General features: G+C 67.5%; 117 protein-coding genes, 4 tRNA genes and 1 pseudogene (1 of these 122 only partly in view). 58 read left to right on the top strand and 64 right to left on the bottom strand.

Features of this window, described 5'->3' with window-relative positions:
• The first annotated feature begins 42 nt into the window (after positions 1-42).
• A complete protein-coding gene (locus ABZ345_RS04750; RefSeq protein ID WP_359842930.1) occupies positions 43-591 on the top strand; it encodes a dihydrofolate reductase family protein in 549 nt (182 codons plus the stop codon).
• Positions 592-949: 358 nt separating this feature from the next.
• On the opposite strand, the gene ABZ345_RS04745 is transcribed toward ABZ345_RS04750, so the two are convergent.
• From ABZ345_RS04745 to ABZ345_RS04715, 7 genes are all read right to left on the bottom strand, one after another.
• The gene (locus ABZ345_RS04745; protein ID WP_359842928.1) at positions 950-1522 is read right to left on the bottom strand and encodes a hypothetical protein; all 573 of its coding nucleotides are present in this window, start codon (positions 1520-1522) and stop codon (positions 950-952) included.
• Between the two features lie 428 nt (positions 1523-1950).
• Positions 1951-3516 carry a 4-coumarate--CoA ligase family protein gene (locus ABZ345_RS04740; protein ID WP_359842926.1) on the bottom strand — a complete coding sequence of 522 codons (1566 nt, stop codon included), beginning with the start codon at positions 3514-3516 and terminating at the stop codon, positions 1951-1953.
• 397 nt (positions 3517-3913) lie between these two features.
• Positions 3914-4762, bottom strand: a complete 849-nt coding sequence (locus tag ABZ345_RS04735; RefSeq protein ID WP_359842924.1) for a DUF4349 domain-containing protein — start codon at positions 4760-4762, stop codon at positions 3914-3916.
• A 50-nt stretch (positions 4763-4812) separates the two neighbouring features.
• A complete protein-coding gene (locus ABZ345_RS04730) occupies positions 4813-5292 on the bottom strand; it encodes a YbjN domain-containing protein (protein ID WP_359842922.1) in 480 nt (159 codons plus the stop codon).
• Positions 5289-6536: a D-inositol-3-phosphate glycosyltransferase gene (gene mshA, locus ABZ345_RS04725; RefSeq protein WP_359842920.1), complete on the bottom strand. Its 1248-nt coding sequence runs from the start codon at positions 6534-6536 to the stop codon at positions 5289-5291. The genes ABZ345_RS04730 and mshA overlap by 4 nt, the downstream gene beginning before the upstream one ends.
• The gene (locus tag ABZ345_RS04720) at positions 6533-7297 is read right to left on the bottom strand and encodes an alpha/beta hydrolase (protein ID WP_359842918.1); all 765 of its coding nucleotides are present in this window, start codon (positions 7295-7297) and stop codon (positions 6533-6535) included. The genes mshA and ABZ345_RS04720 overlap by 4 nt, the downstream gene beginning before the upstream one ends.
• A 43-nt stretch (positions 7298-7340) precedes the next feature.
• Entirely contained in the window at positions 7341-8480 is a 1140-nt protein-coding gene (locus tag ABZ345_RS04715) for an Ig-like domain-containing protein (protein WP_359842916.1), read from the bottom strand.
• Between the two features lie 93 nt (positions 8481-8573).
• Between ABZ345_RS04715 and ABZ345_RS04710 the strand changes: the two genes are divergently transcribed.
• On the top strand, positions 8574-9305 hold the full coding sequence (locus ABZ345_RS04710) for an SDR family NAD(P)-dependent oxidoreductase (RefSeq protein ID WP_359842914.1): 732 nt from the start codon (positions 8574-8576) through the stop codon (positions 9303-9305).
• Here ABZ345_RS04710 and ABZ345_RS04705 read toward each other — a convergent pair.
• Together ABZ345_RS04705 and ABZ345_RS04700 are read right to left on the bottom strand one after the other, a co-directional pair.
• Positions 9259-10272 (bottom strand): hypothetical protein, encoded by a 1014-nt coding sequence (locus ABZ345_RS04705; protein ID WP_359842913.1) that lies wholly within the window; start codon positions 10270-10272, stop codon positions 9259-9261. The genes ABZ345_RS04710 and ABZ345_RS04705 overlap by 47 nt on opposite strands.
• Before the next feature lie 78 nt (positions 10273-10350).
• Positions 10351-11451: a UDP-N-acetylmuramate dehydrogenase gene (locus ABZ345_RS04700; RefSeq protein ID WP_359842911.1), complete on the bottom strand. Its 1101-nt coding sequence runs from the start codon at positions 11449-11451 to the stop codon at positions 10351-10353.
• On the opposite strand from ABZ345_RS04700, the gene ABZ345_RS04695 reads away from it, so the two are divergent.
• The 4 genes from ABZ345_RS04695 to purU are packed head-to-tail and all read left to right on the top strand — an operon-like array spanning position 11450 to position 14348.
• The gene (locus tag ABZ345_RS04695) at positions 11450-11938 is read left to right on the top strand and encodes a DUF2505 domain-containing protein (protein WP_359842909.1); all 489 of its coding nucleotides are present in this window, start codon (positions 11450-11452) and stop codon (positions 11936-11938) included. The genes ABZ345_RS04700 and ABZ345_RS04695 overlap by 2 nt on opposite strands.
• Entirely contained in the window at positions 11917-12723 is an 807-nt protein-coding gene (locus ABZ345_RS04690) for a class I SAM-dependent methyltransferase (protein ID WP_359842907.1), read from the top strand. The genes ABZ345_RS04695 and ABZ345_RS04690 overlap by 22 nt, the downstream gene beginning before the upstream one ends.
• 10 nt (positions 12724-12733) lie before the next feature.
• Positions 12734-13459 carry a maleylpyruvate isomerase N-terminal domain-containing protein gene (locus tag ABZ345_RS04685; protein ID WP_359842905.1) on the top strand — a complete coding sequence of 242 codons (726 nt, stop codon included), beginning with the start codon at positions 12734-12736 and terminating at the stop codon, positions 13457-13459.
• Between the two features lie 37 nt (positions 13460-13496).
• The gene (gene purU, locus ABZ345_RS04680) at positions 13497-14348 is read left to right on the top strand and encodes a formyltetrahydrofolate deformylase (protein WP_359842903.1); all 852 of its coding nucleotides are present in this window, start codon (positions 13497-13499) and stop codon (positions 14346-14348) included.
• Positions 14349-14352: 4 nt separating this feature from the next.
• Here the strand turns inward: purU and ABZ345_RS04675 are convergent, their stop codons facing one another.
• Entirely contained in the window at positions 14353-15282 is a 930-nt protein-coding gene (locus tag ABZ345_RS04675) for an aminotransferase class III-fold pyridoxal phosphate-dependent enzyme (RefSeq protein WP_359842902.1), read from the bottom strand.
• A gap of 173 nt (positions 15283-15455) precedes the next feature.
• On the opposite strand from ABZ345_RS04675, the gene ABZ345_RS04670 reads away from it, so the two are divergent.
• Positions 15456-16523 carry a hypothetical protein gene (locus ABZ345_RS04670; protein ID WP_359842900.1) on the top strand — a complete coding sequence of 356 codons (1068 nt, stop codon included), beginning with the start codon at positions 15456-15458 and terminating at the stop codon, positions 16521-16523.
• On the opposite strand, the gene ABZ345_RS04665 is transcribed toward ABZ345_RS04670, so the two are convergent.
• Positions 16500-17057 (bottom strand): YbaK/EbsC family protein, encoded by a 558-nt coding sequence (locus ABZ345_RS04665; protein ID WP_359842898.1) that lies wholly within the window; start codon positions 17055-17057, stop codon positions 16500-16502. The two genes, ABZ345_RS04670 and ABZ345_RS04665, sit on opposite strands and share 24 nt — an antisense overlap.
• A gap of 74 nt (positions 17058-17131) precedes the next feature.
• Here ABZ345_RS04665 and ABZ345_RS04660 point away from each other — a divergent pair, with 74 nt between their 5' ends.
• Entirely contained in the window at positions 17132-17884 is a 753-nt protein-coding gene (locus ABZ345_RS04660; protein ID WP_359842896.1) for a MerR family transcriptional regulator, read from the top strand.
• A gap of 27 nt (positions 17885-17911) precedes the next feature.
• On the opposite strand, the gene ABZ345_RS04655 is transcribed toward ABZ345_RS04660, so the two are convergent.
• The 5 genes from ABZ345_RS04655 to ABZ345_RS04635 all read right to left on the bottom strand — a co-directional run bounded on the left by ABZ345_RS04655 (position 17912) and on the right by ABZ345_RS04635 (position 20617).
• On the bottom strand, positions 17912-18460 hold the full coding sequence (locus ABZ345_RS04655; protein ID WP_359842894.1) for a type 1 glutamine amidotransferase domain-containing protein: 549 nt from the start codon (positions 18458-18460) through the stop codon (positions 17912-17914).
• A gap of 9 nt (positions 18461-18469) precedes the next feature.
• The gene (locus ABZ345_RS04650; RefSeq protein ID WP_359842892.1) at positions 18470-19126 is read right to left on the bottom strand and encodes an alpha/beta hydrolase; all 657 of its coding nucleotides are present in this window, start codon (positions 19124-19126) and stop codon (positions 18470-18472) included.
• Complete coding sequence (locus ABZ345_RS04645) at positions 19123-19398, bottom strand: DUF2516 family protein (RefSeq protein ID WP_359843136.1); 276 nt, start codon at positions 19396-19398, stop codon at positions 19123-19125. The genes ABZ345_RS04650 and ABZ345_RS04645 overlap by 4 nt, the downstream gene beginning before the upstream one ends.
• A gap of 164 nt (positions 19399-19562) precedes the next feature.
• The gene (locus tag ABZ345_RS04640) at positions 19563-20234 is read right to left on the bottom strand and encodes a hypothetical protein (RefSeq protein ID WP_359842890.1); all 672 of its coding nucleotides are present in this window, start codon (positions 20232-20234) and stop codon (positions 19563-19565) included.
• A 5-nt stretch (positions 20235-20239) separates the two neighbouring features.
• Complete coding sequence (locus tag ABZ345_RS04635) at positions 20240-20617, bottom strand: helix-turn-helix transcriptional regulator (protein WP_355570513.1); 378 nt, start codon at positions 20615-20617, stop codon at positions 20240-20242.
• A 118-nt stretch (positions 20618-20735) separates the two neighbouring features.
• On the opposite strand from ABZ345_RS04635, the gene ABZ345_RS04630 reads away from it, so the two are divergent.
• Positions 20736-21803: a methyltransferase domain-containing protein gene (locus tag ABZ345_RS04630; protein WP_359843134.1), complete on the top strand. Its 1068-nt coding sequence runs from the start codon at positions 20736-20738 to the stop codon at positions 21801-21803.
• Positions 21804-21875: 72 nt separating this feature from the next.
• Positions 21876-23888, top strand: coding sequence for an NACHT domain-containing protein (locus ABZ345_RS04625; protein ID WP_359842888.1), 2013 nt, complete (start codon positions 21876-21878; stop codon positions 23886-23888).
• Here ABZ345_RS04625 and ABZ345_RS04620 read toward each other — a convergent pair.
• The 3 genes from ABZ345_RS04620 to ABZ345_RS04610 are packed head-to-tail and all read right to left on the bottom strand — an operon-like array spanning position 23824 to position 27250.
• Positions 23824-26058, bottom strand: coding sequence for an FtsX-like permease family protein (locus tag ABZ345_RS04620; protein WP_359842886.1), 2235 nt, complete (start codon positions 26056-26058; stop codon positions 23824-23826). The two genes, ABZ345_RS04625 and ABZ345_RS04620, sit on opposite strands and share 65 nt — an antisense overlap.
• Entirely contained in the window at positions 26055-26729 is a 675-nt protein-coding gene (locus tag ABZ345_RS04615) for an ABC transporter ATP-binding protein (RefSeq protein ID WP_359842884.1), read from the bottom strand. The genes ABZ345_RS04620 and ABZ345_RS04615 overlap by 4 nt, the downstream gene beginning before the upstream one ends.
• On the bottom strand, positions 26726-27250 hold the full coding sequence (locus tag ABZ345_RS04610; RefSeq protein ID WP_359842883.1) for a PadR family transcriptional regulator: 525 nt from the start codon (positions 27248-27250) through the stop codon (positions 26726-26728). The genes ABZ345_RS04615 and ABZ345_RS04610 overlap by 4 nt, the downstream gene beginning before the upstream one ends.
• A gap of 86 nt (positions 27251-27336) precedes the next feature.
• Between ABZ345_RS04610 and ABZ345_RS04605 the strand changes: the two genes are divergently transcribed.
• Positions 27337-27834, top strand: a complete 498-nt coding sequence (locus ABZ345_RS04605; RefSeq protein ID WP_359842881.1) for a CGNR zinc finger domain-containing protein — start codon at positions 27337-27339, stop codon at positions 27832-27834.
• On the opposite strand, the gene ABZ345_RS04600 is transcribed toward ABZ345_RS04605, so the two are convergent.
• Together ABZ345_RS04600 and ABZ345_RS04595 are read right to left on the bottom strand one after the other, a co-directional pair.
• Entirely contained in the window at positions 27807-29003 is a 1197-nt protein-coding gene (locus ABZ345_RS04600) for a DUF445 domain-containing protein (RefSeq protein WP_359843132.1), read from the bottom strand. The two genes, ABZ345_RS04605 and ABZ345_RS04600, sit on opposite strands and share 28 nt — an antisense overlap.
• Positions 29004-29174: 171 nt before the next feature.
• Positions 29175-30317 carry a transposase gene (locus ABZ345_RS04595; RefSeq protein WP_359842879.1) on the bottom strand — a complete coding sequence of 381 codons (1143 nt, stop codon included), beginning with the start codon at positions 30315-30317 and terminating at the stop codon, positions 29175-29177.
• Between the two features lie 121 nt (positions 30318-30438).
• Here ABZ345_RS04595 and ABZ345_RS04590 point away from each other — a divergent pair, with 121 nt between their 5' ends.
• The 4 genes from ABZ345_RS04590 (at position 30439) to ABZ345_RS04575 (ending at position 34597) form a co-directional block, all read left to right on the top strand.
• Complete coding sequence (locus ABZ345_RS04590; protein WP_359842877.1) at positions 30439-31602, top strand: pyridoxal phosphate-dependent aminotransferase; 1164 nt, start codon at positions 30439-30441, stop codon at positions 31600-31602.
• Positions 31603-31698: 96 nt separating this feature from the next.
• The gene (locus tag ABZ345_RS04585) at positions 31699-32229 is read left to right on the top strand and encodes a sigma-70 family RNA polymerase sigma factor (protein ID WP_359842875.1); all 531 of its coding nucleotides are present in this window, start codon (positions 31699-31701) and stop codon (positions 32227-32229) included.
• Positions 32226-32597 carry a hypothetical protein gene (locus ABZ345_RS04580; RefSeq protein WP_359842874.1) on the top strand — a complete coding sequence of 124 codons (372 nt, stop codon included), beginning with the start codon at positions 32226-32228 and terminating at the stop codon, positions 32595-32597. Before ABZ345_RS04585 ends, ABZ345_RS04580 begins: the two co-directional genes overlap by 4 nt.
• A complete protein-coding gene (locus ABZ345_RS04575) occupies positions 32594-34597 on the top strand; it encodes a CHAT domain-containing protein (RefSeq protein ID WP_359842872.1) in 2004 nt (667 codons plus the stop codon). Before ABZ345_RS04580 ends, ABZ345_RS04575 begins: the two co-directional genes overlap by 4 nt.
• On the opposite strand, the gene ABZ345_RS04570 is transcribed toward ABZ345_RS04575, so the two are convergent.
• Complete coding sequence (locus ABZ345_RS04570; protein WP_359842870.1) at positions 34567-35406, bottom strand: S8/S53 family peptidase; 840 nt, start codon at positions 35404-35406, stop codon at positions 34567-34569. The two genes, ABZ345_RS04575 and ABZ345_RS04570, sit on opposite strands and share 31 nt — an antisense overlap.
• Positions 35407-35659: 253 nt before the next feature.
• Here ABZ345_RS04570 and ABZ345_RS04565 point away from each other — a divergent pair, with 253 nt between their 5' ends.
• Complete coding sequence (locus tag ABZ345_RS04565) at positions 35660-36427, top strand: hypothetical protein (RefSeq protein WP_359842868.1); 768 nt, start codon at positions 35660-35662, stop codon at positions 36425-36427.
• Between the two features lie 298 nt (positions 36428-36725).
• Here ABZ345_RS04565 and ABZ345_RS04560 read toward each other — a convergent pair whose 3' ends face one another.
• On the bottom strand, positions 36726-38162 hold the full coding sequence (locus ABZ345_RS04560) for a PLP-dependent aminotransferase family protein (protein WP_359842866.1): 1437 nt from the start codon (positions 38160-38162) through the stop codon (positions 36726-36728).
• A gap of 61 nt (positions 38163-38223) precedes the next feature.
• On the opposite strand from ABZ345_RS04560, the gene ABZ345_RS04555 reads away from it, so the two are divergent.
• The gene (locus ABZ345_RS04555) at positions 38224-38862 is read left to right on the top strand and encodes a hypothetical protein (RefSeq protein WP_359842864.1); all 639 of its coding nucleotides are present in this window, start codon (positions 38224-38226) and stop codon (positions 38860-38862) included.
• Here ABZ345_RS04555 and ABZ345_RS04550 read toward each other — a convergent pair.
• Together ABZ345_RS04550 and ABZ345_RS04545 are read right to left on the bottom strand one after the other, a co-directional pair.
• Positions 38828-39355: a Clp protease N-terminal domain-containing protein gene (locus ABZ345_RS04550; RefSeq protein ID WP_359842862.1), complete on the bottom strand. Its 528-nt coding sequence runs from the start codon at positions 39353-39355 to the stop codon at positions 38828-38830. The genes ABZ345_RS04555 and ABZ345_RS04550 overlap by 35 nt on opposite strands.
• The gene (locus tag ABZ345_RS04545) at positions 39352-39561 is read right to left on the bottom strand and encodes a helix-turn-helix domain-containing protein (protein WP_045309630.1); all 210 of its coding nucleotides are present in this window, start codon (positions 39559-39561) and stop codon (positions 39352-39354) included. Before ABZ345_RS04545 ends, ABZ345_RS04550 begins: the two co-directional genes overlap by 4 nt.
• 61 nt (positions 39562-39622) lie before the next feature.
• Here ABZ345_RS04545 and ABZ345_RS04540 point away from each other — a divergent pair, with 61 nt between their 5' ends.
• Positions 39623-40327 (top strand): protein phosphatase 2C domain-containing protein, encoded by a 705-nt coding sequence (locus ABZ345_RS04540; RefSeq protein ID WP_359842860.1) that lies wholly within the window; start codon positions 39623-39625, stop codon positions 40325-40327.
• Positions 40328-40373: 46 nt separating this feature from the next.
• Here the strand turns inward: ABZ345_RS04540 and ABZ345_RS04535 are convergent.
• From ABZ345_RS04535 to ABZ345_RS04515, 5 genes are all read right to left on the bottom strand, one after another.
• A tRNA-Phe gene (locus tag ABZ345_RS04535) sits at positions 40374-40447 on the bottom strand.
• A gap of 15 nt (positions 40448-40462) precedes the next feature.
• Positions 40463-40536, bottom strand: a tRNA-Asp gene (locus ABZ345_RS04530).
• A 33-nt stretch (positions 40537-40569) separates the two neighbouring features.
• Positions 40570-40642, bottom strand: a tRNA-Glu gene (locus ABZ345_RS04525).
• Positions 40643-40772: 130 nt separating this feature from the next.
• Positions 40773-41411, bottom strand: a complete 639-nt coding sequence (locus tag ABZ345_RS04520) for a ScbR family autoregulator-binding transcription factor (protein WP_359842858.1) — start codon at positions 41409-41411, stop codon at positions 40773-40775.
• A 125-nt stretch (positions 41412-41536) separates the two neighbouring features.
• A complete protein-coding gene (locus tag ABZ345_RS04515) occupies positions 41537-41782 on the bottom strand; it encodes a hypothetical protein (protein WP_359842856.1) in 246 nt (81 codons plus the stop codon).
• A gap of 154 nt (positions 41783-41936) precedes the next feature.
• On the opposite strand from ABZ345_RS04515, the gene ABZ345_RS04510 reads away from it, so the two are divergent.
• From ABZ345_RS04510 to ABZ345_RS04495, 4 genes are all read left to right on the top strand, one after another.
• Positions 41937-42233: a hypothetical protein gene (locus ABZ345_RS04510; RefSeq protein WP_359842854.1), complete on the top strand. Its 297-nt coding sequence runs from the start codon at positions 41937-41939 to the stop codon at positions 42231-42233.
• Positions 42234-42288: 55 nt separating this feature from the next.
• Entirely contained in the window at positions 42289-42495 is a 207-nt protein-coding gene (locus ABZ345_RS04505; protein ID WP_359842852.1) for a heavy metal-associated domain-containing protein, read from the top strand.
• Positions 42495-44678: a heavy metal translocating P-type ATPase gene (locus ABZ345_RS04500; protein WP_359842850.1), complete on the top strand. Its 2184-nt coding sequence runs from the start codon at positions 42495-42497 to the stop codon at positions 44676-44678. Before ABZ345_RS04505 ends, ABZ345_RS04500 begins: the two co-directional genes overlap by 1 nt.
• A gap of 524 nt (positions 44679-45202) precedes the next feature.
• Positions 45203-45505 carry a hypothetical protein gene (locus ABZ345_RS04495; RefSeq protein WP_359842848.1) on the top strand — a complete coding sequence of 101 codons (303 nt, stop codon included), beginning with the start codon at positions 45203-45205 and terminating at the stop codon, positions 45503-45505.
• Positions 45506-45587: 82 nt separating this feature from the next.
• On the opposite strand, the gene ABZ345_RS04490 is transcribed toward ABZ345_RS04495, so the two are convergent.
• Positions 45588-45791 carry a cold-shock protein gene (locus tag ABZ345_RS04490; protein WP_030477903.1) on the bottom strand — a complete coding sequence of 68 codons (204 nt, stop codon included), beginning with the start codon at positions 45789-45791 and terminating at the stop codon, positions 45588-45590.
• Positions 45792-46149: 358 nt separating this feature from the next.
• On the opposite strand from ABZ345_RS04490, the gene ABZ345_RS04485 reads away from it, so the two are divergent.
• The gene (locus ABZ345_RS04485; RefSeq protein ID WP_359842845.1) at positions 46150-47277 is read left to right on the top strand and encodes an Ig-like domain-containing protein; all 1128 of its coding nucleotides are present in this window, start codon (positions 46150-46152) and stop codon (positions 47275-47277) included.
• Here ABZ345_RS04485 and ABZ345_RS04480 read toward each other — a convergent pair.
• Positions 47274-48089: a glutamate ABC transporter substrate-binding protein gene (locus ABZ345_RS04480; RefSeq protein ID WP_359843130.1), complete on the bottom strand. Its 816-nt coding sequence runs from the start codon at positions 48087-48089 to the stop codon at positions 47274-47276. The genes ABZ345_RS04485 and ABZ345_RS04480 overlap by 4 nt on opposite strands.
• Positions 48090-48173: 84 nt before the next feature.
• A complete protein-coding gene (locus tag ABZ345_RS04475; RefSeq protein ID WP_359842843.1) occupies positions 48174-48995 on the bottom strand; it encodes an oxygenase MpaB family protein in 822 nt (273 codons plus the stop codon).
• 25 nt (positions 48996-49020) lie between these two features.
• Between ABZ345_RS04475 and ABZ345_RS04470 the strand changes: the two genes are divergently transcribed.
• Together ABZ345_RS04470 and ABZ345_RS04465 are read left to right on the top strand one after the other, a co-directional pair.
• Complete coding sequence (locus tag ABZ345_RS04470; protein WP_359842842.1) at positions 49021-49440, top strand: PPOX class F420-dependent oxidoreductase; 420 nt, start codon at positions 49021-49023, stop codon at positions 49438-49440.
• 86 nt (positions 49441-49526) lie between these two features.
• Positions 49527-50012, top strand: a complete 486-nt coding sequence (locus ABZ345_RS04465) for a hypothetical protein (protein WP_359842840.1) — start codon at positions 49527-49529, stop codon at positions 50010-50012.
• A 98-nt stretch (positions 50013-50110) separates the two neighbouring features.
• On the opposite strand, the gene ABZ345_RS04460 is transcribed toward ABZ345_RS04465, so the two are convergent.
• From ABZ345_RS04460 to ABZ345_RS04450, 3 genes are read right to left on the bottom strand one after another with little or no spacing between them, the layout of a single operon-like run.
• Positions 50111-54517 carry a DNA repair ATPase gene (locus ABZ345_RS04460; RefSeq protein WP_359842838.1) on the bottom strand — a complete coding sequence of 1469 codons (4407 nt, stop codon included), beginning with the start codon at positions 54515-54517 and terminating at the stop codon, positions 50111-50113.
• Complete coding sequence (locus tag ABZ345_RS04455) at positions 54514-56439, bottom strand: flotillin family protein (protein WP_359842836.1); 1926 nt, start codon at positions 56437-56439, stop codon at positions 54514-54516. The genes ABZ345_RS04460 and ABZ345_RS04455 overlap by 4 nt, the downstream gene beginning before the upstream one ends.
• 1 nt (position 56440) lies before the next feature.
• A complete protein-coding gene (locus ABZ345_RS04450) occupies positions 56441-56971 on the bottom strand; it encodes a hypothetical protein (protein WP_359842834.1) in 531 nt (176 codons plus the stop codon).
• A 90-nt stretch (positions 56972-57061) separates the two neighbouring features.
• Here ABZ345_RS04450 and ABZ345_RS04445 point away from each other — a divergent pair, with 90 nt between their 5' ends.
• Positions 57062-57886 carry an LLM class F420-dependent oxidoreductase gene (locus ABZ345_RS04445; RefSeq protein ID WP_359843128.1) on the top strand — a complete coding sequence of 275 codons (825 nt, stop codon included), beginning with the start codon at positions 57062-57064 and terminating at the stop codon, positions 57884-57886.
• A gap of 11 nt (positions 57887-57897) precedes the next feature.
• Complete coding sequence (locus ABZ345_RS04440; RefSeq protein WP_359842832.1) at positions 57898-58809, top strand: GTP-binding protein; 912 nt, start codon at positions 57898-57900, stop codon at positions 58807-58809.
• On the opposite strand, the gene ABZ345_RS04435 is transcribed toward ABZ345_RS04440, so the two are convergent.
• Both ABZ345_RS04435 and ABZ345_RS04430 read right to left on the bottom strand, forming a co-directional pair.
• Positions 58810-59925, bottom strand: a complete 1116-nt coding sequence (locus tag ABZ345_RS04435) for a serine hydrolase domain-containing protein (RefSeq protein ID WP_359842830.1) — start codon at positions 59923-59925, stop codon at positions 58810-58812.
• 102 nt (positions 59926-60027) lie between these two features.
• Positions 60028-61095, bottom strand: a complete 1068-nt coding sequence (locus tag ABZ345_RS04430; protein ID WP_359842828.1) for an aldo/keto reductase — start codon at positions 61093-61095, stop codon at positions 60028-60030.
• Between the two features lie 205 nt (positions 61096-61300).
• On the opposite strand from ABZ345_RS04430, the gene ABZ345_RS04425 reads away from it, so the two are divergent.
• Positions 61301-61376: transfer RNA gene (locus ABZ345_RS04425), tRNA-Lys, on the top strand.
• A gap of 79 nt (positions 61377-61455) precedes the next feature.
• Here ABZ345_RS04425 and ABZ345_RS04420 read toward each other — a convergent pair.
• The 9 genes from ABZ345_RS04420 to ABZ345_RS04380 form a co-directional block, all read right to left on the bottom strand.
• Complete coding sequence (locus ABZ345_RS04420) at positions 61456-62082, bottom strand: site-specific integrase (protein ID WP_359842826.1); 627 nt, start codon at positions 62080-62082, stop codon at positions 61456-61458.
• Positions 62066-62653 carry a hypothetical protein gene (locus tag ABZ345_RS04415; RefSeq protein WP_359842824.1) on the bottom strand — a complete coding sequence of 196 codons (588 nt, stop codon included), beginning with the start codon at positions 62651-62653 and terminating at the stop codon, positions 62066-62068. Before ABZ345_RS04415 ends, ABZ345_RS04420 begins: the two co-directional genes overlap by 17 nt.
• Positions 62653-62847, bottom strand: a complete 195-nt coding sequence (locus ABZ345_RS04410) for a helix-turn-helix domain-containing protein (protein ID WP_359842822.1) — start codon at positions 62845-62847, stop codon at positions 62653-62655. The genes ABZ345_RS04415 and ABZ345_RS04410 overlap by 1 nt, the downstream gene beginning before the upstream one ends.
• A gap of 16 nt (positions 62848-62863) precedes the next feature.
• A complete protein-coding gene (locus ABZ345_RS04405; RefSeq protein ID WP_359842820.1) occupies positions 62864-64468 on the bottom strand; it encodes a replication initiator in 1605 nt (534 codons plus the stop codon).
• Positions 64465-65781 (bottom strand): FtsK/SpoIIIE domain-containing protein, encoded by a 1317-nt coding sequence (locus ABZ345_RS04400; RefSeq protein WP_359842818.1) that lies wholly within the window; start codon positions 65779-65781, stop codon positions 64465-64467. Before ABZ345_RS04400 ends, ABZ345_RS04405 begins: the two co-directional genes overlap by 4 nt.
• A gap of 143 nt (positions 65782-65924) precedes the next feature.
• Positions 65925-66143, bottom strand: a complete 219-nt coding sequence (locus tag ABZ345_RS04395) for a hypothetical protein (protein ID WP_359842816.1) — start codon at positions 66141-66143, stop codon at positions 65925-65927.
• A 222-nt stretch (positions 66144-66365) separates the two neighbouring features.
• Positions 66366-66617: an AMED_5909 family protein gene (locus ABZ345_RS04390; protein ID WP_359842814.1), complete on the bottom strand. Its 252-nt coding sequence runs from the start codon at positions 66615-66617 to the stop codon at positions 66366-66368.
• Complete coding sequence (locus ABZ345_RS04385) at positions 66604-66840, bottom strand: hypothetical protein (protein WP_359842812.1); 237 nt, start codon at positions 66838-66840, stop codon at positions 66604-66606. The genes ABZ345_RS04390 and ABZ345_RS04385 overlap by 14 nt, the downstream gene beginning before the upstream one ends.
• Positions 66841-66848: 8 nt before the next feature.
• A complete protein-coding gene (locus tag ABZ345_RS04380) occupies positions 66849-67301 on the bottom strand; it encodes a hypothetical protein (RefSeq protein WP_359842811.1) in 453 nt (150 codons plus the stop codon).
• 159 nt (positions 67302-67460) lie between these two features.
• Here ABZ345_RS04380 and ABZ345_RS04375 point away from each other — a divergent pair, with 159 nt between their 5' ends.
• The 4 genes from ABZ345_RS04375 (at position 67461) to ABZ345_RS04360 (ending at position 70307) form a co-directional block, all read left to right on the top strand.
• Complete coding sequence (locus ABZ345_RS04375; protein ID WP_359842809.1) at positions 67461-68204, top strand: DUF5919 domain-containing protein; 744 nt, start codon at positions 67461-67463, stop codon at positions 68202-68204.
• 8 nt (positions 68205-68212) lie between these two features.
• Positions 68213-68683, top strand: a complete 471-nt coding sequence (locus ABZ345_RS04370; RefSeq protein ID WP_359842807.1) for an NUDIX domain-containing protein — start codon at positions 68213-68215, stop codon at positions 68681-68683.
• 105 nt (positions 68684-68788) lie between these two features.
• Positions 68789-69358, top strand: a complete 570-nt coding sequence (locus ABZ345_RS04365; RefSeq protein ID WP_359842805.1) for a hypothetical protein — start codon at positions 68789-68791, stop codon at positions 69356-69358.
• Positions 69342-70307, top strand: a complete 966-nt coding sequence (locus ABZ345_RS04360) for a hypothetical protein (protein ID WP_359842803.1) — start codon at positions 69342-69344, stop codon at positions 70305-70307. The genes ABZ345_RS04365 and ABZ345_RS04360 overlap by 17 nt, the downstream gene beginning before the upstream one ends.
• Before the next feature lie 25 nt (positions 70308-70332).
• Here the strand turns inward: ABZ345_RS04360 and ABZ345_RS04355 are convergent, their stop codons facing one another.
• The 3 genes from ABZ345_RS04355 to ABZ345_RS04345 form a co-directional block, all read right to left on the bottom strand.
• The gene (locus ABZ345_RS04355) at positions 70333-70932 is read right to left on the bottom strand and encodes a hypothetical protein (RefSeq protein WP_359842801.1); all 600 of its coding nucleotides are present in this window, start codon (positions 70930-70932) and stop codon (positions 70333-70335) included.
• A complete protein-coding gene (locus ABZ345_RS04350) occupies positions 70914-72440 on the bottom strand; it encodes a reverse transcriptase domain-containing protein (RefSeq protein WP_359842799.1) in 1527 nt (508 codons plus the stop codon). Before ABZ345_RS04350 ends, ABZ345_RS04355 begins: the two co-directional genes overlap by 19 nt.
• 795 nt (positions 72441-73235) lie before the next feature.
• The gene (locus ABZ345_RS04345) at positions 73236-74624 is read right to left on the bottom strand and encodes an MDR family MFS transporter (RefSeq protein WP_359842797.1); all 1389 of its coding nucleotides are present in this window, start codon (positions 74622-74624) and stop codon (positions 73236-73238) included.
• Positions 74625-74999: 375 nt separating this feature from the next.
• Between ABZ345_RS04345 and ABZ345_RS04340 the strand changes: the two genes are divergently transcribed.
• Together ABZ345_RS04340 and ABZ345_RS04335 are read left to right on the top strand one after the other, a co-directional pair.
• Positions 75000-76115, top strand: coding sequence for a serine hydrolase domain-containing protein (locus ABZ345_RS04340; RefSeq protein WP_359842795.1), 1116 nt, complete (start codon positions 75000-75002; stop codon positions 76113-76115).
• A gap of 76 nt (positions 76116-76191) precedes the next feature.
• A complete protein-coding gene (locus ABZ345_RS04335; protein ID WP_359842793.1) occupies positions 76192-76887 on the top strand; it encodes a hypothetical protein in 696 nt (231 codons plus the stop codon).
• Here ABZ345_RS04335 and ABZ345_RS04330 read toward each other — a convergent pair.
• Entirely contained in the window at positions 76852-77328 is a 477-nt protein-coding gene (locus tag ABZ345_RS04330; RefSeq protein WP_359842791.1) for a DUF6328 family protein, read from the bottom strand. The two genes, ABZ345_RS04335 and ABZ345_RS04330, sit on opposite strands and share 36 nt — an antisense overlap.
• A 90-nt stretch (positions 77329-77418) precedes the next feature.
• On the opposite strand from ABZ345_RS04330, the gene ABZ345_RS04325 reads away from it, so the two are divergent.
• The gene (locus tag ABZ345_RS04325; protein ID WP_359842790.1) at positions 77419-77964 is read left to right on the top strand and encodes a superoxide dismutase; all 546 of its coding nucleotides are present in this window, start codon (positions 77419-77421) and stop codon (positions 77962-77964) included.
• A 10-nt stretch (positions 77965-77974) separates the two neighbouring features.
• Here the strand turns inward: ABZ345_RS04325 and ABZ345_RS04320 are convergent, their stop codons facing one another.
• Complete coding sequence (locus ABZ345_RS04320) at positions 77975-78646, bottom strand: DUF4241 domain-containing protein (protein ID WP_359842788.1); 672 nt, start codon at positions 78644-78646, stop codon at positions 77975-77977.
• Positions 78647-78752: 106 nt separating this feature from the next.
• On the opposite strand from ABZ345_RS04320, the pseudogene ABZ345_RS04315 reads away from it, so the two are divergent.
• From ABZ345_RS04315 to phoU, 6 genes and pseudogenes are all read left to right on the top strand, one after another.
• Positions 78753-79085, top strand: a pseudogene (locus tag ABZ345_RS04315) (macro domain-containing protein); the annotation flags it as partial.
• A 10-nt stretch (positions 79086-79095) separates the two neighbouring features.
• Positions 79096-80220 (top strand): tRNA dihydrouridine synthase DusB, encoded by a 1125-nt coding sequence (gene dusB, locus ABZ345_RS04310; protein WP_359842786.1) that lies wholly within the window; start codon positions 79096-79098, stop codon positions 80218-80220.
• The gene (locus tag ABZ345_RS04305) at positions 80213-80665 is read left to right on the top strand and encodes a hypothetical protein (RefSeq protein ID WP_359842785.1); all 453 of its coding nucleotides are present in this window, start codon (positions 80213-80215) and stop codon (positions 80663-80665) included. Before dusB ends, ABZ345_RS04305 begins: the two co-directional genes overlap by 8 nt.
• Before the next feature lie 141 nt (positions 80666-80806).
• Positions 80807-81658, top strand: coding sequence for a GGDEF domain-containing protein (locus tag ABZ345_RS04300; protein WP_359842784.1), 852 nt, complete (start codon positions 80807-80809; stop codon positions 81656-81658).
• A 554-nt stretch (positions 81659-82212) separates the two neighbouring features.
• Positions 82213-84984 carry an LCP family protein gene (locus ABZ345_RS04295; protein WP_359842782.1) on the top strand — a complete coding sequence of 924 codons (2772 nt, stop codon included), beginning with the start codon at positions 82213-82215 and terminating at the stop codon, positions 84982-84984.
• Between the two features lie 72 nt (positions 84985-85056).
• Entirely contained in the window at positions 85057-85722 is a 666-nt protein-coding gene (phoU, locus tag ABZ345_RS04290; RefSeq protein WP_359842780.1) for a phosphate signaling complex protein PhoU, read from the top strand.
• 9 nt (positions 85723-85731) lie between these two features.
• Here the strand turns inward: phoU and ABZ345_RS04285 are convergent, their stop codons facing one another.
• The 7 genes from ABZ345_RS04285 to ABZ345_RS04255 form a co-directional block, all read right to left on the bottom strand.
• The gene (locus ABZ345_RS04285; RefSeq protein WP_359842778.1) at positions 85732-86892 is read right to left on the bottom strand and encodes a hypothetical protein; all 1161 of its coding nucleotides are present in this window, start codon (positions 86890-86892) and stop codon (positions 85732-85734) included.
• A gap of 10 nt (positions 86893-86902) precedes the next feature.
• The gene (gene pstB / locus ABZ345_RS04280; protein WP_359842776.1) at positions 86903-87679 is read right to left on the bottom strand and encodes a phosphate ABC transporter ATP-binding protein PstB; all 777 of its coding nucleotides are present in this window, start codon (positions 87677-87679) and stop codon (positions 86903-86905) included.
• A 10-nt stretch (positions 87680-87689) separates the two neighbouring features.
• Positions 87690-88604 carry a phosphate ABC transporter permease PstA gene (pstA, locus tag ABZ345_RS04275; protein WP_359842774.1) on the bottom strand — a complete coding sequence of 305 codons (915 nt, stop codon included), beginning with the start codon at positions 88602-88604 and terminating at the stop codon, positions 87690-87692.
• Positions 88601-89665 carry a phosphate ABC transporter permease subunit PstC gene (pstC, locus tag ABZ345_RS04270; protein ID WP_359842772.1) on the bottom strand — a complete coding sequence of 355 codons (1065 nt, stop codon included), beginning with the start codon at positions 89663-89665 and terminating at the stop codon, positions 88601-88603. The genes pstA and pstC overlap by 4 nt, the downstream gene beginning before the upstream one ends.
• Positions 89666-89698: 33 nt before the next feature.
• Positions 89699-90805, bottom strand: coding sequence for a phosphate ABC transporter substrate-binding protein PstS (gene pstS / locus ABZ345_RS04265; RefSeq protein ID WP_359842770.1), 1107 nt, complete (start codon positions 90803-90805; stop codon positions 89699-89701).
• A gap of 199 nt (positions 90806-91004) precedes the next feature.
• Positions 91005-91853: a mycothiol synthase gene (gene mshD / locus ABZ345_RS04260; RefSeq protein WP_359843126.1), complete on the bottom strand. Its 849-nt coding sequence runs from the start codon at positions 91851-91853 to the stop codon at positions 91005-91007.
• A gap of 37 nt (positions 91854-91890) precedes the next feature.
• Positions 91891-92655 carry a response regulator transcription factor gene (locus ABZ345_RS04255; RefSeq protein ID WP_359842769.1) on the bottom strand — a complete coding sequence of 255 codons (765 nt, stop codon included), beginning with the start codon at positions 92653-92655 and terminating at the stop codon, positions 91891-91893.
• A gap of 82 nt (positions 92656-92737) precedes the next feature.
• Between ABZ345_RS04255 and ABZ345_RS04250 the strand changes: the two genes are divergently transcribed.
• From ABZ345_RS04250 to ABZ345_RS04220, 7 genes are all read left to right on the top strand, one after another.
• Positions 92738-93559 carry an alpha/beta fold hydrolase gene (locus ABZ345_RS04250; protein WP_359842767.1) on the top strand — a complete coding sequence of 274 codons (822 nt, stop codon included), beginning with the start codon at positions 92738-92740 and terminating at the stop codon, positions 93557-93559.
• Positions 93556-94374 carry a DUF2993 domain-containing protein gene (locus tag ABZ345_RS04245; protein ID WP_359842765.1) on the top strand — a complete coding sequence of 273 codons (819 nt, stop codon included), beginning with the start codon at positions 93556-93558 and terminating at the stop codon, positions 94372-94374. Before ABZ345_RS04250 ends, ABZ345_RS04245 begins: the two co-directional genes overlap by 4 nt.
• Complete coding sequence (locus ABZ345_RS04240) at positions 94371-94790, top strand: thioredoxin family protein (RefSeq protein WP_359842763.1); 420 nt, start codon at positions 94371-94373, stop codon at positions 94788-94790. The genes ABZ345_RS04245 and ABZ345_RS04240 overlap by 4 nt, the downstream gene beginning before the upstream one ends.
• 79 nt (positions 94791-94869) lie before the next feature.
• Positions 94870-94947, top strand: coding sequence for a putative leader peptide (locus ABZ345_RS04235; protein WP_352235731.1), 78 nt, complete (start codon positions 94870-94872; stop codon positions 94945-94947).
• Between the two features lie 73 nt (positions 94948-95020).
• Positions 95021-95464 carry a DUF4395 domain-containing protein gene (locus ABZ345_RS04230; protein WP_359842761.1) on the top strand — a complete coding sequence of 148 codons (444 nt, stop codon included), beginning with the start codon at positions 95021-95023 and terminating at the stop codon, positions 95462-95464.
• Between the two features lie 29 nt (positions 95465-95493).
• Entirely contained in the window at positions 95494-96339 is an 846-nt protein-coding gene (locus ABZ345_RS04225) for a sulfurtransferase (protein ID WP_359842760.1), read from the top strand.
• A gap of 4 nt (positions 96340-96343) precedes the next feature.
• Complete coding sequence (locus ABZ345_RS04220) at positions 96344-96643, top strand: DUF1416 domain-containing protein (protein ID WP_359842758.1); 300 nt, start codon at positions 96344-96346, stop codon at positions 96641-96643.
• 345 nt (positions 96644-96988) lie between these two features.
• On the opposite strand, the gene ABZ345_RS04215 is transcribed toward ABZ345_RS04220, so the two are convergent.
• The gene (locus tag ABZ345_RS04215; protein ID WP_359842756.1) at positions 96989-98191 is read right to left on the bottom strand and encodes a DUF222 domain-containing protein; all 1203 of its coding nucleotides are present in this window, start codon (positions 98189-98191) and stop codon (positions 96989-96991) included.
• Positions 98192-98564: 373 nt separating this feature from the next.
• Between ABZ345_RS04215 and ABZ345_RS04210 the strand changes: the two genes are divergently transcribed.
• The 4 genes from ABZ345_RS04210 to ABZ345_RS04195 all read left to right on the top strand — a co-directional run bounded on the left by ABZ345_RS04210 (position 98565) and on the right by ABZ345_RS04195 (position 103337).
• Positions 98565-99200: an FABP family protein gene (locus ABZ345_RS04210; RefSeq protein ID WP_359842754.1), complete on the top strand. Its 636-nt coding sequence runs from the start codon at positions 98565-98567 to the stop codon at positions 99198-99200.
• An 82-nt stretch (positions 99201-99282) separates the two neighbouring features.
• A complete protein-coding gene (gene pxpB, locus ABZ345_RS04205; protein WP_359842752.1) occupies positions 99283-99870 on the top strand; it encodes a 5-oxoprolinase subunit PxpB in 588 nt (195 codons plus the stop codon).
• A complete protein-coding gene (locus tag ABZ345_RS04200; RefSeq protein WP_359842750.1) occupies positions 99867-100718 on the top strand; it encodes a biotin-dependent carboxyltransferase family protein in 852 nt (283 codons plus the stop codon). Before pxpB ends, ABZ345_RS04200 begins: the two co-directional genes overlap by 4 nt.
• A 123-nt stretch (positions 100719-100841) precedes the next feature.
• Entirely contained in the window at positions 100842-103337 is a 2496-nt protein-coding gene (locus ABZ345_RS04195; RefSeq protein WP_359842748.1) for a glycosyl hydrolase family 18 protein, read from the top strand.
• On the opposite strand, the gene ABZ345_RS04190 is transcribed toward ABZ345_RS04195, so the two are convergent.
• The gene (locus ABZ345_RS04190) at positions 103334-104176 is read right to left on the bottom strand and encodes an aminodeoxychorismate lyase (RefSeq protein ID WP_359842746.1); all 843 of its coding nucleotides are present in this window, start codon (positions 104174-104176) and stop codon (positions 103334-103336) included. The two genes, ABZ345_RS04195 and ABZ345_RS04190, sit on opposite strands and share 4 nt — an antisense overlap.
• A 26-nt stretch (positions 104177-104202) precedes the next feature.
• Here ABZ345_RS04190 and ABZ345_RS04185 point away from each other — a divergent pair, with 26 nt between their 5' ends.
• The 5 genes from ABZ345_RS04185 to ABZ345_RS04165 are packed head-to-tail and all read left to right on the top strand — an operon-like array spanning position 104203 to position 108408.
• Positions 104203-104637, top strand: coding sequence for a Fur family transcriptional regulator (locus ABZ345_RS04185; protein ID WP_359842744.1), 435 nt, complete (start codon positions 104203-104205; stop codon positions 104635-104637).
• Entirely contained in the window at positions 104634-105695 is a 1062-nt protein-coding gene (locus tag ABZ345_RS04180) for a folate-binding protein (protein WP_359842742.1), read from the top strand. Before ABZ345_RS04185 ends, ABZ345_RS04180 begins: the two co-directional genes overlap by 4 nt.
• Before the next feature lie 19 nt (positions 105696-105714).
• Complete coding sequence (locus ABZ345_RS04175; protein WP_359842740.1) at positions 105715-106539, top strand: 3-keto-5-aminohexanoate cleavage protein; 825 nt, start codon at positions 105715-105717, stop codon at positions 106537-106539.
• 60 nt (positions 106540-106599) lie between these two features.
• Positions 106600-107169, top strand: coding sequence for an aerial mycelium formation protein (locus tag ABZ345_RS04170; protein ID WP_167969967.1), 570 nt, complete (start codon positions 106600-106602; stop codon positions 107167-107169).
• 57 nt (positions 107170-107226) lie between these two features.
• Positions 107227-108408, top strand: a complete 1182-nt coding sequence (locus ABZ345_RS04165; protein WP_359842738.1) for an MFS transporter — start codon at positions 107227-107229, stop codon at positions 108406-108408.
• Here the strand turns inward: ABZ345_RS04165 and ABZ345_RS04160 are convergent.
• Positions 108351-109211 (bottom strand): hypothetical protein, encoded by an 861-nt coding sequence (locus ABZ345_RS04160; protein WP_359842736.1) that lies wholly within the window; start codon positions 109209-109211, stop codon positions 108351-108353. The genes ABZ345_RS04165 and ABZ345_RS04160 overlap by 58 nt on opposite strands.
• 173 nt (positions 109212-109384) lie before the next feature.
• Here ABZ345_RS04160 and ABZ345_RS04155 point away from each other — a divergent pair, with 173 nt between their 5' ends.
• A complete protein-coding gene (locus ABZ345_RS04155) occupies positions 109385-109573 on the top strand; it encodes a DUF3073 domain-containing protein (RefSeq protein WP_359842734.1) in 189 nt (62 codons plus the stop codon).
• A gap of 72 nt (positions 109574-109645) precedes the next feature.
• On the opposite strand, the gene ABZ345_RS04150 is transcribed toward ABZ345_RS04155, so the two are convergent.
• Both ABZ345_RS04150 and ABZ345_RS04145 read right to left on the bottom strand, forming a co-directional pair.
• A complete protein-coding gene (locus ABZ345_RS04150; protein ID WP_359842732.1) occupies positions 109646-110641 on the bottom strand; it encodes an NADH:flavin oxidoreductase/NADH oxidase in 996 nt (331 codons plus the stop codon).
• A gap of 83 nt (positions 110642-110724) precedes the next feature.
• Positions 110725-111042 carry the 3' end of a pentapeptide repeat-containing protein gene (locus ABZ345_RS04145; protein WP_359842730.1) on the bottom strand. 585 nt of this gene lie beyond the right edge of the window, so the window shows 318 of its 903 coding nt (coding positions 586-903); the start codon falls outside the window, past its right edge — the gene reads right to left on this strand; it ends in the stop codon at positions 110725-110727.

The raw sequence follows: 111042 nt of genomic DNA, 5'->3' as shown, positions 1-111042 counted from the left end.
ATGCGCCGATGAGTTCGCGACCCGCGGCGGGTCGGTACCGGCATGAGTGATTCCGATGCCGATCTCGGCAAGGTCGTCGTGAACAGGTCGATGTCGCTGGACGGCTTCATCGCAGGTCCCGACCACGCGATGGACTGGGTGATCGAGTACTTCAGGGAGAACCCCTTTCCCGAGGTCATGCGGGCCACCGGCGCCATGCTCGTGGGCAGGGGCACCCACGAGGTCGCCAAGCGGATGCACAAGGGGGACGCCGACTACGACGGGGGACCGCAGTTCGTCCTGACGCACCGGCCGCCGGACGAGCCGGAGCCCGGCATCACGTTCCTCACGTGCGACCTGGAGCAGGCCGTCGCCACGGCGCGCGCGGCGGCGGGCGGGAAGAACCTGGAGATCCTCGGCGCCGACCTGGCCAGTCAGTGCCTGCGGCGAGGACTCGTCGACGAGGTCCTGGTGTACGTCCTGCCGGTGCTGCTCGGCGACGGCGTGCGGTTCTCGACCTCGGGTCTCGGACGGATCGACCTGGAACCGTTCGGCAACACGCAGTCGGGTGCGGTGACGATGCTCCGCTTCCGCGTGCGCAAGCAGGCCTAGGGGCGGCAGCCGTGCTTGAAGACCTATGTCCGTTCATGCGGTTCGTCACGCCCGGCTGAACGGCTTCTCCGTACGAGAAGAAGCCCTGTCCGCCGCAGCAACGAACAGGGCTTCTTCTTTTCACTCGTCGACGCAGTGCGTCTGCCTGCCCGGAACAGGAGCGAAGTTCCAGGCAGGCGGCCCCGAAGATCCGGCCGATGCAGCGGGTTGACAGAAAGCGGGTAGGGCCTTTCCAGCATTTCTTGCAAGTGCAAGCAAGAATGCCCAACCGAAACGGGGTGGATGTCGCCCGAGCCCTCGAAGGCGACATCCACCCCATCACTTTCGGACCGTGGCGTCGGTATTGGCAGACCGAGCCTTATCGGCCGAGCAGGCCGCCCTTGGTGGCCGCGTCCTGCTGGTAGACCGGAGCGGTGCTGCAGGCGTTGTAGTCAGAGCCGAACAGGCCACCCTGCTGCCACGGAGCGGGGCACGGGACGTTGACGTTGACCAGCGGCGCACCGACAGTGCCGACCACCTGGTGGATCGGCGCGTTGGCGTACACCGGCGCGGCGGCGGTCTGACCGAAGCCCGTGGGCTGGTCCGCCCAGGTCCGCTCCGTGCCGACCAGGTCACCACCGACAGGCGCGTCCTGCTGGTAGACCGGGGCGGTGTTGCAGGCGTTGTAGTCGGCGCCGAACAGGCCACCCTGGTTCCAGGGGGCGGGGCACGGGATGTTCGCGTTGACCAGCGGCGCACCGACGGTGCCGACCACCTGGTCGATCGGCGCGTCCGCGTACACCGGGGCAGCCGCGACCTGGCTGAAGCCAGAGGCCTTCGTGTCGTCCCCACCTGCGAAGGCGACACCGGACGATCCCAGAACGGAACCGACCGCAACGGCGACTGCCACAGTCCCGAGGACCGTGCGACGCAGGGCACCCAAATTGAACATGGAAACTTCCCCGTTTCAAACCAGACAAGGGAGCGCTGAGGTCGCACCCCGTCCAGCATTGGACAGGAATGCACGCGGTGATCGAGTGCCGTCACATTAGCCCCGGCCACAGCTGTCGCAAGTGGACAGACGTATTTTTCCGGCGTTCTTCACCCGAAAGTGTTTACGCCCAACGCATGAGCGGTCGCCAGAGCGGGTATGTCCATGGCTTTTCGGGAAAGAAAGAGTCAATCGCCCCGCTGATTACAGCCAGGCGGATTTTCGAAACCCCGATGTCTCACGTCTTCGCAGGCAGACTCAATGACGAACGCCCCCAGCAATGATCTCGCTGGGGGCGTTCGTCGTTCCCGTGCATGTTCCGTGAGCGGTGGCAGAACCCAGCGGTCAACGGCAGACGATGACCGCTGACCCGGACCGCGACCTCAAGATCAACCCTGCTCGCGAGCCCGCAGGTCCTTGCGCAGGATCTTGCCGGCGGCCGACTTCGGGATCGCCTCGATGAACTCCACCGCGCGGACCTTCTTGTGCGGCGCCACATGCGAAGCCACGAACTCCATCACCGCGTCGGCGGCCAGGGACGAGCCGGGCTGCCGCACGACGAAGGCCTTCGGGACCTCCTCGCCGTCCTCGTCGCGCACGCCGATGACCGCCGCGTCGGCGATCTCGTCGTGGGTGAGCAGAACGGCTTCGAGCTCGGCCGGTGGGACCTGGTAGCCCTTGTACTTGATCAGTTCCTTGACGCGGTCGACGATCGAGACGATGCCGTCGGCGTCGATCACGGCCACGTCGCCGGTGTGCAGCCAGCCCTCGTCGTCGATGGTGGCGGCGGTGGCCTCGGGGTTGTTCAGGTAGCCCTTCATGATGTTCGGGCCCTTGCACCAGAGTTCGCCGCGCTCGCCGACGCCGACGTCCTCACCCGTGGCCGGGTCGACCAGGCGGCACTCGAGGTTGGGGATGATCACACCGACGGTACCGATCGAGATGTCGTCGCGGCCGTCCGGGATCGCGTGGCTGACGGGCGACATCTCGGTCATGCCGTAGCCCTGCGCGATCTTGCAGCCGATGCGCTTCTTCACCGCGTCGGCGAGGTCGGAGTCCAGCGGGGCGGCGCCGGAGAAGAGCATCTTCATCGCGGACAGGTCGTAGTCGTCGACGATCGGGTGCTTGGCCAGGGCGACGGCGACAGGCGGCGCGATGTAGACGCGGTCGGTCTTGTGCTCGGCGATCACGCGCAGGAACTCGGGCAGCTCGAACTTCGGCAGCGTCACGACGACACCGCCGATGTACAGGCCGTTGTTCATCAGGACCTGCATGCCGTAGATGTGGAAGAACGGCAATACCGCAAGAATTCGCGTGTGCGGGCCGACATCCGAAAGAATTGGGCCGCACTGGACGAGATTCGCGACCAGGTTGCGGTGCGTCAGCATCACGCCCTTGGGCAGCGCGGTCGTGCCGGACGAGTACGGCAGCACCGCGATGTCCTCGGCCGGGTTGATCTCCACGGACGGCACCGGGTGGTCGTTCGCGAGCAGCTCGCCCAGCGACGGGTAGCCCTCCGCCTCGTCCAGCACCACGACGTCGGTCACACCGGCCTTCGCGGCGCCGGGAGCGGCGTTCGGCAGCAACACCGACACCGTGAACAGCATCTTCGCGCCCGCGTCGTGCAACTGGTGCGCGACGTCGTCAGCCGTGTAGAGCGCGTTGATCGTGGTCGCCGTGGCGCCCGCACGCAGGATGCCGTGGAAGACGACGGCGTAGTACGGCGTGTTCGGGCTGAGGATGCCGACCACGTCGCCCTTGCCGATGCCGCGCGCGGCCAGGGCGGCCGCCAACCTGTCGATCATGCCGGCCAGCTGGCCGTACGTGAGCGAGGCACCGGACATGCCGTCGATCAGCGCAACCCGGTCCGCCCGGTCGGCGATGTCGCCGAACAACAGCTGGTGCAGCGACACATCAGGGACCTCGACATCGGGGAACGGACTGCGAAAGACCATGCGGCGACCTCATTCACTCGCTGTACACCCAGCCTGTGGGCTCATCGTGAGCCAGCCCACTGAACAGGTCAAGGACTGCTCGATCGCTACAGATACGTTACTTAGCGCGCCTAAATACACTCGAATGGAGTAATACAAGCACTTGTGAACGCAATGATGTATCTGAGAAGTTGATACCGCCTCCGCGAGTCGGCTCCCACGCTTACTCGACTGGCGCGAGGCACTTGCGCGGTTCGTCTTCCCCCGTCGAATCGCGTGGCCCGCTTGGGATCCGCAGGCACCCCCCGTCCACGGATCCACTGCAGCGGGGACCTTTGACGCGGGACGGCTCGATGCGACTCCCCCTCTCTCCCGAGCCGTTCCGCGCATCAAAAGGGCCACTCTGAGTAGATCTTGATCAGGCGGCTTCGTTCGTTCGAGTGACGCGCTTCCGGCGCCTCAGGACGTAGATCACCACCGCCGCGGGCACCGCGAGCACCAGCACGAACGGCAGCAGCGCGCCCACCGCCACGGTGATCCACCTCAGGAACTCGACCACCGCGTCCCACCCGCCGAGGAACGCACCGACGAACCCGGCCTTCTCCGGCTCGGGCGGTGCGATCGGAACGGTCGCGACCTGCACGGTCAACGTCGCCAGGGCCACCTTGCCCTTCAACGACTCGCTGCGCCGCTGCATCGACTCGAGCTCGCTCTGCCGCTTGGTCAGCTCGCCTTCGATCTGCGCGATCTCCGACGTCGACCCGGCCCGCTCGAACAACACCCGCAGCCGCTCCACGCTGGCCTTCTGCGTCGCGATCCGCGCCTCGGTGTCGACCAGCTGGTCCGTGACGTCCTCGCTGCGCACCTCGCTGCGAGTCACCTCACCGACGCTCGCAAGATCCCGCACGACCCGGTCCAGCTCGGACGACGGCACCCGCACCGTCACGGTCCCGCGTTCCTTGGTCGAGTTCTCCTGCCCCGCGAACCCGCCGACGGCCTGAGCCCGGTCCTTCACCGAACCGATGGCCTTCAACACGTCGTCGCTGCGCAGGTCGACGGTGGCCGTGCGCACCAGCTGACGTTCCTGCTGCTGCACCGGCTGCACGGCCGCAGGCTCCTGCGCCTGCTTCTCCTGCGGCGCCGCGTTCTGCTGCGCCACCTGCGGTGCGGCGTTGTCCATCCCCGCCGACCCGCTCATGTTCTTCCCGCTGTTGCTGCCACACCCCGCGGAAACCAGGGCCAGCAACGCGACTCCCACCCACAGCACTGGTCTACCCATGCCAGTCGGACGGGTCCGGGCAGCCCTGGGGTTGCCGCCTATTCCGAAACGAGATGTTGGAAGGCCTGCAGGTTCGCGAGCGACTCGCCGCGCGACACCCGCCACGCCCACTCCCGCCGGATCGCGTCGGCGAACCCGATCTCGAGCAACGGGTTGAAGTCGCCGTCCGCCGCCTCCAGCACCTGACCGAGCACGCGGTCCAGCTCGTCGGCGGTCACGGCGTGCTTGCCGACCCGTCCGACCAGGTAGATGTCACCCTCGGCGTCGATCGTGTAGTGCACGCCGTACAGCCGTGCGTTGCGTCGCAGCAGGAACCGGTAGACGTCCTCGAACGACTGGTCAGGCCGCCGGCACACGAACGCCTCGACCACCAGCGCGTGCTTCGTCTCGACCAGCCACACGTTGGTCTGCAGCTTCTTGGTCCCCGGCAGCGTCACGAAGAACTTGCCCTCTTCACGACGGTCGTACTTCAGCTCGCGTTCGTCCAAAAAGGACTTGATCACGCTGTCCACGCTCAAATGAAAACCTCCCGGCGGAACACCTCTGCCGCCTCTTGATACCCCGCCAGCAGGGCGTCAGTCGTGCGGTCCCACGAGAAGCGTCGCGCATGCCCCACCGCGTTGCTCGCCAGGTGCTCCCTCTGCGGCAACGCCACTGAGCCGATCGCCGCAGCCCACGCGTCCGCCTCGTGCCCGTGCACGAGCACCCCGGACACCCCGTCGTTGACCGCCACCGGCAACCCGCCGACCGCAGCCGCGACCACGGGCGTCCCGCACGCCTGGGCTTCCAGCGCCACCAGCCCGAACGACTCGTTGTAGCTCGGCACCGCCACCAGGTCGGCGGCCCGGTAGACCTCGGCCAGCGCCGGTCCCGGCTGCGGCGGCAGGAACCGCACCACGTCCGTGATCCCCAGCTGCGCGGCCAGCTCTTCCAACGCTTTCGGCTGCTCCAGCCCAGACCCCGAGGGCCCTCCGACGATCAGCACGACCAGCTTCGACCGCAGCCCCGGATCACGCACCAACATCTCGGCGGCGGCACGAAGCAGCACGTCAGGAGCCTTCAGCGGCTGGATCCGGCCGACGAACGCCAGCACGATCGCGTCCTGCGCTATCCCGAGCCACTGCCGCGCACGAGCCTGGTCACCAGGTGTGAAGCGGTCGAGGTCCACACCGGGCGGCACCACGGCGACCTTGGACGGCTCCGCGTCGTAGAGCTTGATCAGCTCGCTGGCCTCGATGTCGGTGTTGGCCACGAGCCGGTCCGACTCGTTGACGACCTGCTCCTCGCCGATCACCCGCATCCGCGGCTCCGGCGCGTCGCCCTCGGCCAGCGCCAGGTTCTTGACCTTGGCCAGCGTGTGCGCGGTGTGCACGAGCGGCACGCCCCACCGTTCCCGCGCGAGCCAGCCGACCTGCCCGGACAGCCAGTAGTGCGAGTGGATGGCGTCGTAGTAGCCGGGCTCGTGCCGTGCCTCGGCGCGTAAGACTCCGGCCGAGAACGCACAGAGCTGGCCTGGCAGCTCCTCCTTGCCCAGACCCTCGAACGGCCCGGCCGCGATGTGCCGGACGTGCACGCCCGGCGCCAGCTCAGCGACCGGCGGCAGATCCGACGACGTGGCACGGGTGAAGATCTCCACCTCGACGCCGCGCTGAGCCATCCGCGTGGCCGTCTGCACGATGTATACGTTCATCCCGCCCGCGTCACCGGTCCCCGGCTGCTCCAGCGGCGAGGTGTGTACCGACAGCACCGCGACGCGCTTCACCGGACCACCCGCTTCAGGTCGGAGAGGAACTGGGCGGGCCGCTCCAGGAAGGGCGCGTGCGCGGTGTCGGGGTACAGGCTCAACTCGGCTCCGGGGATCAGGGCGGCGGAGTACTCGGCGGCGGCAGGGGCGACCACCTCGTCTTGAGTTCCGTGCACGATCAGCGTCGGCACGTCGACGGCCTTGAGCACGTCAGCGCTGCCCACGTCCCTGCGGAACAGCTCACCTCGCACTTTAGGGCTCACCGAGGTCGCGGCGGCTGTGAGTTCGGCGACCGTCTCAGCAGGTAGAGCGGGTGCCATGGCCCGGCAGAAGTCGGCCATCACCTCGTCGTCGGTGATGGCGGCGGGCAACGCGGCGCGCATCACGGGGCCGGTGACGCCTCCGGGGCGGTCACGGCCGATCTCGGTGATCGCGCTCACGAACACCAGCGCGGTGATCTTCGCGGTGCCGTGGAAGCGGAGGTGGTCGGCGATGACGAGCCCGCCGTAGGACCATCCGACGACGGTCGCGGGCCCGGTGTGGTCCAGCACGGCGTCGAGGTCCGCGGCCCACCGGACGGAGTCGCGGTAGTCGCCGAAGTCGTCGGACTCGCCGTGTCCTCGCAGGTCGACGGCGTAGGTCCGGAAGCCGGGAAGGTCCCAGACAGCGCCCGTCTGCGCCCAGCCGTGGATCAGCACCACGGGCGGCGCGCCGAGCGGTCCTGCCTCACGGACGGCCAGTCGTCCCCCGCCGGCCGCCGTCACGTGTGTCAAGTGCACACACGTGCAAACGACCTGGTCGGGGGACGAATTCCCGTTGGTCCTACTTCGCCGCGGACTTGGTCTTCCACTGCTCCCACGGGATCTGCCAGTCGTACCAGTCGAACTGCGCCGGCAGCGTCGTGATGGAGCCGGTCACCTCGACCGGGTCGCCGATCATCGCCGAGTCGTAGTACGCCTTGGCGTCGGCTTCCAGCAGGTTCGCGCAGCCGTGCGAGGTGTTGTTCTTGCCGATGTTGCCCGCGTTGTCGTTGTTCTCGTGGATGAACTCGCCGTGGTTGGAGAACCGCACGGCCCACTTCTTCACGACGTTGGTGTAGCCGTAACGCGGGTTGTCGAACGAGAACGTGTCGTTCTTCGACATGACCACGAACGTGCCGTTCGGCGTGGTCCGCTCGGCGTCGGCGTCGAGGCCGAACGAGGCCGGGTACGAGGCGACCTGCTGGCCGTCGCGCAGGACCACGAGCTGGTGCGTCGGGTTGTTGATCTGCACGACCTGGTTGCGGCCGATGTCGTACTCGGACGTCACGTCGGCCTTGCCGAACGCGCCGCCGCCGTAGTTGACGCCGTAGAGCTTGGCCTCGACCTTGACGTGGGTGTTCGCCGGCCAGTACTTCTCCGGCCGGTAGTGCACTTCCTGGTCGTTGAGCCAGGCCCACGTGCCGGTGATGTTCGCCGAGTTGGTGACCTTCAGCGCCTTCTCGACCGTCGCCTTGTCCTCGACCTTCGCCTCGAACTTGACCATGATCGGCGCCGCGACGCCGACGGTCTGGTTGTCGCTGGGCCAGAGCGTCGCGCGGGTCTGCGCGCCGGGTGCGACGGTGGTGAACGAGCCCTTGAGCTCGACCGGCTTGCCATCGGTGCCGACGGCCTTGCCGGAGTAGCTGTAGGTCTTGCCGTAGCCCAGCGGCTCGGCGGTCGTCCAGGCCGACTTGTCCTCGGTCAGCGTGCCCTTGACGTCCTTGCCCTCAGGTGACTTCAGCGCGACGGACTCGATCTTGCCGTCCACCACGGTGACCTGCACCGGGCTCGTGACCTGCACGTCCTTCGTGCCGTCGACCGGGGACAGGGTGACCTTCGCGGACGGCAACGAGCTGTCCGCCTTCGGTGAGCCCGCCTCGACACTCGAGCAGCCGGTCAGCAGCGTCAGTCCGGCGACCAGCGCGACAAGTGTTCTCTTCACGGTTTCGACCTCCCACCATGGTGGACGTGCAGCAGGACCCTCAGGTGCGAGTGACGTCCGTCACACCCGGCTCGGCCGCCTACGATCGAGGCCGTGAATCGACCTGTCGCAGTAGTGACCGGAGCAAGCGCGGGCATTGGCGAGGCCACCGCGCGGCGGTTGTCCGCCGAGGGGTTCCACGTCGTGCTCGGTGCACGTCGCCTGGACCGTCTCCACGTTATCGCGAAGGAGATCGACGGGACGGCCATCGAGCTGGACGTCACCGACGAAGCCTCCGTCGCCGCTTTCGCGGAGGGGGTACCCGAGGCACACGTCCTCGTGAACAACGCGGGTGGCGCGCGCGGGCTCTCGACCGTGGCCGAGGGTGATCCCGCCGAGTGGCGCTGGATGTGGGAGGCGAACGTCCTCGGCACCCTGCTGGTGACCAAGGCGTTCATCCCGAAGCTGATCACGTCCGGCGGCGGGCACATCGTCTCCGTGACGTCCATCGCCGCGTACGAGGCCTACGACAACGGCTCGGGGTACACGAGCGCCAAGCACGCCCAGTCGGCGCTCCACAGGACGCTGAGGGGCGAACTGCTGGGTCAGCCGGTGCGGGTCACCGAGATCCAGCCGGGCATGGTCGAGACGGACTTCTCGGCCAACCGGTTCGGCGGCGACACCGAGCGCGCGGCCAAGGTCTACGAGGGCATCACGCCGCTGGTCGCCGACGACGTGGCGGACGTCATCGCGTTCGCGGTCACCCGGCCGTCGCACGTGAACCTCGACACGATCGTGCTCAAGCCGCGGGCTCAGGCTTCCGCGACTCGGGCACACCGCGGGTGAGCAGCTCCACGTCCAGCTGACGCAGGACGGGCTCGATGGGGTTCGCGAATCCTGTCGAGCCCGATCCGGCGACGTACAGGCCCACGACCCGGTTGTCGGCGTCTACCAGGACCGCGCCGCTGTCGCCGTGGTCGCCGAAGCGTTCCGACGAGTGCACGCGGATCTGGTCGCGCAACGTCCGGACGCCGATACCGTCGCCGAAGTCCAGGCGCAGGGTCGCGTCCGTCGAGACGATCACGCCGTACGTGAGCTCGGTGGTGCGGCCGCGTTTGCGGACCGTCGAGCCGATCGTGGCTCCCGCCGTGCCGGTGATCGCGCCGATGTCGACGATCTCCGCGCGGAACGGCCTCGCGCCCATCCTCAGGCCCGCCGCACTGACCGAACCCGCCAGCGCCGCGCGGTCGAGCACGGCCACCTGGTCGGCACCGGGGATGCCACCGTCCACTCTGGACGGATGCACGAACTCGTCGCCCACGGCCCACGAGTCGTCGACGCAGCCGACGTGGAAGGTGGTGAGCCCCAGCACCTTCTTCGGTTCGGTCTTCGTGAGCACGAACGCGCCGAGCGTGCCCGCGATCACGTACTCGCCGGCTTTCTCGACCTCGGGCGGCACGACCCGGAACGACCGCGCGGGGCCGATGCTGATGCCACCGCGCAGGACCGGATGCCGTTCCACCACAACGGGTTGCTCGTCGCTCGCGCGGGTGATCCGCGCCCGGTGCAGCACGATCGACTCCGCGACCACGTCGGTCGGGACGCCGCCGACCTCCGCCGGGATCTGCAGCGGGTGCTGCGGTCCCTTGGCGCACACGTAGACCACGATCGCGGCTTTGCCCGTCGGGCGTCCGGCGGTGTACTTCTCGCCGATGTCGACGCCGATCACGCCCGGCCGGGCGAGGAACTCGTCCTCCACCATGCGCTTGACCGGCCTGACCGCTGCCAGCGCGTTCTCGTCGAGGTAGCTCATAGCGACCTCCGTTCCGCCCCTATACATCCATGAAACACGCCGTGTCACGGTTCGTCACATGGAGTCACCCGGACAGACCTACAGCTGAACGCCTACGAAGACGGGTTCCGGGTGAAGTTCCACGCCGAAGGCCGCCCGCACACCGTCGCGCACCTCGCGTGCCAGGTCGAGCAGGTCCTCGGTGGAGGCGCCGCCGCGGTTCGTCAGGGCCAGCGTGTGCTTGCCGGACAGCGACACCCGGCCGCCGGGACCCTGATGGCCCTTGCGGAAACCGGCCCGTTCGATCAGCCAGGCGGCCGAGAGCTTCTTCTGGCCGGGGCCCGCGGGGTAGGTCGGCACGTTCACGTCGTGGCCGAGGCGTTCGGCGATGCGGATCAGCACGCCGGCGAACGTCGAGTCGTCGATGATCGGGTTGGTGAAGAACGAGCCGGCGCTCCACGTGTCGTGGTCCGCGGCGTCGAGCACCATGCCCTTGCCGCGGCGCAGCTCCAGCACGGCCTTGCGGGCCTCGTCGGCCGGAACGCGATCACCTTGCTGCACACCGAGAACGCGCGCCAGCTCGGCGTAGCGGATCGGCGCGGACATGCCTCCCGCCGTCAGCGAGAACCTGGTGCGCAGCACCACGGCGTGGTCGGTGTTCTTCAGCACGCTGGTGCGGTAGTCGAGGCCCAGCTTGGCCGCGGGCACCTGGTGCACCTTGCCGCTGCGCCGGTCCAGAAGATCCACCGACTGCAGCACCTGGGAGATCTCGATGCCGTACGCGCCGACGTTCTGCACGGGCGTGGCGCCGTTGAGGCCGGGGATGCCCGACAGGCACTCGAGCCCGCCGAGGCCCTGCGCGACCGCCTCGGCGACGACCGCGTCCCACTCCTCGCCCGCCTCGACGGTGAACTGGACGATCCCGCCGCCCAGCGGATCGAGCCGGAAACCCTTGGTGGCGACGTGCACCACGGTGCCGTCGAAGCCGCCGTCGGAGATCACGAGGTTCGATCCACCGCCGAGCACGAGGACCTTCTCGTCGTCGGCGGCGTCGGCTGTTCGCACGGCTTCGACCAGCTCGGCGGCGGTCGTGGCGTGGACGAACCGCGCGGCCGGGCCACCGAGTCGGAGCGTGGTGCGCTCGGCCAGAGGTACGGACTGCGTGGTGGTCACAGACGTCAACGGTAGCCTCCGCGACATGGCACGCCGCATCGAGCACCACACCACGTCACCCCATTCGGCGGAGAAGGTCTTCGGCGCGATGGTCGACGAGACCTATCTGCGGGACCGGCTGGCAGCGATCGGCGGCAACGACGCCGAGCTCGTCACGTACTCCACATCCGGCGACCGGACGTCGTACCAGCTCAAGCAGGGCGTGCCCGCTGAGCACCTGCCGTCGATCGCCAAGTCGCTGCTGGGCGGCGACCTCGTGATCCAGCGGGTCGAGAACTGGGCCGCGGGCGCCGGCACGGTCGAGGTGGCGATCGTCGGCGTGCCCGGCCGGTTGGACGGTTCGTTCACCATCACGGGCAACGGCGCCGGGTCCAAGACCACCCTCGTGGGGGAGGTCAAGGTCAGCATCCCGCTCATGGGCGGCAAGCTCGAGAAGCTGATCGCCGAGCAGGTCGTGGTGCTGCTGAACAAGGAGAGCGAGTTCACGTCGGAATGGCTCGCAAACCGCGGCTAGCGGCCGGCCGGGCCCGCGCGCTCGGCCTGCCGACGCGCGGCACGACCAACCCGAACCGCCTGCGCCGGGTCGACCGGTGGATGACCGGCACGCTGTCGTCGTTCTTGAGCGACGCCGCCGACCCGCTCGTGGTCGACCTCGGGTACGGGTCGTCGCCGATCACCACCGTCGAGATGGCGTTGCGGCTGCGGACGGTGCGTCCCGACGTGCGCGTGCTCGGGCTGGAGATCGACCAGGAGCGCGTCGACGCGGGCAAGGCCGTGGCCGACCCGCCCTGGCTGGACTTCCGGCGCGGCGGGTTCGAACTGGCCGGGGCGCGGCCGGTGTTGTTGCGCGCGTTCAACGTGCTGCGGCAGTACACCGAGGAGCAGTCGTTCGAGGCGTGGGACACGATGCTCGCCCGCATGGCCCCCGGCGGGCTGGTGATCGAGGGCACGTGCGACGAGATCGGCCGGCGGTGCACGTGGGTGACGCTCTCGGAAGCCGGGCCGCAGACGTTCACGCTGGCCTGCAAGCCGTCCGCGATCGAGACGCCCGGTGACATCGCGGAGCGGCTGCCCAAGGCGCTGATCCACAAGAACGTGCCCGGTGAGCGGGTGCACGCGTTGCTGGCCGAGCTCGACGCGTGCTGGGCGACCGCGGCGCCGTTCGCGCCGTTCGGGCCTCGCGCGCGGTGGGTGGAGTCGGCGCGGTTGCTCCGGGAGCGGGGCTGGCCCGTCGTGGACGACCGCCGTCGTTGGCGGCTCGGTGAAATCTCCCTCGAATGGGCCGCCGTCGCGCCCTAGGGTTGGGTCCGTGGACTACGTCGCGCAGATCGAGACCCAGGCTTCGTTGCTGCGTTCGGCCGCCCTGAAGGCGGGCCCGGACGCCCCGGTTACCACCTGTCCTGAGTGGACGGTGCTGAAACTCGTGCGGCACATCGCGGAGGTGCACACGTGGGCAGCCCAGGCGGTCGTCACCGAACCCGAAGCCGGTCGTCCTGAGTGGACGAAGGCGCCGCGGGACTTCGACGAGGCGCTGACCTGGTGGGACAACGGGCTTTCCCTGCTTCTCGAACGGTTGCGCGAGACGCCGGCGGACCGCCCCGCGTGGACGTTCGACAAGTCCTTCCGCGCCGCCTTCTGGACGCGCAGGCAGGCGCACGAGACGTCGATCCACCGCCTGGACGCCGAGCTCGCGATCGGCCACGAGCTTCCGTCGCTGGTGTTCGAGCCGGAGTTCGCCGCGGACGGCATCGACGAGTACCTCACCGTGCTGGTGGCCCGCAGGCTCGAACTGGGCTCGTCGATCGAGGCGACCGGCCGGATCCTGGTGCACGCCGCCGACGCGGGCCGCACGTGGGAGGTCAGGCTGACCGCGGGGCAGCCGCTGGTCATCACGTCCGCGCAGGACGCCGCCTTCGACGCCGACGCCACCCTCGCCGGCACCGCCGACGCGATCTACCGGGCCCTGTACGTCCGCCCGAGCCACGCGATCGTGTCCGGCGACGAGTCCCTGTTGGCGGCGCTGCCCAGGCCGTGAATACTCCTGTCGCGTGTCATCGCCTGAACGTCGCTATGTGATCACCTTCGGCTGCCCGGACCGCACCGGCATCATCGCGAGGATCTCGTCGTTCCTCGCGGACAACGGCGGCTGGATCGTCGAGGCCGCGTACCACACCGACCCGGAGACGAGCTGGTTCTTCACGCGCCAGGAGGTCCGCGCGGACTCCCTGCCGTTCGGTGTGGACGAGCTGCGCTCCCAGTTCGCCGAGATCGCTGCCTCGCTCGGTGCGCAGTCGACGTGGACGGTGACCGACACGGGCGTTCGCAAGCGCGTGGTGATCCTGGCGTCTCGTGAGGGCCACTGCCTCTACGACCTGCTGGCGCGCGTCTCGACCGGCGAGCTGGACGTCGAGGTGTCGGCCGTCATCGCGAACCACCCGGAGCTCGGCGACATCACGCGCGCGCACGGCATCCCGTTCCACCACGTGCCGTTCCCGGTGAACGACCCCGAGGGCAAGCAGGCCGCGTTCGCGCAGCTGCGTCAGCTGGTGGACAAGCACGATCCGCACGCGGTGGTGCTGGCGCGTTTCATGCAGATCCTGCCGCCCGAGCTCTGCGCGGCCTGGTCCGGGCGCACGATCAACATCCACCACAGCTTCCTGCCGTCGTTCATCGGCGCCCGGCCCTACCACCAGGCGCACCGGCGCGGCGTGAAGCTGGTCGGCGCCACGTGCCACTACGTGACGGCGGACCTCGACGCCGGGCCGATCATCGAGCAGGACGTGCTGCGCGTGCAGCACGGCGACTCGGTGGCGGACATGGTGCGCAAGGGCCGTGACATCGAGAAGGTCGTGCTGGCGCGCGGACTCCGTTGGCACCTGGAGGACCGGGTCCTCGTCCACGGCAACCAGACGGTGATCTTCTAGCCGTCTAGATCTTGGCGGCGGCCCTGCCCACCGCCTCGACCAGCCACCCGGCGTCCGCGGCCGACATGACCGCGGGAGGGGTGAAACTCACCGTCCTGCCCCGGAAGTCGGCCAGCACGCGCAACCGCAGCAGCTCGCCGGTGAACACGTCGGCCGCGCGCTTGTCGGGCAGTTCGACGCCGAGCAGCAGGCCGCGTCCGGACGCATGAGCCTTGCCCGCGACGACGGTGCGCAACCCGTACAGCAGTTCGTCGCCCAGCAGCCTGGCCCGTTCGACCAGGCCTTCGGACGCCGTGACGCGCAGGCAGGCGTTGACGGCGGCGGACGCCAGCGGCGACACCTCCTCCGGCCCGCGCCACAGCGGCACCTCGACCTCAGCGGACGCCACGACGGCCGCGATCGGCAGCACGCCGCCGGAGAGGCCCTCGCCCACGAGCAGGATGTCCGGGGTCACGCCGTCGAGGTCGCAGCCCCACCAGACGCCCAGACGTCCGAGCCCGGTGCGGGTCTCGTCGACGACGAGCAACGCGTCGTGCTCGCGGCACACCTCGGCGATCGCGCGCAGGTAGCCGTCGGGCGGGCAGGACACCCCGCGCACCGGTTCGACCATCACGCAGGCGGGAGGTCCGGAGGCCAGGACCGCACGCAACGAGTCGATGCCGCCGTACGGGACGTCACCTGTGGTCAACACGCGTGGGCGGCCGTTGGCCTGAGCCAAAGCGACGGCGAACTGAGCGGCCTCGGACGCCGACGGGAAGGTGTGGATGTGGTCGAGGCCGTTGGGCGTGACCAGGTCGAGCATCAAGCGGTCCAGCAGTGACGGCCGGCGCACCTGGCCGACCACGGCCTGCACCACGGCGGGGTGGGCGTGGCCGAGCAGAGGAACTCCGTAACCACCGCAGTCCAGGTACTCGACGCGGTGGGGATCTACCACTCGGGCACCTCGGGCGGCGCATCCGGTGAGCTGTTGGGTAGCCATTGCGGGGAACCTTTCCTGGGCAGCGCGGCCCGCGGCCGCTCGTCTGGGGGTGGCGAGCGGACCTCAGTTCCCACTACTCATTCGGATTCGGCGGCACGTTGGTTCGCGCGAGGCATAGGCTTTTTCTCGTGCGGACCGAAATCACCGACCTCGACCAGCTGCGGGCAGAGTCTGACCTGCGCAAAGCCGTCATCATCGGGCTGGACCTGACTCGCGAGGACGTGCGGGTGCCGTTGGACGGCGCTCTGCTGCTGGGCTGCGCCCTCAGCGAGAGGATGCAGCGGCAGGCCGAAGCCGCGGGAGCGCTGATCTTCCCGGTGATCCCGGACCTGCCGTACGAGGTATACCGGTCGTGCCTCTACACGCCGGAAGAGCTGTTCGCGGGCTTCGACCCGGCCGACCCGAAGTCGTACGCCGACACCCCGGACGCGGTGATCTACAAGCACAGCAAGCAGCAGGGCCACCACCCGGACCCGCTGCACGCGCTGGCCGAACGCCTGCACGACCACTCGATCACCGAGGCCCTCGACGAGACGCTGACGGGGTCGCCGATCGCGGTCATGGGTGGCCACGCGCTGGCCCGCGGCTCGGACGGCTACCGCAACGCGGTGCAGCTCGGTGCCGCGCTGGGCAAGTCCGGCTTCACCGTGCTGACCGGTGGCGGACCGGGCGCGATGGAGGCGGTGCCGCTGGGCGTCCGTCTCGGCGAGGCCGACAAGGACGTGCTCGCCGCTCTCGCGCAGGCGCCGTCGTTCGGCCACGACGACGAGTCGATCGGCCGGTGGCTCGCGGCGTTCCCGGAGGTCCCCAGCTTCGACACCCCGCGCACGATCGGCATCCCGACCTGGTTCTACGGCCACGAGCCGCCCAACCCGGCCTGCGAGCTGCACGCCAAGTACTTCGCGAACTCGGTGCGCGAGGAGGGCCTGCTGACCGTCGCGACCGGCGGCATCATCTACACGCCGGGCAAGGCGGGCACGGTCCAGGAGGTCTTCCAGGACTTCACGCAGAACTACTACGGCAGCGTCGGCCCGGCCGCGCCCATGGTGTTCCTGGGCAAGGCCTTCTGGACCGACGAGGTGCCGGCCGCGCCGCTCGTGCAGAAGCTGGCGGCGGGACGCGAGGCCGAGCAGTGGATCCTCGTGACCGACGACATCGACGAGGCGATCGAGCTACTGCTCAAGTACGCGGGCTAGGTCCAGAATTTCCGCGCCCGGCAGCTTCATCAGCACGTCGCCGGGGATGAGGATCTTGCTGCCCCGGATGCCGCTGCCCACGACCAGTTCGGGGGCGGCGGCGACCTCCGGCGACACCAGGATCGGCCAGTCCGCGGGCACGCCGATCGGCGTGATGCCGCCGTACTCCATGCCCGTCAACGCCACGGCCTCGTCCATCGGCGCGAACGACGCCTTGCGCGCGTCGAGGCGTTTGCGGATCACTCCGTTCACGTCCGCGCGCATGGTCGCCAGCACCATGCAGGCCGCATAACGGATCTCGCCACCACGCTTGCCCGCGACGACGACGCAGTTCGCCGAGGCTGCCAAAGGCGAGCCGTAGTGCGCGCAGAACTCGGCGGTGTCCGCCAGGGAAGCGTCGATCTCGGCAACGGCGACGCGGTCAGCGCCGTCCAGCGTCTTCAGCGCCAAGGCGACCGGTTCGGGCACCAAGTCGAGGCGCGAGAGCACAGGGAAGGGTTCCAGCGATCCAGCGATGGTCCACACGTCGACCATCCTGCCAAACCCGGTTTGACCTTGACGTTACGTCAACCCTTACCTTCGAAACCAAGCGCGAAGGGGGAACCGAAATGGCCTGGTCGATCGCCCAGGTGGCCCGGATGTCGAAGGTGACGTCCAGGACGCTGCGGCACTACGACTCGATCGGGCTGCTGTCGCCGGCCTGGGTCGGCGACAACGGCTACCGCTACTACGAGAAGGAACAGGTGCATCGCCTGCAGCAGATCCTGCTGCTGCGCGACCTGGGCCTGGGCCTCGACGTGGTGGCGGACATGTTGAACGGCACGGACCAGCTGACGGTCCTGCGCAACCACCACCGGTGGCTGCAGGACGAACGACGCAGGCTGGACCGGCTGGCCAACACCGTCGCGCGAACGATCCAAGAACTGGAAGGAGGGGACGAGGTGAAGATGGAAGAGCTGTTCGACGGCTTCGACGCCGCCAAGCAGAAGGAGTACGAGGCGCAGCTGGTCGACCGCTTCGGCGACGGCGTCAAGGAGCATCTCGCCAGCAGCAAGAAGCGCTGGCAGGGTGCCACGAAGGCCGACGCCGACAGGTTCCTGCAGGAGTGGCAGGACATCGTGACGCGGGCGACGGAGCTGTTCACGGCCGGTGTCGCGGCCGATGCTCCCGAGACGCAGGAGCTGATCGACCGCCACTACCGGTGGATCTGCCTGTCCTGGACGCCCAACCGGGAGTCCTACTCGGGACTCGCGGACCTGTATCTCGAAGGTGAGTTCAGGTCGCAGCTGGACGCCCAGGCCGAAGGCGTGGCCGAGTGGTCAAACGCCGCGATGAAGCACTACGCGCAGACGCGTCTCTAAAAGCTGACCGGGGGCTGCAGACCCCGCTCAGTCAAGACCGAAGGCCTTGAGCGCCTCGCGGTTGAACGCCGGCAGGTCATCCGGGTTGCGGGACGTCACGAGCGTCCACCCGTTCATGTCGCACACCCGGACCTCCTGGTCGGCCCAGTCGCCACCCGCGTTGCGGATGTCGGTCTGCAGGCTCGGGAACGAGGTGAGCATCTTGCCGCGCACCACGTCGGCCTCGACCAGCAACCACGGCCCGTGGCAGATCGACGCGATCGGCTTGCCGGCTGCCACCAGCGCCTTCACCAGCGCAACGGCGTCGGCGTCCATGCGCAGGAAGTCCGCGTTGGCCACACCGCCCGGGATCACCGCGCCGTCGTAGTCGTCGGCCTCGGCGTCGGCATAGGTCGTGTCGACCGGGAACTCATCGGCAGGCGTCAGGTGGTTGAAGCCACGCACCTGCCCGAGCTTCGGCGCGATCAGGCGCGGCACTCCGCCGGCCTTCTCGACGTGCGTCCACGGGTCGGTGAGCTCGACCTGCTCGATGCCCTCCGTGTCGACCAGAAATGCGATCTTCTTCTGTTCCGCCATGAACAACGGCTACCCAGCGAAGAACTCGACCAATCTGCGCCGCAGCTCGGCGCGGTGCGTGATCATCGGTGAGGGTGAGTCGACCAGCCACAACGAGCCGTTGGGGAACGCCGCCGCGGTCTCCTTGGCCACGTCCTCGGGATGCAGCGGATCACCCACGGCCCCGATCACCAGCACCGGAATCGACACAGCGGCCAAAACTGAGGCATCGGCAACGGCGACCTGACCGGGCAACTGCTCAGCGGCAGCCGAAAGACGACTCAACGCCGCCCGCCGCTCGGCGACGTAAGCGGGCGGTCCCACGGTCAGGTCGGACAACTGCTGCAGCGTGAACGCCGCACGTGGCTGGTCCAGAACCGCCGGTAGCAGCAGCGCGACCTGTTGAAAACGATCAGGTTCAAGAGACAGCAGCCGAACCAACGCCCCGGCGCCCAGCGAGACACCAACGGCGTGATCAGCGGAAACAGTGGAGAGATCGGCCGCGATCCGGCCGTAGTCCCAGTACCCGGGAGGAGCGTCGGGCGCTGAACCGTGCGAAGGCAGCGTCACGACAACGCGCGTGCCGGGCAGCCCAGAGGCGGGAATCCGCGCTTCACCGGCAGTGGCACCGAGCCCGTGGGCGACCAGGGTCACCGGAGAGCCGGAGCCGTAGGACTGCGTGATCACCAGCGGGGGCCGCGCTGGACCTCGATCAGCTTCGGGCGCACGTCCACCATGTAGACGAGCACGGCGACGAGGCCGGCCAGCCAGAAGATCGACCCGACGCCGCCGGGCGAGAAGAGCAGCATCGCGGCCAGCCCACCACCGGTGATGCCGAGCCACGCGGGCTTCGTCATGCGCTCAGCCGCGGTGTACGCGTCCACGCGCTGCCCCAGCGCGTGGAAGAAGGCGAACAGCGCGACGACCGTGAACACCAGGTCGGCGAACAGGTACGCAATCTGGTCGAGGAACCAGAGGCTCCACTCGGTCGGCAGGCTGAAGAACAACACGGAACCAGACTACGTGGAGAGATGCGAAGAGGGGAGCGTGCCGGTCGGCACGCTCCCCTCGGGTGGTGTGACCCGCAACGTTCCGGGCCACGCCATCAGCAGACTTCAGCGACTCACTTGGTGGTGTTCGGCGTGGTCGTCTTCTTGGCCGCAGCGGTGGTGCTGGTGGTGGTGCGGGTCGTCGTCGCCGGCTTGCGGGGCGCGGTGCGGTTCGCGGCCTTGCGGGTGGTGCTGCGGACCTCGTGCGCGGCGTCGCCACCGACCTCGACGATCTCCTCGGCCAGCTTCTCGGCGCCGTCCTCGACCTCGTGGGCGACCTTCTCGCCGATCGAGCGGGTGCGGCGGGTCACCTTGCCGAGCACGTCGTCCGCGAGCTCGCGGGCGTCGGCGGCGGCGGACTCGGCGCGCTTCTGCGCGGCCTCGACGGCCTGCTCGACCTGCTCCACGGCCTGCTTGACCTGCGGCTGGGACTTGATCTGCTCCAGCGTCTGCTCACCGGTCTCGGCGAGGTAGGTGTACAGGTTCACCGCGGAGGCGGTGTAGGCGTCGACCAGCTTCTTGAGCTCGGCCGGCTGCAGCTTGTCGCGCAGGTCCTTGAGCTCGGCCGGGATGTCGGAAGCCTGGGTGCGGGCCTCCTCGGCGCGGGTCTTGGCCTTGTTCAGGGCCTCGACCACGGCCTTGGCGGCGAGGTCACCGGCGCCGAGGGCGGCGAGAAGGGCCTGACGCGCGGCGTGCGCGCCCTGCTCGGCGGCCTTGCGAACGTCGTCCTGGGTGAGCTTCGGCATGGGGATCAGTCCTCCTTGTTCTTGGCGGAGTTCTCCCGCCTGAAAGATTCGTAAACGTCGAGCAGCACCTGCTTTTGCCGCTCGGTCAGATCGGTCGCGGCGACGATGGCGTCCGCCAACGCACCGCCTTCGCGCTGCTGGAGGATCCCGGCCTCGACGTAGAGCACCTCGGCCGAGATGCGCAGCCCCTTGGCGATCTGCTGAAGGATCTCCGCGGACGGCTTGCGCAGTCCTCGCTCGATCTGGCTGAGGTATGGGTTGGAGACACCCGCCTGCTTTGCCAGTTCCCTCAGGGAGATCTTGGCGGTGTTGCGTTGCTCGCGGATGTACTCACCGATGTTGCGGCCGAGGTCCGCGACTGCTTTGTCGATGGACTTGTCCACTGTTCCCGCTCCCGTTCCTCGTGCCACCAACTACGTTAGCGAGGAGTGCTAGCAGTTGCAAGCACCCTGCTAGCAATCGCTGCGTGTGCTCCGCCACAGGGATACCGTTGTGGGTGACATGGACGACGCCGGGGCCCTGCGCGCCGAGCTGGCGGACCACCTGCTCGGCGATGGTGTGCTGCGCGATTCCAAGTGGCTCAAGGCTTTCCGGGCGGTTCCTCGGCACGAGTTCCTGCCGCGCTTCTACCGCCAGCTGCACAACGGTGACTGGGAACGGGTCACCCGCGAGCACCCGGACTGGCTGAAACTCGTCTACTCCGACCGTGTCTGGGTTACCCAGTTCGACGGCGACGACACGGTGACCGGTGGCACACCGACCTGTTCATCGAGCATGCCCACGATCATGGCGATCATGCTGGAGGCACTGGACGTCCACAACGGACAGACGGTTCTGGAAGTGGGCACCGGCACCGGTTACAACGCAGCTCTTCTGTGCCACGCCGTGGGTGCGGACAACACGACCACGATCGACGTCGACCCGAACATCTCGCAACGAGCTCGGGAATGCCTGCGCCGCAACGGCTTCTTCCCCACGTGCGTCACGGGCGACGGCGCGCTCGGCCATCCGGAGCGCGCACCGTACGACCGCTTGCTGGCCACCTGCTCCGTGGCGACGATCCCGACCGCCTGGCTGGAGCAGGTCGCGCCCGGCGGGCTGGTCGTCACCACGCTGCACCGTCCCATCGGGGCCGGCCTCGTCCGGATCGTCTCGAACGGCGACGGCACCGGCGAGGGCAGCGTGCTCGTCGAGGACGGTCGCTTCATGCCGTTGCGCGCGCACGCCCACCCACCGACGCACGCGGGTTCCGGCACGTTCGACCGGCGCACCACCACGTTGCCGCTCAACACCGTGACCGACCCGGCCAGCCCGTTCGAGTTCTTCGCCGGCATTGCTCTGCCCGGAGTCGTCGCGGGCCACGACTGGCTAGCCCATCCGGACGGTTCGTGGGTGCACCACCACGGCACGCACGTCGACCAGGGCGGCCCGCGCCGGCTGTGGGATCTCGCGGAACAGGGCGTGGTCGAGTGGCACGACCTGGGCAAACCCCGTCGGCACCAGTTCGGGATCGAGGTCGGATCCGACGGCCAGTTCCTCACGCTGGGGGAGCTCAGGTGGCATCTGTGATCAAGAAACGAACGTCACGACACGGGTCACTGAATCGACTCCGGGCGGATGCGGTGCGTCATGATGCGACGCATGTCCAGATTCCGCCAGCAGGCATTGCTGGCCGGTTGCGTGCTGACCGCGTTGCTCACCGCGGCCGGTCTGTTCGTGACCGACCACGGCATCAACCCGCACGTGTGGCTGATCGTGCTCGCGGTGGCGTTCCTGGGCTTCCTGGCTTTGCTCGACCCGTGGGTCCGCCGCAGGCACAACGCCGCGCTGAGCACCGACGAGCACCTCGACGCCGCGTGCCGGGCGCTGGCGATCGGCCTGCAGTCGCAGTGGAACGAGGAGGTGCGCTCGCGCGGCCTGATCGACCCCGACCTGCTCGACCTGCACTGGCTCGCCGCTGAGCTGGACGTCAGCGCCGAGCCGGACGCACCGCCCGGACGCAGCGACGCCGTCGTGGGCGCGTTCGAACGGCAGATCAACCGCAGGATGGTGTTCCTCGGCGAGGCCGGCACCGGCAAGACGACCGTCGCGATGCTGCTGACCTGCGGGTTGCTGGACCGCTACGACGGCATGGTCCCGGTGCTGCTGCCGCTGTCGACGTGGAACCCGGCGGTCGAGGACGTCCGCACGTGGCTCACGCGCAGGCTGTACGAGGACCACCCGGCGTTGCGCAACACCGAGCTGTACGGCAGCTACGCGGCGGACCTGTTGGTCGAGCAGCACAAGGTGCTGCCCGTGCTGGACGGTCTCGACGACATCCCCGGCGACCAGCGCGCGGACGCGCTGTCCCGCATCACGAAGGCGTTCGGGAACAGGCCGCTGGTGCTGACGTGCCGTACCCCCGAGTTCGACCAGGCCGTGCACCTGGCCGGTCCACTGCCCGGTGCGGACGTCGTCGAGATGGCCCCGCTCGACCTGGACGAGGTCGCCGCGTACCTGCGGGCCAGCACGGACACCGTGGGCGCGGCGCGGTGGGAGCCGGTGTTCATCCAGCTGCGCGAGGAACCGGACGGCAGGCTCGCGGACGCGTTGTCGACGCCGCTGACGATGTGGCTGGCCAGCATGGTCTACGCGGACAGCGAGGCCGAGCCGACCGAACTGCTCGACCGCGGCCGTTTCCCGGACGCGCGGGCGATCTCCGACCACCTCTGCGACGAGCTGGTGTCACGGGCGTTCGGCAACAGGGCGTTCGCGCACCACGCCGGGGCCACGCAGGTCTGGCCACGGGACAGGGCCCGCAAGTGGCTCGAGTTCCTCGCGCACGAGATGCGCGACCGCGACATCCGCGAACTGGCCTGGTGGGAGCTGCGCCGGTCGGTCGGCAACACGTGGCTCGCGGTGCTCGGCGCGCTGGTGCTGGGCGCGATCGGCGGGTTCGGTGTCGCGTGGCTGATGGCGTACTCGATCACGCCGTCGCTCGCGCCGATCACCGGCCTGGTCGCGGGCATCGCCGTCGGTGCGGCCGCGCTGACGGCGTCGCAGGAGCGCAAAGCCAAGCCACGTCTGGGCATCTGGCGCAGTCTGCTGCTCGTGCCCGGTGTGCTCGGGCTCGCCGCCGGACTCGTTTTCGGTGCGTTGTACGGACTTTCCGCCGGGCTCGTGGTCGGCCTCGGACTCGCCGTGGCGGTCGCGCTGCGGTTCGCGTTGTCCAGCGCCGCCGAGCTCTCGCAGGCCTCCAGTCCTCAGTGGACGATGGCGCGCGACCGGATCGCGGTGTGGACCGGGTCTCTGGTGCTGGCCGTGGTCTTCGGTTCGGCGGCGGCACTGGTGTTCGGCCCAGGCCAGACCGGCATGGTCGGGCTGGGGCTCGCGTCCGGGCTGATGCTCGGGTTCGCGCTGGCCGTGCTGCACCTGCGCTGGTGGTGGTTCACCGTCGCGCGCATCTGGCTGGCACTGCGCGGAAAGCTGCCGTGGGAGCTGATGGTCTTCCTGGAGGACTCGCGCAAGCTCGGCGTGCTCTGCCGGGCGGGGGCCTGCTACCAGTTCCGGCACGGACTGGTGCAGGACCGCCTGGCAGAGCACGAGGTGACTACTCGCTCTGCAACCCGAGTGCTCCGGTCGCCTTTCTCAGCGAGGGCAACGTCAGAGCGGTGACCACGAGCACCAGCGCCACCGAGGCTCCGGTGAGACCGGCGATGCCCGGCCAGTCGTAGGCCACCTCGGCGTTGAACACCCGCGTGACCATCACGCCGAGTCCGACGCCGGTGCCCACCGCGACGACCGTGGACAGCACCAGCGGCACGCCGTTCTGCCACAGCAGCGACCTCGCGAGGATGCCGCGCGGCACCCCGGTTGCCGCCAGCACGGCGAGCGGGCGACGGCGTTCCCGCACCTGTTCCAGCGCCATGACCAGCAACGACGCCCCGGCCAGCAGCAACGTCAGCACCGAACCCGCGAGCAGCGCCCTGCGGATCATGCCGAAGATCAGCTCGACCTCGGCCGAGTCGTCCTGGCCGACGAAGTACGCGTGCACCCGCCAGCTGTACGCGGCGATGGAGTTGCGCATGTGCTCGGCGGCGTCCGGCACCGCGAGGTCGAGCTCGGCCTGGAACTGGGGCGAGCCCGCGGTGAGGTCGATGCCCTTGGCCGCGGCCGGGGTGAGGAAGAGGCCGGGACTGGTGCCGGGGACCTCGTGCAGCGCGGGCACCGTCCAGGGCTTCTCGCCCTTGACCATCAGCACCTGGCCGGCCTCGGCGTCGGCGGTGCCCCGCGCGAACCGCACCAGGTAGGCCTTGCCGTCGGCGCAGTCCGTGACGTCGGCCTGCGCTTTCAACGCCGTGCACGTGCCGACCGAGATGCTCGTGGTGCGCGCGTCCGGCAGAGTCGCGTAGGTGCGGTCGAGCACGTGCACCGCCCGCACACCCTTGCTGGCCGCCACCGCGTCCTTCAGTGCCGCGGTGTCGAGGTCGTCCTTGGGCGTCAGCGCGACGAAGTTGTGGGTCGCGTCCCGCTTCTCCTCGGAGACCACGTCCTTCTGCACGCTCGCGAGGATGATCTGCAGCGTCACCGTGCCCGCGAGCACCACCGCGACACCGCCGACGATCCGTGCCGCGGTGCCCGCGTCGAGCTGCAACCGGCGCACTGCCAGCTGGAGCGCCGGCGTCGCCCCGCGCATCCAGTTCACGGCCCGCTCGACCAGCCACGGCAGCAGCACCGGTATGCCCAGCATCAGCAGCACCACGCCCGAGATGACCGCGAACTGGAACGGCTTGTCCTTCTCACCGATGTCACCGAACTGGCTGGCCAGCAACGCGATTCCGCCGATCGCCGGGATCAGGCGCCACCACAGCCTGCGCCGGACCGGCTTCTGGTGCCGGACGACGCCGAGCGGTTCGATGATCGTGCGGCGCATGGCGAACAACGACGTGAGGACCGCGAGCACCGGCACCGCCACCAGCACCACCGCCGTGAGTTCCGGCGTGGGCAGGAGATCTCCGGGGAACAGGGCGAGCTCGGGAATGGAGACGTCGTCGGCCAGCGGTCGTACTGCGAAGAAGAACCCGATTCCGAACAGCAGCCCGGCCACCGCGCCGACCAGCGTCTCGCCGGACGCGATCAGCCGCACCCGGCTCGCCGCCGCCCCGACCAGCCGCAACGCCGCGAGCCTGCGGTCGCGCTGGGCCGCGGCGAGGCGGGTGGCGACGCCGACGAACACCAGCACGGGGAACAGCAGAACGACGATGCCGACGAGGCTGAGCATCCACAGCACGGGGTCGGGGCCCATGCGCGGGAACGTCCGCCCGTACCCGTACACGGTGTTGCCGGAGCTCTCCGCGATCTTGCTGTCGCCCGCGTAGAACATCAGGTCGTGAGGGCCGATCAAGCCTTCCTGGCCGATCGTGCCGATCACCTTCTGCGGGAACCTGGGCCGCAGCAGTTCCCCGTCCGGCGAGGCGAGCAGCTCCGCGAGCGCGGGCGACACGACGATCTCGCCGTCCAGCGGCAGACGCTCGACACCCGGCGGCACGGGAGCGTTCTGCGCGCGCACGTTGAAGTACTTGCCGGGAATGTCGCTCGAGCGGAAATGGACGTACATCTCCTCCGCGAGCAGCGGTGCCGGCCCGTCGCCCTTGGTCACGACGTTGCGCGCGTCGCCGCGGTTGTCCCGTGCGTTCAGCGCGTTCGGCAGCGCGGCGGCGAGCAGCAACATCGCCACGCACAGACCGATGCCGACGCCTTGCAGCGCGAGCCTCGCCCAGGACTTCCGGCTGCCCCCGACAGCCAGCCGGACGCCGAGGGCGAGGTCGCGGGCCACGTGGTTCATCGAGCGAACTCCACGTCCCTGGCCTTGCCGTCGCGCACGACGACCTCGCGATCTGAGTAAGCGGCGACGCGGGCCTCGTGCGTCACGAGCACGACCGCCGCGCCGGTGTCCCTGGCGGCCGTCGTGAGCAGGTGCATCACCCGTTCACCGTTGAGCGAGTCGAGTGCGCCGGTCGGCTCGTCGGCGAAGATCACCTTCGGGCCGGTGACCAGCGCGCGGGCGATGGCGACGCGCTGCCCTTGACCGCCGGACGTCTCACCGGGCCGCTGGTCGGCGACGCCGTCGACCTCCAGCTTGGCCATCCAGTCGCGGGCCGCGCGTTCGGCGTGCCTGCGCTTCATGCCGCTCAACCGCAGCGGCAGCGCGACGTTCTCCAGGCAGGTCAGCTCCGGCACGAGCTGGCCGAACTGGAAGACGAAGCCGAAGTCGGTGCGCCGCAGCTCGCTGCGCTCCCGGTCCGACATCGAGGTGAGCTCGCGGTCGCCGTAGCGGACCACGCCGGAGTCCGGCGGCAGGATGCCCGCGATGCAGTGCAGCAGCGTGGACTTCCCGGAGCCGGACGGCCCCATGACGGCCACGATCTCGCCCGCGCGGACGGTGAGACCCGCCCCTTCGAGGGCGTGCGTCTTGCCGAACGACTTGTGCAGGTCCTCGGCGCTCAACAGGCTCATCGCTTGACCTCCGCGGCCAGCTGGTCGACGCGGGCGGCGGTCAGTTCGAGCCACCGCAGGTCGGCTTCGAGGTGGAACAGGGCGAAGTCGCAGATGAGCTGGTCGGCGAGGTCGCCGTCGGTCTTGCGCCTGGTCAGCTCGCGCATCGTGGTGAGGTGCGCCGACCGTTGCGTGTCGAGCACCTCCTCGGCGCTGCGGCCCGACAGCAGGGCCAGCACCACCTTCGCGTAGAGCGTGTTCTGCAGGTACGGCTCCGGCTTCTCCGGAGTGCCGAGCCAGCGCTCCACATCGGTGACCCCGGCGTCCGTGATCGCGTACCGCTTGCGCTCGGGACCGTCGCCCGCCTCCACGCCCGCCTCGATGACGAGGCCGTTCTTCAGCAGCCGCGACAGGGTCGAGTACACCTGCCCGTAGTGCAATGGCCGGTCGTGACCGAATCGCTCGTCGTAGGCGCGCTTCAGGTCGTATCCGTGCCGTGGACCGCCCTCTAGCAGCCCCAACAGTGCGTGTCCGATCGACATGAGAGGCACTATACACACCATGTATACACCGGGTGTATTCATCAGATGCCCTGACGGGCAACCGCCGTGGCGCCTACAGTGGAGGGGTGACTGGTCTGACTGTCGGCTGGGATCACGACGTCGAGCTGCTGCTCGACTTCCTGAACACTCGACACGTACTGGACAGTGAAGCCTCCTGGCGCGCGTGGGTGACCGAGCGCGGCCTCGGGCGGAGCGGGGAAATCGCACAGGCGCGCGCCGCCAGAGCGGCACTGCGGTCGTCGATCGAGGGCTCGTCAGGCCCTCAGACGGCGGCGGGTGTGGTCCACATCGAGCTGACCGACGGCGTCCCGGTGCTGTCCAGCTCGGACGCTCTGGGTGCCGTGCTGGCAGCCTCCGCTCGTCTTGCGGTGCTGGGCTCGTGGGAACGCTTCAAGATCTGTCCCGCCGACGACTGCCTGCGTGCGTTCTTCGACCGCTCGCGCAACCGCTCGCGCACCTGGTGCTCGATGCAGGTGTGCGGCAACCGGGAGAAGGCCCGCACGTTCCGAAAACGAACCCGCGCCCAGAACTCGGATCAGAACAACGCGTTGGCCACGGTGTAGATCACGAGGCCAGCGAGCGCGCCGACCACCGTGCCGTTGATCCGGATGAACTGCAGGTCCCTGCCGACCTGCAGCTCGATCTTGCGCGAGGTCTCCTCGGCGTCCCAGCGCTCGACCGTGTCCGTGATCAGCGTGGTGATCTCCGCGCGGTAGTTGGTGACGACGTACCCGGCGGCCTGCTCCAGCCAGCCGTCGACCTTGGCGCGCAGATCTCCGTCCGTCGTCAGGTTCGTGCCGAGCGTGATCAGCCCCTGGGTGACGCGCCTGCGGAGCTCGCTGGACGGGTCCTCGGCCGCGTCGATCAGCATCTTCTTGGCCGTGCCCCACGCACTGCTGATGAGCTTCTGGACGTCGGGGTGGTTGATCACCTGCGACTTGACCTGCTCGGCCTTCTGCATGGTGGCCTGGTCGGTCTGCATGTCGCTGGAGAACTCGATCAGGAAGTGGTCGATCGCGAGGCGCATCGGGTGGTTGACATCGGTCTTCACGGCCCACGCGAAGTTGACCAGCTCGGTGTAGACCTTGTCGCCGAGCAGCGAGTCGACGAACTTGGGCGACCACGTGGGCGCGCGGTCCGTGACGATCAGGCTGACCTTGTCGTAGTTGTCGCGCACCCACTCGTAGGCCCGGTCGCACATCAGGTCCACGAGCTTGTGGTGCGCCCCGTCGGTCAGCACCTGGTTGAGCAGCTTGCCCAGCGGCGGCCCCCAGGGCTTCTCGGTGACCCTCTTGACGATCGCGTGCTCGAGGACGGCCTGGACCTCTTCGTCCCTGAGGACCGTGATGGCGCCCTTGATGACGTTCGCAAGCTCGTTGGTGAGGCGCTCGGCGTTCTCCGGCTCCTTGATCCACGCCCCCGCGCGCTCCGCGATGCCCGCCCGCCGGAGCTTGTCCTGGACCACCTCGGGACTCAGGAAGTTGACACCGACGAAGTCGCCGAGCGTCTTGCCGAACATGTTCTTGCGGGTGGGGATGATCGCGGTGTGCGGGATCGGCAGCCCCAGCGGCCTGCGGAACAGCGCCGTGACCGCGAACCAGTCGGCCAGCGCGCCGACCATCCCGGCCTCGGCTGCCGCTCTCACGTAGCCGACCCACGCGCCCTCGAACGCGTGCGTGGCGAAGAAGATGACCGTCGCGCCTATCAGGAAGCTGGTCGCGACGAGCTTCATCCTGCGCAGGTCTGTGCGCTTCTGCTGGTCAGCGGCGGTCAGTTGCTCCACAGGTCCATTGTCCGTCAACTCTCGGCCCTGACGCTGAGCTTGCCGCTCGACTTCAGGCCGGGTCGCGTTCTCCGCACGCCACAGGCCGTGGCGGGCAGGCCGCATCAACCGCATGCGCGTTCACGCAGCAGGTCTGGGCACGTTGACAAGTGCCCACACTGAGCGTGCACGATTGCGCACGTTGATCCCAGCGACGTGGTCGGCTGGCCCAGCGAGGCCGCATGCGCGACAACGAAAGTGGTCGCGACTAGATCTGTTGCTACGCGCCGTGTGCCCGCAACCTGGGCACATCTGCGAGGCGAAACGGGCATCCACAGCGATCACTCGCACACCTGCGCGCTTCGCCTTGTATTCGATGAACGCCCCGAGTTGGTGGAACGGCCAAGAAGCGAGGGCGGCTCGCTGGTCGCGGCGAGGCCGTACCCGGTCACGGATGCCACTCAGGTCTTCGAGTGCAATACCGCGTCCGGTCCGTTGCGCGACAGCCACCAGTTTCTTGGCGATGGCGTGGTTCATGTGAGTCGCATGTCGATGTTCTCGACGAGAACGCCGCCGAAGACGACGGGTTGCCGACTTGGTGCGCCTGGCCTGCAACTCGGCACGCTTTCGCGCGTGCCACCGCCGATAGCGCCCCAATCTGCCGCCCTGAAAGTTCAGACCGTCCGACGTAGTCGCGAGGTTCGCGATTCCGCGATCCACACCAATCCAGTCGCCGGGTTCTGTCACCTCTGCTTCCGCGACCTCACACGTGGCGATGAGCAGCCACTTTCCGTCTCGCAGCACCAGGTCAGACTCGCCCTGACGGTGCGAGACGAGCATTGCGACCTGATCGGCGTGCCCGGCGAACCGAACGCCTTTCAACCTGCCCGCAATGGTCCAGATCGACACCGTTCTGGCGTCGTAGTGCCACGAGAGCATGCGATCGTCATACGGCTGAGCCGCATTCTCACGAAACTGGATCGGCTTGCTTTCAGCCTTGACTCGCCGTAGGCCGGCCAGGCTCCCGGTGCGAACGCTTGCCCGCAGGCTGGCGTACGCGTCTACAACCTTCTTCACCGCGCGCACTGCTGCCTGCGCGCCAAGTCCAGATTCCCGCATCTCGCCATAGACCAACTTCTGCAGGTCATTGCGGGAGTGCACTGCTCGTTCGAACGCTACCGTCGACGCCCGATCAGCAGCCGCATTGCACACGCGCAAGGTCGCTGCCAGCGCCGCAGCTTGCCCGTCGCTCGGCAGCAAGCGAACCTGCACAACGATCTTCATCACAACCACGGTAGAACACACGTTCGATCCGAGGCTCGTCGGGCACCCGACAACATGATTTACCCGACCCTCAATGGATCAGGCTTCCCTCGACACGAGATTCAGGTGAAGATCCTGCGTTGTGCGGGTACCAGCGCTAGTCCCCCGGTTGCAGCCGTTCACGTCGACCATCTTCGCGGAGATGACGGCGCTGGCCGTGCAGCACGACGCCGTCAACCTCGGTCAGGGCTTCCCCGACACCGACGGTCCGCTGTCGATGTTGGAGGCGGCTCGGTCGGCCATCGCTTCCGGCGTGAACCAGTACCCGCCGGGTCCTGGCATGCCGGTGTTGCGGAACGCGATCGCTGCTCACCGGTCCCGGTACGGGCTGTCCTACGACCCCGACACCGAGATCCTGGTGACGGTCGGCGCCACCGAGGCGATCGCGGCCTCGCTGCTGGCTTTGGTCGAGGCCGGCGACGAAGTGATCCTGATCGAGCCTTACTACGACTCCTACGCCGCGTCGGTCGCTCTGGCCGGGGCGACTCGGGTTTCCGTCGGCCTGCGCGAGGACGAGTCCGGCCGCCTGGCTCTGGACGTCGACGCGCTGCGTGCGGCGGTCACTCCGCGGACACGGGCCGTGTTGGTCAACTCGCCGCACAACCCGACCGGGACCGTGTTCCGGCTGGAGGAGTTGCAGGCGGTAGCGGCGCTTTGTGTCGAGCACGACCTGCTGGCGATCACCGACGAGGTGTACGAGCACCTGGTGTTCGACGGCCTGACGCACATTCCGCTGGCCTCGCTGCCGGGGATGGCCTCGCGGACGTTGTCGATCTCCGGTGCCGGCAAGACGTTCAACTGCACCGGCTGGAAGATCGGCTGGGTGTGCGGGCCCGCCGAGCTGGTGTCCGCGGTGCGGGCGGCCAAGCAGTTCATGACCTTCGTCGGCGGGGCGCCATTCCAGCCCGCCGTTGCCCACGCGCTGACCGCTGAGCTGGACTGGGTCACCGGGTTGCGGGACTCGTTGGCCTCGAAGCGCGCGCGTCTGGCCGAGGGTCTGCGTGCGGCCGGGTTCGAGGTCCGGTCGTCGGAAGGCACGTACTTCATCTGCGCCGACGTCCGCCCTCTCGGCTACACGGATGGGTTGCAGCTGTGCCGCGACCTGCCCGCCCGGATCGGTGTCGCCGCGGTGCCGGTCCAGGTGTTCACGGACCACCCCGCTCAGTGGCAGCACCTGATCCGCTTCGCGTTCTGCAAGCAGGACGCGGTGATCGACGAGGCCGTGGAGCGCCTGCACAAGTTGTAGTTGTCCACAGGTGTGGATGAGTTCCTCCACAACTGTGGACAACCCACTTTCGGGTGAGGCGTGGAGCCTTGACGCCGGAGTTCGACTCCAAATGTCATGGACTCGAACACAGAGGTGCTTCTGGGGTGGCGTTCCGGTGTCAGCGGCTGGGACGCCCTCGTGGACCGCTACTCCCGCCTGGTCTGGTCAGTGCCCAGATCGTTCCGCCTGAGCCACGCCGACGCGGCCGACGTCTACCAGTGCACGTGGCTCTGCCTGGCCGAACAGCTGACCCGCATCCGGCAGCCCGAGTCGCTGGGCGCGTGGCTGATCCGTACCGCCACACGGCAATCGATCGCCGTCGTCCGTGCCCGCGGCCGCGAAGTCCCGCTCGACCGCTGGGAGCCGGAGTCGACTCTTCCCACGCCGGAGGACGTCGCGGTCGCGGGTGACCGGCAGCGCCGCCTGTGGACCGCGCTGATGACCTTGAACGAACGGTGCCAGCGACTCCTGTGCATAGCCGCCCACAGCCCCGAGCTGAGTTATGCACAGGTGGCCGAGGCCCTGGGGATGAAGGTGACGAGCGTGGGCCAGACCCGCACGCGGTGCCTGGCGGCGCTGCGCCGGAAGCTGGAGGACCAGCGATGAGGGACCCGCTGCTCGACGAGATCGCCTCCCTGTTCAGCGGGGACGTGCCGCCACCTGTGCTGGCACCGCGCCCGACCGGCCTCGAACCGATGGAAGCCGTGGACGAACCCGTCCGCGGCACGTCCCGGCAGCTCGTGTTCCACGTCGGCGTCGGCCGGATGTACCTGCAGCTCGACCAGGCCACGACCGGGCTTCGGCTGACCGGCGTGCTGGACGACAAGGGCGTGTCCGTCGAGGTCCGTTCACCCAACGCCGTCGAGGCACTGCGTCCGGACGCCGAGGGCTGGTTCCGGGCCGACGTGAGGCCTGGACCGGTGTGCGTGACCGTTCCGTCGCTGGGGCTGACGACCGGGTGGTTCGTGGCATGAGCGCCAGTGCCGACCCACGGGCCACCATCGACACCACACACGTGCGCGGCACGAAGGCCCAGCGTGCCGATGCCCTGCACGACCTGAGCATCGCCCACGTCGAGCTCGGGCACCTCGAGGTCGCTGCCCGGTTCGCCCAACGCGGGCTGCGGCTCACCGGTGAGGCTCGGTTTCACCTGACGCTGGCGTGGATCGACCTGGATCGGGGACGCCGCAAGCAGAGCTTGCGGCATCTCGACCTCGCCACGCCTCACCTCCGGGGGCGGGAGCTGGCGAGGGCGAGGTGTTTGCGCGGGCTCCATCTCTGTCACTCGGCCGAACCGCGGCTGGCGATCGCCGAGCTGACCGCGGTCATCAAGGAGTTGCGCAGGTACGGGGACGAGCGCTGGCTCGCCAACGCGCTCGTCGGACGGGGGATCGCGAGGTGTGGTGCGACGAAGTTGGTGGAGGCCGAGGCCGACTTCGCCGCGGCTCAGACGGTGTTGCAGGCCATCGGCGAGCCTGGGCGTGCGGCGATGTGCTTGCACAACAGGGGATTCGTGGCGATGCTCGCCGGCGATTTGCCGCGAGCGCTGCGGCGGTACGAGGAGGCGGCGAAGGCCGGGCTCGACTCGACGAGCCGGCCCGAGGCACTCGTCGACAGGGCCGAGGCGTTGCTCGCCGCCGGGCTCACGACGGAGGCACGGCGGGTTCTGACGCCGGCGCTGGAACTGCTCCGCAGGTGCAAGCGGCACGTGCCGGAGCTGGCGGTGCTGAGTGCGCGTTGTGCGTTGCGCGACGGAGATCCGGCGCCCGCGCTCAAGCTCGGTGGCTCGGACGTCGAGTTCATGCTCGCGGCCGGAGAGCTCGATGCTGTTGCGGCACATCGGTTTCGCGGGCCGGCGCAGACGCGGGCGCTCGGGTGGCTGGCGCAGGCTCGCCGGTCGGATCGGCGTGGGGCGCTGGCCGCGTGCCGCGCGGGTCTCAGGGTGCTGGACGAGCATCACGGGGACTGGCCGCGGCGCGAGTTGACCGGGCACGCGCTGGGGCTCGCCCGTACCGCGCGTGAGGTGTTGCACTGGTCCGAGCAGCACCGCGCGTCCTGGTCGATGTCCTTGCCTCCCAACGAGCCCGCGCTGGCGAAGGCGCTCACGAACCTGCGGCGGGCGAGAGCGTTCGGACTGCCGTTGGACGCGCTGGAGCGGGATGTCCGCAGGTTGACCCTCGCCGGCTCACCGCGGGCGGCACACGGCGTCGCCGCGCCACCCGGGCTGCCCCTGGTCAGCTTCATCGTCCACGAAGGACAGATGACTGCGGTCACGCTCATCGACGGGCGGGCGCGTCTGCGCGTGATAGCCGATCCAGACGAACTCGTTCACACGGCCAAGCTCGCACTGCGGGCTGGACGGCCGGTCACGACCGATCTCCTGCCCGAGGCGGATGAGGTCGTCGTGATCCCAGACGGCGTGCTCAACGCGATGCCGTGGGCCGCGCTCGGCCGCCGGGTGCATGTCGTGCCGTCACTGCGCCACTGGCACCCGGAGCGTCACGGCGGAGATCGGGTGTGGGTGACGGGTCCTGGGTTGGAACGCGAGGAAGTCACCGCGCTCCAGAGGTTGTACGGGGGCACAGCCATTGAGTCCACTGTGGATCGAACGCTCCGAGCGCTCGAAGGTGCCAGGATCGCTCACATCGCGGCACATGGACACGTCCACCCGGACAACCCGTTGTTCTCCTACCTGGAGCTCAAGGACGGCCCGCTCTACGGCTACGACATCGCCCGCATCGAGAACCCGCCAGAAGTCGTGGTCCTGTCCGCGTGTGAGTCCGGGCTCGCGCGAGCGTTCCTCGACGCCGGGACCAGAGCGGTGATCGCCAGCGTGCTGCCGGTGCCGGACGCGCAGGTCAGCGAGGCCATGGCGGAGGTGCATCGCCGAATCGACCATCCCGTCGAAGCCGCGAAAGCCGTCGCTCACCTCGGTTTCAGCTGCTACGGCACCGGAACGAGAGTGGCGGCGTGAAGGGCGGCCGCGAAGGAAGTGCCGGTGCAGAGCGCCTGAGCCGAACCCACGGTGGCCGGCACGTCCACCCCGTCGACGACGACGTCCACCCACGGGCCGTGGCCCGAGAACGCAGCGGAGGCACCGACGGCGATGACGGAAGGCAGGGCGGCGGGCCACCACGGGCGGGCGGAGGCACCGTTGCCCGCCGCGGCCACAACGTTGCCACCGCAGGAGGCCAGGACCGGCGGGCATTCGTCGTTGAACGAATAGGTGCCGGACGCGACCAGGATGACGGGCAGCGAGCGGGTGGCTCGCAGGGCGGCGGCGAGGGTCAGGTCGTCGCCGAACCCCGCGGCGGTCAGGACGGGGAACGGGCGGACGGAGGCTCCGTGGTGGCGCAGGACGCCGGCCACGAGAGCGCCGTGCGGGTCGTCCAGCGGGGTGTCGAGCAGGGCGACGGTGCCCTCGCCGAGCAGGTCGGGGAGGCGGCCGCCGATCACCGGACGAGAGGTGCCGATCATGATCGGACAGGCCAGGTGCACGTGGTTCGGGGTCGCGCCCACCTCGGCGGCGATCTCCACCACGCGGGTGCGGTCGGCTGCTTTCGTGAACATGCGGATGGCGCCGGACGCGATCTCCTCGTGGGAGTAGACGCCTCGCAAGCGCTTGCGCACAGCGGGTGCGTCCGCTGGCAGCACGACCAGTTCGCCCGAACGGACCAAACACTCGTTTGGCCCCATCGAGTCGTGCGCGAGCACGGGGCCGAGGGCACGAGAGACGTGATCGACCAGCTCAGAGAGGCTGCTGACCTGCTTTGGCGCGTCCACATCGGACACCATCCCCCGGCGCGACACGGTCCACAGGGGAGCGAGGCGCAATGTCACTCGATCCGATGACGACACTGACGGTGTTCATGCCTGATCAGGGCAACCCGGACAGCCGCACGGGAACGCCCTTCCGAGTGTTTTGTGCGCAGTTGGTTCGCAAAGTCACTCACCAGTGCTAGACATAGCTCAACGTCGACCTCCGACGGCGCTGTGCGTTGGCGGTGACCTGAACGGTGGACGGGGTGGTGATCCTGTGGCTGGTGGTGGAGCTCGTGCACTGCTGCTGCGGGCCGCTGCGCTCGGCGGGTTGACCGCCGCCGCCTGGTTGCTGGGCGGGACCGACGCGTCCGCCAGCCCCGAGGACCAGCCGGCCGTCGAGATCACCACCGAGGCGCCGCAACTGCTCGCGGATCCCGCCGGGTGGGCCAAGGCGTTCACGAACTCCGTGCTCGAACGCCACCAGGCGCAGAGGCTCGTGCCCGCGCCGATCACGAAGCCGCAGGAACCCGCGGACGAACCGGACGACGGTCCCGTCCTCGACTTCTCCGGCGGCACGCAAGGCAACACGCGGTCCGGCACGGTGACGAACCAGGCGCCGCCCGAGGTCATGAAGGCCAAGGCTCAGGTCCGCGCCGCCGCCAAGGCCGCGAAGGCCGCGGCACAGGCCCCGCCGCCTGCTCCGCCCGCACCGGTTGTCGTTCCGGTCAAAAAGATCGTGCCGAAGCTGCCCGACCTGCCCGTGCCGGCGCCCGTGAACACCGAGCCGACGCCCGCGAGCGACCTCAACTGGACCGCACCCGGCCAGGACGCGCCACTGCCCACGCCGCAGCAGGCACCCGTGGTCGCGACGGCCTCCGCGTCGTCCGGTCATACCGACAACTCCGGCGGCACGCGCGGCGTGCTCGCCGTTCTGACGTCGCACAACTCGCTGTTCCCGCCCTCCACGTGGTCGGTCGAGCAGCGCCGCGACGGTCGTTCACCAGGCAGCCTTCCGGGCCTGCCGAGCACGTCACCCGACTGAGCAACACGGGACATCTCTGCCCTCTGCGCGATTTGTGACCGTCTCGTTCCGTCGCGCGCATAACTCCTTCCCTCATTTCCCGTTGTACGCAAGGAACCCAGTCTTCCTGACCTGCCAACCGCGCCCTGGCAGGTCGGGTCTGGTCCGAGTGCCGCGCTGCCCCCGCAGTTCTCGGACCGCACGGGAAAACCTGCGGACGGGGGACGCCAATCCCTGGGACGTCCCCCGCCGCAGGTCAACCCGGTGGCAAGTTCGTCGGCCCGGTCTCCCCCGCTGCGGGAGACCGGGCCGACGTGTTTCACGCGACCGGTCCCAGAACCTCGGCATCCGCCGGAAACCCTGTTCCTGCAACAGATGCAGCCACCACACCCAAACGGCCGATCGCTTCGCGCAGCACTTCGGGTGACTGCGTGTACGGCACTCGGAGCATCTGCTCGCAGCCGCCGTGCACCGCCCATCGCGGTCCGGGCACGAGCCGCAGGCCGTGGTTCTGCGCCACCACCGCGATTCGAGTGCTCACCGGCGCATCGAGCGTGCACCACACCCCGAGCCCACCGGCCGGCCGCCGGAAAGTCCACTGAGGACAGTGCTCCCGCAACGCCTCCAGCGCCACGTCCCGCTGCCCGGCGATCTCCAGACGGCGTTGCCGCAGAACAGGTTCCGGATCTTCCAGCAGCGCGGCGAGCACCAGCTGCTCGAACACCGGAGTGCCGAGGTCGATGGAGGCTCGCGTCGACAGCAACCGGTGCACGATCTCCGTCGACGCCCGGATCCACCCGATCCGCAGGCCACCCCAGTGCGACTTGCTCGCGGATCCCAGCGACACCACCAGATCCTCGGCGAACGCGGCCATCGGCAACGGCGCGGGCTCGTCGTCCAGCGCCAGCTCCACCAGCGTCTCGTCGGCCACCAGAGGCGTACGCGCCTTGCGCAGCAGGTCGGTAAGGGCTTCCCTGCCTTCGGAGGACAGCCGGAGCGCGGTCGGGTTCTGGAAGTCCGGGATCAGGTAGGCCAACCGGGGGCCGGCCTGCCGCACGGCAGCCTCGTACGCGTCCACGTCCCACCCGTCCGCGGCCATCGGCACCGGCACCGGGATCGCCAGCGCGGCCCGCACGGCCTCCAGAGCGTTGGGATACGTCGGCTGCTCCACCAGCACACGATCACCAGGCCCGACGAAGAGCCTCAGAACCAGGGCCCACGCGTGCTGCGCCCCTGACGTCACCACGATCTGGTCAGGAGTCGTCGGCAGCCCGCGCGAGGTGTACCGGTCGGCGATCCGCTGCCGCAGCAGGGGGAGCCCGCGCTCGTGGTAGCCGTGCGACGCCATGTACTCCGGCATCTGCGCCATCGCCACCTCCATCGCCGGACGCAGCTCGGGCAACGCCGGAGGTGCGCACCGGGTGAGGTCGATCAACGTGTCGTCACCGGTGGTGATGCCACCGCCGGCACCGACCGGCCCGTTGATCCACGATCCGGCCCCGCGCCGCGACTCCACGATCCCCTCGGCACGCAACTGGTCCAGCGCCGTGGTGATCGTGGTACGGCTCACCGGCAGCGCGTCGGTGAGCTCGCGTTCGGACGGCAGCCGGGTACCGACCGGCAACCGTCCGTCCGCGACCAGCAGCTTCAACGCAGCGGCGAGATCAGCCGAACCCTGCCGCGCACCACCCCGCCGCCACGACCCGAGCAACCGGGCGAGCCGGGATCCGGATATACGTCCACCTGGTGGGAGCATGAGGCCAATTATCCCGAATTGGCTATGGATTACCAGGCCAATCGACGCTCAAGATGGCCACATGGCCACCATGACCGCACTCAACCAGGTCCCCGTCCGCGTCGCGCCCGTCCGCCGCCTCACCCAGCTCGCCGCAGGTCTGTGGCTCTACGGCGCGAGCATGGCCATGCAGATCCGCGCGACCCTCGGCCTCGACCCCTGGGACGTGCTGCACGAGGGCCTCACGAAACGGACGGGACTCAGCTTCGGCCTGATCACCGCGATCACCGGCGTCGTCGTGCTGCTGGCGTGGATCCCGCTGAGACAGAAGCCCGGCGTCGGCACCATCGCGAACGTCGTGGTCATCGCCGTCAGCGTCGACGTGACGCTCGCTCTCATCCCCGCGCCGCACGAGCTCCTGCCCAGAATCGTGCTGCTCACGCTGGGCATCGTGCTGAACGCGGTCGCGTTCGCCGCCTACGTCGGGTCACGCCTGGGGCCGGGCCCGCGTGACGGCATGGTGACCGGATTCTGCCGCCGCACGGGGATTTCCCTGCGACTCACCCGGACGGTGATCGAGCTGCTTGTCCTCGCCACCGGCTGGCTGCTCGGCGGCACCGTGGGCATCGGCACGATCCTCTACGCCCTCGGCATCGGCCCGCTCTCACAGCTCTTCCTGCCGGGACTCACCTGGCGCGAGCGCTCGCAGCCCGCTTCCTGATCTCCGCGTAGGTGACCCCGCGCTCGGTCAGCACCTCGGCCACGATTCCCTTGCCCTGCAACAGAGCCAGCACGATGTGCTCGTTGCCGAGGTAGTTGTGGCCGAGGTCGCGGGCCTCGCGCAACGAGTTCTCCAGGGCCTTCTTGAACGCGGGCTCCAGCGGCAGCCCGAACCACCGCCGGCGCGGTCCCGGCCGCAGCACACCGGACCCGAGCGACTGCTCCACCGAGTCGATCACCGCGTCGACGTCGATCCCCAAGCCCCGCAACGCTTCCGCGTCGGCCTTGGTCAGCCCGCCCTTGCGCCGGTAGTCGCGGAACGCCGTCTCCAGTTCCTCGCGCGGCAGGTCGAATCCCTCCAGCACCGGCGCGTCGAGCAACGCCAGCAGCAGGTGCTCCACGCCGACCTCGCCGGCGTGCGTCCGTTCCGCATCACGTACCGCGGCCCTCACGGCCTCACGGGCTTCCTTGGTGAACCGTTCCGCGATCATCATCGACCCCCGTGCTTCTTGTGCACCGCCTGGCGGGAGACCCCGAGCTCCGCCGCGATGTCCTGCCACGACCAGCCCTGGGCCCGCGCGCTGCGGACCTGGACCGCTTCCAGATGTTCCAAAAGCCGCCGTAGTGCGGTGACGGCCCGCAACCCCACTTTCGGGTCGCGATCCCCGGCCGCTGTGGCGAGATCCGTCGCTTCAGTCATGGTGTCAACGTACGTTGACAACGTGGAGTCGTCAACCCAAGTTGACACGTACGGTGAGAACGTGAAGATCGAGACCGCTGAGCAGGGGGCTCCGGGACGAGTCACCGAGGACCGGATCCGCGTGCTGCCGAACGCCGTCGTGGTGCTCGACGGCGTCACCTCGCGAACGAGGCCACCGGACCGCAACGGCGGCTGGTACGCCACCCGGCTCGCCGACGAACTGGCCCGGCTGATCAACGCCGCGGATCCGCTCGAAGACCTGCTGTCCCAAGCCATCAGGAATCTCGTGGAAGAACACGACCTCGTACCGGGCGACTCACCGTCCGCTACGGCGGCGATCGTCAGGTGGACCGACGAGACCATCGACGCGCTCGTCCTGTGCGACACCCCGGTGGTCGCGTTCGGACAGACGACCCACGTCGTCGAGGACACCCGGCTCGAAGATCTGCGTGCAGACCCGGACATCCTCAGGTGGAAGAACAAGCCGGGCGGCTACTGGGTCGCCGAGGCCGAACCCGTTGCGGCACACCAGGCCGTGACCGCGAGCTGGCCGCGTGCGGAGATCCGGAAGGTGATCGTCGCCACCGACGGCGTCTCATGTGGAGTGTCCGAGTACGGGCTCTTCTCGTGGGAGGACCTCGCCCAAATGCCATTGGGCGAAGTGCTCGACCAAATCCGTGCGGCCGAAGTCGATGATTCGGAGCACAAGCGTTGGCCCCGCTACAAAACGCACGACGACCAAGCCATCGCAAGACTGACCGCATAACGAAAGAAGCCCCGCAGCACGCTGCGGGGCTTCTTTCGAAGAAGGATGGCCAGGGGCGGGGTCGAACCGCCGACCTACCGCTTTTCAGGCGGTCGCTCGTACCAACTGAGCTACCTGGCCATGAACAAAAAGAAGCGACCCAGACGGGACTCGAACCCGCGACCTTCGCCGTGACAGGGCGACGCGCTAACCAACTGCGCCACTGGGCCTTGCTCTTGCAGATCTTACCTTACATTACTGCGTGCCCCCAACGGGATTCGAACCCGCGCGACCGCCTTGAAAGGGCGGGATCCTAGGCCGCTAGATGATGGGGACTAGCTGGTCTCTGGAAGCATCGTAAGCATATGGCATAGGTCCGCGCACCTCCAAAACGGGGGTCCCACTTATGTCCTGACCTGCCCAAACCACCTCACGCCCGAGATCGCCCAGATCAACAAATGCCTGTTCAGGGCTCAGCAGGCCCGTCAACCGCGTTTTGTGATCCAGACAACTTCCACCCGGAAGACGCGACGCACGGCAGCACGTGCCCGAGAACTTCGCGGATCCGGGACGGGAAGTCGGCGCACGCCGTCGTCACCGAGGAGATCAACCGGGCACCGAGAGCGGCCCCGCACAACGTCCGCGCCACGGCATCGGGATCGACGCCGGCACGGAGATCACCGCGCTCGGCGGCCTCCACCACGTAACCGGCGATCAGCTTCTCCCACATGATGTGGGTGGTGGGCACACCCGGATAGCCGACCTCGCGATCAGCCGCGAGCCGGACACCCGCACGCAGCACGACGTCGGTGGCCATCCGGTCGGCAGACTCGGCGAACATGCCGTGCAGAGCACTCAGCGGGTCGACACCCCGCGTGTCCCACGTCGCCCGCACCTTCGCCCACAGCTCGCTCTGGCGTTCAACCAACGCGTCCGCGACGGCTTCCTTGGAAGCGAAGTGGAAGTAGAAGGCGCCCTTGGTCAGCCCGGCGCGCGCGAGCACGGCGGTCAGCGACGTGCGCTCGTAGCCGAGTCGGTCGAACTCCTCCGCCGCGGCGTGGAGTATCGCCTCTCGTGTCGCATACGCCCGATCCTGCTGGGGCATGGGTCAAGGTTAGCCGTTGCCGCTAAAGAGACCCGTGGGTATGTTTCGAGATGCGGCCCTGTCCTGCAGACGCGCTCCGGGGGGTGCGCGTCTGGAGTCAGGGCCGCTCTCGCGTACGCATCACTTCACCGCTGCACGGGTGGCATTCCGCCGTCCTCGCCCGGTGACAGGCCCAGCATGTCGAGCAGCATCCGGCAGTCCTCGGTACCCAGGGCGCTCCGTGCGACGGCGAGCCTGGCGCGGTGGACCTGGTCGTCGGAGATCCGCGAGGGTTCTCCGCTGCGCTGGGCCGGCACGTTCGGCCCGCCCGGTCGCGACATGCTGTCGTCTTGTGTGAACAGGAACTTCCGTACTTCCAGCGACCCGCTCATGAGTGCCCTCCCCGACTTGAGGTTGGCGCGAGGCTAAGCGACCTGGGACAACGGCCGCAGCCCCCCGCAGAGTGATTCCACCGACACCCAGCGTTACTTTGCGTAGAGGTGCGGTGCCTGTCACGTGGGGATCTCGCCAGGGGAAGATGGACCGATGACTGATCCCACGCCGGAGCCTTCCCCCGATGCAGAGGGCCAAAACGCATCTCAGATACCGCCTGCGCTGGCCGGTCCCAGTGCGGAAGGTCTGCCGCCGGGGGTCGATCCGCAGGAGATTCTGAAGGCCATCAGCGGCGTCAACCTGGAGACCATCGACGCCGACATCGAGTCCGCGTTCGGCGCCAAGATGGCCGAGCTCGACAAGATGCTCGCGGGCCTCGACGACCTGGTCAACAAGATCGAGTCGGACATCCAGAACCTGGACCAGCCGAAACCGGACGGTCCTCAGTAGACCCTTTACCCCAGGGGGGTATGATCGGTGTCCCGTACCTGAGGAAGGGACCCCGATGTCCGTCTCTGCCACCTACACCGTCACCGGCATGACCTGCGGTCACTGCGTCAGCTCCGTCAAGGAGGAGCTGGGCGAGGTCTCCGGCGTCACGGGCGTCGACGTCGTCCTGGAGACCGGCGCGGTCACCGTGACCAGCGACCGCGCACTGGACCGCGCCGAGGTCGTCGCGGCCGTCAGCGAGGCCGGGTACCAGGTCGCCTGATGACCACGACCGAGCCTCGTCACGTCGAACTCAGCATCAGCGGCATGACGTGCGCGTCCTGTGCGAACCGCATCGAACGCAAGCTGAACAAGCTCGACGGCGTCTCCGCCACCGTGAACTACGCGACCGAGAAGGCCAGCGTCGAGTTCCCGGAGAACCTGCGCGTGGACGACCTGGTGTCGACCGTGCGCGCGGCGGGCTACGACGCCGAGGAGCCCAGGCCTGAGGCGCCCGACGCCGACGAGGCCGGTGAGCTGCGGCTGAGGTTCACCCTCGCCGCGGCGCTGGGCGTGCCGGTGATCGCGTTCTCGATGATCCCGGCGCTGCAGTTCCCCGTGTGGCAGTGGGTGTCACTGGCGCTGGCGAGCGTGGTCGTGTGGGTCTGCGGCTGGCCGTTCCACCGAGCGGCGTTCGTGAACGCACGGCACGGCGCCAGCACGATGGACACCCTCGTGTCGATGGGCGTCACGGTGTCGTACCTGTGGTCGCTCTACGCGCTGGTGTTCGGCACTGCCGGGGCGATCGGCATGCGGCACGAGTTCAGCCTCCTGCCGCGGCCTGTGGGCTCCGGGGACATCTACCTGGAGGTCGCGGTCGGCGTGACCGTGTTCCTGCTGCTCGGGCGCTGGCTGGAGGCCCGTTCGAAGCGCAGCGCGGGTGCTGCCCTGCGGTCGTTGCTCGCCCTGGGCGCCAAGGACGTCTCCGTGCTGCGGGACGGAGTCGAGACGCGCGTCCCGGTGGCTGCGCTCCGGGTCGGCGAACGGTTCGTGGTCCGTCCGGGTGAGCGGATCGCCACTGACGGCCTAGTGGTCGAGGGCAGCTCGGCCGTGGACCGCTCGATGGTCACCGGTGAGTCCGTTCCGGTCGAGGTCTCCGCCGGTGACTTGGTCGTCGGCGGGACGGTCAACGCGGGCGGTCGTCTGGTCGTCGAGGCCTCCTCGGTCGGCGCGGACACCCAGCTCGCCCGGATGGCGCGGCTCGTCGAGCAGGCCCAGGCGGGCAAGGCCGAGGTGCAACGGCTGGCGGACCGGGTGTCGTCCGTCTTCGTCCCGGTCGTCGCGGTGATCGCGCTCCTCGCTTTCGGCGCCTGGCTGCTCGCCGGGCGGCCGCTGGAGTTCGCGGTCACGACGGCCGTGGCGGTGCTCGTCATCGCGTGCCCGTGCGCGCTGGGGCTGGCGACGCCGACGGCGTTGCTCGTGGGCACCGGGCGTGGCGCTCAGCTCGGGATCCTCGTGAAGGGCCCCGAGGTCCTGGAGTCGACGCGGCGGGTGGACACCGTGGTGCTGGACAAGACCGGCACCGTGACGACCGGACGCCTGACGCTGGTCGACGTGATCCCCGCGGACGGCGAGTCGCGCGACGAGGTGCTGCGGTTCGCGGCGGCCGTCGAGAACGCGTCCGAACACCCGATCGGCGCGGCGATCGTTCGCGAGGTTTCGGACCTTCTGCCCGTGTCGGACTTCGTTTCCTCCGACGGTCTCGGAGTCAGCGGAGTGGTCGAAGGCCGGCGCGTTGCCGTGGGGCGGCTGCGGAACGTCTCGCTTCCAGAGGAGTTGACCGAGGCCGCAGTTGCACAGGGCGCTCGAACCGTGGTCGCGGTTTCCTTTGATGACAAGGTTGTCGGACTCGTCGTCGTCTCGGACGTCGTGAAACCCACGTCCGCACAAGCGATTCGAGAACTGAAAGCCCTCGGGCTGCGCCCGGTGCTGCTCACCGGTGACAACGCTGACGTGGCCGCCTCCGTGGCCGCCGAGGTCGGAATCGACGAGGTCATCGCCGACGTCCTGCCCGCCGGCAAAGTCGAAGCCGTGCGGAATCTCCAGGCACAGGGCCGAGTTGTCGCCATGGTCGGCGACGGTGTGAACGACGCACCCGCCCTCGCGGCCGCCGATCTGGGACTGGCCATGGGAACCGGAACCGACGTCGCGATCGAAGCGAGCGACCTGACCCTCGTGCGCGGCGACCTGCGCGTGGCAGCAGACGCGATTCGGTTGTCCCGCAAGACATTGGGCACGATCAAGGGGAACCTGTTCTGGGCGTTCGCCTACAACGTCGCTGGACTCCCACTCGCGGCACTCGGCCTGCTGAACCCCATGATCGCGGGGGCCGCAATGGCCTTCAGCAGCGTGTTCGTTGTTACCAACAGCTTGCGACTACGGGGTTTCCGTCCATCGGCAGCTTAAGAATCTCCATTGAGAGTCTCCCCAACACGCCTGTGCGCGTGCAACAATCCAAACAGCTGACACACCCCCGGTCAGCGCCTGTGGAGATCCCCTCCGGCCCCCGCGTTCCTCCCCCTGGCGCGGGGGCCTCTCCCTTTCCCGCAGGCTGCTCGGCTTCGCCTTCGCCGCCTGCGGGATTCGGAGTGTCTTCTGGGGGCCGAGCCCCCAGACCCCCAGCCGGGGGGCAAGCCCCCCGGACCCCCCGTAGGTTTCCCGACCCTGCCGGTCCCTGGCCCCGTAGGTTTCCCGAGACCTGCCGCTGCCGGTTCCCGGCCGCGTTGGTTTCCCCGAGCCTGGCGCTTCCTGGCGCCGTCGATTCCCGACGCCATGGGTTTCCTGGGCCCGCAGATGCTTGGCCGGCGGGTCTCTCCGGCGTTGTTTGGTGGGCTTTGGGGGAGATCCACTGTGGGTGGGCGGGGGTACACCTTGGGGTGACTCAGGTCACAGGGGTTTGGGTTCCGTGACCGAGCCGTTATCGTGTGCCGGTGCCTATCGGATCCCTCGGACGCTCCAAGTCCGGCCGTCACCGTCCCGCGGACGAACCGCAGGCCGAGACGCTGCCCGACGAGGAGCTGACCTCTTACCTCGCAGCACTTGCCCCGGACGCGGACAACGAGACCACCGCGTCGGGCTTCGGCAACGCGCAGGTTTACCAGCTGCGGTTGCAGCTCATGGCCAACGAGCAGCTCAAGGAGCTCGCCGCCGAGCGCCAGACCTCCCCGCAGGCGCTCGCCACGGAGTGGGTCATGCAGCGACTGGAGTGGGAAGCGCGCCAGCGCGGCCAGTAGCCAGTCCTCAGGAACAACGAAAAGGACCCTCGGCCGAGCCCGGCCGAGGGTCCTTCTCACGTGCGACTAGATTTGCGGTTAATCAGACCGCACGGACGTTCTGAGCCTGCGGGCCCTTGGTGCCCTGGCCGACCTCGAACTCCACGCGCTGGTTCTCCTCCAGAGTCCGGAAACCCTGACCCTGGATCTCCGAGTAGTGGACGAAGACGTCTGCGCCGCCGTTGTCCTGGGCGATGAAGCCGAAGCCCTTCTCGGAGTTGAACCACTTGACAGTGCCCTGTGCCATGTACCTGCCTCCATCGCAGGAAAGCTTGGGGCTGCACCGTGCAACCCCGGCCGTCCCGGGGGCGGTCAGTGAGCTCGTGAGAGCGCGCATCACGCCCGCGTGTCGTTCCGCGAGCGTGTGAAGCACGAACACAGAAACCACGGCCTGCGCGGGTCAGCCTAACGTGTGATGCGTCATAGCACTACAGGTCATTACTGGCCAGTCGCTTGCCTCAATAGGGGGAAACCCGCTGGTCCGGGTGGGTGATCGCGTTCTCTCGAGCAACGTGTTCCGACCCCATGCGTCTCTTGAGCATCAAGCAAGGGGATCTTGGGGGGAACACGTGTTCCGGTCTTTGGTTTTGGCTGCACTACTGGGGTTGACCGCCTGCAGCGCCGCGCCCGACGCGCCGTCGTCGCCGACTGCTCCGGCCGTCGAGAACAAGGCGAAGGCCGCGGTCACGGTGACGCCTGCCGAGGGCGAAGGGGTGAGCCCGGCGGGACCGTTTCAGGTTGGGGTGACTGGAGGTTCGCTGACCGCCGTCGCGCTCACCGGTGCGGACAACAGGGTCGTCAAGGGGGAGCTGACCGCCGGCAGGTGGGTCGCCACCGAGGACCTGGGCTACGACAAGGTCTACACGTGGTCCGGTTCGGCGAAGGGCGAGGACGGCGTGGACGTGCCGGTCAGCGGCTCGTTCCGCACGATCAAGCCGCAGCGGGTCGTCGCCGCGTCGATGAACGTCGGCGACCACGAGACCTACGGCGTCGCGATGCCGGTCAAGGTGACGTTCAGTTCGCCGGTGCAGGACAAGGCTTCGGCGCAGAAGGCCATGACGGTCAAGACTTCCGTGCCCACTGAGGGCGCGTGGGCGTGGCTGTCCGACACCGAGGCGCACTGGCGGCCGCGCGAGTACTGGAAGCCGAACACCGAGGTGTCCGTTGACGTCGACGTGTACGGCGTGCCGTTCGGGGGCGGCTCGTTCGGTGCCGAGGACGTCCACGCGCAGTTCAAGATCGCCGACCGGGCGCTGGTGGCCAAGGCGAACACGCAGACCCATCGGTTCGAGATCTACCGCGACGGCGTGCTGCTGCACGACCTCCCGGCGTCGTACGGCATGGAGAGCGACAAGCGCGCGGAGACCCGCAACGGCATCCACGTGGTGCAGCAGAAGGAATCCTCGCGGAAGATGTCCAACCCGACGTTCGGCTACAAGGACGTCCCGGTCACCTGGGCGGTGCTGATCTCCCAGAACGGCGAGTTCGTGCATGAGAACAACGGCACGGTCTCCGCGCAGGGCAACAGGAACGTCTCGCACGGGTGCGCGAACCTGTCGGGCGCCAACGCGAAGATCTTCTTCGATCTGACGATGATCGGTGACCCGGTCGAGGTCGTGGGGTCCTCGGTGCCGCTCGGGCTGGGTGACCCGATGGGGCCGGCCGCCGGTGACTACTGGGACTGGACGCTGGACTGGGCGGCCTGGACCGCCAAGTCCGCCGCGACCCCTTAGGACTTCTCGGTGATCTGGGGTGGCTGCGGGATCTCGTAACCCGACGGACCGACGTTGCGTTCGAGGGCCCGCTTCCACTCACCGCTCGAAATCATCTTCTCGATGGCCTGGTTGACGGCGTCACGCGACTTGGTGTCGCCCTTGGGCACGCCGATGCCGTAGCGCTCCTTGGAGAACGGCTTTCCGACGAGCTTGAGCAGCTCGGGGTTCTCCGCGGCGAACCCGGCGAGGATCACCTCGTCGGTCGTGACGGCGTCGACGTTGCCGGCCATCAGCGCGATCACGCAGTCGGAGTACTGGCCGTACTCGACGATCTGCACGCCCTGCGCGTGGTCGCTCTTCACCTTCTGCGCGGACGTGGATCCCTTGACCGAGCACAGCTTGCGGCCGTTGAGGGTCTCGGGACCCTGGATGGACTGCTCGGTGAAGCGCACGAGCATGCCCTGGCCGGTCTCGAAGTACGGACCGGCGAACGCCACCTTCTCCTTGCGGGCGTCGGTGATCGAGTAGGAGGCGATGATCAGGTCCGCCTCGCCGTTCTGGAGCAACGTCTCGCGGGCAGCGCCGCGGGCCTCCTTGAAGGTGACGCCGCTGTCCTTCACGCCGAGCTCGTTCGCCACGTACCTGGCGACGTCGACGTCGAAGCCGACGTACCGGCCGTCGAGGCGCTTCTGACTCAGCCCCGGCTGGTCGTAGCGAATGCCGATGGTGAGCTTGCCGTTGTCCGCACGTCCGACGACTGTGCTGGTGTCACCGCTCCCACAGGCGGTGACGAGCACCGCTACAGCAGTCAGGAGCGCAGCACGACGGATCACGACAGGCCTTCCGGAGGGGTGTTCAAGATTCGTGCGCAATGCTACGGACCTGCGGCGATGATCAACTGTGATGTGTGACAACTACGGGAGCCGGGCCTTGCTCGGTGTCACACCGCGGCCCTCCCGCGCGATCGCCCGGCGAATGTGTCCGGGTGGGACCAACCGGCGCAGCCCTGGTGGGATCAGCAGCGCTGTTCGGCGCAGCATCCTCAGCCAAAGGGTCGCGTTCCGGTACGGAGCATGGCCGTGCAGATCTATTGCCCAGTCGGGCAGCACCGAGTACGCCAGGTGCCCGACCAGCACCTTGTAGACCGGCATGCCGTGGCGCAGAACACCCTGAGTGGCCGGTCCGTGCAGGAATTCGTAGATCAACTCGGAGTCGGGGGTCCTGCGCAGGATCGGCTTGGCGGCCTCGAAGTACTCCTCCATCTCGCGCCTCGACCCCGGCACCTCGTCCGCGTGCAGGCCCACGAGAGTCGCCGCGAAGCGTTGCTCCGCGTAGTACCGGTCCTTCTGCCGGTCCGTTAACCCATAACCGGCGCGGTTGAGAACCGTCTCGAAGCTGTAGACCTCGGAGCAATGCACCCACAGCAGCAGGTCCGGTTCGTCCACCCGGAACGTCCTGCCGTCGATCACCCCGCGCAGGCCGCGGTGGGTGGCGCGAACCCGTGCCGCCGCTGCCTCTATCGCCTCGTCCGTGCCGTAGACGCCGAGCCCGACGAAGTCCGCCGTGCGCCGCAGTCGTCCGAACGGGTCTGTCTTGAAGTTGGAGTTCTGCACGACGCCCCCGACCGCTTTCGGGTGCAGGGACTGCAGGTAGAGGCTGGAGATGCCGGCGACCCACATCGTCGGGTCGGCGTACATCTGCCAGCTCACGGAGTTCGGGTCGTTCGGCTCGAGCATGCGGACATCGTCCCGCCTCGCCAAGATGAAGACCATGGACCTGGACCAGGCACGGGATGTGCTCCGCAGCCAGCACCGAGCGGTGTTCTGCGCGTTGAAGTCGGACGGCACGCCGGCGATGTCGCCCGTGCTCGTCGCGTTGGACGACAACGGTGACGTGCTCGTCTCCACGCGAGCGACGGCCTACAAGACAAAGCAAGTCCAACGCGACCCTCGGGTATCGCTTTGCGTGCTGCCGGACAGCTTCTTCGGCCGGTGGATCCAGATCAACGGGACCGCGACGGTCGTGCCGTTGCCGGAAGCGATGGAACTGCTGGTCGAGTACTACCGGACGATCTCCGGCGAGCATCCCGACTGGAACGACTACCGGGCCTCGATGGAACGCGAGCAGCGGGTGATCCTCCGCGTCTCGCTGACCGGTGCGGGGCCTGACAAGACAGGTTGAGATCACACCAGTAACACCGTTAGCGGGCGCAACGATTCCACGGGGACGGCGGCTACCGGGCAGGCGGAACCTGGGGTGCAAAAGCGATGACTGGTGTCAGACGCCGCGGCTACTTCGCAGCCGCGGTGGCGGTGATGGGCGCTGCACTGGTGGCGGCGCTGTTCGCTGCGCCTCCGGACAGACCGGTGGACATCCGCCTGGTGGCCCCGCCACCGCCCGCGCCCGAGACCATCACCGCTTCCGCCACGACGACTGTGTCCGCCGTCGGCCCTGTGGTGCTCACCACGGCCGAGCCGCCGCCTCCTCCCGTGCCTGCCCGCCCCCTGCCCCGGCAGTCACCCGCGCCGACCAAGCCGTCCGCGCCCACGACGTCGTCCAAGCCGCGTGGCCTCTTCGACTTCCTGCGGTGCGACTACAAGTACTTCGACAACGACTTCGAGCGCTGCCTGCCGTGGCCGTTGACGCCGAAAGAGCTGTGCCAGTACGTCGAGGACCACGACCTGGACCTGGATCTGATCGAGGTGCGAGGCCGTGACGGGCACGGCCACGACCTCGATTTCGACTGCGACTAGTGGCGTGGCCCAGAACGCGGGCCGGGTAATTCACGCTCAGCAGGGCGCCTCGCGGCCGTCTGACCGCGAGGCGCCTGGCAACGTTCTGGGCCACGCCGCTAGGCCTTCAGCTCCCGCAACCTCGCGAGGTTCGCTTCCGCCCGGACGCCGAGCAGCTGCGCTTCGCCGAGGTAGTGGTCGTCGATCAACGCCTCGACCTCGGCGTCGTTCATCGCGGGGACGATCCTGGCCGCCATGCGGTTCATGTTGCGATAGCTGCCCTGCAACAGGAAGTCGCCACCGCTCGCGGCCGAGGAGATGTACTCCTGGTTGACCTTGAGCACGACCTCCTGGATCCGTTGCAGCTTGCGGACCACGGACAGCATCCGTTCCAGCTCGACGGTTTCGTACTCGTGCCGGACGGTCTCGCCGTTCGCCAGGCGCACCAACGGTTCCACGTCGACGCCGTTGAGGGTCGGGTTGGAGGCACTCGCGTTCTCGAGGTAGCTCAACGCAAAGAGGGCGTCGCGACCGGACAGCACGTCGCCGAGGTTCCACACGTCCGCGCGGTTCGCGAGCATGTCGGGGACGCGGAACGCACGGCCGGTCTCGGTGTACGGGTTGCCCGCCATCGACACGGCGAAGCGCTTGCCCCGCAGGTCGAACGTGCGTGTCTCGCCGTCCCACACGCCGTCAACGCGTCGTTGTGCGTCGCACAGCGAGATGAACTTCTGCAGCAGCTCAGGTGATGTGTGCTGGATGTCGTCGAGGTGCAGCAGAACGTTGCTGCCCAGGGCGAACGCGAAGTTGATGCGCTCGACCTCCTGCCGTGCGGTGGCATTCGGTGCCTCCTGCGGGTCGAGGGAGGTGACGCCGCTGCCCAGCGCCGGACCGTTGACCTTGACGAACACCATGCCCAGGCGGTTCGCGACGTACTCCATCAGCGTCGTCTTGCCGTAGCCGGGCGGGGAGATCAGCATCAGCAGGCCCGTGCCGTCGTTGAGCTGCTTCGAGAGGTTGTCGCCGATCAGCGGCAGGTAGACCTCGTTCAGCAACCTGTTGCGCACGAACGTGTTCAGCACGGCCGGGCGGTAGTCGTCGAGCCTGAGCCTCTTTCGTTCCTCGGCGAGCAGCTCATCGCGTTGGCGCTGGTAGGCGCGGAAGGCGGGGACCTGTTCGCTGCGGAACTCGCGCAGTCTGGTCAGGGTCTCGTCCAGGCGGAGGTCCATGGACTGGTTGCTGACGCGCGGGTGCGTTCCGAGCAAACCCGTGACCGACTCGGTCAGGGCGGCGCTCGAGTCGTAGCGCGGCAGGTCGGTGAGCAGGACCGCGACGACCTCGGGGAGCTCCGGGCAGTCCTCCTCGCCGAGGAACGCGTGCAGCCACGCCTCGATCAGGTCGCGGTCGCGCAGGTCCTCGGTGACGACGGCCTTGAACCTGTCGATCACCGTGCGGGCGGCCTTGCTGGTGACGAATCCCCTTGGCTCGCAGGCGAGTTCCTCGAACAGGTACTCGCCAGCGAGGTCGTCGAGGCCGAACTGCTTCGTCAGCTCAGCAATGCCGTGCGTGCCACCGAATATCGTGCGTGCTCGGGCCAGCGACTCGGCTTTGCGCGCCCACACCGCGCGTTGGTCTTCGGGCTGTTCGGACCAGAAGATCTGGGCTGCCGCACGGGTGACCGGCGGGTACCGCAGCAGTCCGGCACCGGTTTGAAGTCGTTGCAGGACAGCGAGGATCTTGGCGGCGTCGTGGTCGTGGACGCCCTTCTCGTAGCCCTCGTCGTAGCGTTCCGCGGCGGCGTTCACCACGTCGTCGCGGCCCTCGGCGAGCAGGCATCCGGCGAGGTGCTCGGACCGGTAGACGTCCGGCGTTTCCGAGACCAGCAGCTGGTCCCAGAACTGGCGGGTGTTGTCGAACCCGGAGACCTCGCTGCGGTAGTCGGTGCCCGTGACCGCGTAGAACAGCCGGCCGTCGCGGGGGACGAGAGTGAGGTTCATCGGCTCGGTCGTCACCGGGAAGCGGTGACGACCGAGCACGATCGACGCGCCGTCGTACAAATCGGCCCGGTCGCGCAGTGCCCGGCCTCCCTCTTGCCGGGCGTCGCGCAGACTCGCGTCGAGCTCGTCGGCACGCACGTCACTGAGTTTGCGCAGCTCTTCAGCGACAGCGCGGACCTTGGCGACCATCGGGTCGCCGGCGAAGTACGTGTTGATCTCGTCGGCCGAGGTGAGCTTCCCGACTCGACGGCCGATCGTGCCCAGCACGCGTTCGGCCGACTGCACGAGCCTGTCGGCCTTGCGTGCACGTTCGTCGAGCAACGTCTGCTTGCGCGCGGAGAACGCCTCGTAGACGTCCGTGCGCTTGGCCCCGACCTGGGCGAGGAAGTCGTCGAACTCGCCGAACCGCGACTCCAGGTTCTCCAGCTGCAGGAGGAGTCGTCCGAGCTGGTCGTCGCAGCGCTGCGGGGTGTCCGCGACCGACAGCGCGCCGGTGATGGCCTGGCCGAGCAGTGCGAACTCGGCGGCGAACTCGGCCCTGCCCTCGACGTTCGCGAGCTGGGACCGGCGACCGTCCACAGTGGCGCGTGCCCGGTTGACCGCGGCCAGGACCTCGCCGATGCCGGCCAGGATTGCCGTGCGGGTGGTCGTGTCGGCGGCCTCGAGCGTGCTGACGACCTCGGTCAGCACCTCCAGCCCGGCCTGCTGCTGCGCCAGGCGTTCGTGCAGCGGCTTGGCCTCGGCGGCGGTTTTCAGCTCCGCGGCCGCGATCTGCTCGATTTCCTCGTGGTACTGGACGAACGCGCCCTCACCGCTGAGGAACGCGACGGCCCGGCGTGCGGACGAGCCCAGTTCCTCGACGAGTTCGGCTTCGCGCCGGTCGATCTCTTCGAGGTCGACGTACTTCAGTTCCTTGAGGGTGATCAGGCGGCCCTGGGCGGACCGCAGATCGGCCAGCAGCCGGACCCACTCGTCGGCGCTGCGCGGAGTCGCGGACCTGGCGAGCCTGATCAGCGAGGCGAGCTTTTCGGACGCGGCGTGGAGCTGCTGCGCGGAGTGCTCGGTGAGCGTGCGGACGGCCTCGAACTCGTCCAGCACCTGCTCAGCAGTAGCTCGAACGGCCGCGACGTCCTGTTTCAGCCCCAGCTCGTCGAGCCAGTGGACTCCGTCAATCACCCTGGTGCACAGCGCGATCAGGCCCTCGAACACCGGAGCGCTCGGGGTCATCTCGGCGCTCATCCTGGTGATGGACAGGCAGTCCGAGATGCCGCGGACCAGTTCGGCGTTGCCGATGCGGGCGAGCGGACCGGATTCTTGCGGCAGCACCTCGTCCGCCAGGAACGGCGTGCGCCAGACCTGCATCGGGTGCACGCGAACGGGTTCGGTGCTGGTCTCGCGGAAGATCACCAGCGTGCCGTCGGCGAAGAGCGAGTAGCCGTGGCACACGAACGGCGTGGCCACTTCCTTGCGGATCACGTTGTATGGCAACAGCAAGCTGCGACCCTCGCGGCGCGCGTGGTAGACGAACAGCACGTCCTCGCCGTTCGCCGACCTGATGACCCGCTCGAACTCCAGGTCGTCGGTGTCGACGTCGAACGTCTTGTCCGCGCCGGTCACGAGGTAGTAGCCGCCGGGGAAGATGATCCCCTGGTCCTCGGGAAGCCGTTGGCAGGCCTGGCCGATGCCGTCGAGCCTGGCCACGGTCCTGGTGCGGGTGTTGAAGACCAGGTGCCGCCAGACCGTCTCGTTGTACGGCCGGATCCTGAGCAGGATCAACGGACCGACGCGCGCGTAGTGCACGTCGGCGTCCGCGAGGCTCTGCAACGGCTCGTCGACGGGTTCGTCGTAGATGCCCTGGCCGACCTCGGTGTTGTTCTCGATCTTGACCGTCAGCGTGCCGCCGACGGTCTCGACGAAGACCTCGTTCTCGATCGCGATGTGCGGGTGCCGGCCGAGAACGTGCTGCTCGCGGGTCGTCTCGACCCACGTGACGTCGTGCGAGGGCGGGAACACGTGGTCGCGGTCGCCGCGGTTGTCGACGTACGTGACCGTGCCGTCGACCGCGACGTCCCAGCGCAGCACGCGGATGTCCTCGATCCGCGCGCCGGTCTGGAACACCGCGAGCAGCCGTGACTCGACGATCCGCAACTGCAGCAGCCGGGTCTCGCGGTAGTAGCGGTAGAGCTCGGCGAAGTCGTTGACGAACTTCGGGTCCTTCAGGAACGGCGCCTCGACCGCGGCGAAGTCCTTGCCGTGGACCGCGAACACGTCGTTGACCGTCGTCTCGGGCTTGAGGCCCATGAACACGTTGTAGCCGAACAACATCTGGTCGCCGAGCGGCACGATGTCACGTGGCACGCAGTTGTTCTCGGTGCGGATCCGTTCGGTGGACAGGAGTTCCAGCGCGGTGCTGCCGAACGTCTCGACGCGCTGGGTGTTCAGCGCCTCGGTGCTGCGGGCGAGCTCGGTGGCCTGTTCGGCCAGCCTCGCCCGCAGCACCTCGTACGTGCCGGCGTCGAGCTGGGTCATGCGTTCTGCCCGTTGACCTTGGCCATCTGGGTCAGGGCCAGGGCGGCGGCCAGGTTCTGCGCGTCACCCGTGGTGAACGAGCTGAGGATCTTGGTCAGGTCCTCCGGGAAGTTCGACGTGCCGTCCATCCACTTGGCGCCCAACGCCTGCACGACGTCGGAGTTGCCGACGAAGCTGTCGACCTGCTTGCCTGCGGTGATGGCACTGGCGATCTTGTCGAAGAACATCGTGTCGCCACCGACGATGTCGATGTCGGCCTTTTCCAGCCCGGCCGCGAGGACCACGGCCTGGGCCTCGGCGATCTGGCGCTGCACGTCGATGCCCTTGAGCCTGATCTCCTTCTCGGCCTCGAGACGCAGTCGGTACTCCTCGTGCTCGCGGGTCGCGGTGTCGAGTGCGGCCATGGCCTCTGCTTTGTGCGACAGGCCTTCCGCCTCGCCCTTGAGGCGTTCCTTGATGCCCAGCGCGTCGGCCAGGGCCTTCTCGCGGTCGACGATGGCCTCGGCGCGACCGAGCGCCTCGGACGCGGCGGCGTCGCGTTCCTTGACCATCGCGTCCGCCAGGCCCTTCGCCGCGGCCTCGGCCTGCGTGCCCTCCGCGAGACGGATCTTGGAGCGGGTGTCCAGTTCGGCGGCCTGGTTGCGGGCCTCGGCGAGCACGACCTCTTCGCGGGCCTTGTGCTGCGCCGACTGTTCCGCGGCCTCGGCGGCCTTGATGTCCTTGACGAGCGACTGCTGCGCCTCGGCCTCCGCCATGATCACGATCTGCTGGCGCTCGCGTTCGGCCTCCTCGACCGCACGCAGGCGCTTGATGTTCTCCTCCTGCTCGGCCACGGTCTTCTCGACCGCGACCCGCTCGCGCACCAGGTCGGCGATGGCGCGCCGCTCGTGCTCGAGCTCCTTGTCCTTCTCGATCATGCGCAGCGACGTCTCGCGTTCGCGGGCGATGACCTCCAGCAGGCGGTCCTTCTCGATGCGCTCGGTCTCGACGGCGATCACGCGCTCGCGGTTCTTCTCGGCGACGGCGATCTCGCGGGCCTTGTTCTCGGTCTGGATGCCGAGCTGTTCCTCGGTGCGGATGAACGCGGTGTTGGCCTTGAGACGTTCCTCGGCCTGGACCTTCTGGGTCTCCGCCTCCTGCTGCGCGCGGGCGGTCTCGATCTCGCGCTTCTGCCGGATCTCCGCGTCGGCCTGACGACGTTCGAGCTCGAGGATCGCCTCACGCGCGCTGACGTTCTGGCGCGTGATCTCCTTCTCCTCGTTGCGGGTGAACTCGTTGGTCTTGACGTGTTCGATCGCGGTCAGCTCGGTGATCTTGCGAATGCCTTGGGCGTCCAGGATGTTCGCCGGGTCGAGCTGCTTGAGCGGCGTCTGCTCCAGGTAGTCGATGGCCGCGTCCTCGAGGCTGTAGCCGTTGAGGTCGGTGCCGATGACCTGGACGATCCGGTCGCGGAACTCGTCGCGGTGGGTGTACAGGTCCACGAAGTCCAGCTGCTTGCCGACGGTCTTGAGCGCCTCGGAGAACTTGGCGTTGAACAGCTCCTGCAGCGTGGCCTCGTGGCTCGCGCGCTCGGTGCCGATCGCCTGCGCGACCTTGATGACGTCCTCGACGGTCTTGTTGACGCGCACGAAGAACGTGATGCGGATGTCCGCGCGGATGTTGTCGCGGCAGATCAGGCCCTCGTTGCCGGCCCTGCGGATCTCGATGGTCTTCACCGAGATGTCCATCGTCTCGCATCTGTGCAGGACCGGTAGGACCACTGTGCCGGTGAAGGTCACGTCGACCTTGCGCATCTTCGAGACGATCAGCGCCTTGCCCTGCTCGCACTTCTTGAACAACCTGCTCAGCGTGATCGTCGCGAGGATCAGCACGACGACGATCCCCGCGATCAGCACGAGCAAACCCGTTGAGATCGCACCCATTTCAGCCCCCTGTGGTGATGTCCACGACCCAGAAGAACTCGCCTTCGGCGTCGTAGTCGAAGATCAGCGCGGTCTGTCCCGCTTTCAGATCGGTGCTCTGTGCTGCTCGCACCTGCACGACAGCCGAACCGCCGTCGTCGGCGGTGACCTCGGCCTGTCCGTAGTTCTCTGTGACCCGCGACGTCTTCACGAGCGCCGTGCGGCCCACGAAGTCGTTGCGGGAAGCGGGTTTCTCCGGCCTCGTCCAGCTCCTGAGCGGGATGCTGAGGATCTTGGTGAGAAGAGCGCCCGCCAGCACTGCCCCGGCGAGGACGACGTACCGGAGCTTGCCCTCCGGCGTCAGCACCGTGCCGACCAGCGCGGCGAACCACGTGATCAGCACGAACATCGAGATGGAGATCGGCAGCACCGGGGCGTGGAGGTGATCCATGCCGATCAGCGCCGCCGTGAGCCAGTACGCCAGCACGACGAGCATCAGGAAGCTGAACAGCACGGTCGGAAAAGCCAGCGCCGCGGCCACGAACTCGGTCATCAATCCCCCTTCTCGCAGTATGAATGTCTGGCAGGTGGAATTTGTTGAGTTCGGAGGAATGACCGGCGTCACAGGACCGTTGACGTGATCATGGACTTGGGGGTTCAGGGACTGAACACGGGCGACGCGATCTCGCCCGCGGAGACTCGCCGGCTGGCTTCGCTCGTGGAGTCGCTCGGCTACCGATCGTGGTGGGCGGTGGAGCACGTGGTGCTGCCGTCGCCGCGGGTCGAGCCGTCGCCGGCCGATCCGGACCAGCCGATGCTGGATCCACTGGTGGGGCTGGGGTTCGTGGCCGGGGTGACGTCGCGGCTGGAACTGGGGACGGGGATCGTGATCCTGCCGCAGCGCAACCCGGTGGTGCTGGCCAAACAGGTGGCGTCGCTGGACGTGCTGAGCGGTGGCCGGTTCACGCTGGGCGTCGGTGCCGGGTACCTGGAACCGGAGTTCGCCGCCGTTGGTGTGCCGTTCGCGGATCGGGGACGGCGGACCGACGAGTACATCGACGCTATGCGCGCGTTGTGGCACTCTCCGTCACCTGCCTTTTCCGGCAAGTACGTGTCTTTTTCTGGCGTTGATGCTCATCCGCGCCCTTCCCGCGCCCGGATCGCGATCGGTGGGGCGAGCGACGCGGCGTTGCGGCGGGCGTTGACGCGGGGCAACGCGTGGCTCGGGATCGGCACGCCCGCGGAGACCGCGGCCAATCTGAAATGCCTCCGGCGGCTGTCCGCGATGACCGAGCGGTCCGACTCGCTCGGCGCGTTGGAGATCAACATCGTGGCGACGGCGGCGCTGGACGCGTCCGTGGTGCGCGAGTACGAGGACCTCGGCGTCGACCAGCTGATCGTGTATCCCGGCGGCTCCGGCCAGCTGGTGGACGAGGTGCTGGAGAAGACCATCGGGCTGGTTCAGTAGCCTGGACGGCCGTGATCCCCGTCGTCGTGCTCGCCGGCTTCCTCGGCTCCGGCAAGACCACCCTTCTCAACCACCTGCTGCGCACGTCAGGCGGCACGCGGATCGGCGTCGTGGTGAACGACTTCGGGCGGATCAACATCGACGCGTTCGCGGTGTCGGCCCAGGTCGACTCGATGGTGACGCTGTCGAACGGGTGCCTGTGCTGCGCGGTGGACGGCAGCGAGCTCGACTCCATGCTGGTCAAGCTGGCCTCGGCGGACCTGGACGTCATCGTGATCGAGGCGTCCGGGTTGGCCGAGCCGTCGGCGATGGTTCGGATGGTGCTGCAAGCGCCCGGAGTCGCGTACGGCGGGCTGATCTACGTGGTGGACGCCGTGGAGTTCGGTGCCGTGCCGCACCTGGAGCGCGATCTGGCGTTGGCTGATCTGGTGGTGCTGAACAAGGTCGACCGGGTTTCGTCCTTGCCCTCGCTTCCGTCGCCGGTGCCGGTGGTGCCTGTTTCCTACGGGCAGATCGACCCGGCGTTGTTGTTCGAGGTGCGGCCTCCGGACCTCGGGCCGCGGCAGCTTTCGTTCGACGATCTCGAGGATCATTCCTCGCACGCTCACGCGTTGTACGACAGCGTGACGTTCGAGTCCATTTCTCCGTTGCACCCCAAGCTGTTCATGGACTTTCTTCAGGCGCGACCCGAGGGGTTGTTCCGCGCCAAGGGTTTTGTGCAGTTTCCGGGCGGCACCTTCATGCTGCACACCGTTGGCGCGTACGTCTCGTTCACCCGAGTCGACGACGCCCCGACTCAGCTGGTGCTGATCGGGGCGGGCATCGACGCGGACTCGTTGACCAACTGGCTGCTGGCGTGCGTCGCGGACGGACCGGTCACCGAGCAGGACATGCTCTGGGTGCTCCGGTACGCCCGCGACTGATCACTTCCCGCACAACGCGCTGTCCACAGTGGCCAGAACCGCTTCGTGCGCCTTCTGCGCTTCCTCGGGCGTGTCCTGGAAAGTGCCCGGCAACGCCGTGACCGCAACGGAGTACGCCCGGCCGTCGTCGTTCACGCCACCGCGCGTCTCGTACCCGGGGATGTCGCCGCCGTGCCCCCAGTACCTGCCACCGCACGTCAGCGGCGTGCTGGCGATCCCGAGCCCGTACTCGGCGCCCGGCCACATCTCGCCCTTGGTGTCCACGGTCCTCTGCATCTCCTGGCGCTGCTTCGCGGGCACCAGGTCACCCTTGACCAGCGCGCGGAAGAACGTGTTGAGGTCCTTGGTCGTGGAAACGATCTGCCCGGCCGCCCAGCCCCAGGAGGGGTCGAGCTCGGTGACGTCCTCGACACCGTTGCCGGTCCTGGCATACCCGTGCGGATGCTTGCCCTGGATCGTCTGGTCACCTGTAGTCGGCCAGTAGGTGTCCTTGAGGCCGAGCTTCTTGATGATCCGCTGGTCGACGCTCTCCGAGACCGGGCGTCCGGTGATCTTCTGCGTGAGCAGGCCGAGCAACACGTAGTTCGTGTTGCTGTACTTGAACTTCTCGCCAGGCTGGTTCGTGGGTTCGTGCGCGTTGGCGATGTCCAGCAGCTCCCGCGGCTCGTAGTAGCGGTGCCGCACGTCCTCGAACTTCTCGAGCCCCATGTACTGCGTGTAGTTCGCGAGGCCGCTGGTGTGGTTGAGGAGCTGGCGGACCGTGATCCGCTCGTCCTTGATCGCGCCCGGCAGATACCTGGTGATCGGCGCGTCGAGCTCGACCTTGTTCTCCGCGTTGAGCTGCATGACCACCACGGCCACGAACGTCTTGGTGTTCGACCCCGCACGGACCACGCCGTTCCTGGGCACCGGAACACGTTTGTTCAACTCGGCGGTGCCCGACGTGTACGCGCTGGCCCTGCCGTTGGGTTCGGTGACGGTCGCGAGCGCGGCCGGAAACCCGTGCTGCTTGGTGAGTCCGTCGAGCTGCCTGTCGAGGCTGCTCGCGGGCGCGGCCACGGCCGTTCCGGTGCACAGCATGGCCGCTGCCAGCACTCCTACCAGCGTCTTCTTCATCTTCAGCCTCCCCTTCGTTCGTGTGAGGAGAGATTTTCAGTTCTCCGTTCCCGGCACAGTCACGCACGCTGCCGTTGATCAGGTGGAGCAGGCTCTACCTGATCAGTACCTGACGCTGCTCTGCAGGAGCGGCGGGTAGATCCCGGACGTTTCCCCGTCGACCGTCGTGCCCGCGAACTGCAACATCGCCCTGAGCTCGCCGTGCAGCGGCGCCGGGTAGTTGAGGACGGGCTTGGAGACCTCGCTGAGCGCGCCGATCTCGCTCACCGTGAGCGTGACCTCCTCGAGGTTGCTCTCCAGGTGCTCCAGCTTGCGCGCACCGATGATCGGCACCGTTCCCTGAGCTTTGAGCCAAGCCAACGACACCGCGGCCGCCGTGGCGCCGTGCTGCGCGGCGATCTCAACGACCACGTCGATGACCCTGAAGTCCTCTTCGGACGGCCCGCTGACGAACTTGGCCCGCTCCGAGTCGCTGACCACCGCGTTCCTCCGGTACTTGCCGGACAGAAACCCGTTCTTGAGCGGACTCCACGGCACCAGCGCCATGCCCATGTCCCGCGCCATCGGCCCGATCTCGCCCTCAACGGTCCTCTCGAGCAACGAGTACTCGACCTGCAAGGCGATCAACGGCGTCCACCGGTTCAACACCGCCATCGTCTGCGCCTGAGCCGTGACCCAAGCCGGCACATTGGAGAACCCGACATACCTGATCTTGCCCGATCCCACCAGATCGTCGAGCACCCGCATCGTCTCCTCGACGGGCGTGTTCCGATCCCAGTTGTGCATCCAGTAGAGATCCAGGTAGTCCGTGCCCAGCCGCCGCAAGGTCTCGTCGAGCTGCTTCCTGATCGCCCCGCGCCCGGCCCCACCACCGTTGGGATCGCCGGGGTGCATGTTGAAGAAGAACTTGGACGCGAGCACCACCCGATCCCTTGTCTTTCGGCTCCCGAAGAAGTCGCCGAGGATCTTCTCCGAGTGCCCGTTGGTGTAGAAGTTGGCGGTGTCGATGAAGTTCCCGCCGCGGTCGAGGTACACGCCGAGGATCTTCTCGGCCTCCTCGACACTGCACCCGGCAGCTCCGGGGTCCTCTCCGAAGGTCATCGCACCGAGGGCGAACGGGCTCACCCGCAGGCCGGACCGGCCTAGCGTGACGTAGTGGTCGAGCGGCATCTCTTGGCTCCTCGGAGTCGTTGTTCTCGGGCTACTCCAATGGAAGCTCGCGCGGGGTGGTCTCCGGTACTCAGATCCCGCCTTGCTCTTGCCCAATCCTCTCGCTGCGGCGTTGGTGATCGTTTGGGCGGGTGAGATGCGTCAACCGTGAGGTAGGCAACCCGTGCGACAGGTGCGGACCACGATCGGTAGGCTGTCGCGTCGAGGGCTGCTAGCTCAATTGGCAGAGCAGGAGACTTTTAATCTTCGGGTTCAGGGTTCGAGTCCCTGGCGGCCCACCAAACCCCCAGGTCCAGGACCTGGGGGTTTCGCTTTGGAAGATCACTGGCACACCTTTGGCACGCTTTACCCCTCTGACTCTCAAGCTGCGGCATCAGGCGGACCGTCCTCAAGCTGGTCCTCTTCGCCCTCGTCAGCGTCCTGTTTGGGCTTGTCGAGCGCGCCCTCAAGAGCGTCAGCAGCCCGCTTGTCGACCACCTTGCGGGCGAAGTAGACGTCCTGCGTCATCGAGGGCCGAGCGTGGCCGAGTTGGTCCGCGACCAGTCGTGCGGAGAGCCCCGCCTCATCGAGGATGGTGGCCGCCGTCTTCCGGAAGACGTGCGAGGTGACCCACGCGAACTCTTCACCGCCGCGAGCCTTACGGAGGTCCCTCCGAGCGTTTGACGGGTCACGCAGGCCGCCGAGGCTGCTGGGGAAGACCGGCCCGTTCGGGAAGAGCGTCGCCGCATGCCGTCGCTTCAACATGTCCAGCGCCCACCGAGGCAGCGGAAGCGTGCGCTCTCCAGCCTCCGTCTTCGTGGACTTCCGGATCAGCCCGATGCCCTTGGCCCTGATCACGGTGTAGTTCACGGCGACCGTGCCGACCTCGAAGTCGACCTCCTCCCAGTAGACGGCCAGCGCCTCACCGATCCGGACACCAGTCGCCATCATGAAGCGCGACAGGTCCGGAAGGTCCCACTTCACCGCCTGCTCATCCGACTCCAGCATTTCGAGCCACAAGAGCCGTTCTTCCAGCGTGAGCGCCCGCGGACTCTTCTTCCGCCCAGCCTCCAGCCGATCCGTCTCGCGAACCGGGTTGGTGTCGAGCGCCTTGTCCCTCACCGCGATCCTCAGCGCCCCCGAGAGCACCGATCGGGCCGACGCTGACCGACCGCCACAACGCTTGAAGGAACGCGTCGATCCGCGCCACGGTCATCTCACGAATCCGCAGCTCACCGAGGCCAGGCAACACGTGCCGGTCAAGGATGCTGCGATAGGTGTCGACGCTGCCAGGCGACCGCTTGCCAGCGTCTGCGAGCGCCTGAAACTTGCCGAACCACAGAGCCGCCGCTTCCTTGAACCGGCTGTCAGGCGTCAGCCCATCACCGGCAGGTGCTTTCCTCTCAGCCAATGCTTTCTTGAGCTTCCTCTCCGCCTCAGCCTTGGTCTTGCCGCGCCGCTGCACCGGCCGCGTGTGGCCGTCGTAGTCGCGATAGTTGGTCTGGGCACGCCAGCCGCTTTCCGATTGGTAGCAACGGATCGCGCCGTAAGTGCCGATGTCGAGAGGTGGCCGTCCCATCAGGCAGCCTCCTCAAGCAGGTGCTCGAACCAGCTCCGCACCTCGGACGGCAGGTACCGCAGGTGCTTCCCCAAGCGACGTGCGGGCGGGCCGTAGTTCTTCGTGCGCCAGCCGTAGAGCGTGTGGACCGGGACGTTCAGGTAGGCCGCAACGTCGCCGACTGTCCACAATGGCTCGAACTGTTGTGCATCCATGATGTTTCCCCCTAGGTCAAGCAGCTTGTGGTGTTGCCGAACTCCCCGGCGGTCCGGCTGATGCGAGCAGCGCGGCCGTGTATTCCGCCTTCCACCTGCGGCGCTCTGCGACGGCGCTCAGAAGCAGGTGAGCCCTTGGCGGCACGTTCGGATCACCGGGCTGCACGTTGTTCCACACGACCCGTGCGGCCTGGTCCTCAGGCTTGATCCCAACGTCCGCGAGCAGTTGCCGAACGAACGCCTTGCGGTCGTGCTTGTGGTCGGCGAGGGACTTTCCGGACCACTTGCGCGACACCAGGACGCGACGACCGGCGACGCCGAGCGTGGTTCGCTTGTGCGCCTTGCCCTTGCACCTGCCTGGCACCGTCGACAACCGAGCCCCACGAGGCTGGACGCCGTAGAGGAGCCAGATCGGGCACTGCGGCGAGCAGGGCGTGACCGCGAGCTCAGCGCAAAGCCGTTCGGCGTGGTCTTCCTGCCGCGCGGTCTCCGCCTGAAAGCACTCGTCAATGCTCTTGGTCAGGTACTTCGTCAGGTAGCCGATGTGACGGCCGGCTTCTTCGGTGCCGCCGAGGATGCCCTTGGAGTGGAGCTGAACGCCGAACCGCGCGACGTGTGCCGGACGTTCGACCTCGTCCAGCGCTTCTTCCCAGGTAGGCAAGGCCCTTCGGGTCTGCGGATCAACGAAGCCCTTGGCCCGGACATCCCACACCGGCAGGTTGTCGGCGCTGTACTTGATCTCGTCGTGCGCGGGCCACCAGACCTGGTGGTAGGTAGCTTCCGCGACCGCTCGTAGCTCCGCGCGAGAGATGCTTCCTCGGACAGCCGCGTGCCAGTGCGGAGCGAGCCGACGCTGGGGTTCGACGGCGGAGAAGTACTGGACCTCCCAGCCGACACAGCGCCGAAGGTTCTGCACGAACCGATCCAGCAGTGCCGCGAAATGCACCGCGTCTCGCGCAGCGCGGCGGTAGTCATAGCTCGAGGCGTCGACGGGCGTTCCGTCGCTGCGGACCTTGCCGTAGGTGTCGAGCGTCAGCGTGAGGAACGTCGAGGGCTGGTACTTGCCTCCGAAGACCTTGCCCACCGTGCGCTTGCTGACGGGCCGACGAGGCAAGTTGGCCGCATCCTGCCGCCGCTTAGTCGACCGCTTTCGGACCGCCTTAAGCGGAGCTTCCAGAGACGGGAGTGAACCGCAGACTCCGAGTTGCCGAAGTTCTTCGTCGACCTCGGCGACCTCTTCCCGCACTTCCTCAGCGCCAACCTCGTCACCCTCATCGAGGGCCAGGCGGAAGGCCTTGACCAGGTCAGCCCGGTACGCCGCCAATCCGCGTTGATCGTCGTTCGGGACGTTCGGCGTGAAGTCCGGTTCCTCTGTCAGGTGCCATCCCTCGCGGCACTGCGCCATCCGCAGGCGACGGTTCTTCTCTGCGCACGTCGGGCACACGCTGGCGACCGTCGAGCCGCACGGCACCGGCACGATGTCCACGCGCCCGGTGTCGAGGTCGATCCGTTCCTTGGCCAGCGGCCGGACGCAGACGCCGTGTTCTTCGGCGACAGCCCGAGCGACGTCGAGCGCGGCCGGCTGTTTCATCCGCTCAGAGCGGTTCAGGTACTCGGTCATGCTGCTGCGCTCCCCTCGGACAGTTCGGGGAACTCGTGCACGGTGGCGGGGGCGAGGTACGCGCCCAGCTCGACCAGGTCCGCATCCGTGACGTGGAAGGCCCGTGCTCGATCCGGTTCGCGCTGTCCGTCTTCCTTGAGCCAGGCGACACCGGGCGTGTTCTCACTGATCTCGTGAGCAGCCGCGCCACGTTGCCGAACACCATCACCAAGCACCATGTCCACCTGGACCGGCTCATCGAGTCGAAGCGCCACGCGGGTGGTGAACAGGTGCCGGAAGCCCACGATCTCCTTGCGCGGGTCTTGGACCAGGCCCACGACGGCGTAGCCGGGTGCGCGACCTTGCGAGGTGATCGTCTGGATGGCGCGCGTGGCACGCTCGCGGAGGTTTCGGTCCGACTGGTAGGCGATCAAGTCGGCCAGCTCGTCCACGATCAAGACTGTGAATGGCTCACCCGTGTTGCGCACCCATAGTCGCCGGATGCCCCGGTATCGGGAGGCGCGTTCCTTGACCTCTGCGGCGATTTCTTCAATCAGGGCAACAGCTTCCGGCCCGTTGTCATAGACGACTTTCTCGAACGCATCCGGGCACTGCCCCAGCTCCATGCCGCCCTTGGGATCGATGCCGACGAGGCGGACCACGCCGGCCTTGATGGCAGGGGCGAGCTGCCAGACGATCGACCAAAGCACCGAGCCCTTGCCCGCGCCGGGCACGCCGACCACGAGCACCTGCGAGCCGAGCAGCCTCAGCCGCCAAGCCTTCCCGGTCTCGGTGCGACCGACGACCACGCGTTTGAGGTCAATCTCTCCAACCTCCGCGAGCGGCGGAACAGGAACCGGACGCGCGAGCGGATCAGAGTGGATGAAGTCGAGCTCAAGCACGCTCGGCCGCACGACGCGAACCCGGCACGACAGGGCGTTGAACGAGTGCGCCAGGTTGTCCCGCCGCGCTTCCCACTGCTCTGGAGACTGCGCCGGAATCATCCGCACCCGCACCTTGTCCCGCCAGCCCTCAGACCGCACGCGGCGCAGCTTCGGGCGGTACTCCTTCCCGCGGCTGTCCTTCGTCAGCTCCGCGAGCCTCACCACCGTGCGCCACTGCGGCACGTAGACCGTCACGCGCCGCCACTCCGTCAGGACGCGATACCAGCCGTGCCTCATGAACGAGTCTCGATCGAGGCCGTACCAGACGATCAGCACGCACATGAGAGACAGCACGGCCAGGACCAGCGGCGAAAGCCCGAACTGGCGATAGCCGACGTAGCTGCCGAGACCGGCGGTGACGGCGACCGGATACCGGACCGCGAGGAACACGAGCCTCACAGCGAGGCGACCGGTCAGCCACAGCAGAGCGAACGGTGCGAGCACAGCTTTGACCCAGCCGGGAAGCCATACCCACCAAGGGAACTGAGGACGTGCACCCTCGAACGGCGCTGGGTCGATCCAACGACTTCCATTCATCGAGCACCGCCGAGGCACTTGATGCACTGGAAGACGCTGCCAACGCTCGGGATTCGCCCAACAGGCTGGAACGCGCCCGTACCCGTGGTGCACTGCGCCTTGCAGGTCAGACACTCGAAACCCTCGGCCTGTGCGGCGGTGAGTTCCAGCGTCTCCAAGGAGCCACCGTCGAGCATGACGACGTAGCTGGAAACAGTCTGCTTGCTGGAGATCATGCGATCCCACAGCAGTTGTTTCGTGGCCCTGTCTGGCGCAGGAATGCGCCCAGGCTCTACGCTCATCGTTGTTCACTCCCAGTTGGGTGGACAACGCAGGAGCGGCGAGGTTGGTAGCCGGGTTCCGCTCCTGCGTCTCACGTTCTCGTTGCGCCGCAACAAGATGTGCGGCATCGCCGCATGACCCAGCAGAGTCACGCGTTCTGTCTAAACAGGACTGATCTAGCGCTTGGAAGCCGGGATTTCCTCCCCCTTCTCGCGCTCACGGTTGGCCCAGTAGAGGGCTTCGTGGTGATGGCTTCGATCGGTCTCGGCGACCCGCGCGTAGACGGCGGCGGAGCGGAGGTAGTAGTCCCGCAGCACCGCAGGCGCGGCCTTCGGGTTGGGCATGAGCTTGCTCAGCACGTCGTGTGCCTCACTCAGCGTCGTCACCTTCTCCGCGACGCCCCAGCTCATGGCGTCAACTGCGGACATCGCCAGCCTCCTCCGCGAGCGCGTGCCGCCCGTCCTGCCGAGCTGCCGACGCCTGAAGTGCCCGCCACGCCTGATCAAGCACGTCCCGCAGCTGCGGGACGACGTCCCGGTCGATCACGAGCACTGCGGGGAAGGCGTTGCCGAGGCGAATCTCGATCCGGTCTGCGAACGGCATCGCGAGAGGACGCATCGGCACGCCGGCGGTGAGATGGACACGCACCATGTCCGGCATCACGCCGCCTTAGCGGCTGGCTTGCTGACGAACGGCTTCATGCCAGACGCCCGCAGGCTGTACCCGAGCTTCGCCCGGCACCGATGACGCTCACCAGCGTGCGTGGAGCGGCAGCCCTTGTCATCGATCCACGGCGTGACCGTCAGCCCCTCGAACAGCACGGGCCGCACGTCCGTTCCGGGGATAGCCTCCGGCGGCACCGGCTGATGAGGCGCGGAGATCTTCACGGTGACCACCGCGTCCGTCTTGCGCTCGGCCGCCTGGTCGATCACGAGCACGGACCACACCAGAAGTCCGGTCTCCTTGTCCTTCTCCTGCTCCACCGGCAGGCCCTTCGCCCGCTCGTCGGCGGACTGGAACTTGAGCACGGGCTCAACGCCCATCACGAGCGCGCCCCTGGGAAACACGAAGTCGTGACCCGCAGGGAGCCTGCTCCCACCTGTGATCGCCATCGTGGCTCTCCTGTCGTTTGCGTCGTCCAGGCCCGTTGCCTGAAGTTCTCGACGACTACGACTTTCGGCTGAAAACGAGGACGGGAGCACCGCACAGCAGGACTTCTAGAGACGTCCCCGCTAACGTAAGACGTCCCTGGCGTCCCTCAGGAAGCGATCATGGCGAACGAGCGACTACGAGATGCGTTGCTGCGCAACGGACTTACATACGAGCAGGTAGCGAAGGCCACAGGCGTCGACCAGAAGACCGTCGAACGCTGGATCACGAAGGGCCGCGCGCCGTACCCGCGCCACCGCAACACCATCGCATCGATGGTCAAGGAGACCGAGACGTACCTCTGGCCGGACGCGGTCGCGCCGGAGAGGAAGGCCGAGATCACCGAGTCCGAGGTGGTCAAGCTCTACCCACACCGGAACTCGATCCCCGCGGACTTGTGGGACCACCTCATCACCAACGCCACCCAGCAGGTGGAGGTGCTCGTGCACGCCGGCATCTTCCTGGTGGAACGCCCGACGTTCATGCGCGACCTCGCCAACAAGGCTGCGAACGGCGCTCGTATCCGGCTGATCTTCGGCGATCCGGCCAGCCGCGAAGTCGCCAAGCGCAGCGACGAGGAGCAGCTTGGCAAGGGCACGCTCGGGTCCCGCATCCGCAACGCGCTGGCGTTCTACCGGCCGCTGGTGGGCGTGGACGGCGTGGAGATGCGCTTCCACAAGACGACGCTCTACAACTCGATCTTCCGCTTTGACGACGAGATGGTCGTCAACACGCATGTCTACGGCTTCCAGGCTGCGCACGCTCCAGCGCTGCACCTGCGTCGGCTCGCTGCGGGCGATCTCTTCGAGACCTACTCTGAAAGCTTCGAGCACGTCTGGAACCTGTCCAAGCCAGCAACGTTCTAGGGAGCCGCATGGCCCGCGTGGACTACTTCCACGATCCCAGTGCCCCGAAGGCCAACAGTCTCCGGCCAGCAGTGAGCGCCTTTGTACAGAACACCAAGGGCGAGATCCTCATGATCCGCCGAACCGACAATGACAAGTACGCCATTCCGGGTGGCCAGCAGGAAGTCGGAGAGACACTCAGCGAGGCCGCTGTCAGAGAAGTCGAAGAGGAAACAGGTTTGCAAACAGAGGTAGCCGACCTTGTTGGTCTCTATTCAAATCCAAATCACGTGATTGCATACGACGATGGCGAAATTCGGCAAGAATTCTCCATCTGCTTCCGCGCAAAACTAATCGGCGGCACCGTAAGGACAAGCAGCGAATCGAAGGAAGTAGTCTGGGTACCAACGGAAAGACTGGGCGAACTCGACATACATCCATCTATTCAACTCAGGATCAACCATGCACTCCAACAACGAGATAAAGCATTCTTCTCATAACAAGATCTTGCCGCATTGAAGACGCCGGTAACAAAGTACGACCGATCAGCGATCATCTAACACAGACCCGCCGGCACGGAGGTCGGCACTACCAGGGAGGCTGCCGTGAGTGTACCCACGCTCGAACTGCCCAACGGAATGCTCCCGCTTGGTCGTTACTCGTGCAGCTCCGACGAGATCTACAACTACTTTGTCCGCGGACTTGACTTCTTCGGCTCAACAACGCGGCCACAAATTTGGAATGACTGGATCACGGTACGCGACGGGCTTCGGCAGATACTTCCGGTTTACACTGCGTGGATAAGCGGAAGCTTTGTCTCGTCAAAGCTCGACCCAGACGACATGGATATAGTATTCACCGTCGACGGTACGGCGTATGATTCTCTACCTGTCGGCATGTTTGCCCGCCAAGCTGTCGATTCACTGTCCCGCGGGCGTCATTTCCACGAGCAAGCAGGCAAGAGGCTTGATACCTACATCATCTCGTGGTACCCAATCCCCTCGCCAGGGCCTGACATGGGCACACATGAGAACACTTACTATCTCTCAAGAGGACACTGGGACGACTTTTGGCAACGAAAGCGCATCACGCCTAAAACGTTGGCGCCGACTCAGGCAGATTGCATACCTCGTCGCGGATACCTTGAGGTGAAGCTAGATGACTACCCCGGATAATCCGCTTGAGGACTACTTCCGCGGTGTTGACATATCTTCGGCACCTCAGCACACTGATGGAAACGATCTAAGCAGGCAAAGTCTCACTACGTTCGCATACCACGCTGGCTTTGGTTCCTCACTGCGCTCACGGGCCTCAGTGAGGATGCATGGTGGCGCGGTCCGGAAGAACAGCGTTGCCGTCAAAAGAGCCACCAAGATCCTGTCCATCCTCCAGGATGCAATCACGGCGGTTGCAGCGTCACTCCGTGGAAGCAAGGGATCTCGCGGCAAGTTCCCTGAGGTTGTACGCCAGCTCACGGAGCTCACTTTTACTCCACATACCGTTCCGGGCTCAGTAATATTCGAGCTGGTCGCACAAGATCCCGCAGATGTCCTTCCCGGCCAAACTGATCCGCTCATTCAGATGGCTGACCTGGTTGACCTCAGCGCGCAGAGCTTCCTTGAACTGGCCAACGCAGCTGCAGCAGGCATTCAAAGCGGAGAAGGCGATGTGCTGGCACAGCTTCGGGAGCTCGGTCCACGGGTCGCGCGAAATATCCTTAAGCTGAGTGCCGCAATCATCGATGAGGATATCGAACTGGATATCTCATGGAACGAATCCGTCGGACCGACGCACAGCGGCAAAATATCTCGTGCTACCGCCGAAGGCCTGCGGAACCTCATCAAGGAAAATAAGATCGACGCTGACATAATAGATCTGCATGGCACGCTAATCACGGTCAGCGACGTTCGAAATATCGACTTGCGAATGTCGACCGGTGACGTCGTCTCAATGTCTATCGAGCCAGATCTCCGAGAACCTCTCGACTCACTTTTTCGCACTCGCGTAGTTATTCGCGCCGAGGAGACGATCCACACAATCGGCTCAGGCGAGGAAAGGCGAACATACAGGGCACTGTCCATTACGCCGGAGCGTGAAGAGCCTGAGGGTGACGAGCAATCATGATTCGCCTACCTAGTTCATACCAGTTTCACCTATTTTTAGTCACTCCCGGTTCAACATCGACAGCACCAAGCAGTTCAGGATACTTTGCGAGCAGCTGGGCATCGAAATAGATGACGAAGTCCCTGGCTGCCTGAAGTACCAGCTCTCGAGTCTTTTCTCCCATAAAGACCCTGTTTCCGACAAAGTGAACACCGAGCTTCTTAACCGCATCATTCCGGGTCGCAACCGAGGGAGCAAAGCTCCTAGCCTGCAACTCGGTTAGACGACCATCCCCGTGAACAATTGCGTTCCGCATGGCAATACAGCTCTCGAACGCTTGCGCCGGCCCCTTGCCGCGGATGTGTAGGTCAAACCCAGAAGAAAGCCACTCAAACATCGATGGCCAGGATAGATACATATTCTCTTCAGTCTTTGCAACCAAGGTTGATTCAAATTTGCCCCGGCGTGACCGACCTCTCTCAACCAGCACCCTCAACGACTTAGCGACGTGCATTTCGCCAAGGGTAGATATCAAAATAAGAACACGCTCAGTGGAGTCGTCGGCAAAGCGCAAACGGGCGATGGTGCGGAGCATAGACTCGCCTGCCCCTGTAAGGCTTCGAAGATCTAACTCTTTCTTGCCCATTTGATAGCCTCACTCATTAGCCGTCCATCTCCTTGCAAGGAACCAATAGCCTGCCCCGACGCCTTGCTATCGATAGCCACAGTCGCAGCCAATAGAGGTCGTGTGAGCTCCGTTGCCGCTTGATAGAGTCCGAGCAGCTCGGCGACTGAGATCCTCTCATGCTCGGCTAGGACCCAGGCTGCTTCAGCGCGCACCAACTCATGGCGATCTTCGATTTGCTCACCGATCCAATCGATGACCGCTGCTTCGTGCGAGTTGAAGAGGTCGCTGGCGAGCTGATTCGCAGCGTAGATGATCCACAGCTTTAGCCAAGGACTCTGTCGTCGCTGCTCGGTAAACTCATGAATGAGGTGCCAATAGTCGGCACCGTCGGGATGTGCAACGATATATTTGACAACAGACTCAAGCCGGGCGATGTTGTCGTAGACAACTAGGCGAAGAAAGTCGGGATCGACAGGAGTCGGATCAGACCTAAGCACACTTAGGGCCTCCGGAATAAGCCCCTGCAAGCGATCACCCTTGGTCTTCGCCCTAAGTCGAACTTTCTTAGTTTTCGCCTCATTTCGATCGACCGCAGCTTCAGCCCAATCTGCGACTATAGAGTGATATGCAGTGTACTCAAGCTCATCCGGATCAATCTCACTGTCGTCATCGACGTCAACATCTCCGTAGCCCGAGAAGAAGAATCTTTTGGCCGCCCTCCGAGCGTTTTCCGCATCCTTGAAGTATGGCTCTCGCACCTTCGCATCCGGAATATACCGACGCTTCAACGTCGACTTCTTCATTACCCGAGTCTTCTCAGTGGATAGGACGAGACACAGATCTCGCGCATACTCAGAACACAGCTCAATTATTTCACTGGCCTCGTCGAAGCTACTGGCAAGAATCTTGAAATCGTCTGCAAACCGCGACGTTACGAACTGTCCTCGATGAAGTCGACGGTCAAGAATATTGAGGTAGGTGTCTGCAAGAAGATCACTCTCGTAGGAAAACTGAGGGAGCCCATGCGCGCGACCCTGGACTTCAGAGAGGTAGCCCGTGATCAGACTCGCAAGACCAGCATTAGAGGTCCGCATAGCGAGCTCTTCCCGCAGTCGAGCATGGTCGACATATTCGTAGCAGGACGCTATGTCAAACTCTACGACGTGGGATGACTCGCTTTTCAATCCGAATTCTTTATGTTTATCCCAGTTGCCGTTAGCACGGCTCGGCTCCGGAAGCCAGCTCTGAACCTTGCGGACAGCGGCTCCATAGACTGCGCGCGCGGTCAATGGAGCAACCAGCACTGGCCTGATGCCAAAACTCTTGCGCGGATAGGCCACGACTTCCGAAGAGAGCAGATAGCCGTCTTCCAACCGCGCTTCGGCCTGATCAGAAATGACCTGCGCGGCATCAGTCAAGCAAATGTCTGACATTAGCGGAGGAAAGTGCTCGATTCCATGCTTGATAGCACGCGAGGCCGCGCTCTCGATCTCAAGGTCAGAGACGATCTCCCCACTCGCTCTCATGCGCGTCCTCTCCGTGCCGGCGGCTCGTAAGGATCACAATGTACGGATGGATCTCAGCCTGACAAGCTCATGACGGTACTTCTGCCGAATTTGGCTCTACAGGATCAAGGCGCCGCCGCCGGCGGCGCGTCCTGGCCCCTACCGGCGAACAACATCCATCCCGGCGCTCCCGGCATCCGCTTCGCTGCGCCGGTCGGCCGGGCGACGCTGCGCGCCGCAACTCCGGCCTTCCTCCACCCGACAGGCTCACCCATAGAGCTGAGTCGTCCAGCAGCTCCCTACGAGCGCCAGAGGGGTCACCGCGGACTGATGGCACGGCGCTCGACTGCCGCGACGGCTCCGCCGCCTTGCCACCGAATCAGGACCAGGGCGAAGCCGCGGGAACGCTCAACGAGCACCAAGCCGAGCCACCCCGACGCCGCGAGCATGACAACGGCCGGCGACGCTGCGTCAAGGCTGGAACGAGTACCTTGACCCAACGCCACCGGCCGCGTTCTAGGCTCAGTGTCGGGATGATGGCAGAGGTATGGGCGATCAGAAGACCAAGATCGACGGCACACTTTAGTCTCAGAAAACGACGGCAAACGTCGAAAAGCGACTGTCCACAGTGCTCAGATCAAGACCGCATCCATGCAGGTAGTGAGCACTGTCGGCGAAGATCACCGAACAACGCCGATCGACTTCCGGAAATCTTCGGGTTCAGGGTTCGAGTCCCTGGCGGCCCACACCGAAAGAACCCCCAGGTCAAGCGACCTGGGGGTTCTTCGTTTTCGAGGTTCGGGCGGACGTGTTGGGTCAGGCGTGGGCGTCGGCTGCCGCGGGGGTTCGGCTTGGCAGCAGGGCCGCTACGACGATCGTGGCCGCGGCGATGGCGGTGGCTACCACGAAGGCCAGTTTCATGCCGCTCAGCTGTGCTGCCGCTGCGGTGGCGCCGTCGGCTACCAGGTGGCTTGTGCGGGCGGTCATCACTGTCACCACCAGGGCGGTGCCCAGGGCTGCTGCTACCTGTTGCAGGGTGCCGAGGATTGAGCTGCCGTGCGGGTACATGTCTGGGGGGAGGGCGCCCATGCCCAGGGTGAAGATCGGGGTGAAGGTTGCGGCCAGGCTCACCATCAGCAGGGCGTGCAGGGCCAGGACCTGCCAGTACGGCATGGTCATCGACACCTGGGTGAAGCCGGCCAGGGAGAGCACGATGCCGATCGAGCCGGGGAGGACCAGGCGGCGGCTGCCAAGGCGGTCGTAGAGCTTGCCCACTGTTGGGCCCAGCAGGCCCATGGCCAGGCCGCCTGGCATCAGGAGCAGGCCGGTTTGCAGTGGGGTGAGGCCTCGCAGGTTCTGCAGGTAGAGGGGCAGCAGGATCATCGAGCCCATCATCGCCAGGAACGCCACGCACATGAGGGTCAGCGACAGGGCGAAGGTGCGGTGGCGGAGGGTTCGCAGGTCCATCAGCGGGGCGCCGGTGCGTTGGAGTTTGAGCTGGCGGAGTACGAAGACGGCGATGGCGGCGGCGCCGGCCAGGACTATGCCGATGGTCGGGCCCTGGGTGGCGTTGCCTTCGCCGAAGAGGCTCAGGCCGTAGACCAGGCCACCGAAGCCCAGGGTGGCCGCGGCTGCGCTGAACCAGTCGATGGAGCTCACCTTGGGTTCGCCGATGTTGGTCATCTGGCGCAGGCCGAAGTAGGCCACGGACCCCGCGATGGGCAGGACGGCCACGAACAGCAGGCGCCAGGAGCCGAGTTGGAGGATCAGGCCGGAGACCGCGGGGCCGAGGGCCGGGGCCACTGAGATCGCGAGGGTCACGTTGCCCATGACTCGGCCTCGGTCCTGTTCGGGCACGACGGTCATCAACGTGGTCATCAGCAGCGGCATCATCACGGCGGTGCCGGCGGCTTGGACGATTCGGCCCACCAGCAGGATCGCGAACGTCGGCGCTGCGGCGGAGATGGCGGTGCCGGTCAGGAAGACGCCCATGGCGATCGCGTAGCCCTGGCGGGTGGTCACGCGCTGCAGGAACCAGCCGGTGATCGGGATGACGGCGGCCATGGTGAGCATGAAGGCGGTGGAGACCCACTGGGCTGCCTGCTCGGTGACCTGCAGAGACTCCATCAGGCGCGGGATCGCGTTGATCATGAGGGTCTCGTTCAGGATCACCACGAACGTGGCCAGCACCAGCAGGCGCACCACCAGGGGTGTTCTGGCCGCTTGTGCGGTCGGGCGGTCTTGGATCGCTGCAGGCATGTCAGGCCCTCACTAGGTTGCTGGCAGTCGCGTCACGGCCAAGGCCGCCGGCGTCAACGGTCGTGACACCAGTAGAGACCCGCAGTTCTCTCAGAACTCATCGGTCTTCCCGAGTGTTCCGCATCGCCGCGTCCGTCTCACCCGATTTTCGCCGTCGGCGGACCGGGTGCTTGTCCGTTCTACTGATACGTCGAACCGCGAGAGCGCGAATCGACACGCGGTCCACGGAATTTTCAGATGACCATGGTCCGGCTGGCCCCACCATCGAAGCGCCGGGAAGCTCCATGGTTCGAAACGTCCTGCACCGACAGGCTCATCGGCATGAGAACTGCAGTTGTCACGATCATCGCCGCCGTCGCGGCTGCCGTCAGTGCGGTGCCGGCGGGTGCGGCCACGGTGCCGCCGCCCAACGACGCCGCGCTGCGAGGCGCGATCAGCGGGTTGCCCAGCCGGGAGACGACCGGGGCACTGGTGCGGATCACCGGGTCGGCCGGTGCCTGGTCCGGGGTTTCCGGCGTGTCCGACGTCCGCACAGGCGCTCCGGTACGGGCCGGCGGGCGCTTCCGGATCGGCAGCACCACCAAGGTCTTCACCGGCGTGATGGTGTTGCAGTTGGCTCAGGAGCGGCGCATCGACCTCAACGAGTCCGTGCAGCGGTACCTGCCGGGTGTGCTGCCGGCCGACTATCCGCCGGTTCCGGTGTACACGCTGCTCGATCACACGTCCGGGCTGCCGTCGGTGGACATCCCCGGCCTGACCGACCCGCGATGGGTCCTCGAGCACCGCTTCGAGCACTGGAGCCCGCGGCAGGTGCTGGACACCGCTTTGCGGCATCCGATCGACTTCCAGCCCGGCACCGCCCAGAAGTACACGAACACCTCCTACGTCACGGCCGGCATGATCGTCGAGAAGATGACCGGACGTTCCTACTCGCGGAACCTGCGCGAGCGGATCACCGGGCCGCTCGGGTTGTGCCACACCTATTACCCCGAGGACGACCCCAGCCTGCCCAACGCGGCCGCTCGCGGGTATCTGGACGTGGACGGTGATCTCGTCGACGCGACCGAGATGAACCAGTCGATCCCCGGCGCGGCGGGCGCGATCATCTCCACCGCGGAGGACCTGGACGGGTTCATCACCGGCCTGTTCCGCGGACGACTGCTGGGCGACGAGATGATGAGCAGGCTCTTCACCATTCCGGACGTGTCCACGTTCAACGGCGGTGGGCCCGCCCTCTACAGCCAGGGTCTGATGAGGATCGTGGTGAACGGCATGGAGGTCTGGGGGAAGACCGGCAGCCGGCACGGGTACTCGAGTGGCATGTTCGCCACCCGTGACCTGCAGCGGAAGCTGGTGTACTCGGTCAATCCGACGACGAAGTCCTCGGACGGCCAGCCGTTGATCGTCCAGAAGATCGCCGCCGCGGCAGCGAGCTGAGTCGGACCGTGGTCTGAGTGAGCGGGCCGGACCACGGGCCGATCCGGTGGGGCGTTGGCGATGACAGCGTTCAGGTATGAGATTTCCTGGGGCGTGGGTCGGTGGGGCGGCGCTGGTGCTGGGGCCGGCGCTGCTCCTCGCCGGAACGTTGTTGCGGTCGCCGTTCAACTTCTTCTTCCCGGACCAGTTGCGGGCGATGGCGGAGCATCCGGGGTTGATGACGGCGGCTTACACCGCGTTTCTGGCGGGGAATGTCGTCATGTGGGCGGCGGTGGCCTTTTTCGCGCAGCGCATCGGGGAGAAACGGCCCAGGTGGGCTGCCTGGGCCGGGGTGCTGGTGACCGTCGGGCTGTTCGAACGGACCTTTCACGCCGGGGTGGATCACGCGGCGTTCAGTGCCACCAAGCATCTGGGCGTGGAGGGTGCGACGGAGCTGGTCGCCAAGGGGTACGGCGACCTGCACCTGTTCAGCTTCCTGTCGTTCACGATCATGTTCGGCTGGTTCGTGCTGTCGATCGCGGCCTACCTCGGCGGGGAGCTGGGAAAGGTGCGCTCCGTGGCGTTTGCGACGATGGGGTTGTTGCCGCTCGGCGTGTTGAAGGGCACCGAGGTTATGTCGGTCGTAGGGACCGTTGGGCTGTGCGTTGCGTTGGTGCCGTTGGGGATTCGTGTGCTCGCCGAACAACCGAGGCCCACGAAGCGGCAGGTGCTGATCGCGGTGCCGGCGGCGGTGGGGCTAGGGGCGCTTGCGGTCCTGAGCACGATGGGATGACGCGAAGGGCACGGCGAACCAGAGGCCCGCGAAAACGATGAAGGCCAGCACGCCGACGATCACCGACGGCCAGTCGCCGACGATGACCTCGGCCAGCAGCAGGACCGTGCCGGTCATGGCGAGGGCGAGGAACGCGAGGCCGATGAGGGCGAAGGCGTTGCCCGACTCCACGACGTCCTCGCGGCGGCCCTGGCGGAACCAGACGCGGTGCCAGGCCGCCGGGGCGGTCAGGAAGGCCACGGCGATCGCGGCGCACAGGACCGTGACCAGATGGGTGGCCCGCACATATCCGCTGGTCGAGGCGTATTTGTCGGTGAAGGCGATGGAGAGCAGGAAGCCGAAGAGGATCTGCACGCCGGCCTGGGCAACGCGGAGCTCCTGGAGCAGCTCGTTGACGTTGCGGGCGAGTCTGCGTTGGTCGGATTCCTCGGCTTCGCTCACCACTCGGCAATACCCGAATGCGGCCATTTGAAACTCCGGTCCCGTCTCAAAAATGGCGGACGACGGCCGGGACCGCTAAGCAGTAGAGCTATGAAGACGTTTGCAGTCGCGGCTGCCGCGATGCTCATGTTCACGGGGACCGCGCAGGCCGAACCCGCGAAGGTGGCCTTCGCGTCGGGCAAGTTCGAGAGCTACAGCGACACCGCCAAGGCCGTCACGTACGACGCGAAGGTCCCCAGCGGAGCCAAGGTGATGGTGCTCGGCGTGCCGACGGTCAACGGCGGCACAACGGTTTTGTTGAAGCTCAAGGGATTGCTGCCGAATCGGGCGTACGGCGCGCACGTGCACGTGAACAAGTGCGGGGCGTTGCCGGCGGCTGCCGGGCCGCACTACCAGAACGTGGTGGACCCGAAGGAGCCGTCGGTCGATCCGACGTATGCCAACCCACGTAACGAGATCTGGCTCGACGTGCACACGGACGGCCACGGGTTCGCCTACACCTCGTCCACAGTGGACTGGCAGTTCACCGAGCGGCACGCGCAGTCCGTCGTGCTCCACAACGAACACACGCACACCAGCCCCGGCGAGGCGGGCACGGCCGGGCCGCGGCTGGCTTGCGTGAACGTGCCGTTCTGAAGCGGTCGAACTAGCTGCGGTTGATGACGAAGAAGTCCGTGACGAACGCGACCGGGTCGCCCGCGGTGTTGCGGCCGACCCAGGTCGGGTAGACGCCGTCGCCCCAGCCGGTCGAGAACGCCACGACGTTCAGGCCGGAGTGCGGATCGACGACGTTGGCCGGGCCGCGGCCGCCACCCACCTTGCCCAGGGCGTCGATGAGGTCGCAGTTGCCGGCCTCGTCGTCGCTCGCCAGGCGGTCGACGGCGGGCGCGGCGGAGAGGTCGAAGAACGCGCCGGTGCTCGACTTCACGTCGTAGCCGAACTCCTCCTGCATCGGCACGGGCTCGCCGGGCAGCACGGCGGGCGTCCACGAGTACGCGGGCTCGTCCTGCACGGTCACCTTCGCGGCGGCGACGCGGTAGCCCTGGCGGATGTCGGGGTAGCCGTCGCCGTCCACCCACGAGACCAGGGACACCGACACCGGGTACGTGCCCGGCGCGACCGTCTCCGTGAACGCCTCGGCGTCCTCCGGCCACACCACGAACGGGTCGGCTGCGACGAGCCTGCCCGTCGGCAAGGACAGCTCGCCCACCTGCTGCACGGCCACGACCTGCTGTTCACCGCCGCCCGTCGGCTTGCCGACTGGTCCGTCGACGAAGAACCGCTCGAACCCGGACCTGATCAGTTGAACCGCCCCCACGCGTAGGCCACCTCCAAGGGCATGTTTGCAGAAGGCCCCGACACCCGATCGGGGCACCGGGTCTGTTCGCGGAGCGTGAAGTCCGCCCGGAACGAACGCCGCAGGTGCCAGGCTTGCTGGCGGCGGGGTGGACGGAGCGATACATCGGGCAGCGGGGCCGAGGCTCGCGGAGGCCGGGGCGGCGCTGGCGCCGTGTGAACCGGGGAAGGCCGTGGCCACGCCCGCGTTCGACCTCGCGCCGGTGAAGTACGTGATTCGCACGGTGGGACCGGTCTGGGAGGGCGGGGACCAAGACGAGGGCGCGCGGGTGGCGGCCCGAGCGGTGCGGTCGCTGCCCGTCGTCGACCGGATCCGGCTGGTGGCGTTCGACGACGAGACCTGCGAGGCGCTCACCACAGCGGTCACGCTGGGTGAAGATCGCGGCTGGTCAGTGCCGTAACCTGGAGGGCGTGTCCGTTCCCTCCACCCTCAAGATCGGCCCGTTCGCCGTCGACCCGCCCGTCGTGCTGGCCCCCATGGCCGGCATCACCAACGTGGCGTTCCGGCAGCTGTGCCGTCGGTACGGGGCCGGGCTGTACGTGTGCGAGATGATCACGGCGCGGGCGTTGGTCGAGCGTGATGCCATGACCATGCACATGATCACGTTCGACGAGGACGAGCACCCGCGGTCGATGCAGCTGTACGGCGTCGACCCGAAGAACGTCGGCGAGGCCACGAAGATGATCGTGGCCGAGAACCTCGCCGACCACATGGACATGAACTTCGGGTGTCCGGTGCCCAAGGTGACGCGCAAGGGTGGCGGGGCCGCGCTGCCGTACAAGCGGGAGCTGTTCCGGCAGATCGTGCGGGCCGCCGTGCGCAACGCGGGAGACATGCCGGTCACCGTGAAGTTCCGCATCGGCATCGACGACGACCATCTGACGTACCTCGACGCGGGACGTATCGCGGCGGACGAGGGTGCACAGGCCGTGGCACTGCACGCGCGCACGGCGTCGCAGCGGTACTCCGGCAAGGCCGACTGGTCGAAGATCGCGAAGCTCAAAGAGGCCGTCACGAGCATCCCGGTCCTCGGCAACGGCGACATCTTCAGTGCTCAGGACGCCCTCGACATGGTCGCCGAGACCGGGTGCGACGGCGTGGTCGTCGGGCGTGGATGCCTTGGCAGGCCGTGGTTGTTCCGCGACCTGCAGGCGGCGTTCCGGGGCGAGGAGGTTCCCGAGGGGCCGAACCTCGGCGAGGTCGCGGAGATCCTCCGCACGCACGCCGAACTCCTCGCCGCCCACTACGGCGAGGAAAAGGGCCTGCGGGACCTGCGCAAGCACATGGCCTGGTACTGGCACGGCTTCCCGGTCGGCGGCGACACGCGCCGGGCGTTCGCGATGGTCTCGAGCCTGCAGCAGCTGGACGACCTGATCGGCCAGCTCGACCCCACCGTGCCGTTCCCCGAGAACGCCGAGGGGCCGCGCGGGCGGCAGGGGTCCTCGGCCAAGGTCGTGCTGCCCGAGGGGTGGCTGGACGACCCCGAGGACGCGACGGTTCCGGCCGGCGCGGACGTGATGCACTCCGGTGGCTGAGCGCGTCGCGGTCCTTCTCGCCTCGCTCGCGCTGCTCGCGGGCTGTGCCGGACCGGTCGCGGGCACCGCACGGCCGGCTCAGCTGACCGACGACGACAAAGCGCTGTTCAAGGCGTTCTACGAGCGCCTCAACAAGGCGGGCGACGAGGGGGCGCCGCAGCAGCAGAAGATGCTGAAGGACACCCAGCACCCGGACTTCCGGCAGAAGACGTGCGATCTGCGCGGCGCCACCATCAAGGTCGAACCGACCTGGTCAACGCTTCGGACCGACGCCGACTGGGCACCCCCGGGAGAGAAGGCGCATCCCCGCGGAGACGTGTACGTCGTCGCCGTCACGGTCACGCTGCGCCAGGACGACGCGGTGGTCGGTAGCCAGATCGGATCGCTGCACGTCGTGCTCCTGGACGACGAGGTGTACGGGTTCGCGCCCTGTCTCGGTGGCTGAGCGGGTTGTTGATCACCCAAGCTCACTGGATCGGAGCAGCTGACGGTCAACCGGACGGGGGAAATCCCGCCCCCACGCGTCCTTCTTGCTCAAGCGCCGCCTCTCAGGGGACGACACCTGGCAGGTAAGGAGGTGACCGCGATGACCGCGCTGCGACCCGAGATCGCACAGACCCAGGCCGACGAGACTCCCACCGTCGACCAGCAGGGTCCGGGACTGGTCGGGCTGCACGAGTCCATCGCGACGTTGCTCGCCTCCCGCGGCCAGTGGCGCCAGGCGTACCAGCACCTGCGTTCCGCTCTCGACCTCGTCCACGCCGACCAGGACGAGCAGCCGCGCGTTCCCGAACAGCTGCGCCGCGAGGTCGACCGGCTGCGCAGGGAGCACGCCGAGGCACGCGAGCAGAGCCTGCGCGACAGCCTCACCGACTCCTACAACCGCCGCTACCTCGACCAGCGGCTGATCGACCTGCTGGCCGAGCACGGCGCGTGCCGGCACGGGCTCGCCGTCGCGTTGATCGACCTCGACTGGTTCAAGCAGGTCAACGACACCTTCGGGCACCTGCTCGGCGACCGCGTGCTGCAGCGCGTGGTGGAACTGCTGCAGCAGGGTCTTCCCGAGGCCGCCTTCTGCGCCCGCTACGGCGGCGAGGAGTTCGTGCTCGTGCTGCCGCGGGTAGACGCGGCAACGGCTGTGGAGATCGCCGAGGCGGCCCGGGAACGTGTCGAGCGTCACGCGTGGCAGGAGATCGCGCCGGGGCTGCGCGTGACGGTCAGCGCGGGCCTCGCGTACGAACCGCCGGCGGACGAGGCTCCGCAACGGCCCGCTGTCAGTGCCGAGCAGCAGCTGCTCCGCGCCGACAGCCTCCTGTACACGGCCAAGCAGTCGGGACGCAACGCGGTGGCGTACCGTGCGGATGGGCGGGTCCGCCTCGCCGGCGCGGCGGCCGGAAGGCGTGCTATCACCGAGACACGTGTTCTCGGTTACTACTGAGTGAGCTGGCTCACCCGTTCAGGGCAAGCGGACTGCGCGTAATCGCGTACAGATCGAAGCCGTATCACCCGGAGTGGTCGTCAGAAGTCGGCTACATCCGTAGTATCGCGGGCGCAACTGACACGCCGGTGATGCAACCCTTGTGTCCCGGTCGTCGTCAACACGTTATGACGAACCGCTTTTAGCTTCTGACCCAGAAGGGAGATTGGGTGCCCGACGACCCCCGACGTGGCGGCCCCTCTTCCCGTGGTGATCAGGATCCCCAGCACGACCAGCCGACCGGCCGTAGACGTCGCTCGATGGAAGGCTCTGGGGGCCTGAGCGTCTCGGACCTCATCGAGCAGCACAGCAGGACGAACATCCCCCGACCCGTCCCGCCAGGCTCGCCCGACGCTCCCACGACAGGCAGGCGTGCCCTGCCTGACCCACCCGCACCCGCAACGGGCAGGCGTGCACTGCCCGACCCGCCTGTGCAACAGCCACAGCAACCGCGGCAGCAGCCGCCCGTCGCCCGCCGGCCTGGCGAGCAGACGGGTACGCGCCCGCGGCCGCCGATGGCAGAGCAGGCACCACCTCCGGCACCCCCGCAGAGCTTCACCGGCGAGCAGACCGGCAGGCGGCGTCTCCCCGACGCACCCGCCGAGCAGCCCGGAACGCGGCCCAGGCCCGCCCAGAACGGGGCCTACCCGCCTGCTGGTGAGCAGACCGGCACCCGCCCGCGTCCGGACGCGACGGGAATGCAGCGCAGGCCTGTTCCCGGTGAGCAGACCGGTCCGCGGCCGATCCCGAACGGTGTGCCGCGCAGGCCCGTGCCCGGCGACGCACCGTCGTCCAACGGCATCCAGCGCCCCCCGGCACCTGGGGACGCGACGTCCAACGGCGTGCCACGCCCGCAGGCCCCCGGCGACCCGCGCCGGATGCCTCCCGCGGACGCTCCTTCGTCGAACGGCATCCCGCGACGTCCCGCGCCAGGTGGGGTGCCCGAGGCGAACGGCATGCCCAGCGGCACGATCCGCCGCCCCGCACCCGACGCCGGCGGCGCACCTCCGCGCAGGCTCGCTCCTGGCGACGCGCCGTCGTCCAACGGCATCGCGCGCCCGCCGGTTCCGGGCGACGTCACCTCGAACGGAATGCCGCGCCCGGCCGCTCCCAAGGCACCCGGTGCACCGGACGCTCCCGAGGCCGGTGCACCGCGCCGCCTCCTGCCGGGTGAGGCGCCGTCCTCGACCAGCATTCCGCGCCCTCCCGCCCCCGGCGAGGGGCCGGACCGCCGCGCCGCACCCCCGAACGCGGACCTGACCGGCAGGCACCCGATGCCGTCCCGCGCGGAGTCCAGCGGACCCCGGCCGATGCCCCCGAGGGCGGAGTCGAGCGGTCCCCGGCCCGCGCCCGGCGGCGCGCCCATCTCGAACCGGCTCGGCGGACCTCCCGCCGGTCCTGGCGCTCCCGTCCCGGCGGCCGACGGCGCTCCGGCGCCGGGCAAGCCCGCGGCCGAGGAGCCCAAGGCGGACGGGCCCGGACCCGAAGCCACCCAGATCGCCTCGGCGGCGGGGGTGGCCAAGGTCGAGAAGCGCGAAGACATGGACCCGATGTGCCTCACCACCGAGATGGAGGCCATCGGCGACGACGTCAAGAAGCGTCGCGAGGTCGACCACACGCTCGCGCGGTTCTCGGCGGTGCACGACGAACTCCTGGAGCAGGAGCGCCAGCGCAAGGAACGGCGCGCCAAGCTCATGCCGTGGGTCAAGGACGAGGACGACATGGAGGAGGCGACCCAGTTCGCCGACCCGGTCGTGCTCACCGACAGCGAAGAGGGCGGCGAGCGGAAGATCGCCGGCCGCACGCCGCAGCAGCGCAGGTTGATGCGCGGCGCCAAGGTCGGGGCGATCGCCGCCGCGGCCGTGGTGTTCGCGTCGACCGGCATCGCCTGGACCGCGACGCTGTACGCCGACTCCAAGTTCACGCAGATCGACGCGCTGGGCGGCAACTCGCAGGCCGTGCAGCAGGCGGAGAAGCAGCTCGGTGACGAGAACTTCCTGCTCGTAGGCTCGGACACTCGTGCGGGCGCGAAGCCGCAGGACCACGTCGGCACCCAGGCCAAGGAGGGTGGCGCGCGGTCGGACGTGATCATGCTCGCGCACATCCCCGCGGACCGGAAGCGCATGGTCATCGTCTCGCTGCCGCGTGACGTCCGGGTCGACCGGCCCGAGTGCCGCAAGTGGAACACGGACAACGGTCAGTACGGCGGTGCCCTGGCGCCGGAGAAAGAGGTCATGGCGAACTCCGTCTACAACGACGGAGGGCCCGAGTGCGTGGCCAACATGATGACCCAGCTGTCCGGCCTCAAGATCAACCACTTCGTCAGCATCGACTTCGTCGGTTTCCGCGAGATGTCGACGGCGATCGGCGGCGTGCAGATCTGCGTGCCCAAGGCGATCAAGGACGACGAGCTCGGTGTCGTCATCGACAAGCCGGGCAAGTACACCCTCAAGGGCGACCAGGCCCTGTCGTACGTGCGCGCCCGCAAGGTCGCGGGGGACATCGGCGGAGACTTCGACCGCATCAAGCGGCAGCAGGGTTTCCTGTCGGCGATGCTGCGCCAGGCGTTGTCGAACGAGGTGCTGCTGAGCCCGACCAAGCTCAACAACTTCATCAACGCGCTGACGAAGTCCACGGCCGGTGACAACGTCGGTGTCGCGCAGCTGCTGGAGCTCGCGAACTCGTTGCAGAGCCTCGACGCCGGCCGCGTCTCGTTCGTGACGATGCCGCACTGGACCGACGAGGGCCCGACGAAGTCGAACGACGACAACATCGAGCGGCTGAAGAACGACGACGTCAAGGCGTTGTTCCAGACGATCATCGACGGAACCCCGTTGCCGCAGGAGAAGCCGGCCGACCCGAAGCCCGGTGACCCGAACAGCACGCCGGTCCAGCCCGGCACGGTGATCGACCCCAAGGAAGTCTCCGTCCAGGTGCGCAACGGCAACCCGAACAACGGCGGCGCGGCAGGCCGCACGTCGACCGCGTTGCAGCAGCAGGGGTTCAAGGTCTCCTTCGTCGGTGACTCGTCGAAGGAGGCGAAGACCACCATCAGGTACGCCAAGGGCAACGAGAACAAGGCGGCGACCCTCAAGGCCGCCGTGCCCAGCGCGGAACTGGTGGAGGCCCCCGAGATGGGCGGAGCTCTCCAGCTGACGCTCGGCTCGAACTTCGACGACAACGTCGTGGCACCGAAGGCCGGCAGCACTCCGCAGGCCGGTAACCAGGGACAAGCGGGAAGTGATCTGTCCATTGTGAACGCGGCGGCGGACCCCTGCGCGAAGTGATTCGCCTGGGGTTCACCTCGGGTTCATGCTGGCATGTCGCTGCCGCGATGGTCGGGACGTAGGCTGAGCGCCATGCGCGAGGCCTACCACGACCAGCTAGAAGAGCTCGCCGGCCGACTTGCCGACATGACCGGCATGGTCGCCGAAGCGATGGAGAACGCGACCTCCGCTTTGCTGCAGGCCGACCTCGGTCTCGCGGAGCAGGTCATCAGCGGCGACCAGAAGGTCGACGACGTCCGTTCCAGCATCGAGGAGCAGTCGTACGCGCTGCTCGCGTTGCAGGCACCGGTCGCGACCGATCTGCGCACTGTGCTGGCGGTGATCCACGCCGCCGAGAGCGTCGAGCGCATGGGCGACCTGGCCCTGCACGTGGCGAAGGCCGCCCGGCGCAGGCACCCGGCGTCGGCGCTGCCGGAGGACGTGCAGCCGTACTTCGCCGAGATGGGCCGGATCGCGGTCAAGCTCGCCACCGAGGCGGCGAGCATCATCCGCGAGAAGGACGTCGAGCGCGCGCGCAACCTCGAAGCCGAGGACGACGCGATGGACGACATCCACCGCCACCTGTTCTCGGTCATCATGGACAAGGAGTGGAGCCACGGCGTCGCCACCGCCGTCGACGTGACTCTCCTCGGCCGCTTCTACGAGCGTTACGGCGACCACGCCGTGTCGGTCGCCAAGCGCACGGTCTTCGTCGTCACCGGCCGGATGCCCGGCTACGGCGGCGACGACAACCTCTGAGCGCTCCCCTCACCTGAACTGCCCATCGCGTTCTGCCGCGAGCTCCGGATCGGCGTAGGCCTCGGAGAACTCGGCGAGCACGGTGGGCAGTTCCTCGTCCCAGGCCGCCTTGGCTTCCTCGCGCGGCAGCTCCCGTGCCTCGACGGTGAAGTACGCCCACGCGCGCACGATCTCCGGCAGCAGGGCCAAGTCCTCGTCGGTCACGTGCAGCCGCGCGGCCACGTTCAGGATCAGCACCGCGGTGAGCGACGCCGGTCCGTACACCACGGGATCGCGGTTCTGTTCCACCGCAGCGGAAGCGACGATCCGAGCGAACGTCCGTGCCGCCTCGACGTCGGCAATTCCGTGCGGTGAAGCCAGGAACGCCTCGACGGTCTCGTCCGTCCTGTTCGGACTGATGACGGGAATCTCGTAGTCCTCGTCCACCAACGCGCTCACGCGGGCGTCGGCGAGTGCGATCAGCTGGATCGGGTGCCGGACGTCCTCGGAGCCGATCAGGCCTTCCTCGGCCTCCTCGTCGGGCCCGTCCTCCCAGAACTGCTCGACGTCCGGCCACACGCGGTCGAACGCCTCGGCGGCGCTCAGCGGCGCGATCAGGTCCCGGAACGCGTCGGGCGTGGAGGCGATCATGTCCTCCAGCAGCGCCACGGTCCCCTCGTCCGGCGTGGCGAACAGCTCGATCGCGGTGGCCCCGAGCACCGGTTGACGCATGAACAGCACGGTCTCGCGAGCACTGGCACGTTCCTGGGTGATCGCGACGACCTCCACGTCCCCGAGCAGGTTCGTGACGAGGAAGGCCTCGTGGAACTCCAAAGCAGAACCGGCGACGTACCACGCCGGCTCGGCGACACCGCGTGCCGCAACGGCTTCCGCGGCGGCCATGGCCTCGGCACGAGCGTCCTCGTCGCCCACACCGGACAGCGCGCGCAATGCGGTGAGCGCCGCCGGGTCGTCCATCGCCTGCAGAGCCTCGATCATCGGCGTGTGGCCGGATCCCGCGAGCCAGAGCGTGGCGTACAGCTCGCTCGCCCAGGCGTCCGCGAGCAGCCACGACTCCGAACGCAGCGCGGCCGCCGACTCGAGCAGCGCCCCGTACGGGGACTGCTGCTGAGGCCGGCGGCCGGGTGCCTTGCCTTGCTTGCGCTTGCGGCTCTTGCTCTGCGGGCTCACCCGCAAGAATTTAGCCGAATCGGCCGGAGATGTAGTCCTCGGTCGCCTTCTGGCTGGGGTTGGAGAAGATCTTCTCCGTGTCGTCCACCTCGATCAGCTGGCCAGGCTGACCGACACCCAGCAGGTTGAAGAACGCGGTCTGGTCCGACACACGCGCGGCCTGCTGCATGTTGTGAGTCACGATGACGATCGTGTACTCCTTCTTCAGCTCCGTGATCAGGTCCTCGATCGCCAGCGTGGAGATCGGGTCCAGAGCCGAGCAGGGCTCGTCCATCAGCAGCACGTCCGGCTGCACCGCGATCGCGCGCGCGATGCACAGACGCTGCTGCTGACCACCGGAGAGGCCACCGCCCGGCTTCTCGAGGCGGTCCTTCACCTCGTTCCAGAGGTTGGCGCCGCGCAGCGAGCGCTCGGCGACCTCGTCGAGCTCCTTCTTGTTCTTCATGCCCGCGAGCCTCAGGCCGGCCACCACGTTGTCGCGAATGGACATCGTGGGGAACGGGTTCGGCCGCTGGAACACCATGCCGATGGTGCGGCGCACCTCGACCGGGTCCACAGTGGACGCGTAGATGTCCTCGCCGTCGAGCAGCACCTTGCCTTCGACGCGCGCGCCGATCGCGACCTCGTGCATGCGGTTGAGCGACCGCAGCACGGTCGACTTGCCGCAACCGGAGGGGCCGATGAACGCGGTCACGTTCTTCGGCGGCACCGCGAGCGAGACGTTCTCGACGGCGTGGAACTTGCCGTAGAAGAGGTTCAGGTCCTTGATGTCGAGTCGCTTGGCCATGTCCGCCCGCTCACTTCGTCTTCGGCGCCAGCGCCCGTGAGATCACGGTGGCCAGCAGGTTGAACAGGGTGATGATCAGCACGAGCGTGATCGCCGCGCCCCAGATGCGCTCGAAGCCCGCCTGTGTCGGGTTGTTGCGCTCGTTCACCATCATCAACGGCAGCGAGGCCATCGGGCCGTCGAACAGGTTGTAATTGATGAACGGCGCGTATGCCGCCAGCACCAGCACCGGCGCGGTCTCGCCCATGACGCGGGCGAGGGCCAGCATGATGCCGGTCAGGATGCCGGAGAGCGCCGTCGGGATGACGATCTTGACGATCGTCTTCCACTTGGGGATGCCCAGCGCGTAGGAGGCCTCGCGCAGCTCGTCCGGGACGATCTTGAGCATCTCCTCGGTCGTGCGCACCACGACCGGCACCATCAGCAGCACCAGGGCGAGCGACACGGCGAACGCACTGCGGCCGAGGCCGAAGCTCGTGATCCACACCGTGTAGACGAACAGCGCCGCGACGATCGACGGGACACCGGTGAGGATGTCGATCATGAACGTCGTCGACTTCGCCAGCCTCGAACGGCCGCCGTACTCGACGAGGTAGATCGCGATCATGATGCCGATCGGCACCGAGATGACCGCACACACCAGGCCTTGCACCAGGGTGCCGTAGATCGCGTGGTACGCACCGCCGCCCTGCTGGCGGGCCAGCAGGCCGGACAACGACTTCTGCCACCAGTCACCGTCGAGGATGACCGGGAAACCACGCTGCACCACGGTGTAGAGCACCCACACCAGCGGGATGACCGCGATCAGGAACGCGCCCCACACGAGCGTGGTGGCGACGCCGTTCTTGATCCGGCGGGAAAGGCTGACCGCCTGGAACGTCGGCGGCGTCGCGAGGCGCGTGGGATCCGCGAGGTTCGTGCTCACTCGTACTCCTTGTGGCCGGCGACGATCGAGCGCGCGATGGCGTTCACGACGAAGGTCAGCACGAACAGCACCAGACCAGCGGCGATGTAGGCACCCGCCGAGCGCGGGTCGTTGAACTCGGGAGCGGCCAGCGCGATCTTCGAGGCGAACGTCGAACCGCCGTCGAACAACGACCAGCCGAACGCGCTGGTCGCGGTGCTCAGGATGATCGCGACGGCGATGGTCTCACCGAGCGCGCGGCCGAGACCGAGCATCGAGGCGCTGACGTAACCGGCCTTGCCGAACGGCAGCACCGTCGTGCGCACGACCTCCCACTTGGTCGCGCCGAGGGCGATCGCGCCCTCGATGTGCATCGTGGGCGTGCGCTCGAAGACCTCGCGGCTGACGGCCGTGATGATCGGCAGGATCATCACCGCGACCACGATGCCCGCGGTGAACACGGTGCCGCCGAGCTGCACGTTGACGTTGCCCTTGGCGAAGATCGGGATCCAGCCGAGGTTCTCGATCAGCCATTGCGAGAACGGGTACAGCACCGGCCCGAGCACGAACAGGCCCCACAGACCGAAGACGATCGAGGGAACCGCGGCGAGCAGGTCGACGACGTACGCGAACGGCCGGGCGAGGTTGCGCGGAGCGTACTGCGTGAGGAACAGCGCGATGCCCAGCGCGATCGGCATGGCGATCAGCAGAGCCAGCAGTGCGACAACGACCGTGACGAGCGTCAGGTCGAGGATGCCGAACCGCAGGTTCGCGGGGTCGGTGGTGTTCCACTCGCGGCTGGTCAGGAAGTTGACGTTGTCCAGCCCGAGAGACGGGATCGCCTGCAGAATCAGAAAGAGGCCGATCGCGCCGATGAGCACGACGGTGAAGACGCCCGAACCCGTAGCCAGCCCCCGGAAGATCCGGTCGCCTGGCCGAACGTGGGCTTTCGTCGGAGATACTGGAGCTTCCGGTGTCGGGGGAATCGGAGCCTCCGTGGCAGTGGGAGCAGCCGCAACGCCCCGCTCGGCTCCGGGGGCACCGGAGCCGGCGGGGCGCAAGGCCGCGACGGGATCGTTCATCGCGTCAGCGTCGGTCGAAGTCTCGCATCAACCTCAGGCAATCGCCTTCACTGCGGTCAGCAGTTTCTCCTGGAACGCCTTGGGCAGCGGCACGTAGCCGGCTTCGGCGAGCTGCTGCTGGCCCGTGGTGGCGGCGACGGTCAGGAACGCCTTGACGGCCTTGGCCGTGTCCGCGTCGTAGCCCTTCGAGCAGACGATCTCGTAGGTCGCGAGCAGCAGCGGGTACGCACCGGCGGCCTTGGACCCGTAGATCGAGTTCAGGTCGAGGACCAGGTTGTTGCCCTCGCCCTTGACCTTCGCGCCGTCGATGGCCTTGCCGGCCGACTCGGCGTTCAGCTCGACAGCACCGGCACCGGAGTCGATCTTGGCGGTCGAGAGCTTGTTGTCCTGCGCGAACGACCACTCGACGTAGGTGATCGCACCGTCGATCGAGCCGACGGCCTGCGCGACACCGGCGGACTTCTCCTTGCCCTCGCCGACACCGCCCTTGAACTGCTTGCCGTCACCCTTGGTCCAGCCACCAGCGGTGGTCAGGTACTTCTGGAAGTTGTCGGTCGTGCCCGACTCGTCGGACCGGTAGATGACCGAGATGTCCTTGTCCGGCAGGGTCGCAGAACCGTTCAGGGCCTTGATGGCCGGGTCGTTCCACTTCTTGACCGTGCCGGAGAAGATCGCGGCGGTGGTCTTGGCGTCCAGCACGAGGCTCTCGACACCCGAGACCTTGTAGCCGATCGCGACCGGGCCGAAGACCAGCGGGAGGTTCCACGCCGGGTTGCTCTGGCAGCGCTTGGTGGCCGCCTCGGTCTCGGCGCCGTCCTTCAGAGCGGAGTCCGAGCCACCGAAGTCGACCTGGCCTGCGTTGAAGTTCTTGACGCCCGCGCCGGAGCCGGACGGGTTGTAGGCGAGGTCCACGCCGGGGCAGGCGGCCTTGTAAGCCTGCACGAACGCGTCGACCGCGTTCTTCTGCGCGGAGGAGCCCTCAGCGTTCAGCTTGCTCTTGCCACCGCACTCGACCCCGGAGGCGGCGGGCGCGTTCGTGTTGCCACCCGCGCCCGCGTTGTTGTCGGAGCCACACGCACCCAGAAGAAGCGCGCTGGCCGCGACGAGGCCGAGCACGGCGCCGTGCCGCTGGATCTTCACCTTGGTCCTCCACCTTGCGGAAGCATTTAGCGGTTTTGCGACGGACGTCGCCGCTCGCTTCGGAAGGTAGGTATCCATGGTGGACAGCCCGCCTAGTCGGGGTGAACGACAGGTGAACACCGAACGGGAAGTGACGGGTCACACGGCCGAATGAGTGACGGCGTGACCAGCGCGTATGCGTTTTGTGACGGTCCGTTGACTAGCGGGCGTACTGGACGTCGGCGTCCCAGAGGGTGAAGCCGAGCTTCGTGTAGACGCTCACCGCCGCTGTGTTGTCCGACTCGACGTACAACATGACCTCCTTGACCTGCTGTTCTCGCAGGTACCGGAGACCGGCCAGCGTCAACGCCTTGCCGAGACCGCCGCCCTGGCTGTCGGGGTCGACCCCGACCACGTACACCTCGCCCAGCTCAGGGGTGTGCACCTTCGTCCAGTGGAAGCCCGCCAGCCGGCCGTCCTCGTCGAACGCGAGCAGGAAGCCGGCCGGGTCGAACCAGTCCTCGGCCTCCTTGGCACGGACGTCCTCGATCGACATCGAGCCCTGCTCGGGGTGCCAGTCGAACGCGCGGTGGTTCACGTAGACGACCGCGGCCTCGTCCTTGCCGGGGATGAACGCCCGGATGGTGATGCCGTCGGGCACCTTGGGCTCTGGCAGCTCGTTCTCGACCCGTAGCCGCATCCTCAGCAGCTCGCGGACCTTGCGGAAGCCGAGCTTCGCGGCGAGCTTCTCGGCGTCCGGGTGGCCGCCGTGCGCCCAGACCCGCAGGGAGTCCTGCGGGAGCGCTTTCACCAGTGCCTCGCCAACGCCCTGATGGCGGTGCTTCGGATGCACGGCGAACTCGGCGACCTTGTGGCCGCCGGAGTCCCCGAGCATGTCCACGTGCGCGTACCCGGCGAGCTCGCCGTCCAGGTGCGCGAGGAGGTGCCTGCTGCCCTGTGCGCCTGGGCGCATCCGCAGTCGCACGGCCTCGCCGACCGGTGCCACACCGTCGGTGCTCTCGGCAGCTGTCAGCAACTGCCGCACTTCGGCAGCCTGGTCGGTCGTCAGCTCGTCGTACCAGCTCAGTTGCGCCACACAGGCGAACCTACCGCGCGATCAAACGCTCATCCAGAAGACGGACCGAGTCACCCACCTCGTCGACCTCGGCCATCTCGGCCGGGCGGCGCGACGAGCCGGGGCGCGGGGGGCGCACGAACTTGTAGCCGACGTTGCGCACGGTGCCGATCAACGCCTCGTGCTCGGGGCCGAGCTTGGCGCGCAGGCGTCGTACGTGGACGTCGACCGTGCGCGTGCCACCGAAGAAGTCGTAGCCCCAGACCTCCTGCAGCAGCTGCGCGCGGGTGAACACCCGGCCCGCGTGCTGCGCGAGGTACTTGAGCAGCTCGAACTCCTTGTAGGTGAGGTCGAGCGGGCGGCCCTTGAGGCGCGCGGTGTAGGTGGCCTCGTCGATCACCAGGTCGCCGAGCTGCAGGGCGCCGTCGCCACCGGGCTGGGTGGTGCCCCGGCGCGAGCGCACCAGGCGCAGACGGGCGTCGACCTCGGCGGGGCCGGAGTTCGGCAGCAGGATCTCGTCGACCGACCAGTCGGAGTTCACGGCGACCAGACCGCCCTCGGTGACCACGGCCACCACGGGGACGTCCACACCGGACGAGTCGAGCAGGCGGCACAGCGAGCGGGCGCCGACCAGATCCGTGCGGGCGTCGACCAGCACGATGTCGTGGGGGCCGGCTTCGAGCAGCGCGGAGACCTCGGGACGGAGCGGACGCACGGCGTGCGGCAGCAGGGACAGCGCGGGAAGCACAGCCTCCGGGTCCGGGTCTGTCGTCAGCAGTAGCACGTCAATGCTCATCGAGGCGCCCTCCAAATCGGCCGTGGTCAGGTCACCTCGACCAGACCAGCGGCGTACGGTGACCGGGCCCCGTTGCCTGCGGATGACGGAGACAATACCTGTGCAACCCCAGAAAGTCCCAGGTCAAGAAGCCGTGCTCACAGTTGTTTCCACAAGCGTCACGCCTGTTACATCCATGTCACACGACGGAGTGCGCTTGCACGGCGTCCACCACAAGAGTGAAAACGACCTCGCTTTCGTTGTGGGACACGGATTCACGAACAACGTGACCAAGCCGTACGTCGCTCGGGTTCTTGCGCGCCTGGCCGCGCACGCCGGTGTCGTCGCGCTGGATTTCCGCGGCCACGGACGGTCCGAGGGGCGCTCCACGGTCGGCGCGGACGAGATCCACGACGTCGAGGCCGCCGTGAGGACGGCTCGAGAGCTGGGCTACTCGAAGATCGCCACGGTCGGGTTCTCGATGGGCGCCTCGGTCGTCATCCGGCATGCGGCACTGGGTGAGACCAGGCCCGACGCCGTCGTCTCCGTGAGCGCTCCTGCCCGGTGGTGGTCCCGCGAGACGGCACCGATGCGCCGGGTGCACTGGTTGCTGGAGCAGCCGCACGGCAAGCTGGCGGCGCGCGCGATCGGGGTTCGGCTCGGCGACAGCTGGGTACAACCGCCGGAGAGTCCGCTGGAGGTGGTGGCACGCATAACGCCCACCCCACTGCTGATCGTGCACGGTGACCTGGACCACTATTTCGACCAGGAGCACGCCAGGTCACTGCACCGCGCGTCCTTGGGACATGCCGAGCTGTGGATCGAGCCCGGCATGCGGCACGCGGAATCAGCCGCGACTCCAGAACTGGTAGACCGGATGGCGGCATGGGTCGCCGCGATCACTGAAGTCGAGGACGGGGAATGACTGCGCACACTCCTGCACGACCGCGGAAGAAGAAGTCACGGCGCGGGAAGTTCCTCATCATCACGCTGATCGTGCTCGGCGTCCTGCTCGTCGCGGCCGACTTCGCCCTCGCGGCGGCCGGCGAGTACCAGATCGCCCAGCGCATGCGGGAGAAGCTGCAGCTCAACGAGGACCCGTCGGTGCGCATCAACGGCTTCCCGTTCATCCTCCAGGCGGTCCGCGGCGACTACAAGCACGTCGAGATCGACGCGACCGGTGTGCCGATCAAGAACGAGCAGTCGGGCGTCGACCTGCGCGACCTCGACATCCACGCCGACCTCCGGCACACCCGCGTCGAACTGGCAGACCTGTTGGCGGGCAACGTCTCCAAGGCGACCATCGACCAGGTCGACGGCAGCATCAAGATCAAGGCGCTGGACCTGAACCGGCTCGCCAACCAGGTCACGCCATTCGACAAGCTCTCGATCGAGCCGGACAACCGCGTGGCCACGCGGACGCCGGTCACGCCGGCCGCGCCGCAGACGACCGCCGCGATCAAGCTCTCCGGCCAGACCAACGTCGCGGGCAAGGCCGTCACGCTCACCGCGTACGGCCAGATCGCGCTGGTCAGCGGTGCCATCCAGATCAACGTCGACGACATCGAGCTGGAAGACACCTCGCTCAAGCAGATCATCCCGCAGCTCCGCCAGGCCCTCGCGATCAAGATCGACCCCGGCACGCTCCCGTTCGGTGCCACGCCTACCGCCGTTGAGGTGGAGAGCGGTGCGTTCAAGCTGAGCGGCGTGATCACGGATGTACCGTTGGTCCAACGATGACTGGTGTGTGGGCGCTGCTGGGCGCGTTGGCCGTGGCCGGCGCGATCGGTGTGCTGCTCAAGGTCCGCGAGGGCCGCATCTCCCGTCGTGAAGCCTCGATCGACCTGCCCGCCCCCGTGCGCGACCTGCTCGCGCCGGGGGTGACGCTGGTCCAGCTCTCCACCACGTTCTGCGCGCCGTGCAGGCACGCGAAGGTGATCCTGAGCGACCTGGCCTCCCGCACCGACGGCCTCACGCACGCCGAGCTCGACGTGACGAACCTGCCGGACGTCGCCGCTCAGCTGGGCGTGATGCGCACGCCCACCACGCTGGCTCTCACGGCCGACGGTGTCGAGGTGTTGCGAGTCGGTGGCGTGCCGAAACGCGACACTCTGCTCGCCGCCCTGCAGCCGCATCTGGAGCGGTCCGGGGCGTAATCCGGTCGGGTGAACCTGGGTTGTTCCACCTGATGGACATACCTCCCGGACCGAGAGATTGAGGGCTACCCTCGCTGGCATGACAATGCTGCTCACGAAGCGACGCGCGGTGGATCTGTGCCGCGTGCGCAGCAGCCTGTGTCGCACGACGAGCTGATTGGGCCGCTTGACGCCCAACAGCCTCCTCTGACGGACTGAATTTCTCCTCGTCCGAATGTCCGGAGGTCGTCGTGCCCAAAGACTCCCCAGTAGACCCGCGCGGACCGCGCTTCTCCGCCTGGATGACCACCGTCATCCTGGCCGTCGTGCTCCTCACCGGCTGGTGGCGGCTCCTCGCCGCGCAGACGGTGCTGTTCGCGATGTGCGCGTTCATCTCGCTCAAGCTCAACCCGTGGGGTCACGTCTACCGCTACGCGATCCAGCCCCGGATCACCCCGACCACCGAACGCGAAGAGGCCGCACCACTGCGCTTCGCCCAGGGCGTCGGTTTCGTCTTCGCGCTGATCGGCACCCTCGGCTACGCCACGGGTCTGACGACGCTGGGCACCGTGGCCACCGCTCTCGCACTGGTAGCAGCGCTGCTCAACGCCGCGCTGGGCCTGTGCCTCGGGTGCGAGATGTACCTGCTGCTGCGCCGGTACGCACCCGCCCTCGCACGTCCGCAATCGCAATAAGCCCAGTACTACTACAGGAGCAACGTCCCATGAGCCGTGAGAACGTGCTGGTCTCGGCCGCCTGGTCCGAGGAGAACCTCCAGACGCCCGGCGTCGTGTTCGTGGAGGTCGACGAGGACACCACCGCGTACGACGGCGGGCACATCCCCGGCGCCGTCCGAATCGACTGGAAGACCGAGCTGCAGGACCAGGTCCGCCGCGACTTCGTCGACCGCGAGGGCTTCGAGAAGCTGCTCTCGGCCAAGGGCATCTCCAACGACGACACCGTCATCCTCTACGGCGGCAACAACAACTGGTTCGCGGCCTACGCGTACTGGTACTTCAAGCTGTACGGGCACAACGACGTGAAGCTGCTCGACGGCGGCCGCAAGAAGTGGGAGCTCGACGGCCGCCCCCTGGACAAGGACGAGGTCACGCGTTCCGCGACCACCTACAAGGCCCAGGAGCAGGACCTCTCGATCCGCGCCTTCCGCGACGAGGTCGTCGACGCCATCGGCAACAAGAACCTCGTCGACGTCCGCTCGCCCGACGAGTTCTCCGGCAAGCTCCTGGCACCGGCACACCTCCCGCAGGAGCAGGCCCAGCGCGCCGGCCACATCCCGTCGGCCGTGAACGTGCCCTGGTCGAAGGCTGCCAACGAGGACGGCACCTTCAAGTCCGAGGACGAGCTCCGCGAGATCTACTCCGAGGCGGGCTTCGACGGCAGCCGCAAGACCATCGCCTACTGCCGCATCGGCGAGCGCTCCTCGCACACCTGGTTCGCACTGCGCGAACTGCTCGGCCACGAAGACGTCAAGAACTACGACGGTTCTTGGACGGAGTACGGCTCGCTCGTCGGCGTGCCGATCGAACTCGGTTCCGGCAAGGAGGCCTGATTTCATGTCCGACTCATGCGGCGCGCCTGTTCAGGGCGGCTCGATCGACGTTGCGACCACGGAAACCGTCCTGCAGGGCAAGGTCGTTGCCGACGGGGCTCCCGTTGGTGGCGCCTATGTCCGGCTGCTGGACTCGACCGGCGAGTTCACCGCTGAGGTCGTCTCCTCTCCTGAGGGGGACTTCCGGTTCTTCGCGGCGCCGGGTAGCTGGACCGTTCGGGCTTTGCACCGGAGCGGCAACGGGCAGGCCGATGTTTCGGCTTCGGGGCCTGGGATCCACGACGTGCAGATTGCTGTTGCCTGACAGACCTCAGTGGTAAGGCGAAGGCCCCGGCGGGATCCGTCGGGGCCTTCCACGTGTTGGTGGCCGCTGGCGGGTGGGCGCGTGGGCATTACCGGGCCGGGTCAATTCATCGCCGCTTCGCGACGATTGCGATTGGGGCTTGACTTTGAGCCTCTGGCAAGATGCTTCATCGTCCTTAAAAGGCCGGGCATAAGGAGCCCGGCCGTTCCCTTCAACGGTAGCATCTTGCACTCAAAGTCAAGCCCCAATCGCCGGGCTGGGCACGTTATGACCACTTCTCAATTCCGCACAGGTTCGGACGGCTCGCTTCGCATCGCCACGATTTGGGTGGCGATCAGGCGGCGATCAGGCGGCAGCGGCGTGGATGAGATTGCGTTTCGGGTTGCGGTCCCGGTCGAGCCAGGAGGGCGGGTAGAAAGTGGGTATGCCCGACACCATTTTCACTTCCCACTCGCTCTGGTGGATCAGCGTGTGGTGATGGCGGCACACCAAGACCGCGTTCTCCACTGAGGTATTGCCGCCATCCGCCCAATGATGGATGTGGTGGGCGTCGCACTGTCTCGGCGGACGGAAGCAGCCGGGGAAGGCGCAGCCTCGGTCTCGGCCCACGAGGACTCGGCGGATTCCGGCGGGGAAGCTGCGGGTCTTGCGACCGATGTCCATCGGCTGCGACTTGTCCCCCAGCACCAGCGGAATGATCCCCGCGTTGCAGGCCAGCTGCCGGACCTGGCTGGCCGGGACGCGCTCGCCGTTGTCGAGCATGGCCTGACCCACCTGCTCGGCCAGGTTCTCGTAGCTCATGGTCACGGTGAGCGTGACGGGCTCGCCGCCGTGCTCGGGCAACTGGTCGGCCCGCACCATCAGGTTGACCAACTCGGCGAAGGCATCGCCCTCACGCTCGGCACGGGACCGCAGGTCCGGGCCTTCCAAGGCGGTGTCGGGGCGAGGCTTGGCCAGCGGGTCCAGCATCGCCTCGAAGGTGGCGCCGGTAACCGCGTCCAGCAACGCGCGAATCTCGAGCTGACCGTTCTTCCACTGCTTCACCAACTGGTTGACGACCGGCGCGGGCTCGACATCGCGCGGCTCCGGGTCGTTCTGGTAGAGCCCGTAGGCCAGGTCCTTGCCGAACTTGCGCACCGCGTAGGGATCGTGCTCGCGGGCCACGTCCACCACCAGCTGCTCGACTTCAGCAGGCAGTTCGGCCATCACCTCGGCGACCGCCCTGACATGCTCAGCCGACAATGCACCCTCCGCCGCCGCCTCGGCGGTGACCGGAAGATCAGGAGCCAGTTCACTGCCGGTCGGGGTGATCTCACGATTCAGCAGCAAGGCATGCGCGACCCATTGCTTAGCGGCTTTCCGGTCCCATCGGACCGCGTGCTGCAGCACCTGCGCCAAATCCTTGTAACCGAATTCGGCCGCAGCGCCACGCTGATCGAGTTCAGCGATCTTCTGCATGACCATGTTTTCGCGAATCCGAATCTCCATCACCTCGGCGACGATGCTGCACAGCAGATCGTCGGTGGAGAGGAGTCGGGTTTCGCTCACGTGTTCTAATCTACCGCAAGATCACGAGAAGATAACGGGCTAAGCCGCGCACGATAGAGTGAATCGAGCGGCGTGGCGAGGCGAAGTGAGCCGTGAAAGCCCAATGCCGACTCACCTTGAAGCGGCGATGAAATGCCCCGGCCCGTCAGCACCCGAGCAACCACCCTCGTAAGGTGACCGGCCCGCACGCCAGGCGGCCCCTCCGCTGGGACGTGACAGGCCCCGCAAGGTGACCACCGCAACCCTGCACGTCAAGCCGGGAGAGATATCCTCACCGCGTGGAACACATCTTCACCGGACTCCTGGTGCTAGTGACCATCGCAGTCATGTGGTTCGCGGGCTACGTCGTGTACCGCCTCTACTCCGACCAGCGATGACCGCGGGCACCCCCATCCCCGGCAGCGGCGACGAGGCCATCCGCCTGGCGGAGGAGCGTGCCGCCGCGACGAGGGCCCGCAACCTGCCGCAGTTCACCGACATGCCCGTGCCGGGCGACACGGCGAACCTGCGCGAAGGTGCCAACCTCAATGACGCCCTCCTCAGCGTTCTTCCGCTGGTGGGCGTCTGGCGAGGCGAGGGCGAGATCGTCTATCCGACGATCGACGGGCCGTTCCGCTACGGGCAGCAGATCACCTTCGCCCACGACGGGCGGCCGTTCCTCGTCTACGAGGCGCGCAGCTGGCTGCTCAACGAGGCCGGCGAGGTCATTCGGCCCGCGGCGCGCGAGCAGGGGTTCTGGCGTCCGCAGGAGGACGACACGATCGAGCTGCTGCTCACGCACAACACGGGCATCGTCGAGCTGTACTACGGCAAGCCGCGCACGAACACCTCCTGGGAGTTCGAGACCGACGCCGTGATCCGCACCGCGTCGGCCAAGGAAGTCCAGGGCGCGCAGCGTCTCTACGGCCTCGTCAACAACGGCGACCTCGCGTACGTCGAGGAGCGCGCGATGGTCGGCCAGCCGTTGCAGCCCCACGCGTCCGCGCACCTCAAGCGCATCGTCGGCTGAGACTGACGCCCAGGGGACACGCCGGGGAAACTTGGGTCGTGGGATTGTTCAACAATCCCACGATTCCCCGTAGCATGGGTCCATGCTGCTCCGGCGCTGCGGAACCGACGCGCTCCTCGTGGAGGTCGACTCACTGACCGAGGTGGCGGCCGTCCGCGCAGCCCTCCAGGACCTCGACGGCATCGAGGAGCTCGTCCCGGCCGCACGAACGGTGCTGGTCAAGGGCGCCCTCACGCAGGTCAGGGAAGTCCTCGCCACCGTCGACCTGACCCACGTCCCCGAGACGCGGTCCCGCGAGGTCACCATCCCGGTCACCTACGACGGCCCGGATCTGGACCTGGTCGCCGAGACAGCGGGCATCAGCCCGGACGAAGTTGTCAGGCTTCACACGAGCGCTGTCTACGAGGTCGCGTTCTGCGGCTTCGCGCCCGGCTTCGGCTACCTGACCGGTCTCCCGGAGAACCTCCAGCAGCCCAGACTCGACTCCCCGCGCACCAAGGTCCCCGTCGGAAGCGTGGGCATCGCCGGCGAGTTCACCGCCGCGTACCCGAGAGCCACTCCGGGCGGCTGGCGGTTGATCGGCAGCACGGACATCACCCTGTTCGACGCGAAGGCCGAGACCCCGGCGCTGCTGGCTCCCGGTGACAAAGTCCGGTTCGTGATCGCGTGAAACGCAGCATCAGGATCGTCCACACCGGCCCGCAGGCCCTGGTCCAGGACCTCGGCCGGCCCGGGAACGCCCACCTCGGCGTCCCCCCGTCCGGCGCAGTCGACCCGCACTCGCTCACCCTCGCCAACCGGCTCGTCGGCAACGAGGAGACCGCCGCCGGACTCGAACTTCTGCTGGGTGGCGCGGAGATCACCGCCGAAGCGTCCTGCACGGTCGCGGTGACCGGACCGCAGGTGCAGGTGTGGATCGACGACAAGCTCGCCGACTCGCACCAGCCGCTGCACCTGTCCAAGGCCTCGACGCTCCGCATCGGCACGCCGGAGTCCGGCCTGCGCACCTACCTGGCCGTCTCCGGCGGCATCGACCTACCCCCAGAACTCGGCAGCCGCTCGACCGATCTGCTGTCCGGAATCGGTCCAGACCCGTTGCGGGACAACGACGTTCTGCCACTCGGTACGCCGAACGTCCCAATCGGCGCGGATGTCGTGCCGCCAGCGCCCGCGCTGCAAACGTTGGTCATCCCGATCAGACTCGGGCCCAGGGACGACTGGTTCGAGGACGCGGAAAGCCAGCTGCGCCAAGGGTCCTGGACGGTGTCCGACCGCAGCAACCGCGTCGGCGCGCGGCTCAGCGGTGCCAAGCTGAATCGTCGTGACGGCGAGATTCCCAGCGAGGGCATGATCACCGGCGCTGTCCAGGTGCCGCCGGACGGCCAGCCCGTGGTCTTCCTGAACGACCACCCCACGACGGGCGGCTATCCGGTCATCGGCGTTGTCGACCGTGATCACCTGCGGTTTCTCGGTCAAGCGCGACCGGGGACGAGCGTCAGGTTCCGCCCGATCAGCTGAGAACCACCCCGTTGACGTAAGTGGTCCAGACCAAATACCGTACCTGTCAGGCCGCCGCGGACCTCTACCAATCTGGAGTTCCGCATGCGCCGAATCCCTGCCCTCCTAGCGATTTTGGTCGCTGTGCTCGCACTGGCGGTCCCTGCACAGGCCGCCACGGGCATCACCGCGACCTTCTCCCGCACCGGCACGAGCGGCAAGTTCGTGGTCGCCAACGCGTCCACGACCGCGCTCAACGGGTGGTCGATCAAGTTCGACCTGCCGTCCGGTGTCACGGTCAGCAACGTCCAGAACGCGACGACCACCCAGAACGGCACGAGAGTGACGCTCACTCCTGCCTTCTACATCAACAACCTCCCGCCGGGGCGCAACACCGAGCCGTACAGCCCGACCTTCACGTTGAGCTCGGCGTCGGACCCGACCACCTGCACGATCAACAACATGGCGTGCGACGGCAGCGGTGATCCCGCGCCGCCCGCGAGTGGTGTCACGGCCGACTACTCGGTCGCCGGCGGCACGGCGAAGTTCATCGTGCGCAACAACACCAGCGCGGCCATTTCCGACTGGTCGATCGTCTTCACGCTGCCCAACGGCGTGACGGTCAGCAACGGCCAGAACGGCACCGTCAGCCAATCCGGCAACCAGGTGACGCTCACCCCGGCCTACTACAACAAGAGCGTTGCGGCGGGCGGCAGCACCGAGCCGTACAGCCCGACGTTCTCCATCAGCTCCAACGTGGAGCCGGTGACCTGCCGCATCAACAACGCGAACTGCAGCGGCGCCCCGGACACTCCGCCCAGCGCACCGACCGGGCTGACGTCGCCGAGCAAAACCACGCGCACGGTGACGTTGCAGTGGAACGCCTCCACCGCGGGCTCGCTGCCGATCGCCGGCTACGACGTCTACAACGGAAGCGCGCTCGCCACGAGCAGCACCACGACGTCCGCCATCGTCACCGGCCTCAACCCGAACACCGCGTACTCGTTCACGGTGCGGGCCAAGGACACGAAGGGCACGCAGTCGGCACCGAGCGCGGCCGTGAGCGTCACGACCAACAACCCCGCCACCGACACCACACCGCCGAGCGTGCCGGGCAACCTGCGCTCGACCGCCAAGGACGCGGGCAGCATCACGTTGGCGTGGAACGCATCCACGGACAACAGCGGCGTCGCGAACTACGACGTCTACGTCGGCTCGACCGTGAAGATGACGGTCTCCGGCACAACGGCGGTCGTCAGCGGCCTCGCACCGTCGACGAGCTACACCTTCACCGTCAGGGCTCGCGACACGTACGACAACGTCTCCGGAGCGAGCAACGCGCTGACCGAGACCACAAGTGACATCGTCGGCGGCTACGCCCGTGTCGGGTACTTCGTTCAGTGGGGCATCTACGGACGTCAGTACTTCGTCAAGGACATGGATGCCGCCAAGCTGACCCACGTCAACTACGCGTTCGGCAACATCGACCCGGTCAACCTGACGTGCCTGCACGGCGTCACCAAGGGCACCACGGCCAACCCGCAGGACCCGAACCAGGGCGACGGCGCGGGCGACGCGGAAGCCGACTACAGCAGGCAGATGAGCGCGGCGCAGTCCGTCGACGGTGTCGGGGACAGCGGCTGGGAACCGTTGCGCGGCAACTACAACCAGCTCAAGAAGCTCAAGGCGAAGTTCCCGAATCTCAAGGTGCTGATCTCGCTCGGCGGCTGGACGTACTCGAAGTACTTCTCCGACGTCGCGGCGACCGACGCCTCGCGCAAGAAGTTCGTGTCGTCGTGCATCGACATCTACCTGAAGGGCAACCTGCCGGTCTACAACGGCGCCGGCGGTCCCGGCACCGCGGCGGGCATCTTCGACGGCTTCGACCTCGACTGGGAGTGGCCGGGCGCGGAAGGCCACGCGGGCAACCACTTCGGCCCGCAGGACAAGGTCAACAACTCGCTGCTGATCGAGGAGTTCCGCCGGCAGATCGACGCGTACGGCGCCACGACCGGCAAGCGCTACCAGATCACCGCGTTCACCCCGGCCGACCCGGGCAAGATCGCGACGGGCTGGGAGCTCGGACGGGTCGCGCAGTCGATGGACATCTTCAACGTCCAGGGCTACGACTTCCACGGCTCCGGCAGCGACAACTCGTGGGAACCGAACCGGACCGGCCACCAGGGCAACCTCTACCCCGACCCGGACGACCCGTACCCGTTCCACTTCGACGTGGCCAGCACGGTGCAGGCCTACCTCGACGCCGGGGTGCCGTCACGCAAGATCACGCTCGGACTCGCGTTCTACGGCCGCGGCTGGCAGAACGTGGTCGACGGCGGCAAGAAGGGCGAGTGGCAACAGGCGGGTGGTGCGGCTCCTGGCCAGTTCCCGGAGGAGGCGGGCACGCGCGGGTACGCCAACCTCGTCGCGTCCGTGCCGAACTGCACCGTCTACCACGACGAGGTGGCCGTGGCGACGTCCTGCTACACCGGCAACCAGTGGTGGACCTTCGACGACGCGTGGTCGATCCAGAAGAAGACCGCGTGGCTGAAGTCGAAGAACCTGCTCGGTGCGATGTTCTGGGAGATGTCGGGTGACCGCGGCCCGTTGATGGCCGCGGTCGACGCCGGTCTCCGTTAGTACTCGGACTCGTACAGGCCCTGCAGTTCGGTGAGCAGGGCTGACGAGTCGGGCAGCTGCTTGCCGTCCAGCGTGGTCACCCGCGTGATCTTGCGAACGCTGGACGCGAGGAACACGCCCTCGGCGTCGTAGAGCTCGCCGGTCTGGATCGGCTCCACGAGCACGGTCCAGCCGGCGCGCTCGGCGGCGCGGAACAACGCGTACTGCGTGGTGCCGGGCAGGATGCCGAGCTTCGACGGCGGCGTGACCAGCGTCTTGCCGCGCACCAGGATCACGGTCGAGGTCGGGCCTTCCAGCACCGAGCCGCTCGAAGTCGTGAAGATGACCTCGACGGCTCCGCGGCGCTCGGCCTCCCGGATCGCGGCCATGTTGATCGCGTACGACAGCGACTTGGCGCCCAGCAGCAGCCACGGCGCGCGGTCGGCGAGGTCCGGCTCGATGCCGCGGTCCAGCGTCACGGCGGCCAGGCCCTCGGCGCGCTGCTTGAGCACCTTCGCGCCGATCTCCATGCCGAGCGCGAACCCGGTGCCCGTGCCGTCGCCGCCCTCGATGCCGCGGGTGTAGACGAGCTTCAGGGCGAACTCCTTGCCACCGGTCCAGTTGCCGATGACGAGCTCGACCGCGCGCTCGAACTCCGCACGCGGCGGTGCGGGCATGTCGAGCATGGCGGCGGACCGGTCGAGCCGGTCCAGGTGCGGCGTGAGTTCGCGGGGCTTCCCGTCGACCACGAGGATCGTTTCGAACACGCCGTCACCGCGCATGAGTCCGAGATCGTCGACGCGGATCTGCGGCGAGTCGGGGTCAGCGAGGGTTCCGTCGAGCAGTGCCAGCACGCGCATGGAACGAGCCTACTAACATCAGGGTTGTGGAGACCGCAAGAGGGCTGCGCAAAACGCTGCACGACCGCGGCATGCGGATGACGCCGCAGCGCCAGCTCGTGCTGGACGCGGTCAGGTCGCTCGAGCACTCGACGCCCGAGCAGATCTGCCAGCGCGTCCAGGAGACCGCGCCGACGGTCAACATCACCACGATCTACCGCACCCTCGACCTGCTCGACCGGCTCGGGCTGGTCCGGCACACGCACCTGGGCCACGGCGCGCCGAGCTACTCGGTCGACGACCACCAGCACGTGCACCTGGTGTGCCACGTGTGCGGCCGGATCGACGAGATCCCGTGTGAGCTTCTCGACCCGCTGGTCGGAACATTGCGGGAACGCGACGGGTTTGAACTGGATGCGAGCCACCTCGCGCTGTCCGGCACGTGCCGCGACTGTCTGAAGCAGGAGCAGGAGACCGAGTGACCCTCCCCGGAGCCGTCCCGCCGCCCGACGATTCCATCGACGCCGGCGTCGCCTGGCACTACGGAGACCCGTTCGCCGAGCAACGTTCGGCCGCGCGGTCCGTGGTGGTCGTGGACCGCTCGAACCGGGGTGTCATCGCGATTCCGGGGCAGGACAGGCTCACGTGGCTGCACCAGCTCACGAGCCAGCACTTCGAGCAGCTGGGCGAGGGTGCCGCGACCGAGGCGCTGATCCTCGACGCGCAGGGCCGGCTGGAGCACCACATGGTCGTCGCGAACGTCGGCGGCACGGTGTTCCTCGACGTCGAGAAGGTCGACGACCTGCTCGCCTACCTGCGGAAAATGGTCTTCTGGTCGAAGGTCGAGCCGCGCGACGCGACGCCTGAGTTCGCGCTGCTGTCGATCATCGGCCCGGACGCGCCCGCGATCCTGGACAAGCTCGGCATTCCCGCGCCCACCAGCGTCGACGCGCTCGGCGAAGGTTTTGTGCGCCGGACGTCGTGGCCCCTGCAACGCTCGTTCGACCTGCTGGTGCCGCGCGCTGAGCTCAGCGACAGGTGGCAGCGGATCACCGACGCGGGTGCCCGCCCGGCCGGCAGCTTCGCGTTCGAGGCGCTGCGGGTCGAGGCTCTGCGGCCGCGCCAGGGCGTCGACACCGACGAGCGCACGATCCCGCACGAGGTCAACCTGATCGACCCGGCCGTGCACCTGAACAAGGGCTGCTACCGGGGCCAGGAGACGGTCGCGAAGGTCCACAACGTGGGACGCCCGCCGCGCCGGATGCTCCTACTCCACCTGGATGGTTCTGCGGACGGCCAGCCGGAGACCGGCGACCCCGTCACGCTCGACGGCCGCGTGGTCGGCCGGGTGGGCAGCGTGGTGATGCACCACGAGCTGGGCCCGATCGCGTTGGCGCTGGTCAAGCGGTCCGTGCCGGTGGACTCGGACCTCGTAGCCGGAGCTTCGGAACGGGAGGTTCAGGCACGAATCGACCCCGACTCGGTGCCGCCGGACACCCCCGGTCTGGGCCGGGAAGCCGTTCGCAACCTGCGGGGATGAACCCCTAGAGTCCCGGGACATGTCCTTGGGCACTCTCATCACTGTCGCTCCCACCGGAGCGGAGCACGCGAAGGCCGACGTCCCGCAGCTTCCGGTGACCCTGGAAGAGCTGGTCTCGACGGCGCAGAGCTGCGAGCAGGTCGGCGCGTCGATGATCCACGTCCACATCCGCGGCGAGGACACCAAGCCGTCGCTGGACCTGGGTCTGCTCAAAGCCACCGTCGAGGCGCTGCGCTCCGAAACCGGCCTCGTCGTCCAGCTCTCCACCGGCGGGTCGGTGCACGATCCGGAGGAGAACCGGCTGCGCGTGCTCGAGGCGATGCCGGACTCCGCGTCCTGCACGATGGGCACGGTCAACTTCGGCGACGACGTGTTCATGAACCGCTGGGAGTTCATCGTCGCGCTGCACAAGGGCATGCAGGAACGCGGCGTCGTCCCGGAGTACGAGATCTTCGACGTCGGCCAGCTGGCGTCGTTGAAGCGCCTGCTGGACCAGCACGGCCTGCCCGCGGGCGGTCATGTGCACGTGGACCTCGTCATGGGAGTGCCCGGCGGCATGCCCGGAGACGCGGCCACGCTGGTCGCCGCAGTCAACGCTCTGCCAGACGGGGCAACCTTTTCCGCCACGGGGATCGGCCGGACCACTCTGCCCGTGATGTTCACCGCACTGGGTGTAGGTGGGCACCTCCGAGTGGGTATGGAAGACACGATCAGTTACTCACGAGGCGTGCCGGTGCGGGACAACGCACAGCTCGTAGCCCGTGCGGCGGGCCTCGCCAAGATCGCGCAACGACCTGCTTTGACACCAGATGAGACGCGAAAGCTCTTGGGCGTGCACATTTGAGACAACTTTGGTGCACGGGATGTGTTGGCGGGTGAGGAGGATCTACCGCAGGATGGACACGTGATCGAGGTGCGTCCTGGCGGGCGCCGCCGAATCGACCGGGTGCTCGCCCCCGACTACACGGAGGGCGTCGAGCAGCGCCCGCTCGTCGAGGTGCGCGAACTCCGCGACGAGGCAGCGCAGGAAGAGACCGACCTGTCCTACCTGCGGCGGCTGTTGCACGCGCGGATCGACATCGTGCGCGCGGAACAGGAGCGCCGCAGTTCTGGCGGCTCGGCGGTGGTGGAGCAACTGGCCACGATCCTGTCCACGAACGCCGTGGGTCCGGCGACCGGTCTAGGCCGGTACCAGACCCATGAGCCGTCACGTGCTGATGCGCATCAACGGCACGTCGAGGCGCTCGTCTCCGACGTGGACCTCTCCGACGTGAGCAAGTTGTCCGACGATCGCCTCGGCGAGGCGTTGGAGACGTTCATCTCGGAAGAGGCCTCTGTGTCGGTGCGGCGGCGTGAGGTGCAGGTCGTCGTGGACAAGCTCAACGCCGAGATCGCCTCGCGCTACCAGCGCGGGAGCGCGTCGGTGGACGAGCTGCTGGCGGCCGAGCGCGGGCATCACCGCCGCAAGAGCTGACTCCCAGCATCTGGGACGGTCGTTCCACTTTCTGAGCAGCGGACCTAGCGTGCCCTCATGGGGTATCGCTGGGTCGTGCTGTGCATCGGAGCGTTGGCGCAGGGCACGAACGCGGCCGTCTTCCTCGGCCTGCCCGCGATCAGCCCTCAGCTCCGCGAGCACTTCTCCCTGACGTTGCCCCAGGTGGGGCTGCTTTTGGGCGCCGTCAACCTGGGCACGATGATCGCTCTCGTGCCGTGGGGCTTCGTGGCGGACCGGCACGGCGAGCGACTCGTCATGACGATCGGCGGGGTCGGGGCGGCCGGCTGTCTCGCGGCGGCGGCGTTCGGCAACGCGTGGGTCGCCGGGGCCGCGTTGCTCGGCGCCGGGCTGTTCGGAGCCAGTGTCAACGCTGCGAGCGGACGAGCCGTGATGTCGTGGTTCGGCGCGTCCCAGCGCGGGTTCGCGATCGGGGTGCGGCAGACCGCGACACCACTGGGGGCGGCGCTGACGGCCGCCGTGCTGCCTGCAGTGGCCGCGATGGCCGGGGTTCCCGGTGCGATGGTGGCGCTGGCGGGCGTGACCGGGCTGGTGGCGCTGGCCGTGGCGATCTGGGTCCGCGAACCGCCGGGAGCCGTGCGGGGGGCGACCGACCACGGGTTGATCCTGCGCGATCACCGGTTGCTGCGGTTGTCGCTGGCCAGCGGGTTGCTGGTGGTGCCTCAGTTCACGACCACGACGTTGCTGGTGGCGTTGCTGCACGACCATCGCGGGATGGCGGTGGGCACGGCGGCGACGATCTTCGCGGTCGCCCAGGTGATCGGTGGAGGCGCGCGGCTCGGTGTAGGCGTGTGGTCGGACCGGGTGCGCAACCGGATCGGGCCGCTGAAGATCCTTTCGGCGGTGACCGTCGCCGGGCTCGTGCTGATCACGGTGCTCGACCAGGCACCGGTGTGGTGGCTGGTCGCGGTGCTGATCCCCACGACGGCGCTGTCGGTGTGCTGGAACGGGCTGGCGGTCACCGAGGCGATGGAACTGGCTCCGGCCGGACGAAGCGGGACCGCGCTGGGGATGCAGAACTCCGCGAACTACCTGTCGGCCGCGGTGACACCGCCGATCGCGGGTCTGGTCGCGACGCACGTGGCGTGGCCGGCGGCGATGATCCTGGCAGCCGCGGCCGGTGTGACGGCTCGCGTGCTGCTTCAGCCATGGCGTTCCCTGCGGGACAGCTCGCCCCAGAACTCGCGCAGCGTCTCGTAGCGCAACGCGACCTCCTCGGCGTCACCCCGCTCCAGCGCGTCGACGATGGCGTTGACGTCGGCCGCGGAGGTGTCCTCCAGCAGGTCCTTGTCCTCGAGCAGCTGGACCAGGCCGCCGTAGTCGAGCTCGACGGCCGAGTGCGGGTGGAAGTGCTCCAGCCAGCGTCCGGTGTCGGAGAGGATCTTGGCCGGCCCGTCCTCGCCCAGCGACGACTTCACGACCTTCAACGCCCGTGCGACGCGGCGCCGTGCGTCGGCCATCGCGACACGCCAGGAGACCTGACGTTCGGGGTCGTCCTGGGCGCTCGCCAGCACCACGCGGCGTTGAGCCGGTTCGACGAGGGAGAACCACGGCAGCGGCACGGTCCAGGTCGTGGAGATGACGTGGACGGCTCCCGCCGAGAGCTCTGCCATCACGGCCGACGCGCGCGCTCGGACCGTTTCCGGGGCAATGTCGAGGGCCGCGTCCTGCAGGATCGGTGGAGCGGTCGCCAGGAAGCCCACCAGAGCCGCGGCGGAGCGCGCCCTGAGGTCCAGCGGACAGACGAGGGGCCCTGGGCCGACACGCGCGGCGTCCGAGGTCGGAACCTCGGCCGGACTGATCGTCATCACGTCGAAGGACTCGCCCGGAAGCAGCTTTTGACCCAACTGTGATCGCAACCACAGCTCCCGTTCCCGGTCACCGACCTCGGACCGGAGGACAGGGCCTGCTTCCAGGGCTTTTTCGACCTTGGCCGCTAGCGGTGCGTCCAATACCGATAACGGTTCGTACACCCGTAGGTAGGCGACGAACGGTCTGGGCACCTGTGCATCCTTCCACGCGAGGGGGGCCGCGAGATTTGGCGGTACGTGTCACGCCTACCGCGTCGCGAGGAACCCCATCGGCACGGTACGGTAGTTACCAGGAACTAGTTGTCGAGACGAGTGGGGCCGCCGTTCCCCCGGCCGCCCCCGTCCCTGTGCGAGGGGGTCGAGCCATGGGGCGCGGCCGAGCGAAGGCCAAGCAGACGAAGGTCGCCAGGGAGCTCAAATACAGCTCTCATGAGACCGACTTCGCTGCGCTGCAGCGCGAGCTGTCTGGTGACGAAAGGTCGCCGAACGGGAGTAGTGGTGCCGACGTGCCCCACGACGACCCGTACGACGACTACGACGACTACCGTCGCTGAATTCAGCCTGAAGAGCTCAAGGGTTGGGCAACCGGATCATCGGTGCCCAGCCCTTGAACTCTGAGGGCGCTTTCAGAACGCCCTGGCGTACTGCCTCGGTGCCTTGACCTCCACACCCAGCTGCTGTGCCGCGCGCAGCGGCCAGTACGGGTCGCGGAGCATCTCGCGCGCGAGCAGCACCAGGTCAGCGGAACCGTCCGTCAACACTTGTTCGGCCTGCTTCGCCTCGGTGATCAGGCCGACCGCACCCGTGGGCACGTCTGCCTTGCGTCGCACAGCTTCGGCGAGCGGCACCTGGTAGCCGGGCCCGATCGGGATCTCCGCCTGCGCGGTGTTGCCACCGCTGGACACGTCGATCAGGTCCGCACCCGCGGCCTTGAGCGCCTGTGCCAGCACAACGCTGTCGTCGGCAGTCCAGCCGTTGTCGACCCAGTCGGTGCCCGAGATCCTCACGATCACGGGCACGTCCGGGCCGACCGCTGCCCTCACGGCGGCGGTGACCTCGACGGGGACGGCGATGCGTTCTTCGAGGCTGCCCTCGTTCGTGAGCGGCGAGTAGAACTCGTGGAGCAGGTAGCCGTGGGCCGCGTGGATCTCGAGCACCTCGAACCCGGCTTCGAGCGCGCGAAGGGCTCCTTCGACGAACGCCTTGACGATCGCGCCGTGGCTCTCGAGCTTCTCCGGCTGGTTGCCACCGGGGAACGGCTCGGTCGTGGGCGCCACCGGCACCCAGTCACCGATCGCCTTGCGCCCGGCGTGCGCGAGCTGGACACCGGGGACGGCGCCGTTGTCCTTGATGAACCTGGTGATCGGCTTCCAGGCCTCGACCTGCTCGTCGTTCCAGATGCCGACGTCCTGCGGCGAGATCCGGCCACGCGGCTCGACGGCCGTGGCCTCGGCGATGACGAGCCCGGCACCGCCGACCGCCCTGCTGCCGAGGTGGACGAGGTGCCACTCGGTCGGGACGCCGTCTTCCTTCGTCACCGAGTACTGGCACATCGGGCTCACCGCGATGCGGTTGGGCAGCGTGACCGACCGCAGGGTCAGCGGGGAGAAGAGCAGGCTCACGGGAGCTCTCTTGAACAGTTCGTAGACCTAACCAACTGTTCAAGGGAGCTCGTCCGGGCGTTGTTCCCCCGCTTGAGGTTGTCTCAGTCACTGAACAATGACGCAGAGACACCGAACCGGGCGAAACCGGGCGGCCAGATCGTCCCCTTGTCGACGTGGGCACCGTCGAGGACTGCCTCGTCCAGATTGAGCGCCCGCATGTCCGCACCGCGGAGATCCGCCTCAGTCAGGTCGGCACCGCGCAGGTCCGCACCTTCGAGGTGAGCGTTGCGAAGTGACGCTTTCCGCAGGCTCGCACCTCGCAGATTGGCCCTGCGGAGATCGGTGGCGTGGAAGTCGCATCGGTCCAGCCGGCTTCCCTGCAACCGGGCGCGAGCGAGGTTGGAGCGGCGGATGTCCGC

The sequence above is a fragment of the Lentzea sp. NPDC005914 genome, from assembly GCF_040629405.1.
Classification (GTDB): Bacteria; Actinomycetota; Actinomycetes; order Mycobacteriales; family Pseudonocardiaceae; genus Lentzea.
The sequence above is the reverse complement of the archived record's forward strand: the minus strand, read 5'-3'. Positions and strand labels throughout refer to the sequence as shown.

Excerpts from the sequence above, each read along its gene's own strand:
- pxpB (WP_359842752.1), top strand. The coding sequence starts at position 99,283 with ATGCTGCTCCGGCGCTGCGGAACCGACGCGCTCCTCGTGGAGGTCGAC.
- ABZ345_RS04415 (WP_359842824.1), bottom strand. The coding sequence starts at position 62,653 with ATGGGACGGCCACCTCTCGACATCGGCACTTACGGCGCGATCCGTTGC.
- ABZ345_RS04740 (WP_359842926.1), bottom strand. The coding sequence starts at position 3,516 with ATGGTCTTTCGCAGTCCGTTCCCCGATGTCGAGGTCCCTGATGTGTCG.
- ABZ345_RS04560 (WP_359842866.1), bottom strand. The coding sequence starts at position 38,162 with ATGCTCCCACCAGGTGGACGTATATCCGGATCCCGGCTCGCCCGGTTG.
- ABZ345_RS04455 (WP_359842836.1), bottom strand. The coding sequence starts at position 56,439 with ATGGGTGCGATCTCAACGGGTTTGCTCGTGCTGATCGCGGGGATCGTC.
- ABZ345_RS04410 (WP_359842822.1), bottom strand. The coding sequence starts at position 62,847 with ATGGATGCACAACAGTTCGAGCCATTGTGGACAGTCGGCGACGTTGCG.
- ABZ345_RS04295 (WP_359842782.1), top strand. The coding sequence starts at position 82,213 with ATGGCAGAGCAGGCACCACCTCCGGCACCCCCGCAGAGCTTCACCGGC.
- ABZ345_RS04700 (WP_359842911.1), bottom strand. The coding sequence starts at position 11,451 with ATGTCGCGGAGGCTACCGTTGACGTCTGTGACCACCACGCAGTCCGTA.
- ABZ345_RS04615 (WP_359842884.1), bottom strand. The coding sequence starts at position 26,729 with ATGAGCCTGTTGAGCGCCGAGGACCTGCACAAGTCGTTCGGCAAGACG.
- ABZ345_RS04520 (WP_359842858.1), bottom strand. The coding sequence starts at position 41,411 with ATGCCCCAGCAGGATCGGGCGTATGCGACACGAGAGGCGATACTCCAC.
- ABZ345_RS04600 (WP_359843132.1), bottom strand. The coding sequence starts at position 29,003 with ATGAAGCTCGTCGCGACCAGCTTCCTGATAGGCGCGACGGTCATCTTC.
- ABZ345_RS04610 (WP_359842883.1), bottom strand. The coding sequence starts at position 27,250 with ATGTCGATCGGACACGCACTGTTGGGGCTGCTAGAGGGCGGTCCACGG.
- ABZ345_RS04745 (WP_359842928.1), bottom strand. The coding sequence starts at position 1,522 with ATGTTCAATTTGGGTGCCCTGCGTCGCACGGTCCTCGGGACTGTGGCA.
- ABZ345_RS04375 (WP_359842809.1), top strand. The coding sequence starts at position 67,461 with ATGGCGAACGAGCGACTACGAGATGCGTTGCTGCGCAACGGACTTACA.
- ABZ345_RS04350 (WP_359842799.1), bottom strand. The coding sequence starts at position 72,440 with ATGAGAGCGAGTGGGGAGATCGTCTCTGACCTTGAGATCGAGAGCGCG.
- ABZ345_RS04435 (WP_359842830.1), bottom strand. The coding sequence starts at position 59,925 with ATGAAGAAGACGCTGGTAGGAGTGCTGGCAGCGGCCATGCTGTGCACC.
- ABZ345_RS04395 (WP_359842816.1), bottom strand. The coding sequence starts at position 66,143 with ATGATCTCCAGCAAGCAGACTGTTTCCAGCTACGTCGTCATGCTCGAC.
- ABZ345_RS04165 (WP_359842738.1), top strand. The coding sequence starts at position 107,227 with ATGGGGTATCGCTGGGTCGTGCTGTGCATCGGAGCGTTGGCGCAGGGC.
- ABZ345_RS04555 (WP_359842864.1), top strand. The coding sequence starts at position 38,224 with ATGGCCACCATGACCGCACTCAACCAGGTCCCCGTCCGCGTCGCGCCC.
- ABZ345_RS04580 (WP_359842874.1), top strand. The coding sequence starts at position 32,226 with ATGAGGGACCCGCTGCTCGACGAGATCGCCTCCCTGTTCAGCGGGGAC.
- ABZ345_RS04225 (WP_359842760.1), top strand. The coding sequence starts at position 95,494 with ATGAGCCGTGAGAACGTGCTGGTCTCGGCCGCCTGGTCCGAGGAGAAC.
- ABZ345_RS04505 (WP_359842852.1), top strand. The coding sequence starts at position 42,289 with ATGTCCGTCTCTGCCACCTACACCGTCACCGGCATGACCTGCGGTCAC.
- ABZ345_RS04190 (WP_359842746.1), bottom strand. The coding sequence starts at position 104,176 with ATGCGCGTGCTGGCACTGCTCGACGGAACCCTCGCTGACCCCGACTCG.
- ABZ345_RS04340 (WP_359842795.1), top strand. The coding sequence starts at position 75,000 with ATGAGAACTGCAGTTGTCACGATCATCGCCGCCGTCGCGGCTGCCGTC.
- ABZ345_RS04640 (WP_359842890.1), bottom strand. The coding sequence starts at position 20,234 with ATGCCGAAGCTCACCCAGGACGACGTTCGCAAGGCCGCCGAGCAGGGC.
- ABZ345_RS04450 (WP_359842834.1), bottom strand. The coding sequence starts at position 56,971 with ATGACCGAGTTCGTGGCCGCGGCGCTGGCTTTTCCGACCGTGCTGTTC.
- ABZ345_RS04240 (WP_359842763.1), top strand. The coding sequence starts at position 94,371 with ATGACTGGTGTGTGGGCGCTGCTGGGCGCGTTGGCCGTGGCCGGCGCG.
- ABZ345_RS04550 (WP_359842862.1), bottom strand. The coding sequence starts at position 39,355 with ATGATGATCGCGGAACGGTTCACCAAGGAAGCCCGTGAGGCCGTGAGG.
- phoU (WP_359842780.1), top strand. The coding sequence starts at position 85,057 with ATGCGCGAGGCCTACCACGACCAGCTAGAAGAGCTCGCCGGCCGACTT.
- ABZ345_RS04390 (WP_359842814.1), bottom strand. The coding sequence starts at position 66,617 with ATGTCCGCAGTTGACGCCATGAGCTGGGGCGTCGCGGAGAAGGTGACG.
- ABZ345_RS04475 (WP_359842843.1), bottom strand. The coding sequence starts at position 48,995 with ATGCTCGAGCCGAACGACCCGAACTCCGTGAGCTGGCAGATGTACGCC.
- ABZ345_RS04705 (WP_359842913.1), bottom strand. The coding sequence starts at position 10,272 with ATGAGCTACCTCGACGAGAACGCGCTGGCAGCGGTCAGGCCGGTCAAG.
- ABZ345_RS04460 (WP_359842838.1), bottom strand. The coding sequence starts at position 54,517 with ATGACCCAGCTCGACGCCGGCACGTACGAGGTGCTGCGGGCGAGGCTG.
- ABZ345_RS04585 (WP_359842875.1), top strand. The coding sequence starts at position 31,699 with ATGGACTCGAACACAGAGGTGCTTCTGGGGTGGCGTTCCGGTGTCAGC.
- ABZ345_RS04695 (WP_359842909.1), top strand. The coding sequence starts at position 11,450 with ATGGCACGCCGCATCGAGCACCACACCACGTCACCCCATTCGGCGGAG.
- ABZ345_RS04545 (WP_045309630.1), bottom strand. The coding sequence starts at position 39,561 with ATGACTGAAGCGACGGATCTCGCCACAGCGGCCGGGGATCGCGACCCG.
- ABZ345_RS04385 (WP_359842812.1), bottom strand. The coding sequence starts at position 66,840 with ATGGTGCGTGTCCATCTCACCGCCGGCGTGCCGATGCGTCCTCTCGCG.
- ABZ345_RS04470 (WP_359842842.1), top strand. The coding sequence starts at position 49,021 with ATGAAGACCATGGACCTGGACCAGGCACGGGATGTGCTCCGCAGCCAG.
- ABZ345_RS04175 (WP_359842740.1), top strand. The coding sequence starts at position 105,715 with ATGTCCTTGGGCACTCTCATCACTGTCGCTCCCACCGGAGCGGAGCAC.
- ABZ345_RS04300 (WP_359842784.1), top strand. The coding sequence starts at position 80,807 with ATGACCGCGCTGCGACCCGAGATCGCACAGACCCAGGCCGACGAGACT.
- ABZ345_RS04155 (WP_359842734.1), top strand. The coding sequence starts at position 109,385 with ATGGGGCGCGGCCGAGCGAAGGCCAAGCAGACGAAGGTCGCCAGGGAG.
- ABZ345_RS04255 (WP_359842769.1), bottom strand. The coding sequence starts at position 92,655 with ATGAGCATTGACGTGCTACTGCTGACGACAGACCCGGACCCGGAGGCT.
- ABZ345_RS04595 (WP_359842879.1), bottom strand. The coding sequence starts at position 30,317 with ATGAAGATCGTTGTGCAGGTTCGCTTGCTGCCGAGCGACGGGCAAGCT.
- ABZ345_RS04370 (WP_359842807.1), top strand. The coding sequence starts at position 68,213 with ATGGCCCGCGTGGACTACTTCCACGATCCCAGTGCCCCGAAGGCCAAC.
- ABZ345_RS04510 (WP_359842854.1), top strand. The coding sequence starts at position 41,937 with ATGACTGATCCCACGCCGGAGCCTTCCCCCGATGCAGAGGGCCAAAAC.
- ABZ345_RS04750 (WP_359842930.1), top strand. The coding sequence starts at position 43 with ATGAGTGATTCCGATGCCGATCTCGGCAAGGTCGTCGTGAACAGGTCG.
- ABZ345_RS04630 (WP_359843134.1), top strand. The coding sequence starts at position 20,736 with ATGGACGACGCCGGGGCCCTGCGCGCCGAGCTGGCGGACCACCTGCTC.
- ABZ345_RS04355 (WP_359842801.1), bottom strand. The coding sequence starts at position 70,932 with ATGGGCAAGAAAGAGTTAGATCTTCGAAGCCTTACAGGGGCAGGCGAG.
- ABZ345_RS04515 (WP_359842856.1), bottom strand. The coding sequence starts at position 41,782 with ATGAGCGGGTCGCTGGAAGTACGGAAGTTCCTGTTCACACAAGACGAC.
- ABZ345_RS04665 (WP_359842898.1), bottom strand. The coding sequence starts at position 17,057 with ATGGTCGACGTGTGGACCATCGCTGGATCGCTGGAACCCTTCCCTGTG.
- ABZ345_RS04420 (WP_359842826.1), bottom strand. The coding sequence starts at position 62,082 with ATGCTGGAGTCGGATGAGCAGGCGGTGAAGTGGGACCTTCCGGACCTG.
- ABZ345_RS04235 (WP_352235731.1), top strand. The coding sequence starts at position 94,870 with ATGACAATGCTGCTCACGAAGCGACGCGCGGTGGATCTGTGCCGCGTG.
- ABZ345_RS04620 (WP_359842886.1), bottom strand. The coding sequence starts at position 26,058 with ATGAACCACGTGGCCCGCGACCTCGCCCTCGGCGTCCGGCTGGCTGTC.
- ABZ345_RS04380 (WP_359842811.1), bottom strand. The coding sequence starts at position 67,301 with ATGGCGATCACAGGTGGGAGCAGGCTCCCTGCGGGTCACGACTTCGTG.
- ABZ345_RS04660 (WP_359842896.1), top strand. The coding sequence starts at position 17,132 with ATGGCCTGGTCGATCGCCCAGGTGGCCCGGATGTCGAAGGTGACGTCC.
- ABZ345_RS04465 (WP_359842840.1), top strand. The coding sequence starts at position 49,527 with ATGACTGGTGTCAGACGCCGCGGCTACTTCGCAGCCGCGGTGGCGGTG.
- ABZ345_RS04575 (WP_359842872.1), top strand. The coding sequence starts at position 32,594 with ATGAGCGCCAGTGCCGACCCACGGGCCACCATCGACACCACACACGTG.
- ABZ345_RS04220 (WP_359842758.1), top strand. The coding sequence starts at position 96,344 with ATGTCCGACTCATGCGGCGCGCCTGTTCAGGGCGGCTCGATCGACGTT.
- ABZ345_RS04690 (WP_359842907.1), top strand. The coding sequence starts at position 11,917 with ATGGCTCGCAAACCGCGGCTAGCGGCCGGCCGGGCCCGCGCGCTCGGC.
- ABZ345_RS04360 (WP_359842803.1), top strand. The coding sequence starts at position 69,342 with ATGACTACCCCGGATAATCCGCTTGAGGACTACTTCCGCGGTGTTGAC.
- ABZ345_RS04430 (WP_359842828.1), bottom strand. The coding sequence starts at position 61,095 with ATGCCGCTCGACCACTACGTCACGCTAGGCCGGTCCGGCCTGCGGGTG.
- ABZ345_RS04625 (WP_359842888.1), top strand. The coding sequence starts at position 21,876 with ATGTCCAGATTCCGCCAGCAGGCATTGCTGGCCGGTTGCGTGCTGACC.
- pstC (WP_359842772.1), bottom strand. The coding sequence starts at position 89,665 with ATGAACGATCCCGTCGCGGCCTTGCGCCCCGCCGGCTCCGGTGCCCCC.
- ABZ345_RS04250 (WP_359842767.1), top strand. The coding sequence starts at position 92,738 with ATGACGGAGACAATACCTGTGCAACCCCAGAAAGTCCCAGGTCAAGAA.
- ABZ345_RS04655 (WP_359842894.1), bottom strand. The coding sequence starts at position 18,460 with ATGGCGGAACAGAAGAAGATCGCATTTCTGGTCGACACGGAGGGCATC.
- ABZ345_RS04445 (WP_359843128.1), top strand. The coding sequence starts at position 57,062 with ATGGACTTGGGGGTTCAGGGACTGAACACGGGCGACGCGATCTCGCCC.
- ABZ345_RS04405 (WP_359842820.1), bottom strand. The coding sequence starts at position 64,468 with ATGACCGAGTACCTGAACCGCTCTGAGCGGATGAAACAGCCGGCCGCG.
- ABZ345_RS04490 (WP_030477903.1), bottom strand. The coding sequence starts at position 45,791 with ATGGCACAGGGCACTGTCAAGTGGTTCAACTCCGAGAAGGGCTTCGGC.
- ABZ345_RS04335 (WP_359842793.1), top strand. The coding sequence starts at position 76,192 with ATGAGATTTCCTGGGGCGTGGGTCGGTGGGGCGGCGCTGGTGCTGGGG.
- ABZ345_RS04325 (WP_359842790.1), top strand. The coding sequence starts at position 77,419 with ATGAAGACGTTTGCAGTCGCGGCTGCCGCGATGCTCATGTTCACGGGG.
- pstB (WP_359842776.1), bottom strand. The coding sequence starts at position 87,679 with ATGGCCAAGCGACTCGACATCAAGGACCTGAACCTCTTCTACGGCAAG.
- ABZ345_RS04500 (WP_359842850.1), top strand. The coding sequence starts at position 42,495 with ATGACCACGACCGAGCCTCGTCACGTCGAACTCAGCATCAGCGGCATG.
- ABZ345_RS04245 (WP_359842765.1), top strand. The coding sequence starts at position 93,556 with ATGACTGCGCACACTCCTGCACGACCGCGGAAGAAGAAGTCACGGCGC.
- ABZ345_RS04210 (WP_359842754.1), top strand. The coding sequence starts at position 98,565 with ATGACCGCGGGCACCCCCATCCCCGGCAGCGGCGACGAGGCCATCCGC.